This window comes from Pandoraea terrigena, from assembly GCF_902459705.1.
Classification (GTDB): Bacteria; Pseudomonadota; Gammaproteobacteria; order Burkholderiales; family Burkholderiaceae; genus Pandoraea; species Pandoraea terrigena.
In genome coordinates this window covers 56,965-144,521 of sequence record NZ_CABPRU010000014.1, presented here as the reverse complement: position 1 = coordinate 144,521, position 87,557 = coordinate 56,965, and the positions used below count along the sequence as shown (strand labels likewise).

General features: G+C 64.6%; 80 protein-coding genes (1 of these 80 running past the window's edge). 47 read left to right on the top strand and 33 right to left on the bottom strand.

What is annotated here, in order from left to right; translation table 11 throughout:
- Positions 1 to 305: 305 nt before the first annotated feature.
- The 7 genes from PTE31013_RS21975 to cyoA all read right to left on the bottom strand — a co-directional run bounded on the left by PTE31013_RS21975 (position 306) and on the right by cyoA (position 9,105).
- Positions 306 to 1,556, bottom strand: a complete 1,251-nt coding sequence (locus PTE31013_RS21975) for a serine hydrolase (RefSeq protein ID WP_150614763.1) — start codon at positions 1,554 to 1,556, stop codon at positions 306 to 308.
- Positions 1,557 to 1,953: 397 nt separating this feature from the next.
- On the bottom strand, positions 1,954 to 3,576 hold the full coding sequence (gene ggt / locus PTE31013_RS21970) for a gamma-glutamyltransferase (RefSeq protein ID WP_246174820.1): 1,623 nt from the start codon (positions 3,574 to 3,576) through the stop codon (positions 1,954 to 1,956).
- A gap of 520 nt (positions 3,577 to 4,096) precedes the next feature.
- On the bottom strand, positions 4,097 to 4,942 hold the full coding sequence (locus PTE31013_RS21965; protein ID WP_246174815.1) for an SURF1 family protein: 846 nt from the start codon (positions 4,940 to 4,942) through the stop codon (positions 4,097 to 4,099).
- A gap of 12 nt (positions 4,943 to 4,954) precedes the next feature.
- Complete coding sequence (cyoD, locus tag PTE31013_RS21960) at positions 4,955 to 5,356, bottom strand: cytochrome o ubiquinol oxidase subunit IV (RefSeq protein ID WP_150614761.1); 402 nt, start codon at positions 5,354 to 5,356, stop codon at positions 4,955 to 4,957.
- Complete coding sequence (cyoC, locus tag PTE31013_RS21955; RefSeq protein WP_150614760.1) at positions 5,353 to 6,021, bottom strand: cytochrome o ubiquinol oxidase subunit III; 669 nt, start codon at positions 6,019 to 6,021, stop codon at positions 5,353 to 5,355. The genes cyoD and cyoC overlap by 4 nt, the downstream gene beginning before the upstream one ends.
- Complete coding sequence (gene cyoB, locus PTE31013_RS21950; RefSeq protein ID WP_150614759.1) at positions 6,014 to 8,005, bottom strand: cytochrome o ubiquinol oxidase subunit I; 1,992 nt, start codon at positions 8,003 to 8,005, stop codon at positions 6,014 to 6,016. Before cyoB ends, cyoC begins: the two co-directional genes overlap by 8 nt.
- Before the next feature lie 65 nt (positions 8,006 to 8,070).
- On the bottom strand, positions 8,071 to 9,105 hold the full coding sequence (cyoA, locus tag PTE31013_RS21945; RefSeq protein WP_150614758.1) for a ubiquinol oxidase subunit II: 1,035 nt from the start codon (positions 9,103 to 9,105) through the stop codon (positions 8,071 to 8,073).
- A 160-nt stretch (positions 9,106 to 9,265) separates the two neighbouring features.
- On the opposite strand from cyoA, the gene PTE31013_RS21940 reads away from it, so the two are divergent.
- Positions 9,266 to 10,600: an MFS transporter gene (locus tag PTE31013_RS21940; RefSeq protein ID WP_150614757.1), complete on the top strand. Its 1,335-nt coding sequence runs from the start codon at positions 9,266 to 9,268 to the stop codon at positions 10,598 to 10,600.
- A gap of 82 nt (positions 10,601 to 10,682) precedes the next feature.
- On the opposite strand, the gene PTE31013_RS21935 is transcribed toward PTE31013_RS21940, so the two are convergent.
- On the bottom strand, positions 10,683 to 11,552 hold the full coding sequence (locus PTE31013_RS21935; RefSeq protein ID WP_150614756.1) for a LysR substrate-binding domain-containing protein: 870 nt from the start codon (positions 11,550 to 11,552) through the stop codon (positions 10,683 to 10,685).
- Between the two features lie 150 nt (positions 11,553 to 11,702).
- Between PTE31013_RS21935 and PTE31013_RS21930 the strand changes: the two genes are divergently transcribed.
- The 19 genes from PTE31013_RS21930 to PTE31013_RS21840 all read left to right on the top strand — a co-directional run bounded on the left by PTE31013_RS21930 (position 11,703) and on the right by PTE31013_RS21840 (position 34,774).
- On the top strand, positions 11,703 to 12,728 hold the full coding sequence (locus tag PTE31013_RS21930; protein WP_425495583.1) for an ABC transporter ATP-binding protein: 1,026 nt from the start codon (positions 11,703 to 11,705) through the stop codon (positions 12,726 to 12,728).
- Positions 12,725 to 13,822, top strand: coding sequence for an ABC transporter ATP-binding protein (locus PTE31013_RS21925; RefSeq protein ID WP_150614754.1), 1,098 nt, complete (start codon positions 12,725 to 12,727; stop codon positions 13,820 to 13,822). Before PTE31013_RS21930 ends, PTE31013_RS21925 begins: the two co-directional genes overlap by 4 nt.
- A gap of 41 nt (positions 13,823 to 13,863) precedes the next feature.
- Positions 13,864 to 15,366, top strand: coding sequence for an ABC transporter substrate-binding protein (locus tag PTE31013_RS21920; protein ID WP_150614753.1), 1,503 nt, complete (start codon positions 13,864 to 13,866; stop codon positions 15,364 to 15,366).
- 40 nt (positions 15,367 to 15,406) lie between these two features.
- Complete coding sequence (locus tag PTE31013_RS21915; protein WP_150614752.1) at positions 15,407 to 16,351, top strand: ABC transporter permease; 945 nt, start codon at positions 15,407 to 15,409, stop codon at positions 16,349 to 16,351.
- A gap of 13 nt (positions 16,352 to 16,364) precedes the next feature.
- Positions 16,365 to 17,288 carry an ABC transporter permease gene (locus tag PTE31013_RS21910; RefSeq protein WP_174978669.1) on the top strand — a complete coding sequence of 308 codons (924 nt, stop codon included), beginning with the start codon at positions 16,365 to 16,367 and terminating at the stop codon, positions 17,286 to 17,288.
- Positions 17,289 to 17,371: 83 nt separating this feature from the next.
- Positions 17,372 to 19,009, top strand: a complete 1,638-nt coding sequence (locus tag PTE31013_RS21905) for a gamma-glutamyltransferase family protein (RefSeq protein WP_150614751.1) — start codon at positions 17,372 to 17,374, stop codon at positions 19,007 to 19,009.
- 310 nt (positions 19,010 to 19,319) lie between these two features.
- Positions 19,320 to 21,719, top strand: coding sequence for an MCP four helix bundle domain-containing protein (locus tag PTE31013_RS21900; RefSeq protein ID WP_150614750.1), 2,400 nt, complete (start codon positions 19,320 to 19,322; stop codon positions 21,717 to 21,719).
- Positions 21,720 to 21,721: 2 nt separating this feature from the next.
- Entirely contained in the window at positions 21,722 to 22,450 is a 729-nt protein-coding gene (locus PTE31013_RS21895; RefSeq protein WP_150614749.1) for a methyl-accepting chemotaxis protein, read from the top strand.
- A 16-nt stretch (positions 22,451 to 22,466) separates the two neighbouring features.
- Positions 22,467 to 23,036 (top strand): hypothetical protein, encoded by a 570-nt coding sequence (locus tag PTE31013_RS21890; protein ID WP_150614748.1) that lies wholly within the window; start codon positions 22,467 to 22,469, stop codon positions 23,034 to 23,036.
- A gap of 39 nt (positions 23,037 to 23,075) precedes the next feature.
- The gene (locus PTE31013_RS21885) at positions 23,076 to 23,717 is read left to right on the top strand and encodes a chemotaxis protein CheX (RefSeq protein WP_150614747.1); all 642 of its coding nucleotides are present in this window, start codon (positions 23,076 to 23,078) and stop codon (positions 23,715 to 23,717) included.
- Positions 23,718 to 23,764: 47 nt separating this feature from the next.
- Entirely contained in the window at positions 23,765 to 24,130 is a 366-nt protein-coding gene (locus tag PTE31013_RS21880) for a response regulator (RefSeq protein WP_150614746.1), read from the top strand.
- Between the two features lie 185 nt (positions 24,131 to 24,315).
- Positions 24,316 to 24,876 (top strand): MarR family winged helix-turn-helix transcriptional regulator, encoded by a 561-nt coding sequence (locus PTE31013_RS21875; RefSeq protein WP_150614745.1) that lies wholly within the window; start codon positions 24,316 to 24,318, stop codon positions 24,874 to 24,876.
- 295 nt (positions 24,877 to 25,171) lie between these two features.
- A complete protein-coding gene (gene mhpT, locus PTE31013_RS21870; protein ID WP_150614744.1) occupies positions 25,172 to 26,428 on the top strand; it encodes a 3-(3-hydroxy-phenyl)propionate transporter MhpT in 1,257 nt (418 codons plus the stop codon).
- Positions 26,429 to 26,571: 143 nt separating this feature from the next.
- A complete protein-coding gene (locus PTE31013_RS21865) occupies positions 26,572 to 27,714 on the top strand; it encodes a porin (protein ID WP_150614743.1) in 1,143 nt (380 codons plus the stop codon).
- A 141-nt stretch (positions 27,715 to 27,855) separates the two neighbouring features.
- Positions 27,856 to 28,686: a p-hydroxycinnamoyl CoA hydratase/lyase gene (locus PTE31013_RS21860; protein WP_150614742.1), complete on the top strand. Its 831-nt coding sequence runs from the start codon at positions 27,856 to 27,858 to the stop codon at positions 28,684 to 28,686.
- Between the two features lie 40 nt (positions 28,687 to 28,726).
- A complete protein-coding gene (locus PTE31013_RS21855) occupies positions 28,727 to 30,178 on the top strand; it encodes an aldehyde dehydrogenase (RefSeq protein ID WP_150614741.1) in 1,452 nt (483 codons plus the stop codon).
- A 60-nt stretch (positions 30,179 to 30,238) separates the two neighbouring features.
- The gene (locus PTE31013_RS21850; protein ID WP_425495585.1) at positions 30,239 to 32,134 is read left to right on the top strand and encodes a feruloyl-CoA synthase; all 1,896 of its coding nucleotides are present in this window, start codon (positions 30,239 to 30,241) and stop codon (positions 32,132 to 32,134) included.
- A gap of 1 nt (position 32,135) precedes the next feature.
- Positions 32,136 to 33,875 carry an acyl-CoA dehydrogenase family protein gene (locus PTE31013_RS21845; protein WP_150614739.1) on the top strand — a complete coding sequence of 580 codons (1,740 nt, stop codon included), beginning with the start codon at positions 32,136 to 32,138 and terminating at the stop codon, positions 33,873 to 33,875.
- Entirely contained in the window at positions 33,872 to 34,774 is a 903-nt protein-coding gene (locus PTE31013_RS21840; RefSeq protein ID WP_150614738.1) for an amidohydrolase family protein, read from the top strand. The genes PTE31013_RS21845 and PTE31013_RS21840 overlap by 4 nt, the downstream gene beginning before the upstream one ends.
- Positions 34,775 to 34,810: 36 nt before the next feature.
- On the opposite strand, the gene pcaQ is transcribed toward PTE31013_RS21840, so the two are convergent.
- Positions 34,811 to 35,758 carry a pca operon transcription factor PcaQ gene (gene pcaQ, locus PTE31013_RS21835; RefSeq protein WP_150614737.1) on the bottom strand — a complete coding sequence of 316 codons (948 nt, stop codon included), beginning with the start codon at positions 35,756 to 35,758 and terminating at the stop codon, positions 34,811 to 34,813.
- Between the two features lie 119 nt (positions 35,759 to 35,877).
- Between pcaQ and pcaH the strand changes: the two genes are divergently transcribed.
- The 5 genes from pcaH to pcaD all read left to right on the top strand — a co-directional run bounded on the left by pcaH (position 35,878) and on the right by pcaD (position 39,941).
- A complete protein-coding gene (gene pcaH, locus PTE31013_RS21830; RefSeq protein WP_150614736.1) occupies positions 35,878 to 36,588 on the top strand; it encodes a protocatechuate 3,4-dioxygenase subunit beta in 711 nt (236 codons plus the stop codon).
- A gap of 3 nt (positions 36,589 to 36,591) precedes the next feature.
- Positions 36,592 to 37,182, top strand: coding sequence for a protocatechuate 3,4-dioxygenase subunit alpha (gene pcaG, locus PTE31013_RS21825; protein ID WP_150614735.1), 591 nt, complete (start codon positions 36,592 to 36,594; stop codon positions 37,180 to 37,182).
- 140 nt (positions 37,183 to 37,322) lie between these two features.
- Positions 37,323 to 38,699, top strand: a complete 1,377-nt coding sequence (locus PTE31013_RS21820; protein WP_150614734.1) for a 3-carboxy-cis,cis-muconate cycloisomerase — start codon at positions 37,323 to 37,325, stop codon at positions 38,697 to 38,699.
- Positions 38,696 to 39,121: a 4-carboxymuconolactone decarboxylase gene (gene pcaC / locus PTE31013_RS21815; RefSeq protein ID WP_150614733.1), complete on the top strand. Its 426-nt coding sequence runs from the start codon at positions 38,696 to 38,698 to the stop codon at positions 39,119 to 39,121. Before PTE31013_RS21820 ends, pcaC begins: the two co-directional genes overlap by 4 nt.
- Positions 39,122 to 39,134: 13 nt before the next feature.
- Positions 39,135 to 39,941, top strand: coding sequence for a 3-oxoadipate enol-lactonase (pcaD, locus tag PTE31013_RS21810; protein WP_150614732.1), 807 nt, complete (start codon positions 39,135 to 39,137; stop codon positions 39,939 to 39,941).
- Positions 39,942 to 40,038: 97 nt separating this feature from the next.
- Here the strand turns inward: pcaD and PTE31013_RS21805 are convergent, their stop codons facing one another.
- Positions 40,039 to 40,968 (bottom strand): helix-turn-helix domain-containing protein, encoded by a 930-nt coding sequence (locus PTE31013_RS21805; protein ID WP_174978668.1) that lies wholly within the window; start codon positions 40,966 to 40,968, stop codon positions 40,039 to 40,041.
- Positions 40,969 to 41,247: 279 nt separating this feature from the next.
- On the opposite strand from PTE31013_RS21805, the gene PTE31013_RS21800 reads away from it, so the two are divergent.
- Together PTE31013_RS21800 and PTE31013_RS21795 are read left to right on the top strand one after the other, a co-directional pair.
- Positions 41,248 to 42,426 carry a 4-hydroxybenzoate 3-monooxygenase gene (locus tag PTE31013_RS21800; RefSeq protein ID WP_150614730.1) on the top strand — a complete coding sequence of 393 codons (1,179 nt, stop codon included), beginning with the start codon at positions 41,248 to 41,250 and terminating at the stop codon, positions 42,424 to 42,426.
- Positions 42,427 to 42,693: 267 nt separating this feature from the next.
- Positions 42,694 to 44,070: an MFS transporter gene (locus tag PTE31013_RS21795; RefSeq protein ID WP_150614729.1), complete on the top strand. Its 1,377-nt coding sequence runs from the start codon at positions 42,694 to 42,696 to the stop codon at positions 44,068 to 44,070.
- A gap of 52 nt (positions 44,071 to 44,122) precedes the next feature.
- Here the strand turns inward: PTE31013_RS21795 and PTE31013_RS21790 are convergent, their stop codons facing one another.
- Both PTE31013_RS21790 and PTE31013_RS21785 read right to left on the bottom strand, forming a co-directional pair.
- Positions 44,123 to 45,931, bottom strand: coding sequence for a chloride channel protein (locus PTE31013_RS21790; protein ID WP_150614728.1), 1,809 nt, complete (start codon positions 45,929 to 45,931; stop codon positions 44,123 to 44,125).
- Between the two features lie 13 nt (positions 45,932 to 45,944).
- Complete coding sequence (locus PTE31013_RS21785; protein WP_150614727.1) at positions 45,945 to 46,382, bottom strand: MarR family winged helix-turn-helix transcriptional regulator; 438 nt, start codon at positions 46,380 to 46,382, stop codon at positions 45,945 to 45,947.
- 241 nt (positions 46,383 to 46,623) lie between these two features.
- Here PTE31013_RS21785 and PTE31013_RS21780 point away from each other — a divergent pair, with 241 nt between their 5' ends.
- From PTE31013_RS21780 to ahpF, 5 genes are all read left to right on the top strand, one after another.
- On the top strand, positions 46,624 to 46,866 hold the full coding sequence (locus PTE31013_RS21780; protein WP_150614726.1) for a hypothetical protein: 243 nt from the start codon (positions 46,624 to 46,626) through the stop codon (positions 46,864 to 46,866).
- 216 nt (positions 46,867 to 47,082) lie between these two features.
- Complete coding sequence (locus PTE31013_RS21775; RefSeq protein WP_150614725.1) at positions 47,083 to 48,303, top strand: helix-turn-helix domain-containing protein; 1,221 nt, start codon at positions 47,083 to 47,085, stop codon at positions 48,301 to 48,303.
- A 44-nt stretch (positions 48,304 to 48,347) separates the two neighbouring features.
- On the top strand, positions 48,348 to 49,025 hold the full coding sequence (locus PTE31013_RS21770) for an NHL repeat-containing protein (RefSeq protein WP_150614724.1): 678 nt from the start codon (positions 48,348 to 48,350) through the stop codon (positions 49,023 to 49,025).
- Between the two features lie 189 nt (positions 49,026 to 49,214).
- Positions 49,215 to 49,778 (top strand): alkyl hydroperoxide reductase subunit C, encoded by a 564-nt coding sequence (gene ahpC / locus PTE31013_RS21765; RefSeq protein WP_150614723.1) that lies wholly within the window; start codon positions 49,215 to 49,217, stop codon positions 49,776 to 49,778.
- Between the two features lie 202 nt (positions 49,779 to 49,980).
- Positions 49,981 to 51,579, top strand: a complete 1,599-nt coding sequence (gene ahpF, locus PTE31013_RS21760; protein WP_150614722.1) for an alkyl hydroperoxide reductase subunit F — start codon at positions 49,981 to 49,983, stop codon at positions 51,577 to 51,579.
- A 204-nt stretch (positions 51,580 to 51,783) separates the two neighbouring features.
- On the opposite strand, the gene PTE31013_RS21755 is transcribed toward ahpF, so the two are convergent.
- The 3 genes from PTE31013_RS21755 to PTE31013_RS21745 form a co-directional block, all read right to left on the bottom strand.
- The gene (locus PTE31013_RS21755) at positions 51,784 to 52,692 is read right to left on the bottom strand and encodes a LysR family transcriptional regulator (RefSeq protein WP_150614721.1); all 909 of its coding nucleotides are present in this window, start codon (positions 52,690 to 52,692) and stop codon (positions 51,784 to 51,786) included.
- A gap of 269 nt (positions 52,693 to 52,961) precedes the next feature.
- On the bottom strand, positions 52,962 to 53,273 hold the full coding sequence (locus tag PTE31013_RS21750; RefSeq protein WP_246174813.1) for a hypothetical protein: 312 nt from the start codon (positions 53,271 to 53,273) through the stop codon (positions 52,962 to 52,964).
- Positions 53,274 to 53,801: 528 nt separating this feature from the next.
- A complete protein-coding gene (locus PTE31013_RS21745) occupies positions 53,802 to 55,277 on the bottom strand; it encodes a sensor histidine kinase (protein ID WP_174978667.1) in 1,476 nt (491 codons plus the stop codon).
- A gap of 269 nt (positions 55,278 to 55,546) precedes the next feature.
- Between PTE31013_RS21745 and PTE31013_RS21740 the strand changes: the two genes are divergently transcribed.
- The 8 genes from PTE31013_RS21740 to PTE31013_RS21705 all read left to right on the top strand — a co-directional run bounded on the left by PTE31013_RS21740 (position 55,547) and on the right by PTE31013_RS21705 (position 62,217).
- Positions 55,547 to 55,723 carry a DUF1328 family protein gene (locus PTE31013_RS21740; protein ID WP_150614719.1) on the top strand — a complete coding sequence of 59 codons (177 nt, stop codon included), beginning with the start codon at positions 55,547 to 55,549 and terminating at the stop codon, positions 55,721 to 55,723.
- 97 nt (positions 55,724 to 55,820) lie between these two features.
- Entirely contained in the window at positions 55,821 to 55,982 is a 162-nt protein-coding gene (locus PTE31013_RS21735; RefSeq protein WP_150614718.1) for a DUF1328 family protein, read from the top strand.
- 143 nt (positions 55,983 to 56,125) lie between these two features.
- The gene (locus PTE31013_RS21730) at positions 56,126 to 56,770 is read left to right on the top strand and encodes a response regulator (protein ID WP_150614717.1); all 645 of its coding nucleotides are present in this window, start codon (positions 56,126 to 56,128) and stop codon (positions 56,768 to 56,770) included.
- Positions 56,771 to 56,783: 13 nt separating this feature from the next.
- Entirely contained in the window at positions 56,784 to 57,206 is a 423-nt protein-coding gene (locus PTE31013_RS21725) for a response regulator (protein WP_150614716.1), read from the top strand.
- 158 nt (positions 57,207 to 57,364) lie between these two features.
- Positions 57,365 to 58,399 (top strand): methionine ABC transporter ATP-binding protein, encoded by a 1,035-nt coding sequence (locus PTE31013_RS21720; RefSeq protein WP_150614772.1) that lies wholly within the window; start codon positions 57,365 to 57,367, stop codon positions 58,397 to 58,399.
- Positions 58,389 to 59,042, top strand: a complete 654-nt coding sequence (locus PTE31013_RS21715; protein WP_150614715.1) for a methionine ABC transporter permease — start codon at positions 58,389 to 58,391, stop codon at positions 59,040 to 59,042. Before PTE31013_RS21720 ends, PTE31013_RS21715 begins: the two co-directional genes overlap by 11 nt.
- A gap of 58 nt (positions 59,043 to 59,100) precedes the next feature.
- Entirely contained in the window at positions 59,101 to 59,913 is an 813-nt protein-coding gene (locus tag PTE31013_RS21710; RefSeq protein WP_150614714.1) for a MetQ/NlpA family ABC transporter substrate-binding protein, read from the top strand.
- A gap of 486 nt (positions 59,914 to 60,399) precedes the next feature.
- Positions 60,400 to 62,217 carry a GGDEF domain-containing protein gene (locus PTE31013_RS21705; protein ID WP_246174811.1) on the top strand — a complete coding sequence of 606 codons (1,818 nt, stop codon included), beginning with the start codon at positions 60,400 to 60,402 and terminating at the stop codon, positions 62,215 to 62,217.
- A gap of 91 nt (positions 62,218 to 62,308) precedes the next feature.
- On the opposite strand, the gene PTE31013_RS21700 is transcribed toward PTE31013_RS21705, so the two are convergent.
- Both PTE31013_RS21700 and PTE31013_RS21695 read right to left on the bottom strand, forming a co-directional pair.
- Positions 62,309 to 63,925 carry an APC family permease gene (locus PTE31013_RS21700; protein ID WP_174978666.1) on the bottom strand — a complete coding sequence of 539 codons (1,617 nt, stop codon included), beginning with the start codon at positions 63,923 to 63,925 and terminating at the stop codon, positions 62,309 to 62,311.
- Positions 63,926 to 64,569: 644 nt separating this feature from the next.
- Positions 64,570 to 66,120 carry a UbiD family decarboxylase gene (locus PTE31013_RS21695; protein WP_150614712.1) on the bottom strand — a complete coding sequence of 517 codons (1,551 nt, stop codon included), beginning with the start codon at positions 66,118 to 66,120 and terminating at the stop codon, positions 64,570 to 64,572.
- Between the two features lie 648 nt (positions 66,121 to 66,768).
- Here PTE31013_RS21695 and PTE31013_RS21690 point away from each other — a divergent pair.
- Positions 66,769 to 67,737 carry a lytic transglycosylase domain-containing protein gene (locus PTE31013_RS21690; protein ID WP_150614711.1) on the top strand — a complete coding sequence of 323 codons (969 nt, stop codon included), beginning with the start codon at positions 66,769 to 66,771 and terminating at the stop codon, positions 67,735 to 67,737.
- A 185-nt stretch (positions 67,738 to 67,922) separates the two neighbouring features.
- Here PTE31013_RS21690 and PTE31013_RS21685 read toward each other — a convergent pair whose 3' ends face one another.
- The 10 genes from PTE31013_RS21685 to PTE31013_RS21640 all read right to left on the bottom strand — a co-directional run bounded on the left by PTE31013_RS21685 (position 67,923) and on the right by PTE31013_RS21640 (position 77,960).
- Positions 67,923 to 69,128 carry a pyridoxal phosphate-dependent aminotransferase gene (locus tag PTE31013_RS21685; RefSeq protein WP_150614710.1) on the bottom strand — a complete coding sequence of 402 codons (1,206 nt, stop codon included), beginning with the start codon at positions 69,126 to 69,128 and terminating at the stop codon, positions 67,923 to 67,925.
- Positions 69,129 to 69,273: 145 nt separating this feature from the next.
- Positions 69,274 to 69,726, bottom strand: coding sequence for a transcription antitermination factor NusB (gene nusB, locus PTE31013_RS21680; RefSeq protein ID WP_039375864.1), 453 nt, complete (start codon positions 69,724 to 69,726; stop codon positions 69,274 to 69,276).
- Positions 69,726 to 70,244 carry a 6,7-dimethyl-8-ribityllumazine synthase gene (gene ribH, locus PTE31013_RS21675; RefSeq protein WP_150614709.1) on the bottom strand — a complete coding sequence of 173 codons (519 nt, stop codon included), beginning with the start codon at positions 70,242 to 70,244 and terminating at the stop codon, positions 69,726 to 69,728. Before ribH ends, nusB begins: the two co-directional genes overlap by 1 nt.
- A gap of 134 nt (positions 70,245 to 70,378) precedes the next feature.
- Positions 70,379 to 71,500, bottom strand: a complete 1,122-nt coding sequence (gene ribBA / locus PTE31013_RS21670; protein WP_150614708.1) for a bifunctional 3,4-dihydroxy-2-butanone-4-phosphate synthase/GTP cyclohydrolase II — start codon at positions 71,498 to 71,500, stop codon at positions 70,379 to 70,381.
- A 251-nt stretch (positions 71,501 to 71,751) separates the two neighbouring features.
- The gene (locus PTE31013_RS21665; RefSeq protein WP_150614707.1) at positions 71,752 to 72,453 is read right to left on the bottom strand and encodes an ABC transporter ATP-binding protein; all 702 of its coding nucleotides are present in this window, start codon (positions 72,451 to 72,453) and stop codon (positions 71,752 to 71,754) included.
- Positions 72,453 to 73,220 carry a high-affinity branched-chain amino acid ABC transporter ATP-binding protein LivG gene (gene livG / locus PTE31013_RS21660; RefSeq protein ID WP_150614706.1) on the bottom strand — a complete coding sequence of 256 codons (768 nt, stop codon included), beginning with the start codon at positions 73,218 to 73,220 and terminating at the stop codon, positions 72,453 to 72,455. Before livG ends, PTE31013_RS21665 begins: the two co-directional genes overlap by 1 nt.
- Entirely contained in the window at positions 73,217 to 74,491 is a 1,275-nt protein-coding gene (locus tag PTE31013_RS21655) for a high-affinity branched-chain amino acid ABC transporter permease LivM (RefSeq protein ID WP_150614705.1), read from the bottom strand. Before PTE31013_RS21655 ends, livG begins: the two co-directional genes overlap by 4 nt.
- Before the next feature lie 8 nt (positions 74,492 to 74,499).
- The gene (gene livH / locus PTE31013_RS21650) at positions 74,500 to 75,423 is read right to left on the bottom strand and encodes a high-affinity branched-chain amino acid ABC transporter permease LivH (protein ID WP_150614704.1); all 924 of its coding nucleotides are present in this window, start codon (positions 75,421 to 75,423) and stop codon (positions 74,500 to 74,502) included.
- Between the two features lie 103 nt (positions 75,424 to 75,526).
- Positions 75,527 to 76,639: a branched-chain amino acid ABC transporter substrate-binding protein gene (locus PTE31013_RS21645; RefSeq protein WP_150614703.1), complete on the bottom strand. Its 1,113-nt coding sequence runs from the start codon at positions 76,637 to 76,639 to the stop codon at positions 75,527 to 75,529.
- A 415-nt stretch (positions 76,640 to 77,054) separates the two neighbouring features.
- Positions 77,055 to 77,960, bottom strand: coding sequence for a LysR family transcriptional regulator (locus PTE31013_RS21640; RefSeq protein WP_150614702.1), 906 nt, complete (start codon positions 77,958 to 77,960; stop codon positions 77,055 to 77,057).
- Between the two features lie 138 nt (positions 77,961 to 78,098).
- Here PTE31013_RS21640 and PTE31013_RS21635 point away from each other — a divergent pair, with 138 nt between their 5' ends.
- From PTE31013_RS21635 to PTE31013_RS21625, 3 genes are read left to right on the top strand one after another with little or no spacing between them, the layout of a single operon-like run.
- The gene (locus PTE31013_RS21635; protein ID WP_150614701.1) at positions 78,099 to 78,311 is read left to right on the top strand and encodes a tautomerase family protein; all 213 of its coding nucleotides are present in this window, start codon (positions 78,099 to 78,101) and stop codon (positions 78,309 to 78,311) included.
- A complete protein-coding gene (locus PTE31013_RS21630) occupies positions 78,308 to 79,135 on the top strand; it encodes a 2-keto-4-pentenoate hydratase (RefSeq protein WP_150614700.1) in 828 nt (275 codons plus the stop codon). The genes PTE31013_RS21635 and PTE31013_RS21630 overlap by 4 nt, the downstream gene beginning before the upstream one ends.
- The gene (locus PTE31013_RS21625; RefSeq protein WP_150614699.1) at positions 79,135 to 79,896 is read left to right on the top strand and encodes a 2-keto-4-pentenoate hydratase; all 762 of its coding nucleotides are present in this window, start codon (positions 79,135 to 79,137) and stop codon (positions 79,894 to 79,896) included. Before PTE31013_RS21630 ends, PTE31013_RS21625 begins: the two co-directional genes overlap by 1 nt.
- 76 nt (positions 79,897 to 79,972) lie before the next feature.
- Here PTE31013_RS21625 and ribD read toward each other — a convergent pair whose 3' ends face one another.
- The 5 genes from ribD to hemL all read right to left on the bottom strand — a co-directional run bounded on the left by ribD (position 79,973) and on the right by hemL (position 84,670).
- Positions 79,973 to 81,070, bottom strand: coding sequence for a bifunctional diaminohydroxyphosphoribosylaminopyrimidine deaminase/5-amino-6-(5-phosphoribosylamino)uracil reductase RibD (gene ribD, locus PTE31013_RS21620; RefSeq protein ID WP_150614698.1), 1,098 nt, complete (start codon positions 81,068 to 81,070; stop codon positions 79,973 to 79,975).
- 6 nt (positions 81,071 to 81,076) lie between these two features.
- Positions 81,077 to 81,616 (bottom strand): TPM domain-containing protein, encoded by a 540-nt coding sequence (locus PTE31013_RS21615; protein WP_174978665.1) that lies wholly within the window; start codon positions 81,614 to 81,616, stop codon positions 81,077 to 81,079.
- Positions 81,617 to 81,621: 5 nt separating this feature from the next.
- Positions 81,622 to 82,656: a TPM domain-containing protein gene (locus PTE31013_RS21610; protein ID WP_150614696.1), complete on the bottom strand. Its 1,035-nt coding sequence runs from the start codon at positions 82,654 to 82,656 to the stop codon at positions 81,622 to 81,624.
- Positions 82,657 to 82,666: 10 nt separating this feature from the next.
- Entirely contained in the window at positions 82,667 to 83,281 is a 615-nt protein-coding gene (locus PTE31013_RS21605; protein WP_150614695.1) for a LemA family protein, read from the bottom strand.
- An 84-nt stretch (positions 83,282 to 83,365) separates the two neighbouring features.
- Positions 83,366 to 84,670 (bottom strand): glutamate-1-semialdehyde 2,1-aminomutase, encoded by a 1,305-nt coding sequence (gene hemL / locus PTE31013_RS21600; RefSeq protein WP_150614694.1) that lies wholly within the window; start codon positions 84,668 to 84,670, stop codon positions 83,366 to 83,368.
- A 131-nt stretch (positions 84,671 to 84,801) separates the two neighbouring features.
- On the opposite strand from hemL, the gene rnk reads away from it, so the two are divergent.
- Entirely contained in the window at positions 84,802 to 85,227 is a 426-nt protein-coding gene (gene rnk, locus PTE31013_RS21595; protein ID WP_150614693.1) for a nucleoside diphosphate kinase regulator, read from the top strand.
- A 120-nt stretch (positions 85,228 to 85,347) separates the two neighbouring features.
- Here the strand turns inward: rnk and PTE31013_RS21590 are convergent, their stop codons facing one another.
- Complete coding sequence (locus PTE31013_RS21590; protein WP_150614692.1) at positions 85,348 to 85,950, bottom strand: phosphatase PAP2 family protein; 603 nt, start codon at positions 85,948 to 85,950, stop codon at positions 85,348 to 85,350.
- A gap of 594 nt (positions 85,951 to 86,544) precedes the next feature.
- Here PTE31013_RS21590 and PTE31013_RS21585 point away from each other — a divergent pair.
- Positions 86,545 to 86,751, top strand: coding sequence for a hypothetical protein (locus tag PTE31013_RS21585; protein WP_150614691.1), 207 nt, complete (start codon positions 86,545 to 86,547; stop codon positions 86,749 to 86,751).
- Between the two features lie 79 nt (positions 86,752 to 86,830).
- Positions 86,831 to 87,557, top strand: partial view of a magnesium-translocating P-type ATPase gene (gene mgtA / locus PTE31013_RS21580; RefSeq protein ID WP_150614690.1) — the start only. The gene runs 2,015 nt beyond the window's last position; the window shows 727 of its 2,742 coding nt (coding positions 1-727); it begins with the start codon at positions 86,831 to 86,833; its stop codon lies off the right edge, out of view.

Genomic DNA, 87,557 nt, shown 5'->3' with positions numbered 1-87,557 from the left:
GTGTGAAAGTAGGTAATCGTCAGGCTCCCCCTAAAAACCCCTTGCTACAACGCGTAGCAAGGGGTTTTTGCTTTTCTCTCGCCGATAACCCCCGCCGATAATGCCGGGCACGCGTGGATGGCGTCGCCTGACAGTGGCACCTTGTAATACCACCGTCGATCACGGTTTCAACGGCGTGATCGCCGTCAAATCGCCGCTTCTATTTGCGACAGCCGTCCGGGAACGCGGCACGCCAGCAGACACCAACGTGCAATGCCGACAAGCGATGCGATGCCGAAGCGCACTCGTATTCGCACGCGCTTGCCTCAACGCAGTGAGCAGGACAGCCAATGAGCGATGCGCACGCCATCGAGGCGGGAGCCTTCCGGCGTGTCGCTGCCGAGCATCGTCACGATCACCGGACGCCGCTTGTGCACCATCACTCGCATCACCATGTTATGCCCGGATTCGTTGATGAAGCCGGTCTTTTGAACGCTTGCATCCACTTTTCCGTAGCGCACCAGACGATTCGTATTGACATACTGCAACTGTCCTTTGCCCGTATTCACCCGTTGCTGATGATCAATCGAATAACGACGGATCAGTGGGTAACCATTCGACGCTCGCACCAGATGCGCCAGTTCGCGCGCCGTCGATACGTTACGCGGCGATAACCCGGTCGAGTTCTTGAAGCGCGTATTGGGCATGTTCAAGGCACGCGCCTTGGCATTCATGGCAGCGATGAAGGCAGCTCGTCCGCCCGGATAGTCGCGGCTCAATGCAGCGGCAGCACGGTTTTCCGACGCCATCAGCGAGATGTGGAGCATGTCTGCGCGCGAAAGCGTCGAGCCCACCGCCAGACGCGAGTGGCTGAACTTGAGCGTATCAATATCGGCATTCGTGACCGTAAGCGGGGTACGCATGGCCGGTCCTCTATCCAGCCATACGACGGCCGTCATCAGTTTCGACAGCGAAGCAATCGGGCGCACCTGGTTGGCGTTGAGGGAGAAGAGCGGCGTCCTGGTTTTCTCGTCGACGATATAGACGGCGCGTGAGAAAAGTCGTTTGCGTGATGCCGGTGTGAAGCCGCAACGCGCGAGCAGACGCGGCTTGGCGGTAGTGCGCGCTTGCGCGGGCGCTGCTTTGTTCGCTCCGGCAGCTCCCGCTGTTCCCGCCACTCGAGACACTTTCGACACCGCCTTGCGCGGCGTACCGGTCGATCTGCGCTTCCCAGCAGTCTTCGCCGGACGCGGCGGTTTCGTCACTTCGCGACGTGCATGGGGTTTTGCCCGATGATGCGCCGATCGCTGGTGCGCGGGCCGCGCGGCCGCGGCTTTCCGACGCGCGGGCTTCGACGGCGTCTTTGCTACAGTTCTTTTCTTCTTCGCCGAAGGGTGGCGGTGCTTGCCGTGACTCGAATGATGGGCGGTCGCCGCGAGTGCATCGCTGACCGGTAGCCCGGCGACGAGCAGCATCAATCCGAAGAGCACCAGGCGAGCGAACGCTTCGGTGCGTGGTGGCAAACGAGGGAGTCGAGGCAAGAACAGGCTGAACGGTGGGTACCACAGAGCGGACATCTTCGCGCGGTTCCGAAGTAGGAAGGGATGGTCGGCACGTGTAGGCAACATGCACCTCTCGCGGTGGAGGTGACCAACGCGATGCAGGCCCAATACACGGGGAAACCTGTTGGACGATACCCGGGCGAGGAGTTCCTGAATCTCTGGTCGGCGTCTTACAAAACGTTACAACTGCTGCGCCGCCGACGCGGGACGCGCCGAGACGCAGGCTGCATGGATGGGAAGGGGCGGTTCGGGGAAAGGGTCGGAGACAGCGGCAGTGTTCCGGACGGTACGGTCGTTGGCGTCGCGCGGTGCCGTTTGCCGATGCTGCTCGCCGTTATCCCAAAAAATGGGGCCGCGAGAGCGGCCCCTTCAACACATGGCATCCGAATGCCGTTCGGATCACGCCGCCGGTTCAATAGCCGAGTGCGAGCCCCGTGTTGCGGCGCGGATCGTTCGCACCGTAATAGCGATTCTTGCCGACCGGCTTGCCGCCGAGTGACGGCGCGCCAACGAGAATGGCGGCGACGTGGTTCGCCGGTTGCGGACCGGCAAACTTCTGGCCCCAGCTCTCAAGGATCTTCTGCGTGTCGGGACTCAGCGCGAACGGCTCGATGTTGGTCGCGTCGGGCATCCACTGCTGGTGGTAGCGCGGTGCATCAACAGCCTCCTGCAAATTCATGCCGTAATCGATGACGTTGAGCATCGTGAGCAACGTGGCCGTGATGATGCGGCTTCCGCCCGGCGTCCCTACAACCATGACCGGCTTGCCATCCTTCGTGACGATGGTCGGGCTCATCGAGGAGAGCGGACGACGGCCCGGGCCGATGGCATTCGCTTCCCCCTGAATCAGGCCGTACAGGTTCGGCACGCCCACCTTGGCCGTGAAGTCGTCCATTTCGTCGTTGAGCATCACGCCCGTGCCGTTGGCCATGACCTTGGCGCCGAACCAGTCGTTGAGCGTGTAGGTGACCGACACCGCGTTGCCATCGCGATCAATGATCGAGTAGTGCGTGGTATTGCTGCCTTCGTGCGGCGCGACCCCCGGCTTGATCTCCTGCGAGATGCCGGCCTTGTGCGGGTCGATGGCCGCGCGAATCTTGGCCGCGTATTGCTTGTCGAGCAAGTGAGCGACCGGGTTCTTCACGAAATCGGGATCACCCAGATAGCTGTTGCGGTCGACGTACGCGTGGCGCATTGCCTCGATGGTGTAATGCACTCCCTGCGCCGAGTGATACCCCAGCTCGGTCATCGGGTAGCCTTCGAGGATATTCATGATCTCGCAGATCACCACGCCACCCGAGCTGGGAGGGGGCGCCGAGACCACGTGATAGCCGCGATAATCGCATTCGACCGGCGCCAGTTCGCGTGTCTTGTACTGATCGAGATCGGCCTGCGTGATGATGCCGCCGCCGGCCTTCATCGACGCCACAAGCTTGTTGGCGACTTCGCCCTTGTAGAAGCCGTCGGTGCCCTTGGCGCTGATCAGCTTCAGCGTACGCGCGAGATCCTTCTGGACAAGACGCTCGCCCGGCTGGAATGGCTGGCCCTTGTTCAGGAAGATGGCACCCGAGTTGGCGCGGTCGTTCTCGAAGTTCTTGGTCGACGTCCACAACATGTCGGTGTCGCCCTGATCGAGCACGAAGCCCTTTTCCGCCAGCGTGACGGCAGGCGCGATCAGTTGCGCCCGCGTCCTGGTGCCGTATTTTTCACGCGCGTATTCCATGCCCGAGACGCTGCCCGGTACGCCCACGGCGCGATAGCCGGTGGTCGAGGCACCCTTGATGACGTTGCCGTCCTTGTCGAGATACATGTTGGCCGTCGCCGCCAGCGGGGCCTTCTCGCGGAAATCGAGGAAGGTCTTGCGGCCGTCCGCAAGCTGGATCGTCATGAAGCCGCCACCACCCAGGTTGCCGGCGGCCGGATACACCACGGCGAGCGCATACCCCACGGCAACGGCCGCGTCGACGGCGTTGCCGCCGGCCTTGAGCACATCCACGCCGACTTTCGACGCCAGGTGCTGGGCCGTGACAACCATGCCGTTCTCGGCACCGACGGGTGCCTGCGAGGCGGCGTGAACGTTGAACAGTGCACAGCTCAGGGCTGTCGCCAGAAGCGCTTTGGAGAAGGTTGGATTTTTCATCGTCTTTAAGTGTTCTTGTCCGAGCGAGATAGGGGGAGTTTCAACTTCGCTGGCGACGGACGCACGACCGGCAGCTCGCCCCACAACCGTGCCTGAGGCCAGCACGGTTGTGGGGCGACGTCTCCGCTGCCCAGACTTCGGCATGCTTAACAGCTCCGTCGACCATGGAACGTTAACGCATAACGGGGAATTGGGGAAAGATGTGACACGCGTCCGAGTGACGGGCCACAGCGCGAGATCGTGTGGCCCTGGACATTTCGAAGACATGCTCGCTCGCCTTTGCCGACAAGCGTTTGTGCCTATAAGGGGTCAGATGGCGGTGGCGCCAACCGGTCGAAACGAGGAAGATCGTCAGGCGAAACGGAGCGGAAAAATAAGATTTCGCTTTGCGGTTGTTGCGCTGTCACCACGTTGACTAGGCGCGCTTGCGCAGTTCGAGCCGGATGACGAAGCCGCCGGCCACGGCCGACATGATCGCCAGCGCATACCACGTCAGCAGATAGCTCATGTGATTGTTCGGGAACGTCACCACGGTGAGGCCACCCACAGGGTAGTCGCGTGCCGGTGCCTGGCCGGTGATGGCTTCGGCATCGCCGCCGACGAGCGCACGGCTTGCATCGGCGCCCGGCTTGCCGTCGGCATCGACGAAGAAGGGCGCCACGTCGGCGGCCGTCAGTCCGCGCGCGGCTGCAATGGCCGCGACGTCGCGCGAATACCAGAGGTTTTCCGATGGCGCATTCTTGCGAAGGAATCCGCCGCCCGGCTCGGGCATGCGCAGCAGGCCGGTGACAGTGACCTCACCCGACGGGGCGGCCGGCACGGCTTCTTTCCAGCCCGGCGGGACAAAGCCGCGGTTGATCAGCACCTCGCCGCCATCTGCCGTGTGCAACGGTGTGAGCACCCAGTAGCCGCCCCCCAGGTCGGTGACGGCTTGCACGAGCGTGTCCTTGTCGAACTGATACGTGCCGGTGAGCGAGACGTGGCGGTACTCATCCTCGGCCGCGCTGACGGCGGCCCACTGGGCACGCAAGGGGGCGGGGGCGGGCGGCGCATGCACACGTGAATTCACCCGCTCGATCAGATCGAGCTTCCAGGCGCGGCGATGAAGCTGCCAGGTCCCGAGCGAGACGAAGACGCTGACCAGCATCAACGTGATGACGCCAAGGATGACCAGCCGAAGCGGCGAGGGGCGGGAGGGCGCACCGGAAGTGCGCGGGGGACGCTGTGCGCCCCCCGAATCGTTAAGTCGATTGCTGCTCAAGGGAAATGCCGTTCAAGGGAGGTTTTTCGTATCCTGCATCATACCCGCCATCATGTTCTGGTTCAGGTGATACATCACCCATAGCGAACCCGACAGCGTGATCACGACCAGCACGATCGTGAAAATCAGCGACAACAGATTCCAGCCGCCTTCGGAGCGCCCGTTCATGTGCAGGAAGTAGATCATGTGGACGATGATCTGAATGGCGCCGAGAAACAGGATCATGATCGCGGTGGTACTCGATTTCTCGAATACGCCGCCCATCACGAACCAGAACGGGATGGCGGTAAGCACGACCGACAGGATGAAGCCGGTCGCGTACCCGCGCAAGGTGCTGTGCGGCCCTTCCTCGCCATGATCGTGGTCGTGGTCATGCCCGTCGGCATCGTGCAGGGTCGAGTCGTGGGTGCTCACGGCAGCACTCCCATCAGATAGACAAACGTGAAGACGCCGATCCACACCACGTCGAGAAAGTGCCAGAACATCGACAGGCACATCAGGCGACGGCGGTTGGGCGCGGTCAGGCCGTGCTTGCCGACCTGCACCATCAGGGTGATGAGCCAGACGATGCCGAACGTGACGTGCAGCCCGTGCGTGCTCACCAGCGTGAAGAACGAGGACAGGAACGCGCTGCGCCACGGCCCGGCCCCCTCGTGAATCAGGTTCGCGAACTCGTAGAGTTCCAGCGAGAGAAACGCCGCACCGAGCACGCCGGTGACCGCGAGCCAGCCGAGCACCGCGCCCTGGCGTCGCCGCTGCATCTCTAGCATCGCGAAGCCGTAGGTAATCGACGAGAGCAGCAGGAAGGTCGTGTTGAGCGCCACGAGCGGCAGCTCGAACAGCTCCGCGCCGGTCGGCCCGCCCGCGTAGTTGCGCCCGAGCACGCCATACGCCGCAAACAGGCAGGCGAAGACGAGGCAGTCGCTCATCAGGTAGACCCAGAAGCCGAGCAGCGTCCCGTTGGGCGGATGATAGTCGCTCGTCAGCATGAACTTCAACTCGCCGTCGTGCGGCGGGCTGGGCGTGTGGGCCCCGAGCGGGACGCCGCCTGCCGGGAAGGTTGCCGTCGTATCAGACATGCTGCGCGAGCAGGCGCGTGCGCGCTGCCTCCGTTTGTTCGACCTGGTCGGCCGGGATGTAGTACTCGCGGTGGTAGTTGAACGTGTGGCCGATAGCGGTCGCCAGCAGCGCCACGAATGCCACGATCACCACCAGCCACATGTGCCAGATCAGCCCAAAGCCGCAAACCGTCGCAAGCGCTGCGAGGATGATGCCCGCGCCCGTGTTCTTCGGCATGTGGATCGGGATGAAGTCGTTCTCTGGACGCTTGAAGCCGTGCTGTTTCATCTGCCACCAGGCGTCGTTGTCATGGATGAGCGGCGTGAACGCGAAGTTGTAGGCCGGCGGGGGCGACGACGTCGACCATTCCAGGGTGCGCCCATTCCACGGATCGCCCGTGTCGTCGCGCAACTGTTCGCGGCGCATGAAGCTCACCACGAGCTGGATGATGAAGCACCCGATGCCGATGGCGATGAGCAGCGCGCCCACGGCGGCGACCTGGAACCAGATCTGCAACGACATATCGTCGAAGTGACTGACGCGGCGCGTCACGCCCATCAGGCCCAGCAGATACAACGGCATGAAGGCGACGTAGAAGCCGATGAACCAGAACCAGAACGAGCACTTGCCCCAGAACGGGTCGAGCCGGTAGCCGAAGGCCTTCGGGAACCAGTAGGTGATCGCCGCCATGACCCCGAAGATCACACCGCCAATGATCACGTTGTGGAAGTGAGCAATCAGGAACAGGCCGTTGTGCAGCGAGAAGTCGGCCGGCGGCACGGCGAGCAGCACGCCGGTCATGCCGCCGATGACAAACGTCACCATGAAGCCGACGGTCCACAGCATCGGCACTTCGAAGTGGATGCGCCCGCGATACATGGTGAACAGCCAGTTGAAGATTTTCGCGCCGGTGGGTATCGAGATGATCATCGTCGTGATACCGAAGAACGAGTTCACACTCGCGCCGGAGCCCATCGTGAAGAAATGGTGCAGCCAAACGAGATATGACAGCACCGTAATCACGACCGTCGCATAGACCATCGACGCATAGCCGAACAGGCGCTTGCCGGAGAAGGTGGCGACCACCTCGGAGAACACGCCGAACACAGGCAGCACGAGAATGTAGACCTCGGGGTGGCCCCAGATCCAGATCAGGTTCACGTACATCATGGCGTTGCCGCCGAGGTCGTTGGTGAAGAAGTTGGTGCCGGCGTAGCGATCCAGTGCCAGCAGGGCGAGCACGGCGGTCAATACCGGGAAGGCGGCCACGATCAGCACGTTGGTGCACAGCGAGGTCCACGTGAAGACCGGCATGCGCATCATTGTCATGCCCGGTGCGCGCATCTTCACGATGGTCACGAGCAGGTTGATCCCAGAGAGCAGGGTGCCGATCCCGGCAATCTGCAGTGCCCATATGTAGTAATCGACCCCGACGTTCGGACTCTGCAGAATGCCCGATAACGGAGGATAGGCCAGCCATCCAGTACCGGCGAATTCGCCCACGAACAGCGACAGCATCACGAGCATGGCCCCGCTCGTCGTCATCCAGAAGCTGAAGTTGTTGAGGAATGGAAACGCCACGTCGCGCGCGCCGATTTGCAGCGGCACCACGAAGTTCATGAGGCCGGTCACCAGCGGCATCGCCACGAAGAAGATCATGATCACGCCGTGCGCGGTGAAGATCTGATCGTAGTGGTGTGGCGGCAGATACCCCATGTTGCCGCCGAACGAGATGGCTTGCTGCAGCCGCATCATCGCGGCGTCGGCAAAGCCGCGCAGCAGCATGATGATGCCCAGGATCACGTACATGATGCCGATCTTCTTGTGATCGATGCTTGTGAACCACTCGCGCCACAAGTATCCCCACAGCTTGAAGTACGTGATGACACCCAGCACAACGATGCCACCGAATGCCACCCCGGCAAAGGTCGCGACGAGGATCGGTTCGTGGTACGGGATCGCCTCGAGCGTGAGGCGGCCGAAGATCAACTTGACGATGTCCATAAGCTCGAGCCTGGGATCAATCGCGCACGAGGCGCATCATTGTCGACGGTTGGGCGCGGTGTGCGTCACTGTGCGAGTCCCACACCGGGGGCGCGCTGTGCGCCGGACGCGAACTGCACGGTGTTCTGCGCCGTGCACATCGCGTCGGCAAGCAACGAATCGGACGTGCCGGTGCGCGCCCGGCTGGCGTGCGGGTGATTGGGCTGATCCATCATGTCCTTCAGACAGGTCTGTCCGGGCTGCACGCAGCGGTTCAGAATCGCGTCGTAGAGATTCGGCGCCACATCGCCGTAGTAGTGCACAGGCACCCATTCGCTGGGTTGGGCGAGGGCCTCGTACTTGTCGCGCGTGAGGTTGTCTCCGCGGGCCTTGACCTGCTTGACCCACGCGTCGAAGTCGACTGCCGACAACCCATGGAACTTGAAGCGCATGCCCGAGAAGCCCGCGCCGCTGAAGTTCGCGGAGAAGCCGTCATAGATACCAGGCTTGTTGATGACCGCGTGCAACTTCGTTTCCATGCCCGGCATGGCGTAGATCTGTCCGGCCAGGGCGGGCACGAAGAACGAATTCATCATCGTGGTGGATGTGATTTCGAAGCGGATCGGGCGGTCAACGGGCGCGGCCAGCTCGTTGACGGTCGCGATGCCTTGATCGGGATAGAAGAACAGCCACTTCCAGTCCATGGCCACTACTTGCACCCGGAGCGGGCGCGTGTCGGGCGGCACCTGGCGTTTGGCGTCGATGCGCTCGAGCGGGCGGTAGGGATCGAGCTTGTGTGTGCTCACCCAGGTGAGCGCCCCCAACGCAATGATGATCAGCAGCGGCGCGGCCCAGATCAGCAGTTCGAGCAGCGTCGAGTGATCCCATTCGGGCGTGTAGACGGCGTGTTTGTTAGACGCTCGATAACGCCAGGCGAAGACCAGTGTCAGCACGATCACCGGAACGATGATCAGCAACATCAGGACAGTGGAAATGATGATGATGTCCCGCTGCCTTACCGCAAGATCGCCAGAAGGCGACATCAAAACGGTATTGCAACCGGACAGCAACGCGGCGGCGGGGAGTAAAAATATCCCGCGAAAGAGCTTGGGGGAAGTCATGCTGCGATCGATGGAACCGTAGCCTCAGACCGGGTTCATCATGGACTCCCCTCCCTGAAGCGGCAATTTAGGGTAAACCCTATGGCGTCGACTCACGATACCTGCGATGCTCTTCTGGCACGAGTGTCATGGTCATCCCGATCCGCGAGGGGGTCCGATAATGTCAAGCAGTGCTCATCAATCGCCGACGCCGCCCGGCGTGACCGCCGCAACGACGGCGCACGATCACGGGAACAAGTCCCGCATCGCGCCGGAAGAAATCGCGGTCGGCGTGGTGGTCGGACGCACGTCCGAGTACTTCGACTTCTTCGTGTTCGGCATTGCCGCCGTCCTCGTCTTTCCACACGTTTTCTTCCCGTTCGCCGATAGCCTGCATGGCTTGTTGTACGCGTTCGCCGTCTTCTCCCTCGCGTTTATTTCGCGCCCGTTCGGTACCACACTCTTCATGAACGTGCAGCGCCGCTGGGGACGCAGTGTCAAGCTCACGGCCGCGCTGTTCGTGCTCGGCACGGCGACCGCCGGCATGGCGTTCCTGCCGGGCTATTCGGTGCTGGGGGATCGCGCCATCTGGCTGCTGGCGTTCTTCCGGCTGGTGCAGGGCATCGGTTTCGGTGGCTCGTGGGATGGACTGCCGTCGCTCCTCGCGATGAACGCCCCGCCGCAGCGGCGCGGCTGGTATTCGATGATGGGGCAACTGGGCGCGCCGATCGGCTTCATCATCGCGGCCTCGCTGTTCCTGTTCCTGCACTGGAGTCTGGAGTCCGACGACTTCCTCACGTGGGGGTGGCGTTATCCGTTCTACGTCGCGTTCGCCGTCAACGTGGTGGCGCTGTTCGCACGGCTGCGCCTGGTTGTCACGCACGAATACACAGAGATGCTCGAAGAGGGCCAACTGGAGCCGATCAGCACGCGCGAGATGGTACGCTCGCAAGGCTACAACATCTTTCTCGGCGCCTTCGCCGCGCTCGCGAGCTACGCGCTCTTTCACCTGGTGACGGTATTCCCGCTGTCGTGGATTGCGCTCCAGAACAGCCAGGATCTGAACAACGTGCTGATCGTGCAACTGTGCGGTGCCGCGATTGCCATCGTGTGCACGGTGATTTCCGGGCGCATTGCCGATCGTATCGGCCGGCGCACCACGCTGGGCCTTTTCGCCCTCTTCATTGGCGTGTTCGCGCTCTTTGCGCCGTTCCTCATGGGCGGTGGATCGACGCAGCAAGACATCTTCATCCTGGTCGGCTTCGCACTGCTCGGTTTGTCGTACGGGCAGGCCGCCGGCACCGTGACCTCGAACTTCGAGCAACGCTTTCGTTACACCGGGGCAGCGCTGACGACCGACTTCGCGTGGTTGTTCGGCGCGGCCTTCGCGCCGCTCGTGGCGTTGGGCTTGTCGTCCGAGTTCGGGCTGATCGCCGTGAGTGCCTATCTGCTCTCGGGCACCGTCTGCACGCTGCTGGCATTGCGTATCAACAAGGCGTTGGAGACGCGCGATTGATCGCATGCGCGGCAGACGGCTTCTCGTCTTTCGTGACGGCGCGACAGGGTTCGCGCTGTTTGACTTATGTCACCTCGTCCCCTCACACACCGTGCAACATGCCGGCGATGGCGGCCGTGATGTCGTGCGTGCGCGAGTCGTGCTCGCGATGAATCATGCCGACCGTGCGCAGCAAGGGTGGGTCGGCAATCGTCACGATGCGCAATAGCGGGTCTGATTGCCAGTCGCCGCGATGCAACTGCGGCAGTACGGACACGCCGACGTTCTTGCGCACGAGCGCGACGATTGTCTCGATGGAGTTCAGTTCCAGGTATTCGGTCACACTGAGTTTCGCCGCGTGTAACGCCTGCTCGACCACCATGCCGGTGCGAACGCGCCGGTCGAAGCGCAGGAACGCGTGTTCGTCGAGGATGCGCTGCGGGTCGGATTCGGTAATGTCGCGATTCACGACCATGACCATCGGCTCGGTATAAAGGGGCGTCCATACCAGTCCGTCGACGCGTGCATCGTCGGCGCGCGCCACTACGGCGGCAATATCGACGTCGCCTTGTTCGACCAGATCGGTGAGTTCGTTCGAGCGTGCCGATGTGAGCCGCACATCGAGCCGCGGGTGCGCGGTCTTCAGTTCCGCCACGACCAGCGACAGTGCCCCGATGACCGACACCACGGCGCCGATCGTGACCGGGCCCTGCATGGCGTCAGCGGAGGTGGCGCTGAGTTCCGCAGTGAGCGCCAGGATCTGCTCGACACGCGGAAACAGATCGCGTCCCTGACGCGTGAGCGTGATCTGCCGACCCCGCCGGTCGAACAACCGCTGACCGACGGCGTCTTCGAGGCCGCGCATCTGCAGACTGACGGCTGCCTGCGTCAGCGCGGCACGCTCGGCGGCCGCGGCGAACGAGCCGGTTTGTGCCACCAACCGGAACGTCTTCAACATGCGCAGCGTAAGCATTGAGTGATTAAGAATAATTTACGAATGAAAAAGAAATATTAATATTTCTTTTGCGTGCGCGGAAGACATAATCGTGTCACGCACATCCCTCGCGACCGGCATGCCGGGACCGAGGGCAGGAAGACCGACCTACACAACGCGCCAATGACCATGCCCGCAGACGCTGGGCCGGTGCTCGATGTCACCGGACTGTCGCTGAAGTTCTCCAAAGCACCCGACGCGCCGAATCTGATCGACGGCGTCTCGTTTGCCGTGCATCCCGGCAAGACGCTGTGCATCGTCGGCGAATCGGGATGCGGCAAGAGCGTGACGTCGCTCGCCCTCATGGGGTTGCTGCCAAGCCCGCCCGCCAATGTCGTGGCGGGGCGCGCGCGGTTCGAAGGCCGGGATCTGCTGGCGCTGGGTGAGCGCGACTTTGCCGACCTGCGCGGCAATCGTCTCGCCATGATCTTCCAGGAGCCAATGACCTCGCTGAATCCCGCGTTCACCATTGGTCATCAGATCGAGGAAGGCATTCGGCGCCATCGCGGGCTGGATCGCCGCGCCGCACGCGCGGAGGCGCTCGAGATGCTCAAGCGGGTGCGTATCCCTGCACCCGAGACCCGGCTCGACAACTATGCGCATGAACTCTCCGGTGGCATGCGTCAGCGCGTGATGATTGCGATGGCGCTTGCCAATCGGCCCGCGCTGCTCATCGCCGACGAGCCGACCACCGCGCTCGATGTCACGATCCAGGCGCAGGTGCTGACCCTCATTCAGACCTTGCAGCGCGAAACGGGTACCGCCGTGGTGCTCATTACGCACGACCTGGGCGTGGTTGCCGAAGTCGCCGACGATGTCGCGGTGATGTACGCGGGGCGCATCGTGGAATACGGCACGGTCAATGAGATCTTCGACGATCCGCAGCATCCCTACACCATCGGGCTGATGGGCGCGATTCCCTCGATTGGCAAACGCGAGGGTACGCTCGCGACCATTCGCGGTGCGGTGCCGTCGCCGGAGCGCATGCCCGCTGGTTGCCGTTTTGCGCCGCGCTGCCCGTTTGCCGAAGCGCGTTGCACACGTGAAGCGCCTGTCGAGCGCACGCTCTCGGGCAAGCATCGCGTGGCCTGCTGGCTGGCGCCGGTTGAATCCCTGACGCCGCCCGCGTTCCCAATGGAAGAGGTCGCCCTATGAGCGCTCCATCCTCACCGCTCCCGCTGCTGGACGTGCGCGACCTGACCAAGCACTTCGGCGGTCATCGCGTCGGCTTTTCCCGTGCGCCCACGGTGTATGCCGTCAACGGCGTGTCGTTTGCCGTGCAGGCGGGTGAGACGTTCGCGATCGTGGGCGAATCCGGTTGCGGAAAATCCACGCTGGGACGACTGCTGCTGCGCCTGCTCGATGCCACGCGCGGCGAAGTGCGCTACCAGGGCGAGGACATCATGACGCTTGGCGCGAGCGCCATGCGTCGGCTGCGGCGCGAACTCCAGATTATCTTCCAGGACCCGTTCGCGTCGCTCAACCCGAGCATGACCGTGGGTGGACTGATTGGCGAGCCGATCGCGTTGCACGGCCTCGCGCGAGGCCGTGCCCGCGACGAGCGCGTGGCCGAGCTGCTGCGCACGGTCGGTCTGCAACCTGATTACGCGCAACGCTTCCCGCATGAATTCTCCGGCGGTCAGCGCCAGCGCATCGGCATTGCGCGAGCCCTCGCGGGAGAGCCGCGAGTGATCGTCGGCGACGAGCCGGTCTCGGCGCTCGATGTCTCCGTGCAAGCCCAGGTCATCAATCTGCTCGAACGCCTCAAGCACGACTTCGGCCTGACGCTCATCATGGTGGCCCACGACCTGGCGGTGATCCGCCACATGAGCGACCGCGTGGCGGTGATGTATCTGGGGGAAATTGTCGAGCTGGCCAGTGCCGACGCGCTTTTCGACATGCCGCTGCACCCCTACACGCAGGCGTTGCTGCAGGCGATCCCGGCGAGCGGTCCGCACCTGCGGCGCGAGCGCGCGCCGCTCGGCGGCGAATTGCCCAGCCCGACCGCGCCGCCGCCCGGCTGTCGCTTCCATCCGCGTTGCCCGCATGCGCGCGCCGCTTGCCGCGAGCAGAAGCCGGTCGACGAAGTGCTGCCCGACGGCCGGCAAGTCGCCTGTCATTTCTGGCGCGAGATCCAGAACGCCGGGGCGAGTCCCGCGCGCGCCGCGCCGCCCAGCGAAACCCTGAGCGCGCGCCTTGCGCTGTATCGCGCGCGCCAGGCCCGGGCCGATGCAGTCATTGGCGCATAACAACACTTTCTCCACACCATCTTCCACAAGAGGTCTCACGCATGCGAAAAGTTCTGCTCGATCTTGTTCTGGCGGCGTCATTGGCGACCGGCACAGCCGCTGCGATGGCGCAATCGACCCTTCGCATCGGCTTGCAGGAGGACATCGGGTCGCTCGATCCTGCACGCAGTTCGCAGGTCGTCGACCGCATGGTGCTGCGCTCGCTGTGCAGCTCGCTCGTCGATATCGACACCAATCTGAAATTCGTGCCGATGCTCGCCACTTCGTGGAGTGTGAGTGCCGACGGCAAGACCTGGACGTTCAAGCTGCGTCATGGGGTGAAGTTCCACGATGACGAGCCGTTCGATGCGCGCGCCGTCAAGGCAAACCTAGACCGTGCGCGAAGCCTGCCAGCGAGCAATCGCAAGAGCGAGCTGTCGTCCATCGATCACGTCGACGTCGTGGACGACGCCACCGTCAACATCGTGCTCAAGGCGCCGGATTCCGCGTTGCTCGCCGCGCTGTCGGACCGCGCGGGCATGATGCTTGCGCCCAAGACCCTGAGCGACGATGCCGCCGTGCAGTCTCACCCCGTGTGCTCCGGCCCTTACAAGTTCGTGCAGCGTGTGCAGAACGATCGCGTGGTACTGGAAAAATTCCCGGGCTACTGGGATGCGAACAAGTATCCGATACAGAAGGTTGTGTTCCTGCCGATTCCCGACACGACGGTGCGCCTGGCCAACGTGCGCTCGGGCTCGCTCGACATGCTCGAGCGCCTCGCGCCGTCGGACGTGGCCTCGGTCAAGCGCGATGCGAACCTGAACTTTGTCTCCATCGACGGGCTGGGTTACTACGGCCTGACGTTCAACGTGGCGGCCAACGCACCCAAGGCGTTGCGCGACAAGCGCGTGCGGCAGGCGTTCGATCTGGCAATCGATCGCGACGCTATCAACCACGTGATCGGCGGCGGCATCTTCACCCCGGCCAACCAGGCATTGCCGCGTTCGGGCCAGTACTACGACGCGTCGATCAAGACGACCAAGCGCGATGTCGTCAAGGCGAAAGCGCTGTTGAAAGCGGCAGGCTTCGAGAAGGTCAACGTGACGCTGAGCTTCGGCAACAACACGGTCTCCAACCAGATGGCGCAGATGCTGCAGGCAATGCTCGCCGAGGCGGGCATTGAACTGAAATTGCGGCCGATGGATTATGCGGCGGCGCTTGACGCCGCCCATCGCGGCGACTTCGACGTGCTCTACAACGGCTGGTCGGGACGTGTGGATCCGGACGGCAACCTGCATCAGTTCGTCACGTGCAAGGGCAACCTGAACTATGGCCAGTACTGCAATGCCGAGGTCGACAAGCTGCTCAACGAGGCGCGTGTGAAATCCAGCGTGGCGGAGCGCAAGCCGCTCTACGACGCGGCCGGCAAGATCCTGTCCGAGGAGAATCCCATCCTCTATCTGTATGTGCAGCCGTGGCCGTACGTGCTCAGCAAGAAGGTGCAGGGATTCGTCGCGTATCCGGACGGGCTGATCCGTCTGCGTGGCGTGAGCCTCAAGGGCTAATCCGGGCTTGCCCGGTATCACCAGGGACACAGGAGCCGTCATGCTTCGCCTCGTCATCCATCGTGTGTTGGTCGCGATACCCACGCTCATCATCGTGTCGATGATGATCTTCGGGCTGCAGAAGATGTTGCCCGGCGATCCCGTGCTCGCGATGGCTGGCGAGGATCAGAACCCGCAGGTCATCGCCGCGCTGCGCGAGAAGTATCACCTCGACAAGCCGCTACCCACGCAGTACGCGCTCTGGATGGGCGACGTGCTGCGCGGCAACCTCGGCAACTCGCTGCGCACGGGCGAACCGGTGACGACACTCATCGCGCAGAAGTTGCCTGTCACGCTGCAACTGGCGATGTTCGGGCTGGTGATTGCCATCGGCATCGGTATTCCGCTGGGCATTCTGTCGGCGGCCAACCGAGGCAAGGCCGTCGATTACGGCGCGAACGTGCTGGCCCTGTCGGGCATGTCGATCCCGAACTTCTGGCTCGGCATCCTGCTGATCTTCCTGGTTTCGGTACGTTGGCATTTGCTGCCGTCGTCGGGCTATGTGTCGCCCGGCGAAGACCTGTGGATGAGCTTCAAGACGATGGTCATGCCCGCGTTCGTGCTCGGGGCGGCGCTGGGAGCGCAGTTGATGCGCCACACGCGCAGCGCCATGCTCGGCGTGCTGCGCACCGACTACATTCGCACGGCGCGCGCCAAGGGGCTGTTGCGCGGCACCGTGGTGCTCAAGCATGCGCTGCGCAATGCCCTGATTCCCATTGTGACGGTGCTCGCGCTGCTCTTTGGCGAACTGCTCGCGGGCGCGGTGCTCACGGAACAGGTTTTCACGATCCCGGGCTTCGGCAAGCTGGTGGTCGATGCGGTGTTCAATCGTGATTATGCGGTGGTCCAGGGCGTGGTCCTGGTGACGGCCGTCAGCTTCATCGTGCTCAACCTCCTGGCCGACGTGCTCTACGTCTTGCTCAACCCGCGCCTGCGTCGCGCCTGAGATCTCTTCGAACATGGCCGCATTGCCCACGACTTCTACCGCATCGCCGACGTCCGACGGGGGCCGTCCCGCCACGGCCATAGCCAGCCCCGAACGGTTGCCGCGCCGTCGCCATCGCGGGCTGCGCAAGTTCGCACGTAACCGGGCGGCGGTCGTGGGAGCCATCATCGTGGCGTTCGCCGTGATCGTCGCGCTGTTCGCCCCGTGGCTGTCGCCGTACGATCCGATCGCCACGAGCTTCATGACGGTGCGTCAGGCACCGAGCGCGCTGCACTGGTTCGGCACGGACGAGCTGGGCCGCGACGTGCTCGCGCGCATGATCTTCGGCGCGCGTGCCTCGCTCGCGGCGGGCGTGGTGTCCGTGGGCATCGCGGTGATCGTTGGCGTACCGCTTGGCTTGCTCGCAGGGTACTTCGGCCGATGGGTCGATGCCATCGTCTCGCGCCTGGCCGACGCGCTGCTCTCCATCCCGTTCCTGATTCTCGCGATTGCGATGGCGGCGTTCCTCGGTGCGAGCCTGACGAATGCGATGATCGCCATCGGCGTGTCGGCCATGCCGCGTTTCGTGCGGCTCGCCCGCGCGCAGGCGCTGACCGTCAAGGCGGAAGAGTATGTGGAGGGCGCGCGAGCCATCGGACTGACGGACGCACGCATCATCGTGCGCTACATCCTGCCCAATGTGCTGCCGCCGATCATCGTGCAGGCGAGCCTGACGGTGGCCACCGCGATCATCGCGGAGGCAAGCCTGTCGTTCCTGGGGCTGGGGCAGTTGCCGCCGTCGCCGTCGTGGGGCTCGATGCTCAACACGGCCAAGGACTTCGTCGACCAGGCGCCCTGGATGTCCATTTTCCCCGGTATCGCCATTTTCCTGACGGTACTCGGTTTCAACCTGCTGGGTGACGGTTTGCGCGACGCGCTCGACCCGCGCGAGCAATAACGCGGCGCGAGAGACGAGCCTCGTCAGCCCTGCGGCCCGGCAGGCCTATTTCATCATTCGTTACAGAGCTATCAGCCAGTCCCATGACGCACTTCAATTGGCAGAATCCGTACCCGACGCCGCGCATGCCGGTGTTCGCCCGCAACATCGTGTCGACGTCGCATCCGCTGGCCGCCCAGGCCGGGTTGCGCATGCTGTGGCAGGGCGGCAATGCCGTCGACGCCGCGATTGCCGCCGCCGCCTGCATGACGATCGTCGAGCCGGTCTCCAACGGCCTGGGCGGCGATTGCTTCGCGTTGATCTGGGACGGCAAGGAACTACACGGCCTGAACGCTTCGGGGGTGGCACCGGCGGCGTGGAACGTCGACTACTTCCGCAAGAAATACGGCGAGCAGCATGGTATCGCCAAGCAGCCGATGCGCGGTCTCGACACCGTGACCGTGCCGGGCGTGATCGCGGGCTGGGAGGCGTTGCATGCGAAGTTCGGCAAGCTGCCGTTCGCGGATCTGATGGCGCCGGCGATCGAGATCGCCGAGCGTGGACACGCCGTGGCGCATATCGTCGCACGCAAATGGGCGGCGGCGGTGCCCGAACTCAAGGACTTTCCCGGTTACGCGCAGACCTTCATGCCGCACGGCCGTGCGCCGACCACGAGCGAAATGATCCGCATGCCGGGCCATGCGCGCACCTTGCGCCTGCTCGCCAAGGAAGGTCCGCGCGCGTACTACGAAGGCGAGATCGCCCAGCGCATCGCCGAATGGTCGGCGCAGCATGGCGGGGCGATGACGACCGACGATCTGCGTAATTACCGCGCCGACTGGGTCAAGCCCATCGAGAAGGATTATCGCGGGTACACCGTGCACGAGATTCCGCCGAACGGGCAGGGCATCGCCGCGCTCATGGCGCTGGGCATCCTGGAAAAATTCGATCTATCGCGAATGGCGGTCGATCGCGTGCATTCGCAACATTTGCAGATCGAGGCGATGAAGCTTGCGTTCGCCGATCTGTACAAATACGTCGCCGATCCGCGTTCGATGGAAGTGACCCCCGAGCAGATGCTCGACGACGCCTACCTGACCGCGCGCGCGAAGCTCATCGACCCCGGGCGTGCCTCGCAATTCGACTTCGGCATGCCGAAGGCCGGTGGCACGATCTACCTGTCGGCCGCCGACGAGCAGGGCATGATGGTGAGCTTCATCCAGTCGAACTACATGGGATTCGGCTCAGGCGTGGTGGTGCCCGACCTGGGCATCGCGCTGCAAAACCGGGGCTATGGCTTCTCCATGGATCCGAAGTCGGCCAATGTGGTGGAGGGCGGAAAGCGGCCATTCCACACCATCATTCCGGCGTTCCTCACGCAGAAGGTCGACGGCAAGCACGAGGCCGTGATGAGCTTCGGTGTGATGGGCGGCGATATGCAGCCGCAAGGCCACCTGCAATCGATCGTGCGGATGATCGACTACGGGCAGCAGCCCCAGGCGGCCTGCGACGCACCGCGCTGGAAGGTCAACCGCGACTTCACCGTGGACATCGAATCGACGCTCGACCGCGAGACGGTGGCCGGACTGGTCGCCATGGGCCACTCGTTGAAGTCCATCGACGACCCGTACATGGACTTCGGCTCGGGTCAGTATATCTGGCGTCTGGATCGCAACGATCCGGAGCGCGGCTACGTTGCCGCAAGCGATAGTCGTCGCGACGGTCTCGCCGCCGGCTACTGAGCCAGCGGTCTTGCCAGCAACGCCGGTGGCGCGGTGTGTATTGCACCGCGCGCCGGCGCTGTTTTCATGGGGCGTTGCGTACGCCGAAACGCATCGAAAAGCGGTGTTTGTGTGTGCTTACTCATCTCGGATTCCTACATGGAATTGCGGAGTGCGGAGCACATTAAGTTTCCGTTGATTCATCGAATCGTCACAGTCCACCGGCAATAATCACGTCGCACGAAGCCTATACCAACTAATTCGGCAACCGATCTACTGCGTCGAATCACGCGTGGCACCGGGGGCCGGTGCGACCCGGGGAAATGACGCCATGACGATCCGTCATCGAATTACGCTATTGGTGATCCTGACGTTTGTCGCGCTCTCGATCATCGGTGGTTACGCGGTCTACCAGACCCGCGCCAGCGCTCACAAGGTACGGCAGGTGACGGAAGGGGTGGTGCCGAGTGCACTCGCTTCCGCCGATCTCGTCTCGCAAGTCAAGGCGGTGCAGATCGCCACGATGACGCTGGTCTACGCGCAGGACGACACCGTCGTCCAACAGGCACTCGCCACACTCAAGACGCTGCGCGGCGATATCGATCAGTCGCTGACCCGCCAGGCCGACGGCGCGGCGAGCGTTGCGCAGAAGGGATTGGTGACCCAGGCCCGCGAGAGCGTCGAGAACTACTTCAACGCCATCAACGACACCGCCAAGCTCAAGCAGGCGGGCAAGACCGAGATGGCGCAGGCGTTCCTCTTCGCGATGGTCGCGCAGTATCGCGACGAACTCGAAGGGGTGGTCAATACGCTGCGCGTCGAGAAGACCCGCCAGCAGGACTCGGCCATCGCCACGCTCAACGACACGCTCTCGACCACCACGACGGCCATCGGCATCGTGACCGGGCTGGCGATCGTGCTGCTCACGGCCATCGGCGCGTTGTTGTACCGGCAGATCACGCGTCCGCTCTCGCGCATGCAGGCGATGATGAGCGAGATCGCGAACAGCCAGGACTTCACCCGTCGCGTGCCGGTCGGTCGCATGGATGAAATCGGGCACTCGATCGTAGCGTTCAACGGCATGATCGAGAAGATTCAGGAACGCTCGGTGCAGCTCAAGCAGAAGACGGCCGACATTCAGGCGATGTTGCAGAACATGCAGCAGGGCATTTTGACCGTGGTCGACGGCGCGCGAGTGCATGGCGAATATTCGGCCTATCTCGAAGCGATCTTCGAGACGCAGGACATCGCCGGGCGCCCCGTCATGGAACTGGTGTTCGGCGACAGCGATCTGGGCGCGGATGCGCTCTCGCAGGTCGGAGCCTCCGTCGACGCCTGCATTGGCCAGGATGCCATCAATTTTGCTTTCAACGAACACCTGCTGGTGGGCGAGATTGGAAAACGCATGCCGGATGGGCGCATCAAGCAACTCGATCTGACGTGGTCGGCGATCACCGATGAGAGCGACACGATCCTGCGCCTCATGCTGTGTGTGCGCGACGTGACGGAGCTGCGCGAACTCGCCGCGGAGGCCAGCGAGCAGAAGCAGCGGCTGGAGATGATCGGCGAGATTCTGTCGGTGAGCCAGGAGAAGTTCCATCACTTCATCGAAAGTTCGACCGGCTTCATCCGCGAGAACGAGCGCATTATCCGCAAGCACTCGCAGGCCGACAGCGCGGCCATTGCCGCGCTGTTTCGCAACATGCACACCATCAAGGGCAATGCACGCACGTACAACCTGCAGTACCTGACGAACGTCGTGCACGAGACGGAGCAGCGTTATCACGAGCTGCGCCAGCCGGACGTCGCGCGCCTGTGGGATCAGGATGGCCTGATGAGCGAACTCGAGCGTGTGCGCGAAGCCGTCGACACCTACGCGCACATCAACGAGATGAGTCTCGGCCGCAAAGGCCCGGGCAGGACGGCGGACGACCCGTCGATGGTGGTAGAGCGCGCCCACATCCGCGCGAGCCTGCGCATGCTCGAAGCAGCCGATCCGAACGATCTGCATCAACTGGTGGCCATGCGAGACGCCGTGCATCAGACCCTTCGCCTGCTGGGTACCGAGGGCGTGGGCGAAGCGCTGGGCGGTGTGCTCGACTCGCTGCCGTCGCTGGCGGGCGAACTCGGCAAACCGGCACCGGCCGTGCGCATCGACGACAACGGCTATCGCCTGCGCTCGCCCGCCGTGCCAATCCTGCGCGACGTATTCATGCACCTGCTGCGAAACTCGATGGATCACGGGCTGGAGGGCGCGGACGAGCGTCGTGCGAAGGGCAAGCCGGAGGCGGGCACCATCGGTATCGAAGTCGGTCTTGATCACAACATGCTGCAAGTCACGCTCACCGATGACGGCCGTGGGCTGGCGCTGCATCGTATTCGCAACATCGCCGTGCAGCGTGGCTGGATCACCGCCGAGACCTACGTGACGGACGAGCAGATCGCCCAGTTCATCTTCCGCCCGGGGTTCTCGACCGCGGCACAGGTCACCGAGGTGTCGGGGCGTGGTGTGGGCATGGATGCGGTGCAAGACTTCGTCCGTCGCGAACACGGCCGCATCGAACTGCGCTTCACCGATGAGCACAAGGGCGCCGAGTTCCGGCAGTTCCAGACAGTGGTGTGTCTGCCAGACACCTTTGTGGTCGACGGTTTCGATCTGAACAGCGTGGCTGCGGATGTCGCCGATAGACCGGCTCTGGATGCCGACGCGTCGCTTTCGGAGACAGTTTGAGCATGAACACCGTGCAATGGCTTTTGGCAGGTGGACTGGCCGGCGTGATCGGCGCGGGCGTCGTGGCGTTCGTTGCGCACCGCTGGCGTATGGCGCGGGCCACGGCGCACTGGCGGGCGCTGACCGAGGCCCATGACGAGGCGCTGACGCAGGCGCTCGAACGCGAGCGCCTGGCGATCGGCAGCCTCGACGTACAGAGGAAAGCGCACGACGAAGCGCTCGCCGTGCAGCAGGCGCACCTGGCGCAAGCCGAACAGGATCGGGAAGCGGCGCGCAAGTCCGAGGCCGCCGTGCTGGAGGCGAAGGGGCACTGGCAGGCCGAGGCCGAACGCATTGCCGGCGAGGCCGCGCGTCTGCGCGGACTGGCCGCAACCTTCGAGCGCTGGCACGAGCAGATGATCTCGCTCATGACGCAGAACCAGGACATGCACGCGAAGAATCACGAACTGTCGTCGATTGTCCGCCATGTGTTGATTGTGTCGCTCAATGCGTCCATCGAAGCGGCACGCGCGGGTTCGGCTGGCCGCGGCTTCGGCATTGTCGCCAGCGAAGTGCGCGAGCTCGCCACGCGCTCCGAAGCACTGTCGAAGAGCTATCGCGATAGCCTGCATCGCAACGACGTGACGACGACGGCGACGTTCCAGGACATCCAGGCGGGCGGCAAGATGATCGCGGCATCGCTCTCGAGCGTTGAAGCGCTCGCGCAACAGTTGCATTCCCGTCTTCACTAAGCCAGCAGGTTTCGTTGTGATCAGCGCTCACGCACGCGACAGTTTCGAACGCATTCTTCATAAAGCCGCACGCACCCGGCTCACTCGCTCGGCACACGCCGCGTGCGAAATCGTGCCGCTTTCGGTGCGCCAGGCCGATGCGGCGCCGACGGACATCGAAGTCGACCTGGCGGCACGGCACGCCAACGTGGTGGTGTTCACGATTTCGTCCATCGGCTTTCGCATGCTGCTGGTGCTGCACTTCGACGAGGACGACGCGACCGCGGCGTATTTCGCGGGTGACGATCGCGACAAGCCGTTTCGCGAGGTGTTCCTCGAGCTGGGCAATCTGTGCTGTGGGGCGATCAATCAAGAGTTGCTCAACTACTTTCCCGATCTGGGCATGTCGACGCCCTACGTGCTGAGCGCGCGATGCGTGCCGCACCTCGGGCAGCTCAAACCGAATTTCCTGTCCTCGTGGGACATCACGTTCGACGGGGCGGTGCATCTGGCAGTCACGCTGTGCGTTTGTGCGCATGCGCCGCTCGATTTCAACGCCGACGTCAGCGAGTCGCAGGACAGCAGCGGTGAACTGGAATTGTTTTGAAGTTGCAATGGTTTTGTCAGGCCTTAGGAAATCACGATAATGAACCGAAGCACCCCCCGCGAGTCGGTCAGCCAGTTTCTGATCCTCGATGAGAGCGTCGAGCACGAGTATCCCGCCGCGCTCGTGCGCGGAATGATCGATATCACCGATGGCGTGTTTCGTGGCCTGTTCGGCGACATCGCCGTACACTGCGAGCCGCCCGGCGTGGTGCGCGATCGCATCATCTTCGGCGAGGTCTTCAGCCTGATTCCGCTCGAGAGCGCCTGGTGCCGAGGCTACATGATGATGCAGGCCGAACAGGTCCCGTTCATGCAACTGCTCGAACACACGGGCCGTTGCGAAGGCCAGGCGGGCTTTCGCGAACTCAACGGCATGCTCGGCGAGTTGACAAACCTGATTTGGGGCGCGTTCAAGAACCGCTACATGGGCGATCCTTTGGCGGTTGGCCGCGCGCAGGTACAGGTGCCGCTGCTCATCAATCACAAGCAGAAGTACATCTCGTTCGGCACCGACAACCCGCAGTTGTGCTTCGTCTACCGCCTCACCGATCCGGTCAGCGGCCAGATCGTGACGTTGCACCAGCATTTCGTCTTCAGTCTCAATTGGTCGCCGGAAGCGTTCCGCGACGCCCCGCAGGCGAGCGCCGAGCCCGTCGAGACCGGGGCGCTGGAATTGTTCTGAGATCGCGGCGCGAACCTCTACTTCCTCTTACATACAAGGACAACACCATGTCGAAGATTCTCGTGGTCGACGATTCGAGCACCGTGCGCGACGAAGTCGCGGGTTTTCTGCGCAAGCATGGCCTGGACGTCGACACGGCCGTCGACGGCAAGGACGGCCTGGCCAAGATCAAGGCCAGCCCGGGCGTGAAGCTCATCATCAGCGACGTGAACATGCCGAACATGGACGGCCTGACGATGGTCGAGAAGATTCGCGGCGAACTCGCGAACCAGAGCGTCAACGTGGTGATGCTCACCACCGAGAGCAGCCCGGCCATGAAGGAGCGCGGCAAGGCGGCCGGTGTGAAGGGCTGGATCGTCAAGCCGTTCAAGGGCGACGCGGTGCTCGAGACGTTCCGTCGACTCGCTGGCTGAGGTCGCGCGCGAACCGTGCCGCCGCCCCCGGTTTGTGACGACCGGGCGAGCCGGGGGCCGCGCGCGCCACCGACTCGCCTCGCCGTGAGACCGTCGCCACCGCGCGACGGTGGCGTTACACTGCTGACTTTCCCGCACTACGCGAGCATTGACGCAGACCGTTTGCGCATTCTCGCCTTCTCACCATGAGCGTCGTCCCCCAGAAAAAGAAGCAGACCGCAGCCGCAGCCGCAGGTGCCAACGACAACGACGGCGAGAACGTCGTCTCGGCGCCGGACACCGACGTGTCCGAGGGGACATCGGGTTCGGCCGAGGTCCGGCCGCGTCGCACCAAGCTGCGTCTGACCTACGTCATCGCCAGCCTCGACCGGTTGCTGCGCCGCCACATGTCCGAAGCGCTTGCCCCACTCGGGCTGACGCTGGCCCAGTTCACCGCGCTCTCGGTGCTCGACGCTCGCGGCAAGCTCTCCAATGCGCAACTCGCCCAGCGCTCGTTCATCACGCCGCAGTCGGCCAACGAGGTCGTGAGTCTCATGGCCGGACGTCAGTGGATTACCCGCGAGCCCGATCCCAATCATGGCCGCATCGTGCTGTTGCAACTCACCGACGAAGGCCGCCGGGTGCTCGCGCAATGCGAGGCCGCCGCCAAGGAGATCGACGCGCGCATGCGTGCCGATGTGAGCCGCGAAGACGCAGCGGCCGTGCAACGCCATCTCGAAATGTTCGTGCGCAATCTGCGCGACTGACCCCGGGTTTGTCCCGACCTGCCGATGGCTTGTATTGTCAGGTAGCTTGATATTAAATGGAGTCCGTCGCCGGAGAGAAACGCGCGACCGGATCCCAGTGACACGGTAGGACGAAAGCGGATGTACGGCTCGCGCGGCATCTTCGCGCCTGCGGTACGTGCGCCCTTAATATCAGGTTTCCTGATTCATTGAGGCGCCTCGCCGTGCTTCGTCTCCGGTGTCGGCTGACTGCGCATCAGGTGCTGCCCGCGCAGGGTGGCGACCGAAGTCCATGAAGAAGATCACAGGAGACACCATGAAATCGAATCATGAGGGCAGCGCGCAAGCGTTGCCGTTGGGGGCGGAGGGCGCCGCGCATGTGGCCAGTCCGGTGGCGCTCACGCTGGCGTTGTGCTTTGCCGTCGCGCTGCTCGAAGGCCTCGACCTGCAATCGGTCGGGGTGGCGGCGCGCGGTATGTCCAAGGAGTTCGGACTGAGCGTCGCGCAGATGGGACTCGCCTTCTCGGCGGGCACTTTCGGGCTGCTGCCTGGCGCGATGGTGGGGGGGCGCCTGGCCGACAGCATCGGCCGCAAGCGCGTGCTGATGCTCTCGGCGGCTGTCTTCGGCGTGTTGTCGATCGCCACGGCGTTCGTGTCGGACTTCTGGATGCTGGTGATCGTGCGCGTGTTGACGGGCATCGGTCTGGGCGGTGCCATGCCGAACCTGATTGCGTTGTCGTCGGAAGCCGTGGCGCCGCGCCTGCGTGGCACGGCAGTGAGCATCATGTATTGCGGGATTCCGCTCGGGGGCGGCATTGCCGCGACCATCGGCATGCTGGCGGTGAGCGACGCCGACTGGCGGCATATCTTCTACACAGGCGGCGTCGGCCCGCTGCTGCTCTTGCCGTTGCTGGCGTGGTGTTTGCCGGAGTCTCGCGCATTTGCGGCCGCGACCTCGCAACGCCAACGTGCCACGCCAGCGCCGATGATGACGGTGCTGTTCTCGGAAGGTCGCGGCATCTCGACGGTTCAGCTCTGGCTGTCCTACTTCTGCACGTTGATCGTGCTGTACTTCCTGCTCAACTGGCTGCCGTCGCTCATGGGGGCGCGCGGCCTGGCGCGCGGCGATATCGGCTGGGTGCAGATTCTCTTCAACGTGGGCAGCGCCGTCGGCGTGCTCGCCCTCGGCTACCTGATGGATCGCGCGCGCATGTCGCTCGTGATCGGCGGCATGTATCTGGGCATGATCGCCTCGCTCGTCGGGCTCGCCGCAGCGCAGGGCTTCGGTGTACTGGCGACGGCGGCGTTTTTTGCGGGCATGTTCATCATCGGCGGCCAGTCGGTGCTCTACGCGCTCGCCGCTGCCTACTACCCGACCGCCATGCGTGGCACGGGCGTGGGGGCAGCCGTGGCCTTCGGGCGCATCGGCTCGGTGGTCGGGCCGCTCGCAGCCGGCATGTTGCTCGCTGTGGGCAGCAGTGCCGCCCTGGTGATCGGCGCGAGCATTCCCGTGACGATCGTCGCCGCCCTTGCTGCTCTCATGCTCATTCGTCGTCCCCGCGCGGCTGACTGATTCGGCGTCACGCCAGTCGGCTTCGCTTGCGCGCGACGGGCGGCGCCTGGCTGCGCCGTCGCGCATTTTCTTGCGCGGTTACCGCGCATGTCTGCCGTCCCAGGTTTGCCCACACCTATAACAACTATCGTTTGGAGACTCACATGGCACTTCCCTACCGCGCTCATGCGCTCGCTTCATTGGCGGTGGCTGCCGCGCTGGCAGCGCCTGGTATCGCTAGCGCGCAATCAAATATCACGCTGTACGGCATCGTCGACACCGGGATCGAGTACGTCTCGCACGCCAGTGTGAACGGTGCCGTGTGGCGCATGCCGGGTGTGACCGGCGAGTTTCCGTCGCGCTGGGGCCTGCGCGGCACGGAAGACCTCGGCGGCGGGCTGGCGGCGATCTTCCAGCTCGAGAGCGGCTTCAACCTGCGTGGCGGCGATCTCGGGCAGGGCGGGCGCCTGTTCGGGCGTCAGGCCTTCGTGGGCGTGAAGGGACCGTACGGCACCCTGTCGTTCGGCCGCCAGTACACCATGACGTACTTCGCACTGCTGGGATCCGATGTCCTCGGCCCCGACATCTACGGCATGGGCTCGTTCGACGCATACGTCCCCAACGCGCGCACCGACAATTCGGTCACGTATCAGGTCGGCTGGCAGGGGCTGAGCTTCGGTGCAGGGTATTCGTTTGGCCGCGACGCGGCGGGCACGGGCAATTCGCCGGGGCAGGGCACTTGCGCCGGACAGGTGCCGGGGCAGTCGGTGCAATGCCGGGATTGGTCGATGATGCTCAAGTACGACGCGAACAACTTCGGCGTGGCCGCGTCGTATGAAGAGCAACGCGGCGGCACCAATGCGGCGGCCAACTTCTTCGACGGACAGCCCACCTCGGCATTCACCCGCAGCGCAGACAAGGACACCCGCACCACCCTCGGTGCGTACTACAAGTACGGGGCGCTCAAGGTGGGGGGCGGCTGGCTGGGCCGTCGTGTGTCGACCGCCGCCATCAACACGCACGCGAACCTTTTCTATCTGGGCGCGGCATACAACATCACACCGGTGTGGCTCGTCGACGGCGAGGTCTACCGTATCGTGAACAGCGATCACGACACGCGGGGCACGATGACCACGCTGCGCGCCACGTACTCGCTCTCGGTGCGCACCGCGGTGTACGCGCAGGTGGCCTACCTCTTCAACAGCGCCCACGCAGCGTATTCGGTCAGCGGCGGGGGCGGCGGCACCACGCCGCCTGCCGGCGAGGGCCAGGCCGGCGTGATGCTCGGCATGCGTCATACCTTCTGAAATCTCGAGATCAGGGTTATCACTGAACGCGCGGCACTTGCAATGTAAGGTTACCTGATATTAAATGTGTCTGTCGGCAACACCGCGCGTCACTCCCGACGCGCGGCGCAGGTTGCCCGGGACACCTGGAAATTACGCAAAATGAACGCATACGAAGGACGCTGGAAGACGATCGACGTGAAGGTGGACGGCGGTATTGGCTGGGTCACCTTCAATCGCCCGGAAAAACGTAACGCGATGAGCCCGACGCTCAACACCGAGATGATCCAGGTGCTCGACGCGCTCGAACTCGACGCCGACGCTCGGGTTGTCGTACTCACGGGCGCGGGCGCTGCGTGGACGGCGGGCATGGATCTGAAGGAATACTTCCGCGAGATCGACGGTGGACTCGAAGTCGTCCAGGAGCGCGTGCGCCGCGACGCCTCCGATTGGCAATGGCGCCGCCTGCGCATGTACGCCAAGCCGACCATCGCGATGGTCAACGGCTGGTGCTTTGGTGGTGGCTTCTCGCCGCTGGTGGCTTGCGACCTGGCGATCGCCGCCGACGAGGCCGTCTTTGGCCTGTCGGAAATCAACTGGGGCATTCCGCCGGGCAATCTGGTGAGCAAGGCCATGGCCGATACGGTAGGACATCGCCGCGCGCTGCATTACATCATGACCGGTGACACATTCACCGGCGTGGAAGCGGCGGACATGGGCCTGGTGAATCAGAGCGTGCCGCTTGCCCAACTGCGCGATGCCACGCTGGCACTGGCCGCCAAGCTGCTGGAAAAGAATCCGGTGGTGCTGCGCGCGGCGAAGCATGGCTTCAAGCGTTCGCGTGAGCTGACGTGGGAGCAGTGCGAAGACTACCTGTACGCCAAGCTCGATCAGGCCCAGTTGCGCGATCCGGAACATGGGCGCGAGCAGGGCTTGAAGCAGTTCCTCGACGACAAGGCGATCAAGCCGGGTCTGCAGGCCTACAAGCGCTGAGACGCGACGTTCATCAGTGACCGGAGAGAGGAAGAGCGCAATGCATGAAGTGCAGATGCTGATCGGTGGCCAGTGGCGTGGCGCGCAGGGTGGAGCGACGTTCGAGCGCGTCGATCCGGTGACGGGCGAAATCGCCACACGGGCGCCGGCTGCCACGCTGGCGGATGCCGACGCGGCTGTCGATGCGGCCCAGGCGGCCTTTCCCGCCTGGGCGGCGCTGTCGCCGACGGCGCGTCGCCAACGCTTGCTCGCGGCCGCCGAGCGCATGGACGCGCGCGCGGCAGAGTTCATCGCCATCGGGGCTGCCGAGACCGGCGCGATGGCCAACTGGTACGGCTTCAACGTCATGCTCGCGGCCAACATGTTGCGCGAAGCGGCGGCCATGACCACGCAGATCGACGGCAGTGTCATCCCGAGCGACGTGCCCGGCAGTCTCGCGATGGCGGTGCGCGCGCCGGTCGGTGTGGTGCTCGGCATCGCCCCGTGGAATGCGCCGGTGATCCTGGCGACGCGCGCGCTCGCCATGCCGCTTGCGTGCGGCAACACGGTCGTGCTCAAGGCGTCGGAGCAATGCCCCGGCGTGCATGCATTGATCGGCGCATGTCTGCACGATGCGGGGCTGGGCGACGGGGTGGTCAATGTCGTGACGAACGCGCCGCAGGACGCGGGCGAGATCGTGGCACGACTCATTGCGCATCCGGCCGTCCGACGCGTGAACTTTACCGGCTCGACGCACGTCGGTCGTATCATCGCGCGCCTCGCCGCGGAGCATCTCAAGCCGGCGCTGCTGGAACTGGGCGGCAAGGCCCCGGTGCTCGTGCTCGATGACGCGGATCTGGACGCCGCGGTCGACGGCATTGCGTTCGGCGCATTCTTCAATCAGGGGCAGATCTGCATGTCGACCGAGCGGGTGATCGTCGATGCGGGCATCGCGGATGCCTTCGTCGAGAAGCTCACGGCGAAGGCGGCGACGTTGCGCGCCGGGGCGCCGACGTCGCCCGACAGCGTGCTCGGTGCGATGGTGAGTGCGCAGGCGGCATCGCGTGTGGCGGCGCTGGTGGACGATGCCCGCGCGCACGGCGCGCATCTGCCGCTGGGGTGCCGCGTCGACGGCGCGATCATGCAGGCGACGATTGTCGACGGCGTGACCCCGGCGATGCGCCTGTATCGCGAGGAGTCGTTCGGTCCGGTGGTGACGATCCAGCGTGTGAACGGCGACGACGAGGCCGTGCGCGCGGCCAACGATAGCGAGTTCGGCTTGTCGGCCGCCATCTTCAGCCGAGATGTGTCGCGTGCGCTGCAATTGGCCAAGCGCATCGAATCGGGCATCTGCCACATCAACGGCCCGACCGTGCACGATGAAGCGCAGATGCCGTTCGGTGGCGTGAAGTCCAGTGGCTATGGCCGTTTCGGCAGCAAGGCGTCGATTGGCGAATTCACGGAACTGCGCTGGATCACGGTGCAGACCACGCCGCGCCATTACCCGATCTGATCGTTCGCAGGATGAGGCTGTGCCCGCGCGCGGACGCTACCGAGAGAGCGCCGCGGCGGGATCGAAGCAGGAGACAGTGTTTTGAATCAAGGCAACACTACAGCCGTCACGCAAGACGTGGTGGCGCATCGCTACCGCCAGGTCGCCATCGGTAACCCGGGGGTCGACGTGATTCGCGATGGCGAATGCTGGTATCTGCGCTCGCGCGAGCCGCTCGGCGACTTTCCGCAGCGGCTCACAGACCGGCTCGTCTCGGGCGCCGACCAGCACCCGGAGCGGTGGCTCGTGGCGCGACGCGGCCCCGACGGTGAATGGATCGGCATCACGTATGCGCAGATGCTGCAGCGTGCGCGCGCCATTGGTCAGGCATTGCGCGATCGCGGAATGTCGCCGCAACGCCCCATCGCGATCCTCTCCGGCAACGACCTCGAACATTTCCAGCTCGCCCTCGGGGCGATGTACGCCGGTGTGCCGTTCGCGCCGATTTCCCCGGCGTATTCCATCGTGTCGACGGACTTCGGGAAGCTGCGTCATACGTTGGGATTGCTGCGCCCGGGACTGGTGTATGCGACTGACGAGCGCGCCTACGGTCGCGCCATGGATGCCGTGCTTGACGACAATGTCGTACGCGTCACCGCGCGCGGCGACGAGGGCACGCTGGCCTTCGATGCACTGCTCGATACCGTGCCACGCGACATCGACGCCATTCACGCGCAAGTCAACGGCGACACCGTCGCCAAGATCCTCTTCACGTCCGGTTCGACCCGCCAGCCGAAGGCGGTGCCGACTACCCAGCGAATGCTGTGCAGCAACCAGCAGATGTTGCTGCAAACGTTCCCGACCTTCGGCGAGGTACCGCCCGTGCTGGTCGACTGGTTGCCGTGGAATCACACCTACGGCGGCAGCCACAACGTCGGCATCGCGCTTTACAACGGCGGCACGCTGTACATCGACGACGGCAAACCGGTGGCGGGCAAGTTCGAGGAGACGTTGCGCAATCTGCGAGAGATCTCGCCGACCGTGTATTTCAACGTTCCGAAGGGATGGGAGGACCTCGCCATCGCACTGGAGAACGACGCCGCCCTGCGCGAGCGCTTCTTCGCCCGTGTGAATCTCTACTTCTTCGGCGGTGCCGGGCTGTCTCAGGCGGCCTGGGACCGACTTGAGCGCGTGACCGAGGCGCATTGCGGCGAGCGCATCCGGATCATGTCGGGGTTGGGGATGACGGAAACGTCGCCGAGCTGCATGTTCACCACCGGGCCGGTCATGCGCGCGGGCTACATTGGCTTGCCCGCGCCCGGCTGCGAAGTGAAGCTCGCGCCGGTCGGCGGCAAGCGCGAAGTGCGCTTTCGCGGACCGAACGTCATGGCCGGCTATTGGCGTCACCCGCCGGCCGATCCGGTGTTCGACGACGAGGGCTACTACTGCACCGGCGATGCCGCCACGTTCGTCGACGCGCAGCACCCGGAGGTCGGCCTGCAATTCGACGGACGCATCACCGAAGATTTCAAGCTCAGTTCCGGCACGTTCGTGAGTGTGGGGCCATTGCGGGCTCGCGTGATCTCGGACGGGGCGCCCTATGTGCAGGATGCGGTCGTCACCGGCATCAACCGTGACGATATCGGCTTGATGGTGTTCCCGCGTGTCGAGGATTGCCGGCGGCTGAGCGGTCTGCCGTCGCAGGCGCCGCTGGGCGAGGTGCTGGCAAGCGGCCCCGTGCGTGAAGCGTTCTCGGCATTGCTCGCACGGCTCAACGCAAGTGCCGGCGGTAGCGCCACTTATGTCGCGCGCCTCATATTGCTCGACACCGCGCCTTCGCTCGACCGGGGCGAAGTCACCGACAAGGGATCGATCAACCAGCGGGCCGTGCAGGACCAGCGTGCCGCGACCGTCGATGCGTTGCACGCCGCTCAAGCGGGCGACGCGCGCGTCATCCTCGCTCCTGCGAGGCGTTGACATGCACGCTCCGCAATCGATCCGCGCGGCCGACGATATCGCGTTCGTGCTGGACACGCTCGGCGTCGGTGAGGCGTTGACGCGCCTCGCGCCGTTCCGCGAATTCGACACGGCCACGCTCGTCCAGGTGGTCGAGCAAGCCGCCCGTTTCTCACGCGAAGTGCTCGCGCCGCTCAATGCCGTGGGCGACCGTGAGGGCTGCACGTGGCGCGACGGCGAGGTGCGCACGCCCAGCGGCTTTGCCGATGCCTATCGCCAGTATCGCGACGCCGGTTGGCCGTCGCTGCCGTGCGATCCGTCGTTGGGCGGACAGGGCTTGCCTGTCGTGGCCCAGGTGGCGGTACAGGAACTGACGGCCGGCGCGAATCTCGCCTGGACGATGTACCCGGGCATCCTTCACGGCGCATATGAATGCGTGCATCGGTTCGGCAGCGCGGCGTTGCGCGACGCCTGGCTGGGGCCGCTGGTCAGCGGCGAATGGCTCGCCACGATGGGGTTGACGGAACCGGGTGCGGGCAGCGATCTGGGGCAGATTCGCACGCGCGCCGAATGGAGCGATGCGCAGCGAGAGACCGTGCGCGTGACCGGCGAGAAGATATTCATCTCGGGCGGCGAGCAGGATCTCACGCCGAACATCATCCATCTCGTGCTTGCGCGTACGCCCGACGCCCCGCCGGGCAGCGGCGGGTTGTCGCTCTTTCTCGTGCCCAAGACACTCGCGAATGGCGAGCGCAATGCCGTGCGTTGCACCGGCATCGAGCACAAGATGGGGATTCGCGGAAGTGCCACGTGCTCGATGGCGTTCGAGGGCGCGACCGGTTATCTGATCGGCGCGCCGCATCGAGGACTCGAGGCGATGTTCGCGATGATGAACTCGGCCCGGCTGCATGTGGGCGCGTCCGGCGTCGGACTGGCGCAGAGCGCCTACGACATGGCCGTGCGGCATGCCGGTGAGCGCGTGCAGTCGCGGGTGCCGGGCGCTGACGCCGGGGCACCCATCGCCGGGCACCCGGCGGTGTGGCGCTTGCTCGAGGGGCAGCGCGTCGCGCTCGAGGGCGCGCGACTGTTGTTGTATCGCGCGGCGCTCGCCATCGACGAGGCCCATCATGCCGACACACCGCCGGCCCGCGCGCAGGCCGAAGCGCTGGCGGCGCTGCTCACCCCGGTCGTCAAGGCGATGCTCACCGAGCAGGCCTTCCAGGGCGCCAGCGATGCATTGCAGGTCTTCGGGGGCTACGGTTATGTCGAAGAGACCGGCATCTCACAGTTTCTGCGCGACGCGCGCATCCCGATGATCTATGAGGGGACCAACGAGATACAGGCCATCGACCTGGTGCTGCGCAAGATGGTCAAGGACGATGGCGCCACGCTGTCGCAATGGCTGACGTGGGCGCGAGCGCAGGTGAGCGAAGCGTGCGCCGTCGACACGCTCCGTGGCTTCGAGGCCGCACTGGCGGCGCTCGACGACTGGACGTCCCTGATGCCGTCGGTCATCGCGCTGGCGAGAACGTCGCCCCGCGCGGCGTTGTGTGTCGCGGGCGAGGTGATGCGCGTGGTGCATGGTTTGTCGATGGCCGGCGTCTGGGCGCACGCGGCGCTGGCGGCCCATCGCGTCCAGGGGCCCACCGCCGAGGCGAAACGCCGCGCCGCGCGCTATTGGTTGAAGTTCAACCTGCCGGAGACACGTCGTGCGATGGCGATCGTCGTCGCGCAAATCCACGATCCGGAGACGGCCGAATGAATCTCGAAAAACTCATCGCCATCGATACGCACGTGCACGCGGAAGTGTCGTGTTGCCAGCCGCCGGATCTGTTTGGCAAGGCGTTCGACGATGCAGCTGACAAATATTTCGGCACGGTGCTCAAGCAGAATCGCCGCCCGACGATTCCCGAAACCATCGACCATTACCGCGAGCGCAATATCGGCTTCGTGATGTTTACCGTCGATTGCGAGGCGAACATCGGTCGTCGCCGAATTCCGAACGAGGAGATCGCCGGCTTCGCACAGGAGAACGCGGACATCATGATGGCGTTCGCCAGCATCGATCCGCACAAGGGACGCATGGGGGTGCGCGAGGCGAGGCGGCTCGTCGAGGAATTCGGCGTGCGCGGCTTCAAGTTTCATCCCACCATGCAGGGGTTCTTCGCCAACGACCGCATGGCCTACCCGATGTACGAGCTGATCGCGGAATACCAGCTCACGGCGGTCTTTCACAGCGGCCATTCCGGTATCGGCTCGGGCATGCCGGGCGGCGGCGGGTTGCGGCTCAAGTTCTCGGAGCCGATCCATCTCGACGACGTGGCCACCGACTTCCCGGACATGAACATCGTGATCGCGCATCCGTCGTGGCCGTGGCAATCGCAAGCCCTGTCCATTGCGCTGCACAAGCCGAACGTCTACATCGACCTGTCGGGCTGGTCGCCGAAGTATTTTTCGCCGGAGCTGATGCAGTACGCGAACTCGCTGCTGCGCGAGAAGATGCTGTTCGGCTCGGATTTTCCGCTCATCGCGCCGGACCGGTGGCTGCGCGACTTCGAGACGGTGGGGTTTCGCGACGAGGTCAAGCCGCTTGTGCTCAAGGACAACGCGGTGCGCATGCTCGGGCTTGCGGGCACGCAGCGCGTGGCGACGACGGCGTAACGCGTGGCGGACGTGACAGGTGCCGGCATGCGGCCGTCAAGGTACGCCGGGTGTGCCATAGCGCACACGTGCGGCGTCGCGCATGGCGCTGATGAGCGTCTGCTCCGGCGGGGTCGGAACGGTGTCGTTGCGCCACAGAATGCCGATGGACTCCTCGGTGCCCTTCGTCGCGAACGGCAGGGCACACAGAACGCCGTCGGCAAGGTCGTCCTGCACGGTGATTTCGGAGGCGATCCACACGACGTTGTCGCGCAGGGCCATCGCGCGGGCGAGCGACATCGAGAGCAACTCGGAATAGTCGTCGAGCATGCCCACGCCATGCGCGCGCAAGAAGCTGTCGGCGGTGTGCCGCAGGATCGTGCCGTGGGGGGGCAGCACCACGTGATAGTTCGCAACGTCGGCCATCGACACGCTGCGCTGCTCGACGAGCGGATGCGACGGACGCACCACCACGCAAAGCGGGGTGGCGCACAGGTGCTCGAACGTGAGGCCCACCATGCCCTCCGGGTCGGACATCCGGCCGAGCGCCAGCGAGACCTGCCCAGACTTCAATTGCGTGAGCAACTGCTGGTTGGCGCCAGTGTGCACCTGTACGACGATGCCCGGCCATTCGCGTCGGAACGCTTCGAGCGCGCTGGGCATCATGGCGGCGGCCAAGGTCGGCAGCACGGCTATCTCGATCACACCGCCCGTCTGGCCGACGGCACGAGAGAGCACGTCGATGCCTTGGCGCAGGGCGCTCACGCTTGCGCCGGCATGCCGCAGGAACAGCTCGGCCTGCGCGGTGGGGCGCGCGCCGTTGCGTCCGCGCTCGAACAGGCGCACGCCCAGCAAGCCTTCGAGTTCGGCAATGGTCTTGCTGACGGCCGGTTGCGTAATGGACAGCGCCTCCGCGGCGCGCTGCAGGCTGCCATGCTGGGCGACGGCCAGCAGGCATTGCAGATGGCGAAGCTTGATCCGCCCGTCGAGTCGATGTTTTTCCATGACGAAAAGTTATGAAAAACCCAAGAAAATGTCAATAAATATATCCAATGATTATGGATATAGTGTCGAAAACAAGCTGGCGCCAAGCCAGATTCGTCAACACAAAATGGAGTGAGACCATGTCGAATTCGACGACCGTCCTGCGCCCCCGCGACTGGGATTCGCATCCCAAGCTGATCGACAGCGGGTACAAGTCCACGGCGCTGCGCGGCCCCAAGCAACTGCTCGTGCCCGTCAAGCAGAACCTCGCGAACCTGCGCTCGCCAGTCTACGGTCATGGCATCGTCGGGGCGCTCGATAGCGACCTGACGCGCAACGCCGTGCGTAACGGCGAGCCGCTTGGCGAGCGCATGATCGTCACGGGCCGCGTGCTCGACGAAGGCGGCCGTCCGGTGCCGAACACGCTCGTCGAGCTGTGGCAGGCCAATGCGTGCGGCCGCTACGTGCACAAGGTCGACCAGCACGACGCCCCGCTGGACCCGAACTTCCTCGGTGCCGGCCGTGCCCTGACCGACGCGCAGGGCCGCTACCGATTCCTGACGATCAAGCCCGGCGCCTATCCGTGGAAGAACCATCAGAACGCGTGGCGTCCGCAGCATCTGCACTTCTCGGTATTCGGTGAGTATTTCGCGACCCGGCTCGTGACGCAGATGTACTTCCCGGGCGATCCGCTGCTCGGCTACGATCCGATTTTCCAGGCCACACCGGCGCATGCCCGCGACCGTCTGATTGCGCGCTTCTCGATGGATATCACCGAGCCCGAGTACGCGCTGGGTTACGAATTCGACATCGTCCTGCGCGGTGCCGACCAAACGCCGATGGAGTCCTGAGCCATGTCCGATTACTCGCAAACGCCGTCGCAGACCGTCGGCCCGTATTTCGCCTATGGCCTCTCGCCGGAGCAGTACCGTTACGACTTCAAGAGCGCTTTCACGCCCGTGGTGGCGCTCGATCGTGCCGAAGGCGAGGCCATCCGTCTCGTCGGGCAGGTGCTCGATGGCGCCGGTCATCCGATCAACGACGCGTTGATCGAGGTCGTGCAGGCCGACGCTGCCGGCCACTACGTGCAAAGCGCCGACGATATCGAGCGCACCGGCTTCGCCGGCACGGGCCGCTGCGGCACCGGCACGCACGCCGAGCACCGGTTCGTCTTCGAGACGATCAAGCCGGGCGTAGTCGCGCCGGGGGAAGCGCCGCGCATCGATGTGATCCTGACGATGCGGGGCTTGCTCAATCATCTGTTTACGCGTATCTATTTCGATGACGAGGCAGCGGCCAATGCGCTCGATCCCGTGCTGCAACAAGTGCCGGCCGAGCGTCGGCACACGCTGATCGCGCGCCGCGAGGTGAATGGCGGCCGTGTGTCGTACCGGTTCGACATCCGCATGCAGGGAGACGAGGAGACGGTTTTCCTCGACCTTTGACATTGGTCGTGCAAGGCTGACACTGGCGCGGCTTCGGGCTGTCGGCATGCAAGTGCCGCCGGCCCGTGGCCGTCTCAGCATTTTCGCAACGTAACAGGGCGACCCGGCCCCACTCAACCCTAACCACCATCGACGCTCCGATGACGGAACTGCTTGACTCTTTGCTGCGCGGCGCCGCCGTGACGGCGCGCTTCTCGCGCGATGCCACGCTGCAAGGCATGCTCGACTTCGAAGCGGCGCTGGCGGCTGCCGAAGCCGAGGCCGGTGTGATCCCGGCCGCCGCTGTTGCCCCGATTACCGCCGCCGCCCACGCCAGTGAACTGGACTGGGCCGCCCTGCGCGACGCAGCGGCCGGCGCGGGCAACCTCGCCATTCCCCTCGTCAAGCAATTGACGGCGCGCGTGAAAGCACGCGATGCCGATGCCGCTCGCTTCGTGCACTGGGGCGCCACCAGTCAGGATGCCATCGACACCGGTCTCATCCTGCAAGTGCGTGGCGCGCTCGACGACCTGGGCGCCGATCTCGACAGCCTCATCGCTCAACTCGCCGCGCAGGTCCGGCAGCATCGCGCGACGGTCATGGTCGGCCGCACGTGGCTGCAACACGCCTTGCCGATCACGTTCGGCCTCAAGCTCGCGGGCACGCTCGACGCCTTGCTGCGCGCGCGCGCCGATCTCGCGAACGTGCGCCAACAGGTGCTGTGCGCGCAATTCGGGGGGGCTGCCGGCACGCTGGCGTCGCTCGGCACGCAGGGCCCCGCCGTTGCCGCCGCGCTCGCGCGCCACCTCGGCCTGGCGCAGGCGGCCACGCCGTGGCACGGCCAGCGCGATCGCATCGTGCGCGCAGGCAGTTGGGCGGCTGCGCTGACGGGCTCGCTCGGCAAGTTCGCGCGCGACACGGCCATGCTCACGCAAACCGAAGTCGGCGAAATTGCCGAGGCTTCCGGGGCCGGGCGGGGCGGTTCGTCGACCATGCCGCACAAGCGCAATCCGGTCGGCTGTGCGGCGATTCTCGCCGCGGCCACCCGTACGCCGCAACTCGCCGCCACGTTGTTCGTCGCGATGCAGCAGGATCACGAGCGCGGTCTGGGGACCTGGCACGCCGAGTGGGAAACGCTGCCCGAATTGCTGATGCTGTGCGGCGGTGCGCTGGCCACCGCACGCACGCTCGTGCAGGATTGGACGGTCGACACGACGCGCATGCGGGCAAATCTCGACATCACGCACGGACTCATCATGGCCGAGGCCGTGACGATGGCGCTGGGCGAAACGATGGGGCGTCTCGACGCCCATCGGCGTGTCGAGGCGCGTTGCCGCGATGCGCTCGCGCAGCAGCGTCATCTGCTCGATGTGCTGCGCGAAGACGAAGACATTACCCGCATCCTCGGCGTCGAGACGCTTGAGCGACTGACGGACCCGCAACATTATCTGGGTGCTGCCGAGACGTTTGTGAGCCAGGTCCTCGCGCTTGCGGATGCCACTGTGGCGCCATCCCAACCCGGCAGGAAATCAACATGAACGATCAGGAACGCTACGACAACGGCATGCAGGTGCGCCGCGCTGTCCTGGGTGACACGCACGTGGACCGCACCCTTACACGCCGTAACGAATTCAACGACGACTTCCAGAACTTCATCACGCGCTTCGCGTGGGGCGACATCTGGACGCGCCCGGGCCTCACACGCCATATGCGCAGCATGGTGACGCTTTCGCTGCTCATCGCCCTCAATCGCGGCGATGAGTTCCGCATGCATGTGCGCGCCGCGTTCAACAACGGTGTGACGCGCGAGGAAATGAAGGAACTGTTCATGCACGCCGCGCTGTATTGCGGCTTGCCTGCCGCAAATCAGGCGATCCACGACGCCGAGACGGTGTTCGCAGAGATGGAAGCCGCCGAGCCGGGGTCGACGACCCGTGCACGTATCGACGTTCAAGGTTGAGGAGACGAATCGAATGACGATGGAACGCCTTATCGAGGTGGGCGACGCCACGCTGCGCGTGGCGATCGACGGCGACGAGCGTGCACCGGCGCTGGTGCTGTCCAATTCGCTGGGCACCACGCTCGACATGTGGGCGCCGCAAGTGCCGGCGCTTGCCCGCGAATTCCGTGTGATCCGTTATGACGCGCGCGGGCATGGTGGCTCGTCCGTCACGCCGGGCCCGTATGTCATCGACCAACTCGGACGCGACGTGATCGCACTGCTCGATGCGCTGCATATCGAGCGCGCCAGCGTGGCGGGCGTGTCGATGGGCGGCATGACGGGCATGTGGCTGGGGATTCATGCACCGCAGCGCCTCGAGCGTCTCGCCATCGTGTGCTCGTCGGCGCATATCGGCGGCGAGGATGGCTGGAATGCGCGCATTCGCACCGTGCAGGCCGATGGCATGAGCGCGGTCGCCGACGCTGTAGTGTCGCGCTGGTTCACGCCGGCGTTCGCACAGCAGGCGCCTGCGCTTGTCGAGCGCATGAAGGCGATGTTCCGCTCGCTTTCGCCACAGGGCTACGCGGGGGCATGTGCGGCCGTGCGCGATATGAATCAGCTCGACGAGATTGCGTCGATCACCGCGCCGACGCTGATCGTGACCGGCTCGGAGGATCTGGCGACGCCGCCCACGATGTCGAGCGCCATGCTCGAGCGCATCCCCGGCGCGCAGCAGATCGTCGTGCCGGGGGCGCACCTCTCGAACATCGAGTGTGCCCCGGCCGTGACCGAGGCGCTGCTGCGCTTCCTGCGCGTGTCGGTGCCGGCCAACGCGTAAGCCCCGGCGCGCCGGGGCATCGACGGAATCGACCCGTCGGTGCATCGGTGGGGGGATGGGCTTTGGACGGCGCTGACCCGCTCACCCGGCGCGGTGCTTACGCGGCGTCGCCGAGGTGGGCGTGTTGCGCCGTACGACGGAAGGCCGACGGCGTGACGCCGACATGGCGTTTGAAGACGCGGCAGAAGTACGCCGGATCCTGGAAGCCGAGTTCGTAGGCGACGTGCGAGACTGGCGCGGGAATGTAGATCAGCTTGCGGCGCGCTTCGAGCATCAACCGGTCCTGCACCAGATCGAAGGCCGATTTTCCCGCGATGCGACGGCATAACCGATTGAGCTTGCTCTCGGTCACATGCAGTCGCGCGGCGTAGGCCGGCACGGCCCACGCTTCGGTGTAATGCGTTTCGACGAGCGCGCGAAAGCGCGCGAACAGATCCAGCTCCGTGCGCCCGGCCCGGGTGGCCGAATCGTGATGCGCATGCAATCGCGCGAGCAGCAACAGCACACTGCGCGTGAGCCATCCCACCATTTCCGCGTGCCCCAGTTGCGGGCGCGAAAACTCGTCCATGATCAGACCGAGCAGCGTGTAGAGGCGGTCGCGCGTCTGGGGCGCATCGCCCAGCGCGAAGAGCCACGGCTTGCGCAGCAGTGACGCCATGTCGGCGTCGGCACCGAGTGCGGCATCGAACGGCACGCTCTGCGCCATCGTCAGCACGAAGCCGTGCGCGCCGCGAGAGAAGCGGAAATTATGGACCGCCGACGGATGCACCGTGATGACGGCCGGGCCTTGCACCTCCCACGTGGCGTCGTCGACGTTTGCCTCGACCGTGCCTTCGAAGATCGCCAGCACTTGGAACAGTCCCAGGTGTCGATGCGTGTCGATATGCCAGTCATAGAGGCGGCTGCGCGTTTCGATCCATTCGATATGGACGAAATCGGCACTGTCCGTTCCGGTCAATTCACCGTACAGCGAAAATTCCGGAATCGTCTCGCGCGCCGCGCGCAGCCGGGATGACGCGCCTGTCATACTGGTTTTCCCTTGGTTCAAGTTGTCGAAAAAGTACAAGAAAGGCGTCGATTCATCCATTCAAGGTGACGCGCGCGATCCATAAGATATGACGCATTCGCCCCTCGTGACAAGGCGTGAACACCGCTTCAGGCATGCTCGTTTACGCGCAGTCCTAACTTGGTGCAGCGAGCGCAAGGCAGCATAGAAATGCAAGCCGCACGCAGGCGGTCGACCTGTCGCGAGATCCCCCGGCACGGGTGTGTCGGGCGTGGGCAATGCCACTACAGGAGACAACGCATGCGTACCCATTACCCCGTCGTCATCGTCGGTGCCGGTCCCGCCGGCCTGCTGCTTTCCCATCTGCTGCATCTGCAAGGCATCGAATCGATCGTGCTCGAATCGCGCTCGCGCGCCGCCGTCGAGTCGACCATTCGCGCCGGTGTGCTGGAACAGGGCACGATGGACATTCTCAACGAGACAGGCGTGGGCGAGCGCATGCGTCGCGAGGGCGCCGTGCATCACGGCGTGGAGCTGGCGTTCGGAGGACAGCGCCATCGCATTGCGCTTACCGAGCTGACGGGCCGCGCCATTGCCGTCTACGCGCAACACGAAGTCATCAAAGACCTGATCGCGGCGCGCGAGGCCGTGCAGGGCGAGGTTCTGTTCGATGTGTCGGACGTTTCGGCGCATGACATCGATAGCACGCAACCGAGCGTGCAGTTCACGGTAGACGGCCAGATGCGGCGGCTGACGTGCGATTTCATCGCAGGCTGCGACGGTTTCCACGGGGTGTGCCGTCAGGCCATGCCCGCCTCGGTGCGCAAGGAGTACCAGCGCGTGTATCCGTTCGGCTGGTTCGGCGTGCTGGTGGAGGCACCGCCATCGTCGGAGGAACTGATCTACGCGGCCCATGAGCGCGGCTTCGCGTTGATCAGCACGCGCTCCCCGACGGTGCAGCGTATGTATTTCCAATGCGATCCGAGCGAGCGCGCCGAGACGTGGAGCGACGAGCGCATCTGGCACGAACTGCACGCTCGCACGGAAAGCCATGACGGCTGGCGTCTCAAGGAGGGGCCGATCTTCCAGAAGAATGTGATTGCCATGCGCAGCTTCGTCGCCACGCCGATGCAGTACGGCCGCTTGTTCCTGGCGGGCGACTCGGCGCACATCGTGCCGCCGACGGGCGCCAAGGGCATGAACCTGGCCGTGGCCGACGTGTGGCGCCTGGCACGTGCGCTCGACGACTGCTTCCACCGCGACAACGACGCCGGTTTGCAGGGCTACTCGGCGGCGGCGCTCAAGCGGATCTGGCGCGCGGAGCACTTCTCTTACTGGATGACGCGCATGATGCACCGCCTCGACGACGCCACACCGTTCGAGCAACAGATGCAGCGCTCGGAGCTTGAATACGTTGTCAGCTCGCGCGCGGCATCGCTCATGCTGGCCGAGAACTACGTGGGGCTGCCGCTGGCTTGAGGCGGCGAGCGGGGCATCGGCGCCCAGGCGCCGGTGCCTGCTTGGTCGTGCGTATAACCGTCCGTTATGGATGATCTGACGAAAGATCATTTTGACGACCCGGTGAAGGCCTTACAGTAGCGGCAGAAAATCGACGCCGCAACCCATCGCATCACGTTGGCCGACACGTGCGCCGCCCCCAGCAGAGGCGCGCGCATCCGCGGCGGCGAAATCCAGAATAACAATGCGACGACAGCCGGGGCGGCCACGCCCCGAGGAGACAGTTTCATGAATCAGACGCGAACGGTGGATGTGCCCACCTATATCAATGCACACCGATTCTCCGGCTACCAGTGGCTGGTGTTGATCCTGTGTTTCTTCGTCGTCGCCATCGATGGCTTCGATACCGCAGCCATCGGCTACATCGCCCCGTCGCTGGTGCAGCAATGGCACATTGACCGAGGCTCGCTCGGCCCGGTCCTTTCGGCGGCGCTCTTCGGCCTGGCGGGCGGGGCAATTTTTGCCGGACCGCTCGCCGACAAGCTCGGGCGCAAGACGTTGCTGGTGCTCTCGGTGGTCTTCTTCGGCATAGCGAGCCTGGCGACGGCGTTCGCCCAGGATCTCGAGACACTGACAGCACTTCGCTTCCTGACGGGCCTGGGACTGGGGGCGGCCATGCCCAACGCCGTGACGTTGATTTCCGAGTACGCGCCGCAAACGCGCCGCGCGGTCGTTGTCAACACCATGTTCTGCGGCTTCCCGCTGGGCGCGTCGGCGGGCGGATTCGTGGCCTCGTGGCTGATTCCGCACTTCGGCTGGCATAGCGTGCTGGTGCTCGGTGGCGTGCTGCCGCTGGTGCTCTCGGCGCTGCTTCTCCTGTGCTTGCCGGAGTCGGTCAAGTTTCTCGTCGTGCGTCAAAAGCCGATCGAGCGCGTGCGCCGCATCCTGTCGCGGATTTCCGGCGAGCCGCTGGACGACGTCGGCCTGTTTACAGTCAATGAAGCCGCGCCGACGCAGGCCGGTTCGGCCGTCGGCGTGGTGCTCTCGAAGCAATATGGCTTCGGCTCGTTGATGCTGTGGGTCACCTACTTCATGGGACTCGTGATCTTCTATCTGCTCACGAGCTGGATGCCACTCCTGTTCAAGGATGCCGGTTTCAGCATCGAACGTGCCGCGCTGATTACGGCGCTGTTCCCGCTCGGCGGCGGCATCGGCACGATTCTGTCGGGCTGGTGCATGGACAAGTTCAACGCGCAGAAAGTGGTGGCCGTGGGCTACGCGATCACGGCCGTGCTCGTGTATGCGGTCGGGCAGGCGATGGGCAACATCGGTGCGCTGGTCGTCCTGATCTTCCTGGCCGGCACGGCGATGAACGGTGCGCAGTCGTCAATGCCGTCGTTGGCTGCGATGTTCTATCCGACGCACGGTCGCGCCACGGGCGTGGCCTGGATGCTCGGTGTGGGGCGCTTCGGCGGCATTGCCGGTGCGTTGCTGGGTGCGGAGCTGATGCGCCGTCACATGGGATTTGCGGCGACGTTCTCGCTGCTGGCCATTCCGGCCGTGATCGCCACCGTCGCGCTGCTCGCCAAGAACGCCTGGGAGCAGGCCAGCGGCAACCCGCCGGCCTCGTCGCGCGACGCGCGCCATTCCACGCCGATGCACTGACGTTTGCCTCTCGTTGCCTGCTGGCGCGCCGTCAACCTTGGTTGGCGGCGCGTCATCGTATCGAGGGTCCGTTGCGTCGGCGTCCGAGATGAAGCATGCGCTCGCGCACTTCTTCTTCCGCGCGCCAGTGCTCGGCCGGTTTGACCAGATCGCTGCGGCTGATGATGCCGACGAGTGTGCGTGAGATGGCATCGCTCACGACAGGCAGGCGTTCCAGGTGATGCGCGGCGAAGCGCGCCGACACGATACGCCCGGTCTCCGACGCCAGGGCGACGAGCGGCGGATTCGCGCCGTACAACTGGCCCAGCGTTTGTAACCCCTGCGTCTGGGCGCGCGTGAGCGCTTGCCGGTCGACCATGCCCAGCACGCCGTGCCCGGCGTCGACCACGGGATAGGCGCGATGGCGCTGGCCCGCGCCGAAGGCTTGTTGCGCCGCCTCGTCGATCGGCATGTCGGCGGCCAGCGACACCGGCTCCCGGGTCATCAACTCGCCAACGTGCAGGCGCTCCAGCGGATCGACACCGTACTCGCGATGGATGTGACGGCCACGTCGCGCGATCTTCTCCGTCATGATCGAGCGCGGCATGATCCAGATCGTGATGCCGTACGAGATGCCGCAAGTGAGCAACAGCGGCAGCAGTGCATTCACGTTGTGTGTGAGGCCGAGGGCGAAGACGATGGCTGTCAGCGGCGCACCGAGCACGCCCGCGAGCGTGGCCGCCATGCACACCAGCGCCCACAGTGAGACATCGCCGCCGGGCAGTACCGGGGCGAGCAGCGTGCCGAGTCCTGCGCCGATCATGAGCAGCGGGGCGAGCACCCCACCGGACGTGCACGATCCCAACGCAATCGCCCAGATGATCGCCTTGACCACCAGCAACGCCAGCGCGGCGTGCAGCGTGAAATGTCCGGCGAGCAGGTCCGCGATGACGTCATAGCCCACCCCCAGCGCACGTGGCTGGAGATAGCCGCCAATGCCGATGGCGACGCCGCCGATGGCCGGCCACCACATCCAGTGCACGGGCAGCTTGTGGAAGCCGTCCTCGATGGCGTAGAGGGCGCGCGACATGCCGGCGGAAAGGATGCCCGCACACACCCCGGCAATCACGCACGACATCAGCGCGATGGGCGCGACGACGGAGGCCGCCATGGGAAAGAGCGGACCGGCATCGAGCATCAGCGGCCGCGCGAACCCTGCGACCGCGCAGGCGGCGATCACCGGCAGCAGGCTGCGCGGTCGCCATTCGAAAAGCAGCAGTTCCACGGCGAGCAGCACGGCAGCGACCGGCGTACCGAATACCGCCGTCATCCCGGCGGTGGCCCCGGCGACGAGCAGCGTCTTGCGCTCGGCGGCGCTCAGATGGAAGTACTGGGCGATGAGCGAACCGACCGCGCCCCCGGTCATGATGATGGGGCCTTCCGCGCCGAACGGCCCGCCGCTGCCGATCACGATGCCTGAGGACAGCGGTTTGAGGATGGCGACGCGCGGCGACATCTTGCTCTTGCCGAACAGAATCGCCTCGATGGCTTCGGGAATGCCGTGGCCGCGAATCTTGTCGCTGCCGAATCGGGCCATCGCGCCGACGATCAGTCCCCCGATGACCGGGAGTGCGATGACGGCTGGGCCGAGCGTGTTATCGGCGGGCGAGCGAGGCGCGAACGAGAGCGTCTGGTAGAAGAAGAGGTTGGTGAAGCCCTGGATCAGGTGCAGCAGCAGCCATGCGGCGGGAACGCCGCAAAAACCGATGACTGCGGCAAGCGCAAGGAGTCGCGGCAGACCCGGTGCACGTGAAAAATCCCGTGCGTGGGCGGGCGCGGCCGCGGTTGAATGAGGCGAAGGGGAATGGGGAAGCGATGCCATGGCAATGCCGTGATTACAAATGAACGCCACGAATGTGGAAGATGTCCGCAAAGGTGCTTAACTCGTTACGGTGCTGGGCGGCGAGATTCATGAGACACGCGTCGCCCGCCGCCGAGAGGTGCACTTCCACCACTCGCCGGTCGCTTTCGTTTTGGCGGCGCGTGACCAGCCCGGCTTTCTCGCAGCGGGCGACGAGCGCCACCACGCTGTGATGCACGGCTTGCAGGCGCTCGGCCAATTCACGGATGGACGCCCAGTCGCGTCCCGGGATACCTTTGACGTGCAGCAGCAACAGGTATTGCTGCGGCGTGATGCCTTCGTCGCGCGCGGCGGATTCGCTGAAATTGAGAAATCGACGCAGGCGATAACGGAATTCCGAGAGGGCTTCGAAATCGCTCTTGGTCAGCGCGTCGGCGGTGACCGGCGGATCGGACGAGGGAGGCGCAGGCATGAGTCGGGTGGGCGAGAGACGCCGGGAAGTCCAAAAACGAAAAAATATATCATATCGCGATACATTTGGCGGGCTTAGGGATAGCCGGGATGACAAATGGGGCCTAGTGCGTGCAGAATCGCGAAAAAACGAGACTCAGCAGTGACGGGAACTCGATCCCCGCCGGGACGATGAAGGTCTGGTCGCCGAAGATAGGTGACGAGCATCGTTCAGGCGGGCCGACCTCTGACAGGGAGGAGACATGGCTTCCACGGTCCGACGCCGCTGGCGTACGGGAACGTTGTTGTTGCTATCGGTGGCGCTCGGCTCCACAGTGGCCGCCTATCACTACGCCACCGGTTTTGAACTGGGCGGCGGCGTTTTCCAGCAGATCGGCTTCGGACGTCAGGGCACGTCGTCCGGGTCGGGGGTGCATGCCCGCAATGCGGCATCGTCCTGTTCCGGGCGCGATTGTCGCGGCGACGCGGCCTCTCAGCCCCATTGACTTGTCCACATGGCATGCCGGCCGCGCCTCGGTGCAGGGCGAGGCATTTCCATTCTGGAACACGTGACGCCGGCCGATGGGCACCGCGCCCCGGGTCGCGTCGCGATCTGGTGCGCCGCCTGTGATGCCCGGGGGGCACATCGCTGGCGCGCGCCGGCATTGCACGCGTGTGGTCGCTCCGGCGGCATCGCATTGCGTGCGAGGTAATATCGCGCGATGGACTCCCTCATTGCTGCCTCGGCCCGTGCGCTGGCTGCGGGCGATTCGCTTGGCGCGTTGCGCCGGATCGCGTTGCGCGACGACCCGCCCGCGCTCGCGCTACGTGGCATCGCGATGGCGCAGTTGGGCGAGTTCGGGCGCGCGAGAGAGCTGTTCAAGCGGGCGGCGCGAGGCTTCGGCCCGCATGAAGCCCTCGCACGCGCCCGATGTGTTGTCGCCGACGCCGAAGTCGCGCTCGCCATGCGCGACCTTGGCGGGTCGACGCGATCTCTGAACGCCGCCGCCGCCGCGCTGCTCGCGCATGCGGACATGCCCAATGCCATGCTTGCGCGTCTGGTCCTCGCGCGCCGCCTGGTGTTGCTCGGCAAGCTCGACGCCGCTTCGCAAGCGCTGCAGGACACCCCGCCGCACGCCATGCCTGCGCGCCTCGTCGCCGGACATGCGCTGATCTGCGCCGAGCTGGCGCTTCGCACACTGCGCATCGCGCAGGCGCGTGCCATGCTCGCTCACGCGCAAACGGCCGCGTCGGCGGCCAACATCCCCGCGCTGATCGCAGAGGTCGAGACGGTCCGCGCGGCCCTGGCGCGACCGGCCGCTCGCCTCGCGCAGCCCGGCGGCGAGCGCGCGTTGATCCTTGACGAGGTGGCGCGACTGCTGCATTCGGATGCGCTCGTCGTCGATGCCTGTCGGCGTGGTATCCGTGCTGGCAATCGTTGGCGACCGCTGGCGCGGCGTCCGGCGCTCTTCACCCTGGCGCTGCAACTCGCGCGCGCCTGGCCCGGCGACGTCGACCGTGACACGCTGATCGCGCAAGCGTTTCGACTGCGGCGTCCCGACGACACCCACCGCGCTCGCCTGCGCGTGGAGATGGGCCGTCTGCGCGCCGTGCTCAAGGGACTCGCCCACATTGACGCGACGCCGCGCGGTTTCGTGCTGCGCACGCCGGGCGAGCACGCGGTGGCGGTGTTGCTGCCCCCCATCGATGGCGATCGCGCGTCGCTCGTCGCCCTGTTGTCGGACGGGGCCGCGTGGTCGACGTCCGCCCTGGCCCTTGCCCTTGGCGCGAGTCAACGCACGGTGCAACGCGCATTGGCCGCGCTGGAGGAAGAGGGCCGTGTGTGCGCGCTCGGCCGCGCAAGGGCGCGTCGGTGGACTTCGCCGCCGCTCACCGAATTCACGACGACATTGTTACTCCCTGTTGGATGGTCGTTTGGCTAGAGTGGACTTGCACGCCGACGACGGCGTCACAACCGGAGCCTGACATGACAAGCAAACTGCAACGACTGGAACGACCGCTTCCCCCCGCCGCCGTGATGGCGGCCGATATCGCCTGTGAGTACGGCCCGTTCACGGACAACGAGCGCATCCATGGCGTCACGTTCGACGGCCGGCAGGTGTGGACCGCGACGGGCGACACGTTGATTGCCTTCGATCCCGCCAACGGCCAGATTCATCGCATGATCGACGCCCCGAGCGATGCCGGCACGGCCTTCGACGGCACGCATCTCTACCAGATCGCCGAGTCGCGGATCGACAAGATCGATCCGTCGACCGGCAAGGTCGTCTCGTCGATTCCCGCGCCGGATAGCGGCAGCAATTCGGGGCTGACATGGGCCGAAGGCAGTCTGTGGGTCGGGCAATATCGCGATCGCCGCATCCTGCAGGTCGATCCCGCCACCGGGCACGTGTTGCGCAGCATCGCGTCCGACCGATTCGTGACCGGGGTGACCTGGGTGAACGATGAACTGTGGCACGGCACGTGGGAGAACGACGAGAGCGAACTGCGCCAGGTCGATCCCGCCAGCGGTGAAGTGCTCATGCGCGTGGCGATGCCGCAGGGCACTGGTGTGAGTGGCCTGGAGCACAACGGCGCCGATCTCTTCTTCTGCGGCGGTGGCGCGAGCGGCAAGGTGCGTGCGGTGCGTTATCCGCAGCGCTGAGCACCGAGCGTCGGGCAACGGCCGGTCTGACGCGGCAGGAAGCACTTGACGAAGCGGGCGGAGGTAGGCGGGAAGGCTATCGGCGCCGATAGCCTGAGTTAATTGCATAGATTTTAATAATCAATTTTTGTTAATCGATAGCAATCGGCATACTGTCAACACTTTCCACCCCGTCAGAGAGACAACGACATGCCGATCATCAACACCCAAGTCAAGCCGTTCAAAGCCAACGCTTACCACAATGGCGATTTCCTCACCGTGACCGACGAAACGCTCAAGGGCAAGTGGTCAGTGGTGGTGTTCTACCCGGCCGACTTCACCTTCGTGTGTCCGACCGAGTTGGGCGATCTGGCTGATCATTACGACGAATTCAAGAAGTTGGGCGTCGAGATCTACAGCGTGTCGACCGATACCCACTTCACACACAAGGCGTGGCACGACACGTCGGACACGATCCAGAAGATCCAGTATCCGATGGTGGCCGACCCGACGCTCGCGATCTCGCGCAACTTCGACGTGCTGATCGAAGAAGAAGGGCTGGCGCTGCGTGGCACGTTCGTGATCAACCCGGAAGGCGAGATCAAACTGTGTGAAATTCACGACAACGGCATCGGTCGCGACGCGAAGGAATTGCTGCGCAAGGTGCAGGCAGCGCAGTACATCGCAGCGCACCCGGGCGAAGTCTGCCCCGCCAAGTGGACGCCGGGCGCGCAAACGCTGAGTCCGTCGCTCGACCTGATCGGCAAGATCTAAGCGCTTCCGATCACCGCCACGCACGATCGCCGCTGCGAGCGCCGCGCCTGTCACCCGGGCGGCGCCTCACCGGTGCGCCGGTCCCCTGACCCGGGTGCCCCGGTCCCTGAACCCCGAATCCCGACGCTGACCTGCGCCCGCCTCCGGCCGGCGCGGTGGGCCTCGCTCACCCCATCACACCCTATCGAGACGGAGAACCGCCATGTTGGACGCGACCCTCAAAGCCCAGTTGCAAACGTACCTCCAGAAAGTCACGCGCCCGATCGAGATCGCCGTGTGGCTCGATGACAGCCCCCAGTCGGCCGAGATGAAGGCGCTGGTCGACGAGATCGCCCCGCTCTCGCCGCAGATCGCTGTCGTGACGCCCAGCGACGACGCAGGCCGTGCCGGCGAGCGTCGTCCGTCGTTCGCCATCGGCACGCCGGGTGAGGCGCCGCGCATCCGTTTCGCGGGGCTGCCGATGGGGCATGAGTTCACGTCGCTGGTACTCGCGCTGCTGCAAGTGGGCGGTCATCCGATCAAGCTCGACGACGACACCATTGCGCAGATTCGTGCGCTCGACGGCGATTTTCGCTTCGAGACGTACATCTCGCTGTCGTGCCAGAACTGCCCGGAAGTCGTGCAGGCGCTGAATGTCATGGCGTTGATCAATCCGCGCATCGAGCAGGTCACCATCGACGGTGCGCTGTTCCAGGGCGAAGTCGAAGCACGTCGGGTGATGGCGGTCCCCACTGTGTTCCTCAACGGCGAATCGTTCACGCAAGGCCGCACCAGCGTGAAGGAATTGCTCGCGAAACTCGACACCGGCGCGAGCGCGCGCGCCGCGAAAGCGCTCGAGAACAAGCCGGTCTACGACATGCTGATCGTGGGCGGCGGCCCCGCAGGCGCAGCCGCGGCCATCTACGCCGCTCGCAAGGGGATTGCGACGGGCGTGGTCGCCGAGCGCTTCGGTGGTCAGGTGCTCGACACGATGGCGATCGAGAACTTCGTCTCGGTGACGCACACCGAAGGGCCGAAGTTCGCCACGGCACTTGAACAGCATGTGACGACCTATGATGTCGACGTGATCGACACGCAACGCGCGCAAGCGCTGGTTCCCGGCCAGATTCACGAAGTGCATCTGGCCAGCGGCGCGGTACTCAAAGCGCGCTCGGTGGTGCTCGCCACCGGTGCGCGCTGGCGCGAGATCGGTGTGCCAGGCGAGCGTGAGTACCGAAACCGCGGCGTGGCCTATTGCCCCCACTGCGACGGCCCGCTCTTCAAGGGCAAGCGCGTGGCGGTCGTCGGCGGCGGCAACTCGGGCGTGGAAGCGGCCATCGATCTGGCGGGCATCGTCAAGGAAGTCACGCTGATCGAATACGGCACCCAACTGCGCGCGGACGACGTGCTTCAGCGCAAGCTGCGCAGCCTGCCGAACGTGCGCGTGCGGTTGAACACACAGACGACCGAGATCCGAGGCGACGCGCAACAGGTCAACGGTCTCGTCTATCGGGACCGCGCGTCGGGCGAGACGTCCACGATCGCGCTCGAAGGCGTGTTCGTGCAGATCGGCCTCGTGCCGAACACCGAATGGCTCAAGGGGAGCGTGTCGCTCTCGCGTCATGGCGAGATCGAGGTCGATGCCAAGGGCGCAACCTCGGTGCCGGGGGTGTTCGCCGCAGGCGATGTCACGACGGTGCCGTTCAAGCAGATCGTGATCGCCGTGGGCGAAGGCGCGAAGGCCTCGCTGGGCGCCTTTGAACACCTCATGCTCAGCTCGGTGGAGGACGAGGTGGCCACGCCGGAGATGGCCGCCGCCTGACATCGACCGGCGGCGCGGTCGTGTGCCGCCTGGGCAAGATAACCAAGCCCTCACGCGTGACGCGCGTGAGGGCTTGGTTGCATCCGGGCCCAGCGTTCGTCTGATCGGGCGTTGTGCGCTTGAGCTTGCCGTTCTGAGCGGCACGCGGCACGCGGCTCGCGACGCCGGCGCACAAGCGCCGAGACGCAAACGTCCGGCGAGCGATTACCGCACCGTTGCCGGGTCGTTGGCCGCCGAGGCGAAGCATTGGGCGAGAAAGCGCTCGGTCGGACGCGACAGCGCATCGGCATGCGGCACGAGTGCCGTCAGCAGTCGCTTGAGGCCATGCGGGGGATCGATGCGAACCGAGGCGAGCGCTGCGTCCTCGTGACGCATCGACATCGCGGATACGAAGCCCACGCCCATGCCTGCACGCACGGCTTCCTTGATACTTTCCACCCCGGCCAACTCCAGCGCCACGCGTGGCGCAAGCCCGGCCACCGAGAAGGCGCGCGCCACCAGCGCCCGCACCCCCGAGCCCGGTTCGCGCAGGATCAGTGGATACTCGGCGATGGCCTGCAACGAGGCGCCTTGCGACTGCTGCGCCAGTGGGTGATCGGCGCGCGCAATGGCAACGACTTCGTCATCGCGCCATGGACGCACCGCGATCTCCGGCGACAGGCCGGGCGGCACCGCACCCTCGATGAACGCCACGTCCAGCCGGTCGAGCTGCGCCACGATTTCACTGGTGTTGCCGTCAATGATGTGCAGCGCGACGGCCGGATAGCGTTGATGGAATTCCGCGATCGCGTAGGGCAACAGGTAGCTTGCCGGCGTCGTGCTCGCCCCGATGCGCAACGCGCCGGTTTCCATGCCGCGCAGGTCGTCGCGCAGGGCGATGGCCTGGCGGTAGTCCTGTCGCAGCTTGTTGGCGTATGCGGCGACCTGCTCCCCAACGGCAGTCAGCCGGATGCCGCGTCCATCGCGTCGGTACAACGGCTCGCCGAATGACTCCTGCAACAGCCGCAGTTGTCCGGAGACCGCCGGCTGCGAGAGGTGCAGCGCCTGCGCCGCATGGCTGATGTTGCCCAGTTCGGCCACGGTCGCGAAGGTCAGCAATTGGTCCGGCGTCATATCGAATCCATCGGATGGGGTGATGATTGATTGTCATCATAGCCATTATTCGGATGGTTGGACGCCGGCGCGACGATGTTGTTGCGGATGTTCAGGGGATGGCCGGTTCATCCGCTTGACCGACGAGACGCTGCCGACCATCCAGGCGCCGCGGCTCGCGCTCAACGAGTGCACCGCCGTCTGCGGCGCCGTCAAAAACCAACGCGCCACCGACTTCACAGTCGGTGGCGCGTTGTCGCCGCGGCCGGATTGCGCCCGGATGTCGCGCTTTAGCGATGCCAGCGGTCACGGTGCCAGTGACCGTACCCGCCGTAGTATGGGCGGCCGTAGTACGGACGGCCGTAGTACACCGGCGGCGGGCCGTAATAGACCGGCGCAGGCGCGACATAGACGGGCGGCGGTGCATAGTAGACCGGCGGCGGAGGGGCGACGTACACGGGGGCCGGGGCGTAGACCGGGGCGGGGATGACCAGCGGCAGGCCGATGCCGATACCGACCGAGACGTGCGCCTGCGCTGTCCCGACGGCGCCCGCGGCGAGCGCGATCCCCGCGATGGCAAGGGCGGCAAACTTGGTTTTCATGACGTTTCTCCTGCGGACTTGGCAGCGTACTGTTGACAGCGCCCGGACGGCACCATGCCGACCGACGCGCCGGGTGCCTGCGGGCACCATGGTTTGTCAGATTCCTTGGCTTAACTTTACTGAAGTTCCGAAACGCAGACGTGGCGCAATTGTTGCAAAGTATGCGCATTGACACGGCATAGGGAACGTCCGGGCGTAGAAAAGCGGCCGCCAAACGTGTAGATCACGTTGTTATTTTATTCAGAATCAACGATTTGCGCTCGTTTCGGTGAGCGCCATTCGGCACCGGGTTCGCACCGGGGCACGCCGGATCGGGCGGCGCTTGTTACATTCATTTACATGCACGCGCGCCGCTTGTGGCGCGAAAACAGCAAGCGGATGCCGCGCTTGCCGCATCCGCTTGCCCTCGGCGTCGCACCCATCCGCGCGAGGCCGTCTCCTCCCCGCCTGACCGATTCGTCCCTGGCGGCATGTTTTTTGGGGGCGACTCACAGCGGCCGCGAGGCGCATTTTGGGAACATCCCTGCGTTACTTTGCACGATCGGCGGCGCTGTCGCCGGGACGTTCGGCGGCGGGCGTTTGCGTGGCGGTGCTTTCGGTGACTTCCGTCGCGATATTGGGGGCGTCCGCCGGATTGCACAGCGGCAGCACCACCTGAATTTCGGTGCCGAGGCGAAGCGGCAGCGAGTGAATGTCGATACGTCCGCCCTTGGCCGAGACCCGTTGACGCATGCCGAACAGGCCGTGCGTCTTGGGTTTGTTGAACTGATCCGGTGTGAGCCCGATGCCGTTGTCGATGACTTCGAGACGCACGCGCTGATCGTCGCACGCCAGCGCCACCCGCACCGCCGTGGCACGCGCGTACTTGCCCGCGTTCGTAAGCGCTTCCTGCGCAACGCGGAACAGCACGATGGCTGTCGACTCAGGCAGCGCGAAGTCCTCTTCCGGCAAGTCGAGATCGAGTTGCCAGTGCTGTTGATCGGCGGTTTCCTCGGCGAGCGAGCGCAATGCCGTCACGAGACCGAAGTTGATCAACACCGTCGGACGCAGGTTTTCGATGATGCGGCGCTTCGTCTGGATACCAGAGTCGAGATTGCGTTGTGCGCGAGCGAGTTTCTCGGCGATCGCCGGATCGATGTTGCGCAGCTTGTGATGCGCCCAGGTCACGTCCATCTTGCAGGCGGTGAGAATCGCGCCGAGTTCGTCGTGCAGCTCGCGCGACAGGCGGGTCTTCTCGTCTTCACTGACGTTTTGCAAGTGGGTAGCCAACTCATCGAGCTGTTCGGTGCGCTCGCGCACCACCCGATCCAGATGCGCCTGTTGTTCGTGCAGTTGGTCGCGCGCGAGTTGCTCCTGCCGCATCTGCCGGCCGAGCGTGCGAAACAGCAGCACGAACAACAGGATGGTGAGCACCGAGAGCGCGCCGGCGCTCACGGCCGAGATCGCCTGGTCGAAGCGTCCGTTGTCCTGGGCGGTGCGCGCGCGTACCCGCTCGCGGTTGTACAGATCGGTGATGCCGTCCTGAACCGGCTCCATCGCGCCGATGCCGAGATGGGCCGGCGAAAGCGCCTCTTCGAGGCTCATCTGTCCGCGCCCGAGCGCCGCGCGCGCCGTTTCCATGGCGGCGATGCGCTGCGAAAACAGCGTCATCACGTTGGCGAAATCTTTCGTGGCCTGCGCGTCGCCCGTGGCTTCGTAATGCTGGACGACCCGGGTGGCAAGATCGCGAATGCGCCGTACAGCCGACAGGTAGGGATCGAGATAAATCGGATCGTTCGTGAGCAGATAGCCGCGCTGGCTCGATACCACGGCCGAGGTGCGCGCCATGATTTCGTTGAGTTCGTTGGCCGCGTTCATCGCTTGCAGGGCCGCCTCGTAGGTCGACGCGAGACGGCGGTGCGCAGACTCCAGCCCGACCAGGCTGCCGACCGTGATGATGATCGCCGCGATCATCGCGATGATCCAGCTTCGGCGACGCAACCAGGACGTGAGCAATCGGGACATGGGGGCCTGTGGCGTGGTTTTGACGGGTGGCGTGCAACCAATGCCGATGATCAGATGCGCTTCGATCATAAGTCGAAAAGCGCGTCATTTCGCGAATTGTCAGCCAATTCCTACGCAAAAACCAGCGGCGTCCGGGCAGTCCGGTTCGTGCGTTTTTCCTACCATTCACTCATCGCCCGAGGGTTTGTGTCGCGCTTTGCAAACGGGCGGCGCGCCACCGGATGCTGAAGTCGTCTCCGGGAAACGATGGATTGACCGAGGAGAGCGCTATGTTGAAGTGGGCTTTGATGTTCGCACTGATCTCGATCGTGGCGGGACTGTTGGGCTTTACGGGGATCGCGGCGGGAGCTGCCGGAATCGCGAAGATTCTGTTCGTGCTGTTCCTGGTGCTGTTCGTGATCTTCTTGCTGCTTGGACTGACTATCGCCAAGAAGATCGTCGACTAGACGGTGCGCTGCCGCGCGGGGCTCGGCCATACGCGGCAGCGACGTCGTGACGCGTCGTCATGACGCGCACGGACCGCTCCCATTCCAGGAGGTTGCGATGCTTCACTATGCTGTCGTCTTTTTCGTGATCGCGTTGATCGCAGCAGTGTTCGGCTTTACCGGAATCGCTGCCGGTGCGGCAGAGATCGCGAAGATCCTGTTCTTCATCTTCCTCGTGATTTTTCTGTTCACATTGCTCTTCGGGGTGTTCCGACGATAGACGCGCGCGTCCCGGGCGGCGCGGGACGCGCGGCGGGCAGCCCGCGTGCATTGACTGTGCAGGCGCAGGATCATGCGCATCGCGATTGAGCGTTATCGCGGGATGATTCATCATTTGGGCGACCGAGCACCTCTGGAGCGTTGATGTCACCGACAACAATAAAGATTCTGATCGCCGACGACCACGCGATTGTGCGTACCGGCTTCAAGCAGTTCATCGCCGATGAATCGGACATGGAAGTGCTGGGTGAAGCGGCGAGCGGTGACGAAGTGATTCGTGCCGTGCGCGAAACGGCGTTCGACGTCGTGCTGCTGGATATCGCCATGCCCGACAAGAACGGCATCGACACGTTGCGCGTGATCAAGCAATTGCGCCCGGCGCAGCGTGTGCTGTTCCTGTCGACGTACCCTGAAGCGCAGTACGCGGTCAACCTGCTGCGCGCGGGCGCGAACGGCTACCTGATGAAGGATGCGGCACCGGACGAAATCATCCGGGCCATTCGCACGGTGGCGCGCGGCCACCGCTACGTCAGCGAGGGCACGGCCGATCTGTTGGCGCAAAAGCTGGACCAGCCCGGCGACGAGCCGATCCACGAACAGCTCTCGGAGCGTGAGTTCCAGGTGTTCTGCAAGCTCGCGCAGGGACGCACCCCCACCGAGATTGCCGAGGAGTTGCATCTGTCGGTGAAGACCGTCAGCACGTACCGCGCGCGCGTGCTGGAAAAGATGCATTTGAAAACCAACGCCGACCTGACGCTCTATGCGCTCAAGAACGGCTTGATCAGTTGAGAGAGAGGCTGTCATGTCAACCGGGAACGCGGCAACGCTTACGGGGTCCCGTTTGCCCCTCAAGGTGCTCTTGATCGAAGACTCGGCGGTCATTCGCGAAAGCCTGTCCGAAGCGCTCGGTTCGACCGGGATGCTCCAGGTGGCAGGCGTGGCGGAGACGGCCGACGACGCGGTTCGTACGCTCCAGGAAGCGTCGTTCGACGCGGTGATCGTCGATCTTCAACTGCGGCGCGGCTCGGGCATGGATGTGCTCTCCTACCTGCACGACGCGGGGCTGCTGCCGCAACTCATGGCCATCGTGCTGACGAACTACGCATTGGCCACATATCGCAAACGTTGCCAGCAACTGGGCGTGCAGTACTTCTTCGACAAATCGCTCGAATTCGACCGCGTGATCGAAGTGCTCGACGACTTTGCGTCGCGCAGGCAAGCCTGACCGTGTCCGGGTTCAGTTGAATTCCAATATAAGGAGATCGAGTTTTATTATTTTCAACTATTTAGGTGCATGGGCTAGAATGTTGTCTTTGCACTGAATATCGAGTCCAGGCGGCGGCACTGCGAGCAGTTTTGGCAGTGGGGCTGCTATTTTTTTGCATGATCGAACTCCAGAACATTACCCAGCGCTTTGCTGGGCCCAAGGGGCCGATCGACGCGCTTTCCAACATCAGCCTGTCGATCGAGCGCGGCGAAGTCTTCGGCATCATTGGCCGAAGCGGCGCCGGCAAGAGCACGCTCGTGCGTGTCATCAACCTGCTCAATCGTCCAAGCGACGGCACGGTGCGCGTCGAAGGCCAGGACCTGACGTCGCTGTCGTCCGACGCGCTGCGCCAGGCGCGCCGCCGCATCGGCATGATCTTCCAGCACTTCAACCTGCTCAGCTCCCGCACGGTCTACGCGAACGTGGCGCTGCCGCTGGAACTGGCGGGCCTGTCGGCGGCGGAGATTCGGGCGAAGGTACTTCCGCTGCTCGAACTCGTTGGCTTGACGGCACAAAAGGATCGTTATCCGTCGCAGATTTCCGGTGGCCAGAAGCAGCGTGTGGGCATTGCCCGGGCGCTGGCGAGCGAGCCGCAGGTGCTGCTCTCGGACGAAGCGACGTCGGCCCTCGATCCCGAGACGACGCGCTCGATTCTCGAACTGCTCAAGCGCATCAATCGCGAACTGGGCCTGACCATCGTGCTGATCACGCACCAGATGGAAGTCATCAAGCAGGTGTGCGACCGCGTCGCGGTGCTCGACGCCGGCCGTGTGGTCGAGCAGGGCCGCGTTATCGACGTGTTCCTGCGCCCGCGCCACGAAGTCACGCGTGCGCTCATTGGCGACGTGATCTCGCAAGAATTGCCGGAGGGCGTACGCGAGCGTGTCGCGTCGCGCATCGGCAACGGCCACGATCACCTGTATCGCCTGGCGTTCTCCGGCGCGGGCGTGGATCAGCCGCTGCTCTCCGAGGCGATTCGCCGCTACGAACTCGATTTCAATATCCTGCACGGCCAGATCGACGAGATCCAGGGGCAGGCTTTCGGATCGCTCGCCGTGCTGGCGGGCGGCACCCCGGCCCGCGTGGCAGACGCCATGGCGTTCCTCGCCAGTCAAGGCGTTGTCGTTGAGGAGCTGAGCCATGTGGAGTGAAATGTTCGATCTCTTCGTCTCCTCTTTCTGGGAGACGCTCATCATGGTCGGAATTTCCGGCCTGATCGGCGCCGTGGTCGGCGTGCCGCTCGGCGTGCTGCTCTATCTGACCGACCGCAACGGAGTGTTGCAGAACCTTCCAACCAATCGTGTTGTCGGCATCATCGTCAACGCGGTGCGCTCGACGCCGTTCATCATCCTGCTCGTCGCGGTGATCCCGTTCACCCGCCTGATCGTCGGTTCGTCCATCGGCACGATGGCGGCCGTGGTGCCGCTCACCATCGCGGCGGCGCCGTTCGTGGCGCGCCTGGTGGAGACGGCATTGCGCGAGGTCGACCGTGGCCTGATCGAAGCGGCGCAGTCGATGGGAGCGACGACCGGCCAGATCGTTACCAAGGTGTTGCTGCCCGAGGCGCTGCCCGGCATCGTGGCTGGCCTGACGATCACGTTCGTCAGTCTGGTCGGTTATTCGGCGATGGCCGGTGCCATCGGCGGGGGCGGGCTGGGCGACCTGGGCATCCGCTACGGCTATCAGCGCTTCCTTCCCGAGGTGATGATTACCGTTGTGCTGATCCTGATCGTCTTCGTGCAATTGGTGCAGACGTTCGGCGACTGGCTGGTGCGTCGCCTGAGCCATAAGTAACGTCTCACACAACAACGTTGCCGGTGAACCGGCACATTACTCACACGCGAGGTTTTATATGCAACGTCGTACGCTTTTCAAGCTGTTGGCCGGGGTCGGCGCCGCGACCGTTTTCGCCACGCAGTTCGCCGCGCCCGCGGCTGCCGCCGATGTCGTCAACCTGAAGGTCGGTGTCACGGGGGGGCCGCACGCGCAGATCTTCGACGAAGTGAAGAAGGTTGCGGCCAAGGACGGCCTGAACATCAAGGTCATCGAGTTCAGTGACTACGTGCAGCCGAACGCCGCGCTGTCGTCGGGCGACCTGGATGCGAACAGCTACCAGCACCAGCCGTACCTCGACGCCCAGGTGAAGGATCGTGGCTACAAGCTCGAGTCCGTCGCCAAGACCGTGATTTTCCCGATGGGCATCTATTCGAAGAAGATCAAGTCGCTGGCCGATCTGAAGTCGGGCGACAAGGTGTCGCTGCCGAACGACCCGACCAACGGCGGGCGTGCGCTGCTGTTGCTGCAAAAGCAGGGGCTGATCAAGCTGCGTGCCGATGCGGGTCTGAAGGCGACGCCGATCGACGTGATCGGCAACCCGAAGAAGCTCAAGTTCGTGGAGCTGGACGCCGCGCAACTGCCGCGCTCGCTCGACGATGTCGCCGTGGCCGTGATCAACACCAACTTCGCGATGGAAGCCGGTCTGAACCCGAAGCGTGACTCGATCGCCATCGAAGACGCCAGCGGCCCGTACGCCAACGTGCTGGTCGTTCGCACGGCCGACAAGAACAAGCCCTGGGTGGCCAAGCTGATCAAGGCTTACCATTCGCCGGAAGTGAAGGCCTTTATCGAGAAGAAGTTCGGCGGCTCGGTCGTTACCGCCTGGTAAGCCGATCGTTACCGTTTGGTAACCCGTTCACTACCGCCCGGTCGGTCCGGGAGGGCGCGCCAGTCAGCGGCGCCATCCCGAAGCCACGGCAACGCTATGCGGCGTTGCCGTTTTTTTTCGTCCCGGCTTTTCGTCCTGCCGGCGTGTGTGGCAATTCCGACACTGTCACGGTTCTGTCAAATCGCAGCGATAGCCTGAGCGGCAAGTACAAGAGGATGCCTGCGGGCAACTTCACCAGACGCGGATATGAGCCACAGAGCCACTGCCGGACGCGAAGCACGGGGATCGGGTGAAACACGTCATCGGCGCGTCGCTTGCCTTCGGTGCGCATCAACACGTCCGGCACATGCCCGCACAACGCAATGCGGCGTGCATGATGGCCGCGCACCGCCCCGACTTACGGAGTTTCCGTTGACCCTTCTCCCGCCTGTTGCGATACGCCCGCCGGAGCGGTTCGCCGTGCCGGCAACATCGGACGTTGCGATAATGTCACCCGCCGTGGTGTCAGCCCCATGCGCGGAACCCGACGAGGCGGCGCTGCTTGCCGAGCTGTGCGAAGGCATTGGTCTGACCTGCGTGTTTCAGCCGATTCTCGACTTTCGTACGTCAGGCGTCGCCGGTTACGAGGGGCTGGTGCGCGGGCCCGCCGGCACACCGATTCATTCGCCGCTCGCATTGTTCGCCGCCGCCCGCCGTCATGGCGTGCTCGCGCCGCTCGAACTGGCGTGCCGTCGCACGGTGCTGCGCGGCTTCGTCGAACAGGATCTGCCGGAACGCCTTTTCCTCAACATCGGCCCAATCACCCGAGCCCACCCCGGCGGCGGGGTGAGCGAATCGCTCGGGCTCGACGAAACGTTTGCAATGCTCCAGTCGTTGCGCCTCGCGCCCGAGCGCGTGGTGCTCGAACTCACGGAGCATGCCCCCACGCTGGATCTGGCGAGCACGCGCGCCTCGCTCACGGCGTATCGCGAGCTGGGGTTCGAAGTCGCGCTCGACGACATGGGCGAAGGCTACGCCAGCCTACGTCTGTGGTCCGAGCTGCGGCCCGATTACGTCAAGATCGACCGGCACTTCGTCGACGGCATCGACACTGACACCGTCAAACTCCAGTTCGTGCGCTCGATGCACCAGATCGCGGAGACGAGCGGCACGCGCGTCATCGCCGAAGGCATCGAACAGGCCGAGGCGCTGCAGGTGGTGCGCGATCTCGGCATCTTTCTGGGGCAGGGGTATTTCATCGCGCGCCCGGAAGCGAAGCCGCAACGGGCGATCACCGCGCAAGTGCAGGCGGTCGTCAACGAGCGCCGCGCGTATGTGCATCGGCAACCGAGTCAACTGGGCGCAGGCAATGTGACGCTGGAGCGGATCGCGTCGTACGTGCTGCCCGTCTCGCCGGAGACCCGCAGCGAAGATGTCGTGGCGCGTTTCGAGAACGATGCGTCGCTCGATGTGCTGCCGGTGGTCGAGCATGAGCGTGCGGTGGGCTTGATCGGCCGGGCATCGCTGATCGGCCGGTTCGCCAGGCCCTTCACGCGCGAACTCTACGGACGCAAGCCGTGCTCGGCCGTGATGGAGCCACGCCCGCTCACGTTCGACAAGCGCGCGCGCATGGAGGATCTGAGCCGCATGATTGCCGAAGGCGCCAGCCGGCAAATTGCGGGCGGTTTGATCGTCACCGACCAGGGGCGCTATCTGGGCGTGGCGCAGGGGCATGCCCTCATGCGTTACATCACCGACATGCAACTCGACGCGGCGCGGTACGCCAACCCGCTCACGCTGCTGCCGGGCAACGTGCCCATCGACGACTACATGGATCGCATGATCGGCGAGCGGCAGTCGTTCCACGCCTGTTATGTCGATCTCGATAACTTCAAGCCGTTCAACGACGTGTTCGGCTATCGGCGCGGCGACGACCTGATCCAGTTGGTCGCGCGTGTGCTGATGGCGGTGCGCAATCCCGAGCGTGACTTCCTTGGACACATCGGTGGCGACGACTTCCTGGTGCTGTTCCGCAGCCCCGACTGGGAGGCGCGTTGCCGCGAAGCGCTCACTCGCTTCGGCGAGGCGGTGACCGAATACTTCCATCCGGATCAGATCGCGGCGGGCGGGTTCGAGGCGGAAGATCGCCGTGGCATGGTCATCTTCCACCCGATCACGAGCCTGTCGATCGGCGTGGTGGCGGTCACACCCGAGAGCTTCCCATCGCATGTGGAAGTCTCGGCCGCGGCTGCCGATGCGAAGAAGATGGCCAAGCGCGCGTTGGGCAATAGCCTGTTCATCGAGCGGCGGCGCGCCCATCGGTGAGTGGGCCTGTCGGGCATGACGTAATAAAAAAGCCCGCCGGATTGGCGGGCTTGGCAGACTTGCGCGTTGGCGCGGCGGTCGTGCGTCGCGGTTAATGCGAGAGCGCGGGCATGCCTTCCATGCTGGCGACGTCTTCGTCGCGCTCACCGGCCAGGTATGGCGTACGCCAGCCAGCCTTCACGCCCCAATGGTAGAACGCGAGCGACATGGCGGCCACGAGCAGCATATCCCAGCCATACGGCAGCAGGCCAAGACCGCCAAATTCCTTGCTGCCGATGTACGAACACAGGGCCATGGCCGGAAGGTACCCGATCAGCCACCACGATGCCTTGAGGTCGCGGCCGAACCCTTGCCAGCGATCCTTCGCCTGGTAGTAGAAGTAGACGGGCAGCGCCACGACCACCAGCACGATGATCTGGCCGGTGAGCGGCCAGCGGGCCCAGTAGAGAATCAGCGACGCGCACACAAAGGCGAACGGCGCGATCAGGGACAGGCCGCGCAGGCGCATCGGACGGTGCAGCTCCGGGGCCGAGCGACGCAGCGCCATCACGCTGATCGGGCCGGTCAGGTACGAGATCACGGTCGCGACCGAAATCACGGCGGCCAGAGAATCCCAGCCGCGGAAGAAGAACATGAAGACGAACGAGATCGCCAGGTTGAACCACATCGCCGGGCGCGGCACGCCATATAGCGGGTGCACGTTGCCGAGGATCGCGGGCAAGGTGCGGTTGCGCTCCATCGCGTAGATCATGCGGCTCGTGGTGGCCATGTAGGTGGTGCCGGTGCCGCTCGGGCTCAGGAACGCGTCGAAGTACAGCACGATCGCCAGCCAGTTCAGGCCGAGCGCGATCGCCAGTTCCGCGAACGGCGAGCTGAAGCTCACCATGTGCCAGCCGCCGGCCAGTTGGTCGGGCGAGAGCGCGCCGATGTAGGCCACTTGCAGCAGAAGGTAGATGACGGTCGCGAGCAGGATCGAGCCGACCACTGCGAACGGGATGCTGCGGCCCGGGTCGCGCGCTTCACCTGCGAGGTTCACCGGGCTCTGGAAACCGTTGAAGGCGAACACGATGCCCGACGTGGCGACCGCGGTGAACACGGCCGACATGCCATTCGGTGCGAAACCGCCGTGCTCCACCAGGTTGAAGTTGCCCGGGTGGAAGCCCGCGATCATCAGGCCCGCGATGGTCAGCGCGGGGATGGCGAACTTGAACAGCGTGATGGCCGTGTTGGCGCGCGCGAACAGTTTCACACCCCAGTAGTTGAGCATGAAGTAGCCGATGACCAGCAGTGCGGAGAGCATGAGCCCGCTCGTGCTGAGCGTACCGTCGACGAACAGCGCATGCGCCCAGTCGTACGGCCAGGTACTCATGTACTGGATCGACGCTTCGGCTTCGATCGGAATGACCGACACGATGGCGATCCAGTTAGCCCACGCGGCGATGAAACCGACGAGGCTGCCATGCGAATAGCGCGAGTAACGCACCATGCCGCCCGACTCGGGAAACATGGCGCCGAGTTCGGCGTAAGTGAGCGCAATGGCCAGGATGACGACGGCGCCGATGAGCCAGGCGAAAAGGGCGGCGGGACCGGCGATCTTGGCGGCCTTCCAGGCGCCGAACAACCAGCCGGAGCCGATGATCGAGCCAAGGCCGGTCAACATCAGGGCGAACGGCCCGATGTTGCGCATGAGGGGTTGATTGTTATCCATTCGATGTCTTCTCCACGCCCGGGGGGAGCAGGCGCCGGTCCCGATGAGGGCGGGGCGGCACGCTGCGCGAGGGCGGACAAACTGCCCGCAGGCCGGTCGTCGTCATCAGGCGCGTGACGGCGGGGGGACGGCGCTGGCGGACGTAACTTCTGTTGATCGGCTTTGCGAATTCGATGGAGATCCGACAGCGCAACGCACGCGGGTGCGTGTGTCACCCTAATTGGGGTCGGAGTCGCGGATCGCAAAAAAATCGCGATTCTACCCGAGCGGGCCCCACTGCGTGGGACTTTGTCGCAATTTTGCACTGGCATCCGGTGCGGCGGCGTTGGGGCAATATGGACGTAAGCCAGGCAGGACGCGGTTTTCGGCGTGGGGAAAGTCCCTATTACAGATTATTAAAGGGTCAGATGAATTTCGCCGCCCGGGCGAGACAGGCGGACTTCATCCCGGGGAGATTCGTCGATGCCGAGGTTCTCGGCATGAGATGTCTTCGGCGACGTGCCCGCGGCGTCCGGCGCCGCGTGATGGGAAGTCCGGTGCGAGAGCGACGTCGGTAGCCGTTACCCGGGCGAACGCTGTCGGCGACGAGGGGGCGGCAGCGAGCCTGCCGGCCCTCCGACCGCCTCGGCCGTAAGACCTGGCGACTACAGGCCGAGGTCCTGATACAGCGCGGCCATGCGCGCGTCGACGTCGGCGGTCATTTCGATGGGACGTCCCCATTCGCGCGACGTTTCGCCCGGCCATTTATTCGTCGCGTCGATCCCCATCTTCGAACCCAGTCCTGCCGTGGGCGAGGCGAAATCGAGATAGTCGATGGGTGTCTGGTCGACGAGCGTGGTGTCGCGGGTCGGATCGACACGCGTGGTGATGGCCCAGATCACTTCCTTCCAGTCTCGAATATCGACGTCCTCGTCCACCACGACGATGAACTTCGTATACATGAACTGCCGCAGGAAACTCCAGACGCCGAACATCACACGCTTGGCATGGCCCGGATAGGCCTTCTTCATCTGCACGATGGCCATCCGATAGCTACAGCCTTCCGGCGGCAAATAGAAATCCGTGATCTCGGGGAATTGCTTCTGCAACAGCGGTACGAAGACTTCGTTGAGCGCGACGCCGAGCACGGCCGGTTCATCGGGCGGTTTGCCGGTGTAGGTGGAGTGGTAGACCGCGTTGCGGCGCAGGGTGATGCGCTCGATCGTGAACACCGGGAACCACTCCTGCTCGTTGTAGTAGCCAGTGTGGTCGCCGTACGGGCCTTCCAGCGCATGGGCGTAACCCGCTGTCGCGCCGCGCGACGGTGGCGGCGGGGCGCCTTCGGGCGCGCTCGGTGGCGACTCGGATGGGTAAATGAAGCCCTCGAGCACGATCTCGGCACGGGCGGGCACGCGCAGCGACTCCAATCCTGGCGTCAAACACTTCGCCAACTCGGTGCGACTGCCGCGCAGCAGGCCGGCAAACTGATATTCGGACAGCGTATCGGGCACCGGGGTGACGGCGCCGAGCATGGTCGCCGGATCGGCACCCAGCGCTACGGCGATCGGAAAGGGCTTGCCGGGATTTGCCTGAGCGAACTCGCGGAAGTCGAGTGCGCCGCCCCGGTGGGCGAGCCAGCGCATGATGACCTGGTTGCGTCCGATGACCTGCTGGCGGTAGATGCCGAGATTCTGACGTTTGCGATGCGGTCCTTTGGTAATGACCAGGCCCCACGTAATGAGCGGGGCGGCGTCGCCGGGCCAACAGGTCTGAATCGGCAGGCGCGCGAGGTCGACATCATCGCCTTCCCAGACGATCTCCTGACACACCGGGCTGCCGACTTCCTTGGGCGCCATGTCCCAGACCGCCTTGGCCATGCCGAGCAGCTTGCCCGCATCCTTGAGCCCGCGCGGCGGTTCGGGTTCCTTGAGCGTCGAGAGAAGACGGCCGATGTCGCGCAGCGACCCGAGGGCGTTCTCGCCTTTATCGACGCCCATGCCGAGCGCCACTCGTTCAGGGGTGCCAAACAAATTGGCAAGCACCGGCATGTCGTAACCGGTCGGCCGCGAAAACCATAGTGCCGGGCCGGCCGCCTTGAGGACACGGTCGGCGAGCGCCGTCATCTCCAGTACCGGCGAGACCGGCACGTCTACGCGACGAAGCTGGCCGGATCGCTCCAGTTGCGCGGTGAAGTCACGAAGATCGAGATATTTCATGAAACAAACCGTTACCAAAAATTTTTACGGAATTCATACGACCCGTGCAAACGGTCGTTTGAATCTCAGGAAAAGCGGAGTGACACCCCAGTAAACGCGGGGATGAGGCAGGGCATTTTACCGGGCAAGGCGTCCCGGCGTCACGGCAAAACAAGGGTTGTAAATTACTTTTAGTAATGATTCTGCATGATGATAGTATTGACTGTTTATATATGACTGCTACAATCCGCCCGTTGAATCCAAGAATGCGGCTTTGAAGACGGGTAGGCCAACCCGCTCGAGCTTAGCGATAACTACAACATTGACGTGGATTTTCAGTCGCTGGTTTTCTCACCGAGGTCGGGAAACCAGTGTTTTAGGAAGCAGCGCGAGCGATAGCTCGTCAGCGCCAGAGACCTGAACAGGTCGGCGTGCTGCGGCGGTAGTGGCATCGTCCATGACAAACACGATGCACCGCCTTGTTCCCTATGCCGTAAATGAGCGTTACACGGGATGCCTGGCGGGCATGTCGGTTCATTTCCCTACACCCCGGGGCCAACCCGTGGTGACGGCGTAACCGGAGTACGTAGGATGAAGAAGTCTGGTTTATCACCCTGGCTACTGGCTGCGGTTCGTGCGTTTGGCGCGCGAGGTGCGGCAACGGTAGCCATGGCTCGCCGCGATTGGCGTCGCCTCGCATGGCACGGCGGTCGTGTTGGACTCTATACGTCCAGCGCGGTCGGTCTGGTCGCCGTGGTCGGCACGCTCGCGCTGTGGGCCCGACCGACATGGCGCGCCGATCTGGCGTCGCAAGTCGGTCCGCTGCTCGAGGCAACCACCGGTTCCGCCAATGCGACGGGCCTGGGCGCGAACGGCGGTGTGGTTGGGCAGTTATCGCAGTCCGATGCGTCGATGATGGCGCAAGCGGCACAGCACGTACCGTCGGCAGCGGTGCTCGCGGCCTATATCCCGAACCAACGCGTGGCCGCTGATGCGCGGGCCACGAAGGCGCTGGATTCACGCGAGCAAATCGCCGTCGCCGACTATCTGGCACGTCGCTATCGCGTGGCCGGTGACGTCACGGGCAACCTCGTGCGCGCAGCATACTCGACCGGCAAGGAAGTCGGGCTCGACCCACTGCTGCTGCTGGCCGTGATGGCCATCGAATCGGGTTTCAACCCGTACGCCGAAAGTACCGTGGGTGCGCAGGGCCTCATGCAGGTCATGTCCAAGGTACACCGGGACAAGCTTGAGTACTTCGGCGGTCCCGAGGCGGCACTGCACCCGATTGCCAACATCAAGGTTGGCGCGTTGATCCTGAAGGAATGCATTGCTCGCGGCGGCTCGCTCGCCGGTGGTCTGCGCCGCTATGTCGGGTCGACCAGCGCGGGCGACGGCGGCTATGGCGCCAAGGTGCTTGCCGAGCGCGATCGTCTGCGCAGCGTTGCCATGGGGCACAAGGTCTCGCCGAACGCGCCGCAAGCGCCGGTCATCGTCAGCTCGGTCAAGGCGGTCGCGAAGCCGGTTTCGACCGGCAGCAAGTCGGGTGACACGACGGATTCGGTGACGACACCGGCGGCGTCGGTGGGCAAGGCGGCCGCCAAGTCGCTCGAAGCGGACGACAGCACCGCCGCCTGATTGATCCGTGGTGGCGTGATGCGCCTCGGCCGGCGCATCGGCCCCGTCGAATCATCGGGGCGCGATGGCTCTCTATATAGAGATATCGCGTCGCCAAAGAAAAAACCCATCGAAGCGATTCGATGGGTTTTTCTTTTTTACCGCCGGGCATACCGGGCACTGCGGTCATTCAGGGCACAGGTGACTCAGCCGGCGGCAAACACCCGTCCGATGCGACCGATCGCCTCGTGCAACTGCTCGAGCGATGTCGCATACGACAGGCGGATGTAGCGACGCGGCTCGGCAAACCCGAAGTCGAGCCCCGGCACCAGCACGACGTCAGCTTGCTGCAGGAGGGACTGCGTGAGGCGGTCGCTGTCGGCGGCGTCAGGATGCGCGACGCCAGTGCAATCCGCATAGACGTAAAACGCACCGTCAGGCATCACCGGAACGCGGAAGCCAAGGCGTTCGAGCGCCGGCACGATATAGTCGCGTCGCTCGCGGAACGCGTCCTTGCGCGCTTCGAAGATCGCGAGCGTGTCCGGCGCGAAGCAGGCCGTTGCCGCGTGTTGTGCCACGGCGGACGGGCAGATGAACAGATTCTGTGCGAGCTTCTCGAATGTCGCCACCATCGACGGCGGCACGACCAGCCAGCCGAGGCGCCAGCCGGTCATGTTGAAGTACTTCGAGAAGCTGCTTACGACCAGGACATCGTCGCCGAAGGACAACGCCGTGGTGGGCTTGTTGTCGTAGGACAGGCCTTGATAAATCTCGTCGACGAGGGTGAAGCCGCCGCGAGCGCGCACGGTTTTGACAATTCGCGCCAGTGCTTCGGTCTCGATGGACGTGCCCGTCGGATTCGATGGCGAGGCGAGCAGCACCCCTTTGGTTGCCGGTCCCCAGTGGGACTCGATACGCTCGGCCGTAAGCTGGAAACGTTCCGCGGGCCCCGAGGGGATCAGCACGGGTTTGCCGTCAAACGTCGAGACAAAATGCCGATTGCATGGGTAGCAGGGATCCGGCATGAGCACTTCGTCGCCCACGCCGACGAGCGCGGCACATGCCAACACGAGTGCGGCGGACGCGCCGGCCGTCACGACAATGCGCGACGGTTCGACCTCCACGCCGTAAAAGCTGCGGTAGTACCCGGCGATGGCTTCGCGCAGGGCGGGGATGCCCATCGCCCCCGTATATTGGGTTCGTCCGTCGCGCATGGCCTTCACGGCCGCCTCGATCACTGCCTCGGGGGCTGTGAAATCTGGCTCGCCGATGCCCATGTGGATCACGCGATGCCCGGCCTTCTCGCGCAGCGCGGCCTGCTTGGCCAGCTCCATCACGTGAAATGGGGCGATGTCGTCGACACGTTGCGCCAGCTTCAGTGCGGCGGGGGCGAGGTCGGGCGTGCGATCCATGATGTCGGGGGGGAGACCGGAAGGAGAAGGTGAGGGATTGGGGCCGACGCTGCGGGGCCGGTGATCCCGTTCGATGCACATATCCATGTCGCGCCGGCGGTATCGTCAGGCCGGATGGCCTGCGATGTCTGGCACAGCGCTGACGTTACGCGCTTTTGCCGCGGCCGCCATTGCGATTCGCGGCGACTTCGTCAGGCCGCACTTCCGCGGAGAACTTGTCGAGAACGCCGTTTACGTAGCGGAAGCCTTCCACGCCGCCAAAGGTCTTGGCGAGTTCGACGGCCTCGTTGATCACCACGCGGTACGGAATGTCCAGGTGGTGAATCAGTTCGTAGGCGCCGATGACCAGCACGGCATGCTCGACCGGCGACAGTTCGGCGGCCGGGCGGTCCAGGTAAGGCTGGAGTTGCTGCGACAAGGCGTCCGCCTCACGGATGCTCCCGTGAAGCAGGGCGTCCAGGTGAGCACGATCGGCCTTGTCGTAGCCCGGGGTGGTGCGCAGGTGCGCATCGATCTCACCCGCGTGGTCGCGCGAAAGCAGCCATTGATACAACCCTTGCAACGCAAATTCGCGCGCGCGGCGGCGAGCACTCTTCATTACCGATCTTCCTCTTCTTCGTCTTCGTCTTCGTCCGATCCGTCGTCGTCGCCACCGAGCATGTCGATGGCTTCGAGCAGATTGGCCATTTCCACCGCCACACGGGCAGCATCGCGGCCCTTTTCGGCGGCGCGCACTTCGGCCTGTTCGTCGTTTTCGGTCGTGAGTACCGCGTTGGCGATGGGAATACCGAAATCGAGGCCGATTCGCGTAATGCCAGCGCCGCTCTCGTTCGAGACCAGTTCAAAGTGATACGTCTCGCCGCGGATGACAGCGCCGAGTGCGATGAGTGCGTCGAACTGGCCACATTCGGCCATTTTCTGCAACGCCAGCGGGATTTCCAGTGCGCCGGGCACCGTGATGAGCAGCACGTCGTCGCCATCGACGCCGAGGCGGTCGAGTTCGGCCACGGCGGCGGTGCGCAATGCCGTGCAAACGGCGTCGTTGAATCGTGCTTGCACGATGCCCACGCGCAGGCCTTCACCGTCGAGTTCGGGCTGGTATTGTCCGATGTCCATAATGGGCTTCCTCTAAAAAAGTACCGTCCAGGCGGTGTGGCCAACGTTGTGCCGGCATGCCCGAGACGGGCATGGCTCGGCAAGATGATGCCCCGCTGCCGTCGGCGGGCGGGCCATCGAAACAAGAAGCATACTTAGGCGATCGGTGCGCCGGGCATCGGTTGGAAGCCCGTGACCTCCAGGCCATAACCTGCCATGTTGGGAATCTTGCGCGGGCTTGAGAGCACCCGCATTTTACCGACGCCCAGCTCGCGCAGGATTTGCGCGCCAACGCCGTGCGTGCGGAAGTCGACCGGGCGGCGCTTGGCGCGCGCCGCTTGCTCGGTTTCGTCGAGCGCTTCGAACTGATTGAACAGGTGTTCGGGCGTTTCTACGCAGTTGAGCAGGACGATCACCCCCTTGCCCGCCTCGGCGACGGCCTGCATCGCACCAGCGAGGGTCCAAGAGTGGGTCGACACACCGGTCTCGAGCAGGTCGAGCACCGAGAGCGGCTCATGCACGCGCACGAGCGTCTCGTCGGCCGGGCTCGGCACCCCGCGCACCAGCGCCAGGTGCGGATTGCCGCTCGGCTTGTCGCGATAGAGTGTGGCCTGGAACGGGCCCCAGGCCGTTTGCATTTCGCGCGTGGCAACCGTCTCGATCATCGACTCGGTGCGGCTGCGGTAGTGGATCAGATCGACGATCGTGCCGATCTTGATGTTGTGCTGTTCGGCGAACTCCAGCAATTGCGGCAGGCGTGCCATCGTGCCGTCGTCGTTCATGATCTCGCAGATGACGGCCGCGGGCGTGAGACCGGCCATCGCCGTCAGGTCGCAACCGGCTTCCGTGTGGCCAGCGCGCACGAGCACGCCGCCGGGTTGCGCCATGATCGGGAACACATGACCCGGCTGTACGATATCTTCCGGGCGGGCGTCGCGACCAATGGCCGTCTGTACCGTGTGGGCACGATCGGCCGCCGAGATGCCCGTGGTGACACCCTCGGCCGCTTCGATCGACAGCGTGAACGCGGTGCCGTACTGGGTGCCGTTGCGGTAGGTCATCAGCGGCAGGTTGAGCTGCTTGCAGCGTGCCTGCGTCAGCGTGAGACAAATCAGCCCGCGGCCATACTTGGCCATGAAGTTGATGGCTTCAGGCGTCGCGAATTCGGCCGCCATGACCAGGTCGCCTTCGTTTTCACGGTCCTCCTCGTCGACGAGGACAACCATGCGGCCGGCCTTCAGCTCGGCAATGATTTCTTCTGTAGTGGCCAACGGCATAGCGGACAACGCGAGGCGGAATTTGGAAAGGCTCTATTCTACGCCAAGCCGGTGCCCGTCTGCGCCCGAATCTCGCAATGATATGAATCCGAATCGGGTCGAGGCCACGGACGGCGTGGCGTGCAAATCCGGGCGAGGCCGCGGGTGGCACGCCGGACTCGCGGTATCAAGGATGGGGACGCCCCCGAAGGGCGCATCCCCATTTACCTTGTGACGCCGAACCGCCGTGCGCTGGACCGCAGTGCGCAATTTCACGCGCCGAGATACGCGCGTTTGATGTCGTCGTTCGCGAGCAGGTTCGCCGCCGAGTCGGCGAGCACCACGCGGCCGGTCTCGAGCACATAACCGCGATCGGCCACGTGCAGCGCCTTGTTCGCGTTTTGCTCCACCAGAAACACGGTAACGCCTTCTTCGCGAATCGCACGAATGATGTCGAAGATCTGCGCGATCACGAGCGGCGCCAGGCCGAGCGTCGGTTCGTCGAGCAGCAGCAGGCGCGGACGGCTCATCAGCGCGCGCCCGATGGCCAGCATCTGCTGTTCGCCGCCCGACATCGTGCCGGCGCGCTGCTTGCCACGCTGCGCGAGTCTTGGGAACAGCTTGAAGACGTAGTCCATCCCGGCGTCGATCTGGTCCTTGGACGCAAAGAAGCCCCCCATTTTCAGGTTCTCGATGACGGTCAGACTCGGGAACACCCGGCGGCCTTCCGGCGAAATCGCCAGTCCCATGCGCATGATGTCGTGCGTGGGACATCCCGTGATGTCGCGACCTTCGAACAGGACGCGCCCGCTCGATGCGCGCGGCGTGCCGCACACGGTCATCATCAACGTGGTCTTGCCCGCGCCGTTACTGCCGATGAGCGTGACGATCTCGCCCTTGTTCACCTCGATCGACACGCCCGAGAGTGCCTCGACGGCCCCGTAATGGGTGTGGATCTGTTCCAGCTTGAGCATTATTCCTCCCCGAGGTAGGCCTTGATGACGCGCGGATCGCGCCGCACCTCGTCGGGCTTACCGGTCATGATCGGCTTGCCGTGTTCCATCACGAGAATCCGGTCCGACACACCCATGACGAGACTCATGTCGTGCTCGATCAGCAGTACCGAGATGCCGAACTCGTGACGCAGGTTGTCGACGAGTTGCTGCAACTCGACCTTCTCTTGCGGATTGAGGCCGGCGGCCGGTTCGTCGAGCATGAGCAGGCGCGGCTCGGTGATCATGCAGCGCGCGATTTCGAGACGTCGCTGATGTCCATAGGACAACGTGCCGGCCTCGCGGTTGGCCACGGCCGTCAGGCCCAGCCGGTCGAGCCATGCCTTGGCGCGCTCGAGCGCCTTGCGCTCGGCACGGCGGAACGCCCCCGTGGAGAACAGCCCTTGCAGGAAGCCGCTGTGTACGCGCATGTGCTGCGCGACGAGCAGGTTCTCCACGACCGTCAACTGACGGAACAGGCGAATGTTCTGGAACGTGCGCACGAGACCGCGTCGCGCGACCCTATGGCTCGGCAGGCCGGTGATGTTGTCGCCGTCGAGCGTGATCGAGCCGCCCGTCGGGCGATAGAAGCCGCCCACGCAATTGAAGACGGTCGTCTTGCCGGCGCCGTTCGGGCCGATGATCGCGAAGACTTCGTGCTGGCGCACGTCGAAATCGACGCCATCGACGGCCAGCAGGCCGCCGAAGCGCATCTGCAGACCGGAGAGTTTCAACAGTTCTGCGCTCATTGCGGCAACTCCACGTGCGGGCGGGTGGCAGGCAACAGGCCCTGCGGACGCCACATCATCATCAGCACCATGACCAGGCCGAAAATCAGCATGCGGTATTCGGCAAAATCGCGTGCGACTTCCGGCAGAACGGTGAGCAGGACGGCTGCGAGAATCACGCCGATTTGCGAACCCATGCCGCCGAGCACCACCACGGCGAGGATGAGCGCCGATTCGATGAACGTGAACGATTCGGGCGTGACCAGCCCCTGACGCGCGGCAAAGAACGCGCCGGCGAGCCCGGCGAACGACGCACCGAGCGTGAACGCGGAGAGCTTGATGCGCGTGGGGTTCAGGCCGAGCGAGCGGCACGCGATTTCATCCTCGCGCAGCGCTTCCCATGCCCGGCCGATCGGCATGCGGATCAATCGGCTCGTGACGAACAGCGTGAAGCCCACCAGCGCAAACGCCAGCAGATAGAGGTAGATCACCATGTGCGATCCGTCGTAGGGCAGGCCGATCAGCTCGTGGAACGTCTTCACGCCGTCGACACTCGACGAGCGCGCCATCTCGAGACCGAACACGCTGGGCTTCGGAATGCCCGACACGCCGTCAGGCCCGCCGGTGAGGCTCGTCAGGTTGTTGAGCAGCAGCCGGATGATTTCCCCGAAGCCGAGCGTCACGATGGCCAGGTAGTCGCCGCGCAGACGCAGCACCGGGAACCCGAGCAGGAAGCCGAACGTCGCCGACATGAGCGCGGCAATCGGCAGGCATTCCCAGAAGGTCAGGCCGAAGTACTGGTTGAGCAAGGCGTAGGTATAGCCGCCCACCGCGTAGAAGCCGACGTAGCCCAGATCGAGCAGGCCGGCGAACCCCACGACGATGTTCAGGCCCAGACCGAGCACGCAGTAGATGAGCGCGAGCGTCGCCACGTCCACCGCGCCGCGCGAGCCGATGAACGGCCACACGAGCCCGATGGCGAGCAGTACCCACATCGCGCTCAGTTGTTGGCGGCGTCCCAGGGTGGGCATGGCGGGCAGCTTCACGGCGCGCGTGGAGCGTAGCAGCAGCGGCTTGAGCATCTGAAACACGAACACGACGGCGGCGGCGATCCAGACCGGACGCCAGTGCTGTTCGATCACGACGCGATAGCCGTCGAGCTTCAGTTGCAGGCCGAGGATGGGGGCGGTGAGCACGATCGTCACGAGCGCGGAGATGACCGCACCCTTGAGCGTGTCGCCGGCCGGTGCGCGCTGGGCGGTACCGGACTGGAGCGTGAGTGGTTGTGTCATGGTCGACCTCAGACTTTCTCGACGTCGGGCTTGCCCAGCAGGCCGGTCGGGCGGAACAGCAGCACCAGCACCAGCAGGCAGAACGCCACGATGTCCTTGTACTCGGAAGGCATGTAGCCCGAGGCGAGCGTTTCCGCCAACCCCAGCAGTACACCGCCCAGCATGGCGCCGGGCACGCTGCCGATGCCGCCCAGCACCGCCGCCGTGAAGGCCTTGATGCCGGCGATGAAGCCGATGTACGGATTGAGCTTGCCGATGGTCAGGCCGATCAGCACGCCGCCGACGGCCGCCAGCATGGCGCCGAGCACGAACGTGAACGAGATCACGCGGTTCGTATCGATGCCGAGCAGGTTGGCCATGCGCATGTCCTCGGCACAGGCACGGCAGGCGCGACCCATGCGCGAGTTGGCGATGAACAGCGTAAGCAGAATCATCAGCGCGATGGTCACGCCCACGATCAGCATGCGAGCGTAGGGAATGGTCACCGTGAAGTCGCCCATCGGAATGTCGATGGCGCCGGAGATCAGCATCGGCACGGACACGTCACGCGCACCCTGGCCGATCTGCACGTAGTTCTGCAGGAAGATGGACATGCCGATGGCCGAGATCAGCGGTCCGAGACGGGGGCCGCCGCGCAGCGGGCGATACGCCACCCGCTCGATCGCAAAGCCGTAGAGGCCGGTGATCAACACCGAGACCAGCAGCGCTGCACCGAGCACCAGCGGCAACGGGTAGCCCGCCGCGGTACCGATGGCTGTCAGTGTGACAAGCCCGACATAGGCGCCGATCATGTAGATCTCGCCGTGGGCAAAGTTGATCATGCCGATGATGCCGTAGACCATCGTGTAGCCGATGGCAATCAACGCGTAGATCGCGCCCAGCGTCAGGCCATTGACCAGTTGCTGGGCAAACTGTGGGAAAAATTCGTTCATGCGGGAAGCCTCGCGACGAGCGGGGGCCGAACGCGAATGCACGCCGCCCGCCGGGGAAGGCGGGCGGCTGGGGGGATTCGCTGGCCGGTAAAGCGACAGGGAATCAGTTGGCGGCGGTCTTGGTGGCGTCCTTGTGCCAGGTGTAGACCACGAACTTGAACGACTTCAGATCGCCGGCCGCGTCATATGCCACCTTGCCGATCGGCGTGTCGAACGTGTTCGCGTGCAGGTACTTGGCCACCTTTTCCGGGTCGGTGCTCTTCGCGCCGGCAATGCTCTTGGCGATCAGTTGCACGCCCGTGTAGGCCGGCATCTGGAACGGACCGTTCGGGTCGCGCTTGGCGGTGGCGAAGGCCTTCACGAGCTTGGCGTTGGCCGGGTCGGCTGCGAAGTCGGCGGGCAGCGTCACGAGCATGCCTTCCGACGCCGGGCCGGCAATCGCCGTCACGTCCTTGTTGCCCACGCCTTCCGGGCCCATGAACGTCGCCTTCAATCCTTGTTCGCGTGCCTGGCGCAGCAGCAGGCCCATTTCCGGGTGATAGCCGCCGAAGTACACGAAGTCCACGCCTTGTGCCTTGAGCTTGGTGATGACGGCCGAGTAATCCGAGTCGCCGGCGTTGATGCCTTCGAACAGCACGACCGGGATCTTGGCGGCGTCGAGGTCTTTCTTCACCGAGGTGGCGATGCCCTGGCCGTACGACTGCTTGTCGTGCAGCACGGCCACCTTCTTCGGCTTGACCTTGTTGATGATGTACTGCGCGGCAGCCGGGCCTTGCTGGTCGTCACGGCCAATGGTGCGGAAGATGAAGTGACGCTTCTTGCCTTCGGTCAGTTGCGGTGCGGTCGCCGACGGCGTAATCATCACCACGCCCTCGTTTTCATAAATGTCCGATGCCGGGATCGTCGAGCCCGAGCACACGTGACCGATCACGTACTTGATCTTCTGGCTGACGATCTTGTTGGCGACGGCGACGGCCTGCTTCGGCTCGCACGCGTCGTCCATCATCACGGCTTCCAGCTTGTTGCCGTTCACTCCGCCTGCCGCGTTGATTTCTTCGATGGCGGTCAGCGCACCGGCCTTGACCATGTCGCCATATTGGGCAACCGAGCCGCTGAACGGGCCGGCGATAGCGATCTTGACGGTCTCGGCGTTGGCGGCCGAGCCGAGGACGGCGAGTGCAGCGGCGACGAACAGGGATTTGTGACGGAACTGCATTGTGGACATCTCCTTGATTTGTATTTTTTGAGCACCGGAGCGTGCGGTGCGCTTGATCGACGGCTGAACCCGGTCGGTATTGGCTCACTCCTGCCGCAGGCGGCAGAAACGATGCGCCATAGTAGCGTAATACGCCGTTAAATTGGAACAGCTATCCATATGACTCGTGAAACCCGCATGAATAAAGGGTTTCAAAAGGGTCGGAAGGTAAAAATAAGAGTCGTCACAGCAATGATGCGTAGTACTACGCAGATTAAAAACATGGGAAATGGAGAATGAATCGATAAATCGGGGCCAAATGTGAGCGGTGAGGCCAATGGTGAAACAGGACATTTTGGATACAATCCGCCGGTCGTTGAAATCCAATCCGGGTGTTTTGCATCCGATCGCGAGTTGGGCCGGATCGACCGATGCACTACATCGCCAAGGCGTGACGCCGATTGCGTGCGCCCCGGATGAGGGCGAGAAAGGCGCCGAGAATTGGGGAGTCGTCGTCGCGCCGGTACATGCAGTTCAGTTCGATGGAGCGCAGATGCCGCGATTTCAGCGGCCGGTACACCACGCCGGGCAGACGCAGGTTCGCCGCCGACTCGGTTGTCACGCAGATGCCAAAGCGGCTCGCGACCAGCGCGATCGACGTCACCACGTCCTCGACTTCCTGCTCGACGCGCAACGTCACCCCCTCGGCCCGAAATGCGGCCGTGACCTCCTCGGCGAGTCCGGCGACCGGTGCATTCGGGTAGAGGATCATTCGCTCGTTAGTGAGATCGGCCAAGGTCAGCGAGGCCCGTTGGCACAGCGGATGGCCCTCGTAGAGCGCGACGAGAAACGGCTCGCGATGAATCCAGTCGACGACGAGATCCGGTTCGTCGGGAATCAGCCGGTTGAAGCCGATGGCGATGCGCCGCTCGCGCAGCGCCGCGATCTGGTCGGTCTTCGACAGGTTGTGAAGACCGATCTTCACTTCGGGGCGCTCTGTATGAAAGCTCGCGAGCAAGCGCGGAATCACGTTGAGAACGCCCGAGCTGAAGATGCCGACGTCGAGCCGTCCGATATAGCCCTCGCCGGCGAGGCGCGTCTGCTCTTCGGCACGGCGCGCGAGCGACAGGATGTTCGGCACCTCGGCGAGCAGCGTCTGGCCGGCGGCGGTCAGCGTGGCGCCCTTGGGGGTGCGCACGAAAAGCGGCGTGCCCAACTGGGCTTCGAGCGCATGCATGTGGCGGGTGAGCGGCGGCTGCGCCATGTTCAGCCGCTGCGCCGCGCGTCCGAAGTGGCCTTCCTGCGCGACGGCGAGAAAGTAGCGCATTTGCTTGATGTCCATGAATGACTCCGTTTCCGTGTAATGGCTTGATACCGAAATGGTATCGGAATCTGGAAAATTGGTATTGGACGGTATCTCGCGGCGCGCGCATGATGGCTCCCGAAAGCTCTCTTTTCCGCATTTTCAGGGGATCGCCTTATGCCAATCGTACAAATCCATTTGGTGGAAGGTCGCGACGACGCCACCGTGAAGGCCTGTGTAAAGGCCGTGGCGCGCACCGTCCACGAGACACTCGGCGCACCGCTCGAATCGATCCGCGTGTATGCGACGCAGGTACCGGCCGCGCACTGGGCGGTGGGCGAGCGCACCAAGGACGAGCCGGCGGCGCCGGCCAGGGCGGACGCCCGATGAGCGCACCCTCACCACGCGACGCCACCTCGCAGGTGCGTTTGCAGCAGGCGGCCGACGCGCTGCACGACGCCGAGCGCTCGCACCGCTTCATCGCGCCGTTGCGCGAGACGTACGCTCCGCTCACCATCGACGACGCCTATGCCATCCAGCGCATCAACACCGAGCGACGCCTGGCGGCCGGACGCCGCATCGTCGGCTGCAAGATCGGGTTGACGTCGGTCGCTGTGCAGAAGCAGCTTGGCGTCGATCAGCCCGATTTCGGTCTGCTGTTCGACGACATGGGTTATGGAGACGGCGAGCCGATTCCCGCCGCGATCCTCACGCAGCCGAAGATCGAAGCCGAGATCGCCTTCGTCATCGGACGGGACCTGGACGTCGACAACCCGGGGCAGCTCGACGTCATTCATGCCATCGAATACGCGTTGCCTGCGCTGGAGATTGTTGGCAGTCGGGTGGCTGACTGGAACATCCGCATCACCGACACGATTGCGGATAACGCATCGTCGTCGGCCTACGTGATCGGCAACACGCCGAAGACGCTCGCCGATTTCGATGTACGTATGTGCGGCATGGTCATGGAGCGTCGCGGCGAGCCGGTGTCCGTCGGCGCGGGCGCGGCGTGTCTGGGCAGCCCGATCAACGCTGTCGTGTGGCTTGCCCGCACGATGGCGGCGCTCGGCACGCCGCTCAAGGCCGGCGACCTGGTGCTCTCGGGCGCGCTTGGCCCGATGGCCGCCGTGACGCCCGGCGATATTTTCGAGACCCGTATCAACGGCCTGGGCTCGGTCCGCGCCGTGTTCGAACCTGCCAGCGAGGCGGCCTGATGAGCCATATTCAAGACTACGCAAGGCGGCTGGACGATGCCGCGCATTTCGCGCACGAGGTTGAGCAGTTCGATACCGAAAATCGTCTGTCGCTCGATGACGCCTACGCCATTCAGGCCGCGTCGATCGCTCGCCGCACCGACCGCGGTGAGACGCGCGTCGGCGTGAAAATGGGCTTCACCAGTCGCGCGAAGATGATACAGATGGGACTGTCCGACGTGATCTGGGGGCGTCTCACGTCCGGCATGCAGGTCGAAGAGGGCACGACCATCGACTTCAGGCGCTATGTGCATCCGCGTGTCGAGCCGGAAATCGCGTTCATCCTGAAACGCTCGCTCGAAGGGAACGTCACGGGCCCTCAGGCGCTCGCGGCGGTCGAGGCGATTGCGCCAGCCATCGAGATCATCGATTCACGCTACAAGGATTTCAAGTTCACGCTGCCGGAAGTGATTGCCGATAATGCGTCGTCCAGCGGTGTCGTGATCGGTGGCTGGCACGATCCGCGCGTCGATTTCTCGAACCTGGGATTGACGATGACAATCAACGGCCGCACCGTGCAGGTGGGTTCGACGGCGGCGCTGCTCGGTCATCCGTTGCGTTCGCTGGTCGCGGCGGCGCGACTGTCGGCGGCCGCGGGCGAGCCGTTGCAAGCCGGCTGGATCGTGATGGCGGGCGGTGCAACACCGGCCGAATATATTCAGCCGGGCCAGTACGTGTCGGTGGAGATGGAGACGCTCGGTCGCGTGGGTTTCCACGTCTGAGCTTGCCGGGGGCATGGCGAGGCGAGCACGTCCGTGCTTGTCGCCTCTCCATCCCGCCCGTCATCGGCGCCCGGATTCAGTCGCGCTTGACGCGAGCCATCACACGCAGATCACCTTCGATCAAGCGCACGTCCGTGAATGCGAGCGCCAGCTTGTCGTCGAGCGACGTGAGCGCGGGCAGATGGAACATGCCTTGCGCATCACCGACGATGCACGGCGCGAAGTAGGCCAGCAGCTCGTCCACGCAGCGTTCGCGCAGCAGTGAGCCGTTGAGCTTGTATCCCGCTTCCACGTGGAGTTCGTTGAGCTGACGCTCGCCAAGGGTGCGCAGCAGCGCCGACAGCTCGACCTTGCCGTTCGGATTGGGCAGGTCGAGCACCTCCACCCCCAGGTCGCGCAGACGCGCCGCGCGCGCCGGATCGCCATTGGCGCAGACCACGAGCGCGTTGCCGTTGGCGAGGACCTTGGCGGTCGGTGCAATATCGAGACGCGAATCGACGACGATGCGCAGCGGCTGGCGTGTCGTTTCCACCGCGCGCACCGTGAGCGACGGATCGTCCTCGCGCACCGTGCCGATGCCGGTGAGAATGGCGCACGCGCGCGCCCGCCACGCATGGCCGTCGGCGCGCGCCGCCGGGCCGGTGAGCCATTGGCTCACGCCATTGTGAAGGGCGGTCTTGCCATCGAGACTGGCCGCCACCTTCATGCGCACCCACGGCGTGCCGCGTGTCATGCGAGCGACGAACCCGATGTTCATTTCGCGCGCTTCTTGTTCCAGCAGCCCGCAGCGCACTTCGATGCCCGCGTCACGCAGCAGGCTCAGGCCGCGTCCGGCCACGAGCGGATTCGGATCTTCCATCGCGGCGATCACGCGTTTCACGCCCGCGTCGATGAGCCCCTTCGCGCAAGGGGGCGTGCGGCCGTAATGGCTGCACGGCTCGAGCGTGACGTAGGCCGTGGCGCCGCGCACGGACTCGCCACGCGTGCGTGCGTCTTTCATGGCCTGCACTTCGGCATGATCCTGACCGGCCGGCTGCGTGAAGCCTTCGCCGATGATGCGGCCGTCCTGCACGATCACGCATCCGACGCGTGGATTCGGCGTGGTGGTGAACATGGCGCGCTCGGCGAGGGCCAGCGCGCGACGCATATAAGAGAAATCCTGTTCGGAGAACATGAGACGTCAGATCATCAGCGGCCGGTCGGTCAACGCATTGTCCGGCGCCGCGCCGGCATGGGCCGGCAGGGATTCGCGCGCAATGTCGCGCAGGGTGTTCAGCGCGTCGAGCACGCTCTGGACATAACGTTCGTCTCGAAAGCCGGCGCTCATCCGGGCGACGACGGTATCCCATGTGCGGGGAGACACGCGGGCGTCGACCCCCTTGTCGGCGATCAGCTCGATATCGTGATCGGCGATGTTGATGTACAGAAGGATGCCCGTGCGCTCGCTCGTGTGTGCCACGCCGAGCTGACGAAACAAATGAACCGCGCGTTGACGGCAGGTGTGACCGCGCCATACGGCGGCGAGCGGCATGGCCGCTTCGATCACCAAACGTATCTCGCAGCGGTGCGCTTTCTCGGAATCGCGAATCGCGGCTTCGAGGGCATCCAGCGCCTTGTCCGGGAATAGCCATCGTGCGTGCGCGCGCCAAGTGCCCAAGTGACGCAGCCAGCGCGAGACGTCGTGCGGCCTGTGTTGCGTCGCGATCGCTTCATTTGTCATCGCCATCACCAGTTCCCCGACGAACCGCCGCCGTCGAATCCGCCACCGCCGCCGCCGCCGAAACCGCCACCGCCACCGCTATCGAATCCGCCGCCGTCGTTACGTCCCCAACCGCCCAGGCCACCGCCGAGCCCGGCGCCGAAACCGCTGGCACCGATGCGCCCGCGTTGGCCGGTGAGTACCCGTGAGCGCGGGTCGGAGGGACCGGCGCCCGACAGTCCAGGCCCTTGAAACCGCCGGCGGCTTTCCATGAGGACCACCATCCCGATGATGAAGACGATGAAAAGCAGGGGCAGGAAATCGGACAAATCCGAGTGTGGTGCGCGCGCCGCCGGCAGATTCGGGGCGGGCAGCGCCTCGTTGTTCATCGCCGCCTCGACGGCCGCGACGCCGGCGGCCAACCCACCGAAGAAGTCACCGGTGCGGAAATGCGGTGCCATCACGTCGCGCAGAATCCGCCCGGAGATGGCGTCGGTCAGCGAGCCCTGCACACCGCGCCCGACTTCGATGCGCATCTTGCGCAGGTCGTTCGGATTGTTCTTGGCGATGAGCACGATGACGCCGTCGTCCACGCCCTTGCGGCCCGCCTTCCAGGCATCGGCCACACGAATGCTGTACTGGTCGATCGTCTCGGGGGCCGTGCTCGGCACCATGAGGATGAAAATCTGACTGCCGCGCTGTTGCTCGTATTGCGCGAGCTGTGTCTCCAGCGCGTTGCGCTGCTCGGGGGTGAGCGTGCTCGTCAGGTCGGTCACGCGCGCGGTCAGCGCGGGGACGGCCACGAGATCCTCGGCACCGGCCGGCAACGCCAGCGAGCCCAGGCAGATCAGCGCCAGTACCCAAATCGTCCAAAGCGCGCGATGTCCCCAACGTGACCATCGCGCGCGCGCGCCGCGCCGCGGAGCATTGGCGCCGCCACCGCACACGCGGTCCGTCACTGGACGGTGCAGCGGCAACCCGCGGCCCCCGGCCGAAACGTTGCAGGGCGCTGAGCGCGTGGAGCGCGCAGGGAGCGCGGCGGGGGCAGAGACGGCGGCCATGGTCCGATCCTCAGAACTTGACGGCCGGCGCGGTCGAAATGGCCTTCTCGTTCTCGACCGTGAAGTTCGGCTTCGGACCGTAGCCGAACATCTTCGCCGTCAGGTTGTTCGGAAACTGACGCACATAGACGTTGTAGTCCTGCACCGCCTGGATGTAGCGATTGCGCGCCACGGTGATGCGATTTTCCGTGCCTTCGAGCTGCGATTGGAGGTCGCGGAACAGGCCGTCGGCCTTCAGGTTCGGATAGTTCTCCGAGACAGCCATCAGGCGCGAGAGTGCGCCGGACAGTTCGCCCTGGGCTTGCTGGAAGCGCTTGAACGCCTCGGGGTCGTTGAGCGTCTCAGGGGTGACGGTGATGCTCGTGGCTTTCGCGCGCGCGTTGATCACGTCCGTGAGCGTCGTTTGCTCGTGCGTGGCATAACCCTTGACCGTATTCACCAGGTTCGGCACCAGGTCGGCGCGTCGCTGGTACTGGTTGACGACCTCGCTCCAGGCGGCCTTGACCGCTTCGTCCTTGACCTGGATCTGGTTGTATCCGCAGGCGGACAGCAACGATGTGAGAAGCCCCAGCGCCAGCCAGCGTACAAACGACTGGCGCAGCTTTGTCGGCAGCGACATTTGCATGATATTTCTCCCTATGGTGGTCAGGCTGGCTGGCTCGCGATGCAAGCGAGATCCGGCCGAAGACAGACATGTGCCCTGCGACGATCAAGCGATGGCCCGGAACGCGTCGTGCGCGGCGTCGAGCGTCGCGTCGATGATCGTGTCGTCGTGCGTTGCCGAGACGAAACCCGCTTCAAACGCGCTCGGGGCGAGGTAGACGCCGCGATCGAGCATCGCATGGAAAAACTTGTTGAAGCGGGCGACGTCCGACGTCGTGACTTCGGCAAAGCTCTGCGGCACGTTGGCGCGAAAGTACAGGCCGAACATGCCGCCGACACTGTCGCCCGAGAACGGTACGCCAGCCGCCTGCGCGGCGTCGACGAGCCCCGTGATGAGCTTCGACGTGCGCTTGGCCAGATCTTCGTAGAAGCCGGGCGCCTGAATCAGCTTGAGCGTCGCGAGACCGGCGGCGACCGCCAGCGGGTTGCCCGAGAGCGTGCCGGCCTGGTAGACGCCGCCCAGCGGCGCGAGATGCGACATGATGTCGCGCCGTCCGCCGAACGCGGCGGCTGGCATCCCGCCGCCGATGACCTTGCCCAGGCACGTGAGGTCGGCCGTGATGCCGTAGAGCGCTTGCGCGCCACCCAGCCCGACGCGGAAGCCGCACATCACTTCGTCGAAGATGAGCACGGCGCCGTGCGCGGTGCACAGTTCGCGCAGCGTCTGCAGGAAGTGACGCGAGCCACGCACGAGGTTCATGTTACCGGCCACCGGCTCGACGATCACGGCGCCGATTTCACCGCCTTGGCCTGCGAACAGTTCGCGAAGCTGCTCGACGTTGTTGTATTCGAGCACGAGCGTGTCGCGCGTGACTTCGGGCGGCACACCGGCCGACGACGGCGCGTTGCGCGTTGAATCGGCAAACGTGAGAAGGCCCGAGCCGGCCTTCACCAGCAAGCTGTCGGCGTGACCGTGATAGCAACCTTCGAACTTCACGATCTTGTTGCGGCCGGTAAAGCCGCGCGCCAGGCGCAGTGCGCTCATCGTTGCCTCGGTGCCGGAGGACACCAGGCGCACCTGCTCGATGGACGGTACGAGACCACAGATCGTCTCGGCCATCACGACTTCGGCCTCGGTGGGGGCGCCGAAGCTGAAGCCCTGCGACATCGCGGCGTGCACGGCGGCGACCACGTCCGGATGCAGGTGGCCGACGATCATCGGGCCCCACGAGCCGATGTAGTCGATGTAGCGCGTGCCTTCGGCGTCCCACATATAGGGGCCTTGTGCGCGGGCGATGAAGCGGGGCGTGCCGCCAACCGAGCGGAAGGCGCGCACCGGCGAGTTCACGCCGCCGGGAATGGTTTTCTGGGCGCGCGCGAAGAGGGCGGCATTGGTAGTGTGTTCGGACATGACTTCAGCGTTGTGATCCTAATGCGTGGATTCTAGCGGATGGCGGTCAAGTCCGGGACTTCTCGCGCCGCGGGGCTTCTGTTAGATTGAAGGCCACTCCCTCAACGTCAAGGAAAAACAGGCCCGCCGACATGTCCATCGTCCATTCGCAACGTCCCTCGATCACTGTCTCCACGCTCGACCTCGAACGCCTCGAAGCGCTCATGGCGCAGGCCCCGCGTGCGGCATTGCCGTATGTGGAGGCACTCGAAACAGAGCTTGCCCGGGCGAGCGTCGTCGAACCGGAGCAGATGCCGGCCGACGTCGCCACGATGAATTCGGTGGTGCGCTATCGTGACTTCGCCGCGCAACAGGAGCATCGGGTGACGCTCGTGTACCCGCAGCATCTGGCGGGCACGCCAAGCGGTATTTCGGTGCTCGCGCCGGTGGGCAGCGCGCTGCTCGGGTTGCGTGTCGGTCAATCGATTCACTGGCAGGTGCCGGGCGGCCATCGCATCGCGCTGGAATTGCTCGGCATCGATTTCCAGCCTGAAGCCGCTGGCGAATACCACCGCTGACCCCGTCTCCGAAGCCGCACTGGGAGATTCGGTTCTCCCGAGTCTCCCGCCGTTCCCGCCCGTTCGCCGGCCCTTCCCGCCCTTTCCCGACGGTTCCCGCCGTTCCCCAATTCCGCTGGCTTAGCGACGCAGCCAGCCGCGCGCGATCGGCCACGCCATCAAGCGGCGATAGAGTCCTTCGAGGATGGCCGCGACGATACGGCTCGTCTCACGCGCGCTCGCCGTGCGCATGATGAGCGCTACGACAACCGACACCCCTAGCGCACCGAACATGTCGAGCGGCCAGTGCACGCCGAGGTAGACGCGTGCCCAGCAAACAGGCAGGGCGCACAGCAGCAGCAGCCGGCCGAGCAGGCGCGGCGAGCGCGCGAGCGTGCCCATCAGGACGAATGCGGACGTGAACATGATCGACGCGTGGTTGCTGGGAAACGCGCTCGTCGGCGTATGCGGGAGCAGGTTCGTGCCGAGACCGACGACAAACGGCCGAGGTTCGAACCAGGCCAGCCCGATCACGCTGTTGATGAGCAGCACGAGCCCCACGCCCAGCAGACCATGCACGGCACCTTCGCGGTCGCGCCCGCCGGCGAGCCACAGCAGGGTCAGGCCCACGGGGACCAGGAGAATCAGGTATTTGGCGAGCAGGACGGCGATGGCCAGTTCGCCCTCGCTGACATTGGGCGAGGCATTGATGGCCAGGAACAGGGCGCGGTTGATCGAATCCATGAAATCCGGGGGACGAGAAAGGGCAAGCCGGTCGTTCGGCGCGCCACCGGGCTAAGCGAGGTGCCGGTGCCTCGACCGCCGCCGGCAGGCGGTTTGTGACGAAAACATGACAGATTCTGACTGAGCGGCTCCGCGCTGGAAAGTTGCATTTGTCATCATTTTGTAACGCAATGAATTGTCACTTTTCTTTAGACGCGCTCGGGGGTAAAATCGCGCCGTCATAGCCCTCAGGAGGTCCTTCCGTGGACAGTAGTTCTAGTGGTAGTTGCCGGTCGGCGCAAGTCGACACCATCACCGCGAGTTAGTCCCCGGGATCTTCCCTGCCGCTAACTCGCATAGCCGGGTTGGCGCGCACCTCTGATGCACGTATCGATTACCCAGTGCCCTTGGCCGTCGCGCCAAAGGGTTTTGTTGGGCCATACCGATAGCGTCCGTCTTTCGTAGCACGCTCCCTAATTTGCTTCACATCTGCCGTTCGGGTCGCCCCGTCGCGTGCAGGGGTTCGTTTTCAGGCCGTTTGCCGTGTGGGCCGGTCATGAAATGCGAGGCTCTCGTGCGCGCCAGGTCGTTCGCCGCGCGGCCGGGAGAATTATCGTGTTCCGTTATGCCATGACCCTTCGCAGCGGTAATCCGCAAGCCCTGATGCTGCCCAACGAGTGCCTGCATCACTATCACGTCGCACCTCACGCCGATGACGCCGATGACGCCGTTCACGCGGAGCGTCCGGGGGCGCAGGCGCGACTCGGGCGGTGGCTGCTGGCGCTGGTGCGCCGCAACGATCCAACCAGGCACGCGGGCTGACCCGCGCATCGACGGTTCCGCGGGCACCGGCGACCGGCCGGTGCCCAGCCGTATTGACCGTATTTTCAGGATGTATCCGATGCAACAAGCTCTCACGCTCAGCGAGCGACTGATTGCGGTGCTTGGCGCGCGCCTTGGCCTGCGCTTCTTCCGCCGCCGCGACATGCTCGAAACCCTCGATGCGCCCGCGCATGGTCACGAGGCACCGCCAGGTCTGCTCGACGCCGCCCGCGACGCCGGCCCCGATCTGCTCGCCCGCCTGCATACGACGCGCGTCGGGCTCTCCGACGACGAAGCCGCCACCGTTCGCGCGCACGCGGGTGCCAACGAAGTCGAGCACGAAAAGCCGTTGCCCTGGTGGCATCACCTGTTCAACTGCTACCGCAATCCGTTCAACCTGCTGCTCTCGGCATTGGCCGCTGTGTCATACGCGACCGACGACACCGAGGGAACGATCATCATCGCGTCGATGGTGATCATTTCCACGGTGTTGCGGTTCGTTCAGGAGGCGCGCTCCACCAAGGCGGCGGAAAAGCTCAAGGCCATGGTGAGCACGACGGCGACGGTGTTGCGTCGCGAAGCGCTCGGCAACGACGGCGTGGAAGCCGACAACGTGCGCCGTCTGGGGCGCATGGGCCGTGAAATTCCGTTGGCCGAACTCGTGCCGGGCGACATCGTATTGCTTGCGGCCGGCGACATGATTCCGGCGGATGTGCGCATTCTCGCGGCCAAGGACCTGTTCATCTCGCAATCGGCGCTTACGGGCGAGGCACTGCCCGTCGAGAAGTTCGCGCACCCCTGCGAGT

Bases quoted from the DNA above. Each gene is read 5' to 3' on its own strand.
- PTE31013_RS21975 (WP_150614763.1), bottom strand. From the start codon at position 1,556: ATGTCCGCTCTGTGGTACCCACCGTTCAGCCTGTTCTTGCCTCGACTC.
- ggt (WP_246174820.1), bottom strand. From the start codon at position 3,576: ATGGTTGTCACGGCCCAGCACCTGGCGTCGAAAGTCGGCGTGGATGTG.
- cyoC (WP_150614760.1), bottom strand. From the start codon at position 6,021: ATGTCTGATACGACGGCAACCTTCCCGGCAGGCGGCGTCCCGCTCGGG.
- cyoB (WP_150614759.1), bottom strand. From the start codon at position 8,005: ATGGACATCGTCAAGTTGATCTTCGGCCGCCTCACGCTCGAGGCGATC.
- cyoA (WP_150614758.1), bottom strand. From the start codon at position 9,105: ATGACTTCCCCCAAGCTCTTTCGCGGGATATTTTTACTCCCCGCCGCC.
- PTE31013_RS21940 (WP_150614757.1), top strand. From the start codon at position 9,266: ATGTCAAGCAGTGCTCATCAATCGCCGACGCCGCCCGGCGTGACCGCC.
- PTE31013_RS21935 (WP_150614756.1), bottom strand. From the start codon at position 11,552: ATGCTTACGCTGCGCATGTTGAAGACGTTCCGGTTGGTGGCACAAACC.
- PTE31013_RS21930 (WP_425495583.1), top strand. From the start codon at position 11,703: ATGCCCGCAGACGCTGGGCCGGTGCTCGATGTCACCGGACTGTCGCTG.
- PTE31013_RS21925 (WP_150614754.1), top strand. From the start codon at position 12,725: ATGAGCGCTCCATCCTCACCGCTCCCGCTGCTGGACGTGCGCGACCTG.
- PTE31013_RS21920 (WP_150614753.1), top strand. From the start codon at position 13,864: ATGCGAAAAGTTCTGCTCGATCTTGTTCTGGCGGCGTCATTGGCGACC.
- PTE31013_RS21915 (WP_150614752.1), top strand. From the start codon at position 15,407: ATGCTTCGCCTCGTCATCCATCGTGTGTTGGTCGCGATACCCACGCTC.
- PTE31013_RS21910 (WP_174978669.1), top strand. From the start codon at position 16,365: ATGGCCGCATTGCCCACGACTTCTACCGCATCGCCGACGTCCGACGGG.
- PTE31013_RS21905 (WP_150614751.1), top strand. From the start codon at position 17,372: ATGACGCACTTCAATTGGCAGAATCCGTACCCGACGCCGCGCATGCCG.
- PTE31013_RS21900 (WP_150614750.1), top strand. From the start codon at position 19,320: ATGACGATCCGTCATCGAATTACGCTATTGGTGATCCTGACGTTTGTC.
- PTE31013_RS21895 (WP_150614749.1), top strand. From the start codon at position 21,722: ATGAACACCGTGCAATGGCTTTTGGCAGGTGGACTGGCCGGCGTGATC.
- PTE31013_RS21885 (WP_150614747.1), top strand. From the start codon at position 23,076: ATGAACCGAAGCACCCCCCGCGAGTCGGTCAGCCAGTTTCTGATCCTC.
- PTE31013_RS21880 (WP_150614746.1), top strand. From the start codon at position 23,765: ATGTCGAAGATTCTCGTGGTCGACGATTCGAGCACCGTGCGCGACGAA.
- PTE31013_RS21875 (WP_150614745.1), top strand. From the start codon at position 24,316: ATGAGCGTCGTCCCCCAGAAAAAGAAGCAGACCGCAGCCGCAGCCGCA.
- mhpT (WP_150614744.1), top strand. From the start codon at position 25,172: ATGAAATCGAATCATGAGGGCAGCGCGCAAGCGTTGCCGTTGGGGGCG.
- PTE31013_RS21865 (WP_150614743.1), top strand. From the start codon at position 26,572: ATGGCACTTCCCTACCGCGCTCATGCGCTCGCTTCATTGGCGGTGGCT.
- PTE31013_RS21860 (WP_150614742.1), top strand. From the start codon at position 27,856: ATGAACGCATACGAAGGACGCTGGAAGACGATCGACGTGAAGGTGGAC.
- PTE31013_RS21855 (WP_150614741.1), top strand. From the start codon at position 28,727: ATGCATGAAGTGCAGATGCTGATCGGTGGCCAGTGGCGTGGCGCGCAG.
- PTE31013_RS21845 (WP_150614739.1), top strand. From the start codon at position 32,136: ATGCACGCTCCGCAATCGATCCGCGCGGCCGACGATATCGCGTTCGTG.
- PTE31013_RS21840 (WP_150614738.1), top strand. From the start codon at position 33,872: ATGAATCTCGAAAAACTCATCGCCATCGATACGCACGTGCACGCGGAA.
- pcaQ (WP_150614737.1), bottom strand. From the start codon at position 35,758: ATGGAAAAACATCGACTCGACGGGCGGATCAAGCTTCGCCATCTGCAA.
- pcaH (WP_150614736.1), top strand. From the start codon at position 35,878: ATGTCGAATTCGACGACCGTCCTGCGCCCCCGCGACTGGGATTCGCAT.
- pcaG (WP_150614735.1), top strand. From the start codon at position 36,592: ATGTCCGATTACTCGCAAACGCCGTCGCAGACCGTCGGCCCGTATTTC.
- PTE31013_RS21820 (WP_150614734.1), top strand. From the start codon at position 37,323: ATGACGGAACTGCTTGACTCTTTGCTGCGCGGCGCCGCCGTGACGGCG.
- pcaC (WP_150614733.1), top strand. From the start codon at position 38,696: ATGAACGATCAGGAACGCTACGACAACGGCATGCAGGTGCGCCGCGCT.
- pcaD (WP_150614732.1), top strand. From the start codon at position 39,135: ATGACGATGGAACGCCTTATCGAGGTGGGCGACGCCACGCTGCGCGTG.
- PTE31013_RS21805 (WP_174978668.1), bottom strand. From the start codon at position 40,968: ATGACAGGCGCGTCATCCCGGCTGCGCGCGGCGCGCGAGACGATTCCG.
- PTE31013_RS21800 (WP_150614730.1), top strand. From the start codon at position 41,248: ATGCGTACCCATTACCCCGTCGTCATCGTCGGTGCCGGTCCCGCCGGC.
- PTE31013_RS21795 (WP_150614729.1), top strand. From the start codon at position 42,694: ATGAATCAGACGCGAACGGTGGATGTGCCCACCTATATCAATGCACAC.
- PTE31013_RS21790 (WP_150614728.1), bottom strand. From the start codon at position 45,931: ATGGCATCGCTTCCCCATTCCCCTTCGCCTCATTCAACCGCGGCCGCG.
- PTE31013_RS21785 (WP_150614727.1), bottom strand. From the start codon at position 46,382: ATGCCTGCGCCTCCCTCGTCCGATCCGCCGGTCACCGCCGACGCGCTG.
- PTE31013_RS21780 (WP_150614726.1), top strand. From the start codon at position 46,624: ATGGCTTCCACGGTCCGACGCCGCTGGCGTACGGGAACGTTGTTGTTG.
- PTE31013_RS21775 (WP_150614725.1), top strand. From the start codon at position 47,083: ATGGACTCCCTCATTGCTGCCTCGGCCCGTGCGCTGGCTGCGGGCGAT.
- PTE31013_RS21770 (WP_150614724.1), top strand. From the start codon at position 48,348: ATGACAAGCAAACTGCAACGACTGGAACGACCGCTTCCCCCCGCCGCC.
- ahpC (WP_150614723.1), top strand. From the start codon at position 49,215: ATGCCGATCATCAACACCCAAGTCAAGCCGTTCAAAGCCAACGCTTAC.
- ahpF (WP_150614722.1), top strand. From the start codon at position 49,981: ATGTTGGACGCGACCCTCAAAGCCCAGTTGCAAACGTACCTCCAGAAA.
- PTE31013_RS21755 (WP_150614721.1), bottom strand. From the start codon at position 52,692: ATGACGCCGGACCAATTGCTGACCTTCGCGACCGTGGCCGAACTGGGC.
- PTE31013_RS21750 (WP_246174813.1), bottom strand. From the start codon at position 53,273: ATGAAAACCAAGTTTGCCGCCCTTGCCATCGCGGGGATCGCGCTCGCC.
- PTE31013_RS21745 (WP_174978667.1), bottom strand. From the start codon at position 55,277: ATGTCCCGATTGCTCACGTCCTGGTTGCGTCGCCGAAGCTGGATCATC.
- PTE31013_RS21740 (WP_150614719.1), top strand. From the start codon at position 55,547: ATGTTGAAGTGGGCTTTGATGTTCGCACTGATCTCGATCGTGGCGGGA.
- PTE31013_RS21735 (WP_150614718.1), top strand. From the start codon at position 55,821: ATGCTTCACTATGCTGTCGTCTTTTTCGTGATCGCGTTGATCGCAGCA.
- PTE31013_RS21730 (WP_150614717.1), top strand. From the start codon at position 56,126: ATGTCACCGACAACAATAAAGATTCTGATCGCCGACGACCACGCGATT.
- PTE31013_RS21725 (WP_150614716.1), top strand. From the start codon at position 56,784: ATGTCAACCGGGAACGCGGCAACGCTTACGGGGTCCCGTTTGCCCCTC.
- PTE31013_RS21720 (WP_150614772.1), top strand. From the start codon at position 57,365: ATGATCGAACTCCAGAACATTACCCAGCGCTTTGCTGGGCCCAAGGGG.
- PTE31013_RS21715 (WP_150614715.1), top strand. From the start codon at position 58,389: ATGTGGAGTGAAATGTTCGATCTCTTCGTCTCCTCTTTCTGGGAGACG.
- PTE31013_RS21710 (WP_150614714.1), top strand. From the start codon at position 59,101: ATGCAACGTCGTACGCTTTTCAAGCTGTTGGCCGGGGTCGGCGCCGCG.
- PTE31013_RS21705 (WP_246174811.1), top strand. From the start codon at position 60,400: ATGTCACCCGCCGTGGTGTCAGCCCCATGCGCGGAACCCGACGAGGCG.
- PTE31013_RS21700 (WP_174978666.1), bottom strand. From the start codon at position 63,925: ATGGATAACAATCAACCCCTCATGCGCAACATCGGGCCGTTCGCCCTG.
- PTE31013_RS21695 (WP_150614712.1), bottom strand. From the start codon at position 66,120: ATGAAATATCTCGATCTTCGTGACTTCACCGCGCAACTGGAGCGATCC.
- PTE31013_RS21690 (WP_150614711.1), top strand. From the start codon at position 66,769: ATGGCTCGCCGCGATTGGCGTCGCCTCGCATGGCACGGCGGTCGTGTT.
- PTE31013_RS21685 (WP_150614710.1), bottom strand. From the start codon at position 69,128: ATGGATCGCACGCCCGACCTCGCCCCCGCCGCACTGAAGCTGGCGCAA.
- nusB (WP_039375864.1), bottom strand. From the start codon at position 69,726: ATGAAGAGTGCTCGCCGCCGCGCGCGCGAATTTGCGTTGCAAGGGTTG.
- ribH (WP_150614709.1), bottom strand. From the start codon at position 70,244: ATGGACATCGGACAATACCAGCCCGAACTCGACGGTGAAGGCCTGCGC.
- ribBA (WP_150614708.1), bottom strand. From the start codon at position 71,500: ATGCCGTTGGCCACTACAGAAGAAATCATTGCCGAGCTGAAGGCCGGC.
- PTE31013_RS21665 (WP_150614707.1), bottom strand. From the start codon at position 72,453: ATGCTCAAGCTGGAACAGATCCACACCCATTACGGGGCCGTCGAGGCA.
- livG (WP_150614706.1), bottom strand. From the start codon at position 73,220: ATGAGCGCAGAACTGTTGAAACTCTCCGGTCTGCAGATGCGCTTCGGC.
- PTE31013_RS21655 (WP_150614705.1), bottom strand. From the start codon at position 74,491: ATGACACAACCACTCACGCTCCAGTCCGGTACCGCCCAGCGCGCACCG.
- livH (WP_150614704.1), bottom strand. From the start codon at position 75,423: ATGAACGAATTTTTCCCACAGTTTGCCCAGCAACTGGTCAATGGCCTG.
- PTE31013_RS21645 (WP_150614703.1), bottom strand. From the start codon at position 76,639: ATGCAGTTCCGTCACAAATCCCTGTTCGTCGCCGCTGCACTCGCCGTC.
- PTE31013_RS21640 (WP_150614702.1), bottom strand. From the start codon at position 77,960: ATGGACATCAAGCAAATGCGCTACTTTCTCGCCGTCGCGCAGGAAGGC.
- PTE31013_RS21635 (WP_150614701.1), top strand. From the start codon at position 78,099: ATGCCAATCGTACAAATCCATTTGGTGGAAGGTCGCGACGACGCCACC.
- PTE31013_RS21630 (WP_150614700.1), top strand. From the start codon at position 78,308: ATGAGCGCACCCTCACCACGCGACGCCACCTCGCAGGTGCGTTTGCAG.
- PTE31013_RS21625 (WP_150614699.1), top strand. From the start codon at position 79,135: ATGAGCCATATTCAAGACTACGCAAGGCGGCTGGACGATGCCGCGCAT.
- ribD (WP_150614698.1), bottom strand. From the start codon at position 81,070: ATGTTCTCCGAACAGGATTTCTCTTATATGCGTCGCGCGCTGGCCCTC.
- PTE31013_RS21615 (WP_174978665.1), bottom strand. From the start codon at position 81,616: ATGACAAATGAAGCGATCGCGACGCAACACAGGCCGCACGACGTCTCG.
- PTE31013_RS21610 (WP_150614696.1), bottom strand. From the start codon at position 82,656: ATGGCCGCCGTCTCTGCCCCCGCCGCGCTCCCTGCGCGCTCCACGCGC.
- PTE31013_RS21605 (WP_150614695.1), bottom strand. From the start codon at position 83,281: ATGCAAATGTCGCTGCCGACAAAGCTGCGCCAGTCGTTTGTACGCTGG.
- hemL (WP_150614694.1), bottom strand. From the start codon at position 84,670: ATGTCCGAACACACTACCAATGCCGCCCTCTTCGCGCGCGCCCAGAAA.
- rnk (WP_150614693.1), top strand. From the start codon at position 84,802: ATGTCCATCGTCCATTCGCAACGTCCCTCGATCACTGTCTCCACGCTC.
- PTE31013_RS21590 (WP_150614692.1), bottom strand. From the start codon at position 85,950: ATGGATTCGATCAACCGCGCCCTGTTCCTGGCCATCAATGCCTCGCCC.